Genomic DNA, 115,343 nt, shown 5'->3' with positions numbered 1-115,343 from the left:
GGCGTATGGCGTCGCGGCGCTCACCACCGGCGGCATGCGGGCGACCATTTTGTCGAGGAACGGTACCGAGATGTTAACCACGAAGTCATACATCGCCCCGCCCGGAGCAAACAGCGCTTTGAACGGCGGTACGCTCCACAGGGTGACGGTGGCGGTGAGGAACAGGAACGGCGACCAGGCGCGAATAACCTGACCGGCGGTGTAATGCGTACGCGCCAGGGTTTGATCAACCTGCGCTGCCCCCATATCGCCAAAGCGGAAGATACGTACCGGCTGCCAGCGTTTGAGGAACAGCGTCAGGCATACCAGCGACACCAGCGAAGAGATGATGTCCGGCAGTTCCGGGCCGAGGAAGTTAGAGCTGAGGTACTGCGCGATAGCGAACGAGCCGCCTGCGACCATCACCGCAGGCCACGTCTCTTTCACCCCGCGCCAGCCGTCCATAATCGCCATGATCCAGAACAGCACGATAATGGTCAGGAACGGCAGTTGGCGGCCAACCATCTGGCCGATGGCGAAACTATCGATGCCGGTCACTTGACCGGCGACCAGAATCGGGATCCCCATGGCGCCGAAGGCCACCGGCGCGGTGTTAACAATCAGGCACAGCCCGGCGGCGTACAGCGGATTGAAACCAAGCCCGACCAGCAGCGCGGCGGTGATCGCCACCGGCGCGCCGAAACCGGCGGCCCCTTCGAGGAAGGCGCCAAAGGAGAAGCCCACAATCAGCATCTGCAGGCGCTGGTCCGGCGTAATTGAAAGAATCGACGAGCGGATAATGTCGAACTGCCCGGTCTTCACCGAGATTTTATAGACGAAGACCGCGGCGATAATAATCCACGCGATAGGCCACAGGCCGTAGAAGAAGCCGTATACCACCGACGATAAGGCGCGATTGACCGGCATTTTGTAGAACAGCAGGGCGACAAGCAGCGCGATGGCTACGGTCCAGGTGGCGGCGACATAGCCTTTAAGCTTGAGCTTAATCAGAGCGAAAAAGAAAAACAGAATCGGTAGTGAGGCGATAAGGCTCGATAGCCAGATATTACCAGCCGGATCGTAATTTTGTTGCCAGAGGTTCATGCAGGTCTCCATCGGGCCACATCCAATGCGTCAGGTTGGGTCTGCGCCCATTGCCGATCACACTGTTTGTAAAATTGGCCCAGCCAAATTGCGATTGTAGGGTTAACGACAATTGATGGTTAACCAAATGTTATGGCATGGCAACGCGTTTGTGATGCAAAGTGATGGATATGTGAACCGATTGACGGTTTAAGAAATAATTGGTTGGGCCAATTTGGCGAGAAAGGGGAAATTGGCTGTGAGTTCACGGCCCGGTAGGGCTACCGGGTAATAGACGACGAACTCACAGCGGGCAAAAGATTAAAACTCGCTCTTCGCGAAGCCGGTCATCTCTTTAAGGCCCATTTCACGGCCCAGCGCGGTCATCGGGTGGACGACAACCAGTCCGCGCACGCTTTTCTTCAGCTTGCCCATATCGGCCTGCTCTTTCTTGGTAATGGCGCGACGATGCGGCATGCTCATCAGCTTCTGCGCTTCTTTGCTCAGCTTCTGCGACTGAACGGAACGCAGACGTTCGATTTCCGTTTCCAGGGTCGCTTTTTCTTTTTCCAGCTCCGCGTATTTATCGGCGGCTTCGACCAGCGACAGGTCGGCCTGCTGGTGGCGGATGGCGTCGAGACGGTCGCTCAAACGCTTGATTTCATTCTTTTCGACTTCTTTCATGGTAATTTTATCTGTGAATAAAAGGGCTTCGACGTTACATAGTATGGGCCGGGCGGGCCTTTGTTGATAGTTTTTTATCGAAATACTCGCGGCGACACGGCCATAAGCATAAGAATCAATATATTATAATTGACTGAATAATAATGATATTGTCGTTTTAACTCAGCTGTTTGTCATTTTTGTGAAGCCTGACGGCCATTCCGCACGTTTTCCTCAACTTGCTCCCTTTTTTTCGCCAATCCTTAATCAGATCCCCCTGAACAGAGGAGAGCGTGATGGCGAAAATCGGCGACGGCATCCCACGTATCATCGATAAAACGGTAGATTTCATGGCCTCGAGCCAGGCGTTTATGGAATATCTGAAAAAATGCCCGCGTTTACAGCGGATACCGCGCGATATTCCTGAGGATAAAAAAGCGCTATTTCTGAGTCGTCTGGAGTATTACCGGCAGCTGTACCGGCCGACGTGCGACCAGCAAGAAACGGAGTCAGAGCGTTGATTTCTGGAAGGCTTTTTTTAAGCTGATTCGGGAAATCAGCTCAGTCAGAGACAACACCATCGTAGAACGTACCATCTGCTGGTAGCGCAGTTTCTGCATTGCCAGCAGTTCCTTATCGCTCTCATCAAACAGCGGCGTCGGCGGAAGCGCGGCGACGCAGTGCAGCTCGCCTAACGGCCCGAGAATTTCATCGTCGGTGAAAGCGTACTCATTGCCGTCATGATTGAGCTCTTCACGCAGGGCCATCAATAGCTCGGCATCTTCGTATTCGGCGCGGCTTATCACCCCAAGGCCGTAGATAAGCTTCAGGCGTACGGAAAGGTCGCCCAGCGGCCCACTGCCGTCCAGCAATGGCTCCACTGCGTATTTCACCGCGTAATCGTCTTTGCGGAATACCTGAAGTACCAGAATATTGACCGCCTCCGTCAGGAGTTCGACGGCGGCTATCAGGAAACTTCTTACGGTCTTACCAGCATTTAAACGCTCAAGTACGCGGTTTTCAAATGCCTGTGTTTCTTCCATTATTGCCTGCATATCGGACAGGAGTGGTATTGGGCGCGGCATCGGCCGCGCCAGGTTGTACATCATTTTACCGCGTTGTAGTCGTTAACGGCTTCCGCCACTACAGCGCTTGCGGCATCCAGACCGGAAATCTGCGCCAGCGCGGCCTGTGGCCCTTTTTCGCTAATCAGCGCCGCCAGCTCCTGCGCCTGCGGATCGTCTTCGCTGCGGAAATGCATGGCCGCGGCAATTCCTTTCACCAGGTTCCGGTGCGGAAGGCCGTATTCCAGCGTGCCAAGCAGCGGCTTGATTAAACGATCGCCCGCGCTCAGTTTACGCAGCGGCTGACGGCCGACGCGCTCCACATCATCTTTCAGATACGGGTTCTCGAAACGACCGAGGATCTTCTGGATATAAGCCGCGTGTTTCTGCGCATCAAAGCTGTAGCGTTTGATCAGCACCGCGCCGCTCTCTTCCATCGCGCCTTTTACGACGGCGCGAATTTTCTCATCAAGAATCGCGTCGCGAATCGTTTGATGGCCCGCCAGTTTCCCGAGGTAGGCGGTTATAGCATGCCCGGTGTTTAAGGTGAATAGCTTACGTTCGACAAATGCCATCAGGTTATCGGTTAATTCCATTCCTGGGATGTTCGGCAGCTCGCCTTTAAACTGGGTTTTATCCACAATCCATTCGCTGAAGGTTTCAACGGTGACTTCCAGCGGATCGTGGGTAGCGGAAGCCGATGGCGGCACGATGCGGTCTACGGCGGAATCGACGAAGCCGATATGCGCTTCAACCCATGCTTTATCTTCTTCCGCCAGCGCGTTAAACACATGGCCTTTCAGCTGGGTGGTGCCGCGCACCATGTTTTCGCAGGCGATGATATTCAGCGGGCGTTCAATACCCTGCGCTTTGCGTTTCACCAGGCCTTTGGCGATGGCCGGAGCGATACGCTCCAGAACGACGGGACCGACGGCGGTGGTCACCAGGTCGACAGTGGCGATCAGATCCACCACTTCATCGCCAATGCTGCTGACGGCATTCACGCCGGAGACGGTGTCAACCTGTTCGTTTTCGCCCACCACGTGAACCTGATAGCTATGACGGGCATTCAGGGCGTCAAGGACCACCTGATTAACATCGGCGAACGTGAGGGTGATACCGGCGTCAGCCAGCAGTTTGCCAATGAAGCCACGTCCAATATTACCTGCGCCAAAATGTAATGCTTTCATAGTATTAACCTTCAATTAATGTTTTTACCTGAGAGGGCTGGGGTGAGGCATTTCCCTCACCCCAACCCTCTCCCAGAGGGAGAGGGAATGGACCTCGCGGGTTATTTATTCAGCAGCGACAGGACTTCTTCGACGCTGGTGGTTTTCGCCAGCCGCTCAATCACGGTTTCGTCATCCAGCGCGTTGGTCAGGCTGGTGATAACGTGAATGTGTTCGTTGTTGCGGGCGGCGATACCAATGACCAGACGTGCGACTTCATCTTCTTCTTCACCGAAGCGTACGCCTTCCGGATACTGGCAGAAGACGACGCCGGTTTTCAGCACCCGGTCTTTCGCTTCGATGGTACCGTGCGGTACCGCGATGGATTCGCCAAGATAGGTCGAGGTCAGCTTCTCGCGGTCGAGCATCGCCTGCACATATTCCGGCTCAACGTATCCACCTTTCACCAGTTGTTCACCGGCGAAGCGAATCGCCTCTTCTTTGGTGGCCGCTTTGCGCCCAAGGAAGATGTTATCCGCGCCCAGCTGGAACAGGTTTTTGTCGTCATTATCAAAACTATCTTTCAGGCTATCGGTGACTTTCACTTCGTTGTCGATGTGGCGCTGGGCCGCCACCAGACGCTCGGTCAGGCTGGTGTACAGGCCGCTGTCGAGGAAGTTGGTCAGCGAAATATGCTGCGCCTGTGGTACCTGGCGCATGGCGCGCTCGGTCAGATCGCGGTGGGTGATCACCAGGTCGACATCCGGCGGCAGGTTGTTAATCGCGCTGTTGGTAACCGAAATGTTGCTCAGTCCGGCATCCTGCACCTTCTTACGCAGTACCCCGGCGCCCATGGCGCTGGAACCCATACCGGCGTCGCAGGCAACGATGATTTTACGCACGTGGCTCAGGTCGTTAGCCACGTCGCCCGCCGCCAGCGGCGTCGCCGCGCCTTTGGACTCGGCCTTCATGTCGTGCATGCGACGAGTCGCCGCTTCGATATCGTCTTCTTCTTTCACTTTGCTGGTTTTCAGCAGGATGGCAGAGACAATAAAGGAGACCGCCATCGCCGCAATAATGGCCGCGATGTTAGCGAAGTAGGCGCCTTTTGGCGTCATCGCCAGTACCGCCAGAATGGAACCCGGGGAAGCAGGGGAAACCAGGCCGCCGTTGAGGATAGTCAGGGTGAAGACGCCGGTCATACCGCCGAGGATAACGGCCAGAATCAGACGCGGGTTCATCAGCACGTACGGGAAGTAAATTTCGTGAATACCGCCCAGGAAGTGGATGATTGCCGCACCGCCCGCAGACTGCTTCGCGCTGCCGCGGCCAAAGAACATGTACGCCAGCAGAACGCCCATCCCCGGTCCCGGGTTAGCTTCAATCAAGAAGAAGATGGATTTGCCAAGCTCATGGGACTGCTGGATACCCAGCGGCGAGAAGATACCGTGGTTAATCGCGTTATTGAGGAACAGGATTTTAGCCGGTTCAACAAAGATAGACGCCAGCGGCAGCATGTCGTGCGCCACCATGAAGTTAACGCCGGCCGCCAGCAGTTTTGACAGCACTTCAACCGCCGGGCCGATGCCGAGGAACGCAAGAATGGCAAGGATCATCCCGATAATGCCGGCGGAGAAGTTATTCACCAGCATTTCGAAACCGGATTTGATCTTACCGTCTACCCAGGCGTCAAATTTCTTAATGCAGTAGCCGCCGAGCGGGCCGGCGATCATCGAGCCGAGGAACATCGGCATATCCGCACCAACGATAACGCCCATGGTGGTGATAGCGCCGACGACGCCGCCTCGTTCGCCGCCAACCAGCTTACCGCCGGTATAACCGATCAGCAGCGGCAGCAGGTAGGTGATCATCGGGCCGACCAGCTTCGCCAGCGTCTCGTTCGGCAACCACCCTGTTGGAATAAATAACGCGGTGATAATCCCCCACGCGATAAACGCGCCGATATTCGGCATCACCATATTGCTGAGGAAACGACCAAAGCTTTGCACTTTGATCTTGATATCGGATGACATAAAACACCCCTTCTTCTGTTTTGCTTATCGCGCAGGCTGAACGCCCGAGGTTTGTTGTTAATGTGGCGGCAGAGGTAGCCGGACCCTGATTGATAGTGCGAAATCTGGCACTGAATCGTTAAGCTGTCCAGCGAGCGGCTTTTTATGTGATTTGCGTCACATGAATATAGGTGTCTGGTACTTATATGTAGTGATCTTCATCACAAAAATGATGTGTAAAAAAACAACAACAGGAGATGAATGGCCATAAATCGCATTTTTATGTGATGTTTATCACATTATAACTTTGTGTTTTTGTTATTTGTTTGTGACGTACATCACAAAATATTTTGCACTCAATTCCGCTGTGTGTGATCCACCGCAAGTTCTGCTTTCCCCAGCGGCCAACGATGTAACTTTGCAACCCGTCTGGGCGAAGAACATTTTTTGCTGCTAATGGCGGAAATGAAAGCGGTGAATTATGCTCAAATTGTCAGTCAGGCGTCGCTTCAGCGGCGCTCACAATTCCAATAATCTATTAGCGTGAATCGAGGAAATTATGTTTCTCAATTATTTTGCGCTGGGCGTTCTGATCTTCGTTTTCCTGGTTATTTTTTACGGGATTATTATTTTGCACGATATTCCGTATCTGATCGCGAAGAAACGTAATCACCCGCACTCTGATGCGATTCACGTCGCAGGGTGGGTTAGCCTGTTTACGCTGCACGTAATATGGCCATTTTTATGGATTTGGGCGACCCTTTATCAGCCGGAACGCGGCTGGGGAATGCAGCATAAGCCGAATGACGCAGAGCCTGATGGCACCGACAGCGAGCTGGCGCAGCTCAATCAGCGTATCGCGGAACTTGAACATAAAATCGCGCATTTGCAGCCGACAGCGCCGCCGTCCTCGCCGGAGAAATAATCATGGACCTGTTGATCATTTTGACGTACGTGGCCATTGCGTGGTCGGTATTTAAAATATTCCATATTCCGGTAAATAAATGGACAGTCCCGACAGCGGCCTTAGGCGGTGTATTTATTGTTAGCGCGCTTATTTTATTAATGAACTATAACCACCCTTATACTTTTACTGCGCAGAAAGCGGTTATTTCCATTCCTATTACGCCGCAGGTTACCGGCATTGTTAGCAGCGTGACCGATAAAGCCAACCAGCGGGTGAAAAAGGGCGAAGTACTATTTACTATCGACCCGGCGCGCTACCAGGCGCGTGTCGACAGGCTGCAGGCCGATCTGGTCACCGCGTTGCATAGTATCAATACCCTGAAAGCCCAACTGCAGGAAGCCCAGGCGAACACCGTGCGCGTCTCTGCCGAGCGCGACCGGTTGTATAAAGATTATCAGCGCTATTTGAAAGGCAGCCAGGCGCGGGTCAATCCGTTTTCGGAAAGCGATATCGATAATGCGCGGCAAAACTACCTTGCCCAGGATGCGTTGGTGAAAGCCTCGGTCGCCGAGCAGGCGCAGATTCAGAGCCAACTGGATAGTACGCTGAATGGCGAACAGTCGCAGGTGGTGAGCCTGCGCGCGCAGTTGGCGGAAGCGAAATATAACCTTGATCAGACCACCGTCCGCGCGCCGAGCGATGGTTACATTACCCAGGTGCTGATTCGCCCGGGAACCTACGCCGCGTCGCTGCCGCTGCGCCCGGTGATGGTCTTTATTCCGCAACAAAAACGGCTGATTGTCGCTCAGTTCCGCCAGAATTCGTTGCTCAGGCTGGAGGCTGGCGATGATGCCGAAGCGGTGTTTAACGCCCTGCCAGGGCAGGTGTTCCACGGTAAACTGGTAAACGTATTGCCGGTGGTGCCTGGCGGGACTTATCAGGCGCAGGGTTCGCTGCAGTCGCTGAGCGTCACGCCGGGTAGTGATGGCGTGCTGGCGACAATTGAGCTGGATCCGGATGCGCAGGTCGATGCGCTACCCGACGGCATCTATGCCCAGGTGGCGGTCTATTCCGACCATTTCACCCACGTGTCGGTGATGAGAAAAGTGCTGCTGCGCATGACCAGCTGGATGCACTACCTCTATCTCGATCATTAATGCGATCGGCGGCAGGTTGAGACAATGTCGCGCCTGCCATTTGCCTGCGCCTGAACCATACTGATCTTTTCGTTGGCGAAAGGAGCAGGCAATGAAACTTATCGGCAGCTACACCAGTCCTTTTGTACGCAAAATTTCTGTCATCTTGCTGGAAAAGGCGATCCCCTTCGAGTTTGTGAACGAATTCCCCTATAACGACGTCAACGGCGTGGCGCAGTACAACCCGCTGGGTAAAGTTCCGGCGCTGCTGACAGATGACGGCGCATGCTGGTTTGATTCGCCCATTATTGCGCAATATCTTGAACTGCTTAACGTCGCGCCGGCGATGCTGCCTACGGAACCTCTGGCGGCGCTGAAGATGCGGCAGCTTGAAGCCTTGTCTGACGGCATCATGGAGGCGGCGATCGCGCTGGTGCGGGAAAAAGCGCGTCCGGCGGCGCAGCAGTCAGAAACCGAACTGCTCCGCCAGCGGGAAAAAATCGCCCGCGGTCTTGATATGTTGGAAGGGTACGCCGCCGACGGCACCTTGCGTCACGGTGAGCTGAATCTGGCGACCATTACTGCCGCCTGCGCCATTGCTTATCTCAATTTCCGTCGCGTGGCGCCCGGCTGGTGCGCGACGCGGCCAAAACTGGTCAAACTGGTCGAGACGTTATTTCAGCGCGCCAGTTTTGCACGTACCGAACCGCCAGGGAGTTGACCCAGGCAGGTAACAGTTTCCTCGCGCAGGCGTTACAATCGCCACTCATTGTTGACTCCCTCTCCCGTCGGGAGGGGGGAAAATAACTTATCGTCAGGTTCACTCATGTCTACCGATACTCGCGCGCTTTATACCCGGCTTCCGGCCATTGATCGTTTACTTCGCGATCCCGCTTTTGCTTTACTGCTCGATCGCCATGGCCATTCGCAAATCGTGGCGCTGCTGCGCCAGATGTTGGATGAGGCGCGGGAGCATATCCGCCAGGCGCAGGCATTGCCAGAGTGGTGCGACGACTGGCCTCAGGAGACCGCCAGCCGGCTGAACCATAGCCAGCAGAGCGCGCTGCGTCCGGTATTCAACCTGACGGGCACCGTGCTGCACACCAATCTGGGTAGAGCCATTCAGGCGGAAGCCGCGGTGCAGGCGGTGGCGCAGGCGATGCGCGCGCCGGTCACGCTGGAATACGATCTCGACGATGCCGGGCGCGGTCATCGCGACCGGGCGCTGGCCGATCTGCTGTGCCGGATCACCGGCGCGGAAGATGCCTGTATCGTCAATAACAACGCGGCGGCGGTGCTGCTGATGCTGGCGGCGACGGCCAGCGGGAAAGAAGTGGTGGTCTCGCGCGGCGAACTGGTCGAGATCGGCGGCGCATTTCGCATCCCCGATGTCATGCGCCAGGCCGGTTGTCTGCTACATGAAGTGGGCACCACTAACCGCACCCACGCCAAAGATTATCGTCAGGCTATCAATGAGCAGACCGCCCTGCTAATGAAAGTGCATACCAGCAACTACAGCATTGAAGGCTTTACCAAAGCGGTCGATGAGGCGGAGCTGGCGGAAATTGGCCGCGAACATGGCGTGCCGGTGGTGGCCGATCTCGGCAGCGGCTCGCTGGTGGATTTGAGCCAGTACGGCTTGCCGAAAGAACCGATGCCGCAGGAATTGATTGCGGCCGGCGTGAACCTGGTGAGCTTTTCCGGCGATAAGCTGCTTGGCGGGCCGCAGGCGGGGATTATCGTCGGCGATCGGGCGCTGATCGCGAAGTTACAGAGTCATCCGCTTAAGCGCGCGCTGCGGGCGGATAAAATGACGCTGGCGGCGCTGGAGGCGACTCTGCGGCTGTATCTGCATCCGGAAGCGCTGACCAACGATCTGCCGACGCTACGTCTGCTAACCCGCCGCGCCGAGGATATCCGCCAGCAGGGCGAGCGTATTCAGCCTGCGTTAGCAGCGCACTATAGCGATTTTGACGTGCGCGTCGAAGCGTGTTTATCGCAGATCGGCAGCGGGTCGTTGCCGATCGACCGACTGCCCAGCGCCGCGTTAACCTTTACGCCGCGCGATGGTCGCGGCAGTCAGCTGGAAGCGCTGGCCGCCCGCTGGCGCGCCTTGCCGATACCGACGATCGGCAGAATTTATGATGGCCGCTTATGGCTGGATCTGCGCTGTCTTGAAGATGAACCCCGGTTTATGGAGATGTTATTGAGATGATTATTGCCACCGCCGGACATGTGGACCACGGCAAAACCACGCTGCTGCAGGCGATTACCGGCGTTAACGCCGATCGCCTGCCGGAAGAGAAATCGCGCGGGATGACTATCGATCTCGGCTACGCCTATTGGCCGCAGCCTGATGGCCGGGTGTTAGGTTTTATCGATGTGCCGGGGCATGAAAAGTTTTTGTCCAACATGTTGGCCGGCGTGGGCGGGATCGATCACGCGCTGCTGGTGGTGGCCTGCGATGACGGCGTGATGGCGCAAACCCGCGAGCATCTGGCGATTCTGCAGCTGACGGGAAAACCGACGTTAACCGTCGCGTTGACCAAAACGGACCGCGTGGACGCGGCGCGCGTTGCCGAAGTCCGGGCGCAGGTGGAATCCACGCTGAGCGAGCTGGGGTTTGTCGCCGCCGCTTTCTTCGCTACCGCGGCAACGGAAAACCTCGGCATTGCCGAACTGCGCAGCCATTTGCTACAGCTGGCCGAGCGCGCGCATCCGCAACAGCAGCGTTTTCGTCTGGCGCTGGATCGCGCCTTTACCGTCAAGGGCGCGGGGCTGGTGGTGACCGGGACGGCGTTATCCGGCGAGGTAAAAATCGGCGATACCCTCTGGCTGACCGGCGCCAATAAACCCATGCGCGTCCGCGGGCTACATGCGCAGAATCAGCCGGTTGAACAGGCGCGGGCCGGGCAGCGCATCGCGCTGAATATCGTTGGCGATGCGCAAAAAGAGGATCTCAGCCGCGGTGACTGGCTGCTCTCGGCTCAGCCCGCAGAACCTTGCGAGCGGGCGATCGTCGAGCTGACCTGTCACGCGCCGCTCAGCCAGTGGCAGTCGCTGCATATCCACCATGCCGCCAGCCATATCACCGGCCGCGTTTCGCTACTGGAAGGCAATCTGGCCGAGCTGGTGCTGGATACGCCGCTGTGGCTGGCGGATAACGATCGCCTGGTATTGCGCGATATTTCCGCCCGCTTGACGCTGGCCGGCGCGCGGGTGGTGACGCTGAATCCGCCGCGCCGCGGTAAACGCAAGCCGGAGTATCTGCAGTGGCTTTACGCGCTGGCCGAAGCGCAGGGCGACGACGTGCAGGCGTTGGATATACATCTGCAGCGCGATGCGGTGCGTCTTGACAAGTTTGCCTGGGCGCGGCAGCTGAGCGCTGACGGCCTCACGGCATTAATTAACCGTCCGGACTATCTGCAGGCCGGGAATAGCCTGCTTAGCGCGCCGCTGGCCGCCCGCTGGCAGAAAAAAATGCTCGACGCGCTGGCCCGTTATCACGACCAGCATCGCGATGAGCCGGGGCCGGGGCGTGAACGCCTGCGGCGGATTGCGCTGCCGATGGAAGATGAAGCGCTGGTGCTGCTGCTGATTGAGCAGATGCGCAGCAGCGGCGTCATTCAAAGCCATCACGGCTGGCTGCACCTGCCGGAGCATAAAGCCGGGTTTACCGATGAGCAGCAGGCTATCTGGCAGCGGGCGGAGCCGCTCTTCGCCGATGAGCCATGGTGGGTACGCGACCTGGCGCGCGATCTGAACATCGAAGAGTCGTTGATGCGCGCGGTGCTGCGCCAGGCGGCGCAGCAGGGGATGATTACGGCGATCGTGAAAGATCGTTATTATCGCAACGATCGGATTGTTGAATTTGCGCAATTGATCCGCCGTCTGGATCTGCAGCGCGGTTCCACCTGCGCGGCGGATTTTCGCGATACGTTAAATATTGGCCGTAAACTGGCGATTCAAATACTCGAATATTTCGACCGCATTGGCTTTACCCGCCGCCGGGGCAACGATCATCTACTTCGCGATGCGCTGTTATTCCCTGAAAATAAAAACGGCGAATAATAACGCAAATGAAAAATTAAGCCGGTAATGTTTAACAGTACGTTAAAAAAGGAAATATTAACGTACTGTTTTTCATCCAATTTCTTGCCAGAAATGGCGTTCAGGTCATGTTTTTTATTACAACATCCTCGTACCCTTCCATGATATTCACCTAAATGAAGGAATCATCATGGCTGCATCGACTTTTTATATTCCGCCAGTGAACGTCATTGGCACTGGTTCTGTTACTGAAGCGATGAATACTATCCAGCAATACGGATATCGTCGGGCATTAATCGTCACCGACGCGATGCTGAATAAATTAGGTATGGCGGGTGAAGTACAAAAGGCGTTACAGGAACGGGATATTTTCAGCGTGGTGTATGACGGCGTGCACCCGAACCCGACGACCCTGAACGTCGAAAGCGGTCTGGCGCTGCTAAAAGAAAATAACTGCGACTGCGTGATTTCCCTGGGCGGCGGTTCCCCGCACGATTGCGCGAAAGGTATCGCGCTGGTCGCGGCAAATGGCGGCAACATCCGTGACTATGAAGGGGTGGACCGTTCGGCGAAACCGCAATTGCCGATGATCGCTATCAATACCACCGCCGGTACGGCTTCCGAAATGACCCGCTTCTGCATCATTACCGATGTCGATCGCCACATCAAAATGGCGATTGTCGATAAACACGTGACGCCGGTTCTGTCGGTTAACGACTCTTCGCTGATGATGGGGATGCCGAAATCTCTGACCGCCGCCACCGGTATGGACGCGCTGACTCACGCTATCGAAGCCTATGTTTCCATCGCGGCGACGCCGATTACCGATGCCTGCGCGTTGAAAGCCATGACCATGATTTCACAGAATTTAACTCATGCAGTGGAAGATGGCAGTAATGAACAGGCGCGTGAAGCGATGGCCTATGCGCAGTTCCTTGCCGGTATGGCCTTCAACAACGCGTCGCTGGGCTACGTCCACGCGATGGCGCACCAGCTGGGCGGCTTCTACGATCTGCCGCACGGCGTCTGCAACGCCGTCCTGCTGCCGTTTGTGCAGGAGTACAACTGCAGCGTCGCCGCCGCGCGTCTGCGTGACTGCGCGCAGGCGATGGGCGTGAACGTAGCCGGGCTGAACGATAAGCAGGGCGCGGAAGCCTGCATCGCGGCCATCCGCGAGCTGGCGCGTAAAGTCGGCATTCCGGCCGGTCTGCGCGATCTGAACGTTAAAGAAGAGGATATTCCGCTACTGGCCAGCAACGCGCTGAAAGATGCCTGCGGTTTAACCAATCCGATTCAGGCGACCCACGAAGAAATCATGGCGATTTTCCGCGCCGCGATGTAATCCTAAAAACTCCCCGGCGGCGATACGCCGCCGGGTGACGTTAGTTTTGCCCGTAATAAGCATTCGCGCCGTGCTTACGCAGATAATGTTTGTCGAGCAGTTCTTGCTGCATATCGGCCAGCTGTGGCGTGAGCTGACGGGAAAAAAGCCCCATATAGGCGCACTCTTCGAGGACGACGGCATTATGCACGGCGTCGGCGGCGTTTTTACCCCACGCAAACGGACCGTGTGAATGCACTAGCACTGCCGGGACCTGCATGGGATCGAGATCGCGCGCTTCAAAGGTTTTAACGATCACCTCGCCGGTCTGATACTCATATTCACCATTAATTTCATCGGCAGTCATCAGGCGGGTACAGGGGATCGCGCCATAAAAATAATCCGCGTGCGTGGTGCCCCAGGCCGGTAAATCCAACCCTGCCTGCGACCAGATCGTCGCGTGGCGCGAGTGGGTGTGAACGATACCGCCGATTTGCGGGTAGCGGCGGTAGAGCGCAAGATGCGTTGGCGTATCGGAGGAGGGCTTTTTAGCGCCTTCAACCACATGGCCGCTGGCGATATCGACGACCACCATGTCGTCAGCGCGCATGACGTCGTACTCCACCCCGGATGGCTTGATAACCATCAGCTTGCCCGTTTCATCGATGGCGCTCACGTTGCCCCAGGTGAAGGTCACCAGCTGATGCGCAGGTAGCGCCAGGTTGGCGGCTAATACCTCAGACTTCAATTGTTCTAACATGTGAAACCTCCTTCTTGCATCCGCGCTTCTATCCAGCGGCGCGCCTGTATAATTTCCAGTACCGGCTCTTTGGCTTTTTCCGTCCACATCTCAATTAAGAATGAACCGCGATAGTTCAGCTCATGCAGCGTTTTGAAGATGCCGACAAAATCGACACAACCCTCGCCGAAGGGGACGTCGCGAAACTGCCCCGGCGATTGTGCGGTTACGGGTAGCGTGTCTTTAAGATGGATAGCGGCGATGCGGTCGATGCCCAGTTTAAGCTCGGCGCTGACGTCGTTGCCCCAGGCGCTCAGGTTACCGACATCCGGATAGACGCTGAACCACGGCGAGGCGAGCATCTCGTCCCATTTTTTCCATTTGCTGATGGAGTTCATAAAAGCGGTATCCATGATTTCGACCGCCAGCATGACCTGCGCCGCCGCGGCCTGTTCGACCGCCCACGCCAGCCCTTCGGCAAAGCGTTGCTGCGTGCCGTCATCGTGTTCTTCGTAGTAGACGTCATAGCCTGCCAGCTGGATGGTGCGGATCCCTAAATCGCGAGCCAGTTGAATGGCTTTGGTCATGATCTCGCGCGCCCGCAGGCGGGTTGGCTCATCGCGGCTGCCAAACGGGAAGCGGCGATGGGCAGACAGGCACATTGACGGGATGGCTACCCCGGTCTCCAGCATCGCCGCGACCAGAGAGGCGCGCTGGGTGGCGCTCCACTCCAGGCGCGCCAGACGTTCGTCGGTTTCATCGACCGACATTTCGACAAAATCAAAACCGCAGCTTTTCGCCAGCACCAGCCGTTCCGGCCAGCTAAGATTTTTCGCCAGCGCTTTCTCATAGATGCCTAAGGGATGATTACGCATGCTGTTCTCCCCAGATGGCGTCGATTTGGGCGTGGAAATCACTCGCAACCTGCGCAGGCTGCGCCGCGCCCGCCAGCGCGCGTCCGGCAATAAACGCTTTGACGTCAATATCGCTAAACAGCGGTAAGTCGGCCGGCGTGATGCCGCCGGTAATGGACAACTGCAGGCCGATATCCGACAGCGCTTTCATACGCGCCAGATCGGCGTCGCCCCACTGCTGGCCGCTGGCCTGTGCATCGCGGCCGCGGTGATAAATCGCCTGGCGGACGCCGATGCGGTACCAGTCGCGCGCGTCATCCAGCGTCCAGTTACCGAAGAGTTCAATCTGAATATCGCCGCCGCAGGACTGGGCGACGGCATGGCCTTTCTCAACGGTCGCCAGCGGCGCGGCGCAGATAATGGTCATCCAGTTGGCGCCTGCGGCAAAGGCCTGTTGGGCCAGCGTTTCGCCAGCGTCGGCGACTTTCCAGTCGGCGACGATAATTTTATCCGGACACTGGGCGCGCAGGGCTTTTACCGCGTTGAGTCCTTCCGTCAGACACAGAATTGTGCCCGCTTCCACGATATCAACGCGATGGCGCAGTACGGCGACATCGCGCTGGGCGGCTTCCAGGCTGGTATGGTCGAGCGCCAGTTGTAGTAATGGTCGGCTCATAATGTGTGCTCCTTAATGCGGGCGTGATAGCCCTGTAGTGCGCTAATCAATTGCTGGTATTGGCGGTATTTACGCTGATAAAGACGGTGTGCGGTCATGTCAGGCAGCAGGGTTCGTACCGGATGCTGCAGGCTGCTCAGGGCCTCGCGGAAGTGGCGATAGACGCCGGTACCGACGCGGGCGGCAAGCGCGGCGCCAAAACAACCGGTCTCTTCAACCTGCGGCAGTTCGATGCGCAGACCGCTGACGTCCGCCAGCATTTGCATCCATACCTCGGAATGCGCCGGACCGCCGGTGACGCGCAGAGCCTGGACATGGGTAAAGCGCTCACGCATGCGGTTGAGATGCGTCATATGGCTGAAGACCACGCCTTCATACACCGCCTGTAGCAAATGCGCGCGGGTGTGCATGGCCTGCATGCCGTAAAAACCGCCGGTCATCTCCAGGCCGGCGTTGCTACCGTAAAGGAACGGCAGAAAGAAGAGCTCGCTACCGGCTGTTGGCAGGCTGGCGACGGCCTCATTAATCTCGGTAAATGAGAGCCCTCCCCACTGCGCGGTAAACCATTCAAGGTTGCCGGAAGAGGTGGGGCTCGCTTCGTGCACAATGTATTCGCCGTCATTGACGAACCGGCCATAGACGTAAGGATGAGCCTCATGCTCACGCAGCCCGTGGGTGATCCCGCTGGTGACCGCCCAGGTTCCCATCACCGCATTGAGCACTGATTCATCGTTGAGGCCCGCGCAGAGCGCGGTAGAAACCACATCAAACAGACCGCCGACGACGGGCGTTCCCGCCGCCAGACCGGTAACGGCAGCCGCCTGAGCGGTGATTTCCCCGCATATTTCCGCAGAGCCGACGATCGGCGGCAGCGCCTCGTCAATTTCACTAATGCCTAACCACCGGGTCAGGCGCGGGTCGTATTGCCCGCTATTCATGTTGTAGAGATTGGACTCAGAAATGTTGCTTTCTTCGCAGCCTTTTATGCCGGTCAAACGCCAGCGAAGATAATCATGGGCCATCATGACGCAGCCGATTTGCCCATAGCGCTGCGGCTCATTTTCTTTCAGCCACCGCAGCAGTGAAGCGGGATGGCCGGTCCACAGCGTCTGGCGAGTGAGAGGGTAAAGCTGCTCAGGGATGCCATCCTGTTGCCAGCGCTGAACGATATCTAACGCCCGGCGATCGGAGGAGAGTATTGCGTTACCTAACGGGCGATCCTGTTTATCAAGCAGAAATAGCCCTTTACCCTGAGCGGAGATAGCGATGCCCTTGATTTGCTTACCATTGACGTTAGCGGCGTTGAGCAGCCTGGCGATGGTTTCATGGCAGCGTTGCCAGAGCAGATCCATTTCCCGCTCGGCGTAGCCCGGCTGCGCGCTGAGGGTGCGTAAAGGGCAGCGTTCGATACGCCGCTCTACGCCCTGGCTGTTATATAAACCGGCTTTTAGATAAGTACCGCCACAATCGATACCCAGCCAGAAGGTCTCTTTTTCACTCATCTTAGTCTTCCAGTTTTCCGGACGACGCCTGGCCGTCCGGGGCAGTTTTAAGCTGCGTGGTTACGCGGAGTCATGGTCTTTGCGGGTGCAGAGCCGGCATCGCATTTTGCCGGCAGCAGCAGCGCCATCAGGGCCGCCAGCGCCAGTGAGATAGCCAGGCAATAAACGCCGGCATCTTTGCTGTAGAGGGTGATCAGTACGCCTACGGCGTAAGGGCCGCAGAAGCCGCCGAGGTTGCCGAGAGCGTTGATCACCCCGCGGGCTCCACCGGCCATTTCGGCGCTGAACAGGCGCGCCGGAATGGTCCAGAACACACCGGCGGCGGATTGCAGGAAGAACCCGCAGCCAACCAGCGCGGCATAGGCCAGCCAGATGTGATTTTTCAACGCCACGGATAGGAACATGCACAGTGCGAAGCCGATCAGCGGCAGGCAGACGAATAGCTTGCGTTTGCCGGTACGGTCGGAGAGCGAAGAGAAAAGGAACATACCGGCAATCGCGCCAACGTAGGGCAGAATAGCGAGCACGCCGACTTGCCCCATACTGCTATGGGTCAACTCTTTCAGAATGGTCGGTAGCCACAGGGTGTAACCGTAAATCCCGGTTTGATAGAAAAAGTTAAGGGCGATGAGCTGCCACATGGTTTTGTCAGAGAGCACCGCGCCGAGCGAGGCATTTTTGACTTCAGTTCCGGCAATCGCCTTTTGCTCCGCCGCCAGCGTTTCGACCAGGTAGGTTTTTTCCGCTGCTGATATCCAGCGCGCTTCCTGCGGGCGGTCGTAAACGGTGTATGCCCACAGCGCCAGCACGACCACCGAGAGCAAGCCTTCGATAATAAATAGCCAGCGCCAGTCGAGAACGGTGATGATCCAGCCTGACAGCGGGGCGGTAATAATCCCGGCAATCGGCACAAACATAATCACAATGGCGTTGGCGCGGCCGCGTTCAGCGTCCGGGAACCAGTTGCTGATCATCGTTAGCACCACCGGCAGCATGCCGCCTTCCGCCACCCCTAATAAGAAGCGCAGGATCAGCAGTTGGTATTGATTGGTGATTAAACCGGTCAGTACGGAAATAATGGCCCAGGCGACCAGCGACCAGCCGATAAATTTCTTGCCGCTGCCGTGTACGGCGATTTTTCCGCCAGGGACTTGTAAGAATAAATAACCAATAAAGAAAATACCACCAGCGAGCCCCGCCATGGTAGCGGAAATACCCAGTTCGGCATCCATACCGCCCGGCATCGCAAAGGCGATATTAACGCGGTCCATATAGGAAATAATACAGGCAATAAGAATCGGTGGAATAATTCTCAGCCAACGCTGGCGTGGAATATCTTTTGCTGTAGGGCGAGAGGTCATGTTCATATTAATATTCTCGTAGAGTAAATATTATGACAATGAAAACGTAGTTGTTCTTATGCGTTTTTTAATATGCTGATACCGTCACGCAAAATGGCTATGCGGTGGTTAACATCGGCATTTGGGTCTATTTCCAATAATTTAATACCGGCGAACTGCAACGATGCGCCTGCAGCGCAGGCGAAAATATCGCGGGCATGCTGCGCGGTCATCAGGCTTTGCGGGCAGAAGGGCGCAAATGGCGCGTGTAAATCCTGCCATTCGCCATATTCACCCTGGCGGGTGGTGCCGGAGAACATCAGCGCGCCCAGTTTACCAGCCTGTTTAACCTGCCGGGTATGGGCCAACGGCAGCGCGGTATCGCGGCCTTCAATGGCCGAGCGCGCCCAGTTGATGCACACGCTTATCTCATGGTCGGCAATGACTTCCAGTACATTATCCAGTGGCAGAAAGCCTTTACGCGGTGCTGGGCCATTCATCGCGTCACAGTGTTCCAGCACCAGATCGCAGCGCCAGTCCCAACTGGCGATTTCTTTGAGCGAGCGTGAAAAGGCGTCCGTTGCCTGGGCGATGTTTTGATCTCCCGCCAGCGGCGCGGCCTGTAGCTCAAGCGCGGTGACTTTACCGGGTTGAATACCGTTGATTTTATTAATTTTGCGATGAAGGTGGCGGTAGTATTCAACGCAGGCTACACGCTGTTGTTCATCGCTGGAGGCCAGGCCGAAGCCGGCGTTTTCTCCGCGGCGGCGCATGGTTTCCATAATGGCGGTAATCACAATTTGCCAGTTATCCGGCGTATGGCGCAGCAGCCACTCATCGCCTAATGGATGGATATGCTCAAGACAAGGCTGTTCTATGCCACGAATATCTGGAGTATCGGCAAGTTGTCGCCAGAATTCCTTCTCTTCCTCTTCACTCTTTTGGTGAAATGAGGGTGCACAGGGATACGCACCGATAATATAACCGGTAGTAATATTCATTATGTGCTCCTGTAAATTTAATGAGATGATTAGTTCTTTTACAGAATATCGATAGCTACCTTAACGACGATTTTTCTAATAGGGGTGGCGGTGCTTTTAATACACCCAGGTCGATGTACATCTTGTGGGAAGAATATGGCATAGCTACCGGGTATCATTTCAATAAACGATTCGTGTTCACTATCGTGATAAAAAATAATATCGCGCTGTTCTAATAACGATTCGCTGATCTGGTTATTCCCATTATCAATGGCGATACCTATTTTTTCTTCACCGGAAGCGAGAAATTGAATATCTAAATAATGCCGATGTACCTCCGGACGGTTTTCTGTCGCCGTACGGGTAGTCAGATCGATGATCTGCGCAAAAATATTCTTACCATCAATTTCGACGACGCCGGGGGGCTGGTGGCGAAAATCGGTAGTCCGAAGAAAATCGAGCGCCTTTTCAATCGCTGCCGGTAGACGGCAAGGATTCGGTTGTGAAATATGGCCGAAAATCATAGTGGTTTCCCCTACAGAGCCTGAATTTTGGCCCATACGCTGTCGTCGACGGTGATCCCGTTACGGCGGTTTTCTTCCAGTAATCGCGTAAACTCGTGGCCCGGTAGGCGGACCGCTACATTTTCATCGGCGCGTTCGGCGGTGGTGATGAAGTCCATGATCCGCTGTAGTTTGGCGTCACGCGTTTTGCCATCAATGAGCTTGTCGACTTCAATAGCGATGAAAATCTGCGATACGCCATATTCGTCGCTATTGTCCTGAGTGACTTCAGCAACGGAGGAACCGTTGGAAAGTAGGGTGGCTATCATATCCAGCACAATTGATAAACCGGAACCCTTCCAGTAGCCCATCGGCAGGATACGGCGATTTTTCTCAATCACACCGGGCTCTTTCGTCAAATTACCGTCATCATCAAACCCGCCATCTACCGGCAGCGCGCGACCAGCCAGGCGATTAACCTCCAGCATGCCGTAGGAGAACATCGACATCGACATATCGACCATTGTGATCGGAGTGGATGGAATTGCCACGATCAGCGGATTGGTGCCAATGCGGCACTCTTTAGCGCCCCACGGCGGCATGACGGCGATAGAGTTGGTCCAGCAGATGCCTATATAGCCTTTTTCCGCCGCCTGCCAACCGTAGCTGCCGCCGCGCATCCAGTGATTGGCGTTGCGTAATGCCACCAGGCCAATGCCATGGTCGGAGGCCAATTCAATGGCGCGATCCATCATCTTTTTCGCCGTCAGATTGCCAATCGAGCGCCGGGCATCCCACTGCTCAATAGCGCCAAGGCTGGTGACGCGCTGAGGTTTCGCATCCGGAATGATATCGCCGTTATCCAGTTGCTGAATAAAACGTGGAAAGCGATTCACTCCGTGTGAGTAGACGCCGGATTCCGTGGTGCGGGCGAACATTTCCGCGCAGGCGTCGGCGGTTTCCGCCGCAATACCGCGTGAGAGTAATACCCGATTGAACGCCTCTTTTAGCTGCGCAAAAGTTACTTTCATTCCCGTGTTCCCCTTAGGGTTTGAGTGATTTTTTATCTTCACGTTTCACATATCGAAATCTGATTTCAAATATAACGATCAATTTTTGACAGATCAACGGCAGATGCTATTTTTAAAAATCATTAAAATCAGTTGGTTGTGTTTTTTCGGTTCAGATCGTGAACTGAACCACACTTTGCGCTACCATCAGAGCGCGATTAAAAAGGAAGCCGAAGCGATGGGCACAAAAGAGAGTGAAATGACGCAAGAGAAAGAGAGGCCAGCCGGAAGCCAGAGTCTATTTCGCGGGTTAATGCTGATTGAGATCCTCAGTAACTATCCAAACGGTTGTCCGTTGGCGCATCTGTCTGAACTGGCGGGCCTGAATAAAAGTACCGTGCATCGGTTGTTGCAGGGCCTGCAGTCCTGCGGCTACGTTACTCCGGCGCCTGCCGCCGGAAGTTACCGCCTGACCACCAAATTTATTGCCGTTGGGCAAAAGGCGCTGTCGTCGCTGAATATTATTCATGTCGCTGCGCCGCATCTTGAAGCTTTAAACATCGCCACCGGCGAGACGGTGAACTTCTCCAGCCGTGAGGACGATCACGCGATTCTGATTTACAAGCTGGAGCCGACTACCGGTATGCTGCGTACCCGCGCCTATATTGGCCAGCATATGCCGCTGTACTGTTCGGCGATGGGCAAGATCTACATGGCGTTCGGCCATCCTGACTACGTTGCCAGCTACTGGGACAGCCATCAGGATATTATTCAGCCGTTGACCCGTAACACCATTACCGGCCTGCCGGCGATGAACGACGAGCTGGCGCAGATTCGCGAACGTAATATGGCGATGGATCGCGAAGAGAACGAACTCGGCGTCTCGTGCCTGGCGGTACCGGTATTCGATATTCACGGCCGCGTGCCTTATGCCATTTCGATTTCGCTGTCGACTTCGCGCCTGAAACAGGTTGGTGAGAAAAACCTGCTCAAACCATTGCGTGAAACGGCAGAGGCGATTTCCCGCGAGCTGGGGTTTGTGATTCGCGAAGGCTAAGGCAACTGGCGAGATCTTGCTGGGTATTTGCCTAAAACGCAGCTGATTCCATTCAGGATCAAAGCGCACAGCGGGGTTTTTCTGGCACGCTGCGTTTTTATCCCGAATGGAGTTGAGGATGAACCGCTTTATTATCGCTGATGCACAAAAGTGTATCGGCTGTCGAACCTGCGAGGTGGCCTGCGTGGTGTCGCATCAGCAGGGGCAGGATTGTTCTACCGTTTCTGCAAGACGTTTTACACCGCGGATTCGCGTGGTGAAAAGCGATGAGCTATCAACGGCGACGCTGTGCCGTCAGTGCGAGGATGCACCCTGCGCGAACGTCTGCCCGGAAGGGGCAATACGCCATGAAGGCGACGTCTGGCGTGTCGATCAACGGCTGTGCATTGGTTGTAAAAGCTGTATGGTGGCGTGCCCTTATGGGGCGATGACGGTGATGTTGACCGACGAAGGCGTGCAGGCGCTGAAGTGCGATCTGTGCGCGCACCGGCAAACGGGACCGGCGTGCGTAGCGGCCTGTCCGACTCAGGCGCTGCGCTGTATTGAGCCCGCCGAGCTGGAAAGATTAAGCGCCGAGCGCCGCCGTTGGGCGGCGCAGGCAATGTAATCGGATGTCCCCGGTCAGTCATGGCCGGGAAACACCATCAGGCGTCTTGCTCCTGCCAGGCGCGCTCAATCTCTTCGGCAAGAATTTTCACTCCCGCCTCGATTTTCTCCGGGTCCGGCACGTAGTTCATGCGCATGCACTGATGCGTATGCGGCCACGGCTTGTCCAGCCCCGGGAAGAAGTAATCGCCCGGCACCATCAGCACGCCGCGTTGTTTCAGGCGCTGATACAGCAGCTCGGTGGAGATCGGCAGATCCTTAAACCACAGCCACAGGAAAATCGCCCCTTCTGGTTTATGAATCAGGCAGCGTTCTTCCGGCAAATAGCGGCGAATGGTAGCGATGGTTTCCTGAACACGCTGATAATAGAACGGTTTAATCACCGTCTCCGACAGCCGTAGCAGGTCCTTACGCTTGATCATTTCGCACATCATCGCTGGCCCAATCCCGCCAGGAGCGAGGCTGATAATGCCGTTCATATTACTGATCGCGGTGATGATTTTCTCGTTGGCGATGATGATTCCGCAGCGGGTGCCCGGCAGCCCGAGCTTGGATAAGCTCATACATAGCACGATGTTCGGGTTCCACAGCGGGCGCGCTTCGCTAAAAATAATGCCCGGGAAAGGCACGCCATAGGCGTTATCAATAACCAGCGGCACGCCGTGCTGATTGGCGAGGGCATCAAGCTTAATAAGCTCTTCGTCGGTAATGACGTTGCCGGTCGGATTAGTTGGTCGGGAGACGCAGATCATTCCCGTCTCTTCGGTGATCTGCAGGTGTTCGAAGTCCACGTGATATTTGAACTGGCCTTCCGGCAGCAGCTCAATGTTGGGGCGGGTGGCGACAAACAGATCCTCTTCCAGCCCGGAATCGGCGTAGCCGATATATTCCGGCGTCAGCGGGAACAGCACCTTGCGGGTGGTGCCGTCGGCACGGCGGCCGGCAAACAGGTTAAATAAGTAGAAAAATGCGCTCTGGCTGCCATTCGTCAGAGCAATATTCTGTGGTTCGATCTCCCAACCTAATTCTTCGCGCAGCATTTGCGCAAGCAAGGTCAGAAGCTCGCTTTTCCCTTGCGGACCATCATAATTGCAAAGCGCATCAAGGGCTTTGCCGTTATCCAGCATATCGGCCAGCAGGCTATTGAAGTATTCATTCATCTCCGGGATTTGCGCGGGGTTGCCGCCGCCCAGCATGATCGCGCCCGGTGTGCGCAGGCCGTCATTGAGGTCTTCCATCAGGCGGGTGATGCCTGAATGACGGGTGAATTTGTCGCCGAAAAGTGAAAATGTCATCGCGGATATTCTGTTGGTCTTCTGGAAAGGGAATTACCATAACGCCAGCGTCAACGCGGTGCAAATCGGCACAGGAGGGAGCGATTTATTTTTTGTTCTGCTAACAGTGTAAGTTTTAGTTATTTGTGCTGAAAAGGCTCCCGCCAGCGGCAAGGAGCCCGGTAAGCGACTGCTATTGCTGTCCGGCCCAGACAACCATCACTTTATCAGCGCTACTTTCACGTACGAAACCATAGCCCTGCTCTAGCGTCAGCGTCTGTTGTTTTCCCATACCAATGGCCGGATGGTGGGCGCGGAATTGGGCGATTTTTTGCCAGTGCGCGACGTTATCGGATGCGCTACCGGCAACATCCTGCCAGTTCATATCGGAGCGGGTACCCTGCAGCGGGTCGGAACCCGTGGGGCCGAACGGGCGCGAAGACTCATCGCCATAGAAGAGTTGTACGGCGCCTGGGGCGAGTAATAACAGTTCCGCCGCCCGGCTGCCGCCTTCGCGGAACAGGCGGGTATCGTGCGAGGAGAGATAGCTCAGCACGTTGAAATCCTGCAGCTTGTCCGCCATCTGCTGCCAGGTGGCGTCCATGTTTGCCAGACAGTCCACCGCTTTCGCCGCCCGATCCTGATAATCGAAATTGATCATCGCGTCGAAGCCGTGGCGATAGTAGTCGCTTTGCATCACGCCGTGGCCCCAGGCCTCGCCGGTCATCCAGAATGGCGCGTCATCCAGCGCTTTCTGAGGATTCGCTTTTTTCCATTCCGCCAGCGCGGCCGTGGCCTGCGTTTTGAGCTGTTGCCAGGCGTCCGGTTCGACGTGTTTTGCGGTATCGACGCGAAAGCCGTCAATACCGTAATCGCGTACCCATTGGCTGAGCCAGTGGGTCAGATAGTCGCGCGGCGTGAAGCCGGCTATCTCTTTGGCGGCGGAATCCGGCTTGTGACGGTAGAAATTTGGCAAGCCAGAAGGGAGCGTCGATTCGGTTTTCAGGTCCGGCAGGAACGCCAGCGACAGGGTGAAATCGTCGAAACCGGGATTGTCGTAGTTGCCGATATCGGTGCGGATCCATTTTTTTCCCCACCATTGTTCCCAGCCTGCTTTATCGCTGAAGTTGATGTAATCATTGAAGCTGTGCCAGCTTTGCCCTGGCGCCGGTTTCCAGTCGGTCCAGCGCTCGCCAAGCGTTTTTTTCAGTTCATCGCCTTTCAGGTACAGCGAGCCGAAGTGAAATTCCTGCATATCGGCAAGCGTGGCGTAACCAGTATGGTTCATGACGACATCAAACAGGACGCGCATGCCGCGCCGATGGGCCTCATCAACCAGTTGCCGAAGGTCGGCTTCGTCGCCCATGTTGGCGTCAAGACGGGTCCAGTCCTGGGTGTAGTAACCGTGATAGGCGTAGTGGGGAAAGTCGCCTTTGGTGCCGCCGCCGACCCAGCCGTGAATTTGCTCCAGCGGTGAACTTATCCATAGCGCGTTGACGCCAAGCTGTTGAAGATAATCTAGCTTGCTGATCAGCCCCTGTAAATCGCCGCCGTGGAAGGTGCCTATCTCCTGCATACCGTCTTTATGGCGCCCGTAGCTGTTGTCGTTGGCCGGATTGCCGTTAACGAAGCGATCGGTCAGGACAAAATAGATAGTGGCGTTATGCCAGTTAAACGGCGCGCTGGCGGCGCTATCCGCTTTTTCAAGCAGCACGAGCCCATTACTGCCTGCGGCGGGCTGCAGCGTGATTTTACCTGCTTTCACCGTGGCGAGATTACCGCTGTAAAAATCACGCACCTGGCTTCCCTCGGCAAACGTCTGGCCGACATCGAACGTCAGCGGTTTACCATCCCATTTCGGACACTGGCGCATCAGCGGCTGAGTGCTGGCCGTGTCCTGTTCCGCCAGCGACAGCATCAGCGTTGGCGTGCCGGAGCGGGTATCGACTTCCAGCGTATAGCGCCCGTCGCGGAACACGCGCCACTGCGGTGGCGTATCCCGACAAGGTTCCAGCGACAGCATCTGATTGAGTTTTATCGCCCCCGCAGGCTGCCAGCACTGTTGGTCAAAACTTATCCGCAAAGGGCGGGTACCCTTCGTCACCTCATTTTGCGTCGTAAAGCGGCCTGCATCCTGTTCAGTGAAGGCGGGAAAGTCAGCGGTTGTCCAGGCGGCAAAAGCCATCCCGGGCAGCAGTAGCGAGGCGAGCGCAGCGAGTTTCATACCGGAGTCCTGTTAGCGGTTTTTATCACAGTGTGCCTGCGCGCCATAAGGTTGAACTCATCCTGCTGGTAATTTTGCGGGGAGGATGAAAAGGGGTGAGTGATTTAGTTCAAAAAATGAGCTATAAATGAGACGGAGATAGCATTTCTGCACCTTCGCGACGGTGCAGAAACCGATTTCAGATGACAGCGATTCGGAATTGGACTATTTCTCTTGATGCTCTCTCTGGGTATTTTTGATACTATTCGCGATTCAACTATCGATTTTTTGCGAAAAACAAGGTGTTGGAATGAGTAAATCCGACCAGGAGACCTAATGATATCGATTCCCATGCGACGATATGGGGCTGCGATACTTATGTTACTTACCTGTATCTTTTCAGGTAGTGTGTTGGCGACAACGCACACAGCAACAAAGAGTCATAAAGCCTCAGTAGTTAAGAAAGTAAAGAAGCCCAGTAGTATCAAGGTTAGCAGTAAACAAGAGTATTCTCGCAATAGTGTAAAGAGCAGTTCACTTCCTGATTTGCGAAAATACCCTTCCGGGACACCAAGGAAAAAAGCGTTTCTCCGGACGGTTATGCCTTACATTACAAAGCAAAATCAAGCGATCACGGCAGATCGTAACTGGCTTGTCTCTAAGCAATACGACGGCCGTTGGTCGCCGAGCGAGCAGGCGCGTCTGAAAGACATCGCTTCACGTTACAAAGTGAAGTGGTCTGGCAATACTCGCCATATACCGTGGAATTCGCTGCTTGAGCGCGTCGACATTATTCCGAACAGCATGGTGGCAACCATGGCGGCTGCGGAAAGCGGTTGGGGCACCTCGAAGCTGGCGCGTGAGAACAACAACCTGTTTGGTATGAAGTGTGGCGGCGGCAACTGCCGCGGTGCAATGAAAGGCTACTCCCAGTTTGAATCTGTCGAGCAGTCGGTTCAGGCCTATGTTAAAAACCTGAATACGCACCCGGCTTATTCATCCTTCCGTAAGTCTCGCGCACAGCTGCGTAAGACGGACCAGGAAGTAACTGCCAGCACCATGATCCACAAGCTGAAGGGATATTCGACAAAAGGGTCGAGCTACAACAACTATCTCTTCGCCATGTATCAGGACAATCAGCGCTTAATTGCCGCTCATATGTAATCATCAATGCCCGGTGCGTAAGCCCGGGCATTTTTCTTTCCCGCTACATCATCACTTCACTGTGCCGATCGCGGTATTCTTTCGGCGTCACGTCGTACTCTTTCTTAAACACCGAATAGAAATACTGCAGCGACGGATAACCGCACATCTGCGAAATTTCGTTTATCGATAGCGTGGTGGAGACCAGCAGGCTGCGCGCTTTTTCCAGCTTTTCGCTGTGGATCACCGTGTGGATGGTCTCGCCGACCTCTTCTTTAAAGCGTTTCTCCAGATTCGATCGGGAAATACCGACGGCGTCGAGCACCTGCTCAACCTTAATGCCTTTGCAGGCGTGATTGCGGATGTAATGCATCGCCTGAATCACCGCAGGGTCGGTGAGCGAGCGATAATCGGTGGAGCGCCGCTCAATGACGCGCATCGGCGGCACCAGCAGCCGCTGCAGCGGTAGCGCTTCGTTTTCCAGTAATCGATGCAGGAGTTTCGCCGCCTGGTAGCCCATCTGCCGGGTACCCTGCGCCACGGAAGAGAGCGCGACGCGGGAGAGATAGCGGGTCAATTCTTCGTTATCGATACCGATGACGCACAGTTTTTCCGGCACCGGAATATGCAGCAGCTCACAGGCCTGCAGGACGTGACGTGCCCGGGCATCGGTCACGGCGATAATGCCGGTTTGCGGCGGCAGCGTTTGCAGCCAATCGGCGAGCCGATTTTGCGCATGCTGCCAGTTTTCCGGCGCGGTCTCCAGCCCCTGATAGACCACGCCACGGTATTTTTCTTTGGCGACTAGCTGGCTGAAGGCGTGTTCGCGCTCCATCGCCCAGCGCTTGCCGCTGGAGGTCGGTAGCCCGTAAAAGGCGAAGCGGTTCACGCCTTTTTCTTTCAGATGCAGGAACGCGCTTTCGACCAGCGCGGCATTATCGGTGGCGATATAGTGGACTGGCGGGTAGCACTCTGGTTGATGATAGGAGCCGCCGACGCCGACAATCGGTACTTTGACATCTGCCAGCAGTTTTTCTATCTCCGGGTCGTCGTAATCGGCGATAACGCCATCACCCAGCCACTCTTTGATGTTTTCAATACGCGCGCGAAAATCCTCTTCGATAAAAATATCCCATTCCAGCTGCGATGCCTGCAGATATTCGCCAACGCCTTCAACCACCTGACGGTCATAGGCTTTGTTGGCGTTGAATAACAGCGTAATGCGGTGACGCTTTTCAAACATAGATGATATTCCTGCTCTTACCCCGGTCATACAATACCGGCTAATGCCCGAATTATTTCAAGCGCCTTATGGCGAAGTTTGGCGGTGGCGCAAGTTATTCGGGCATTTTTCATCGTGATACCGTTATGTTCTCCGTTTGGTAGCCGAATCCATCCAGACCGCCAAAAGTAAAATGGCGCCCTTAACGATGTATTGCCAGAAGGTGGCGACGTCCATCATGCTCATGCCATTATCCAGCGCCGACATAATAAACGCCCCCATTACCGCCCCTGCCACGCTGCCGATGCCGCCCGCCAGACTGGTGCCGCCAATCACGCAGGCGGCGATGGCGTCGAGTTCGGCGATATTACCGGCAGAAGGCGATCCCGCTCCCAGTCGCGAGCTGAGAATCAACCCGGCGATGGCAACCATCAGGCCGTTAATGGCGAAGACCGCAAGCTTGGTGCGCTCGACGTTAATCCCGGAGAGGCGGGCCGCTTCCAGATTACCGCCAATGGCATAGATGCGGCGGCCAAAAGCGGTACGGGTCGCCATAAACATGCCCGCCAGCAGCAGGGCGGCGAGTATGAGTACCGGCGTCGGCACGCCGCGATAATCATTGAGCAGCCAGATAGCGCCCAGCACGATAACCGCGGTGATGGTCTGACGGCCAACCGCGCCGCCAGAACTGGTGGTCGCCAGTCCTAACGCCTGTCGGCGCATCCGACCGCGCCATTGCCAGATGATAAAAGCCGCCATGCCAATAACGCCGATTCCAAAGCCGATGCTGTCCGGTAAATAACTTTGACCGATTTGCGACATCGCCGGCGTGGTGGGCGAGACGGTGGTACCGTTGGTAATGCCGATTAAAATTCCGCGAAACGCCAGCATGCCGGCAAGGGTAACAATGAAAGAGGGCACCTTGCGATAGGCGACCCACCATCCGTTCCACGCGCCGAGCAGTAGTCCCATGACCAACGTAACGAGGATGGTGAGCGGCAGCGGCCAGCCGAGCCAAACGTCGAAAATCGCCGCCGCCCCGCCGAGCAAACCCATCATTGAGCCAACGGAGAGGTCGATTTCCGCCGAAATGATCACGAACACCATGCCGACGGCGAGGATGCCGGTGATGGCAGTTTGCCGCAGGAGGTTGGAAATATTACGCGCGCTCAAATAGGCGCCGTCGGTAACCCAGGTAAAGAACAGCATAATGGCGATAATCGCGGCGATCATCACGAAAACCTGGAGATTAAGCCCTTTCAGCGCCGGGAAAGCGGCAGGGGCGGATGGGGTAAGTTTGATTTCAGACGACGTGTTTTTCGACATGGCGTTCGCTCCTCAGCGCGGCTTCCATCACCTGTTCCTGGGTCAGACCTTGATTATGCAAATTGGCCTTAAGCTTGCCTTCGTGCATCACCAGTACCCTATCGCTTAGCCCGAGCACTTCAGGCAATTCGGATGAGATCACGATGACGGCGATGCCTTGCTGCACCAGTTGATTGATAAGCTTGTAGATTTCGTATTTCGCGCCGATATCGATGCCGCGGGTTGGTTCATCGAGGATCAAAATGCGCGGGTTGAGCAGCAGGCAGCGGGCCAGAATCGCCTTTTGTTGATTGCCGCCGCTCAGGCGGCCAATCGCCAGATCCGGCGATGACGTTTTGATTTTCAGCCGCTGAATCGATTGCTGAATGCAGTGCTGCTCCGCGGCGTCGTCGAGGCTGCTCGCCGGGCCGGTGAACTGATTTAACGCCGCGAGAGTGATGTTCTTGCCGACTGCCATCACCGGCACGATGCCGTCTTTTTTGCGGTCTTCCGGCACCATGGCGATACCATGGGCAATCGCCTGTTGGCAGTTTTTAATCGTTACCGGCTGTCCGTCGATAAAGATGCTTCCCTGCCAGCGCCCCGGCCAGACGCCAAACAGACACTGTACCGCCTCGGTGCGCCCGGCCCCGACTAACCCGGCGATGCCGAGGATTTCGCCGCGGCGGAGGGAAAACGACACGTCGTTGACGCGCTTGATATGGCGGTTAACCGGGTGCCAGGCGGTGAGATGCTCGACCCGCAATATCTCATCGCCATGATTATGTGGTTCGTTTGGATACAAGGCCGTGAGCTCGCGCCCGACCATCATGGTGATGATGTCATCTTCGTTCATCCCGCTGGCGTCGCGGGTGCCAATATGCTGGCCGTCACGTATCACGCAGATAGTGTCGGAGATGGCTTTAACTTCATTGAGCTTGTGCGAAATATAAATACAGGCGATGCCGTGGTTTTGCAGATCGCGAATAATCGCCAGCAGCGTCGCGGTTTCTTGTTCGGTTAACGATGCCGTGGGTTCATCGAGGATCAGCAGCCGTACCTGTTTATTCAGCGCCTTGGCGATCTCGACCAACTGCTGCTGGCCGAGGCCTAAATCGCCAACGCGGGTATCGGACGAGATCGATAAATTCACCTGCGCTAATAGTTTCTGGCAGCGCAGGGTCATGGTTTCGTAATCCAGCAGGCCATGGCGTGAGATCTCGGCGCCGAGAAAGATATTTTCCAGCACCGTGAGATGTTTCACCAACGCCAGCTCCTGGTGAATAATGGCGATACCTTTGCGCTCGGTATCGCGAATATGATTCGCCTGCAGCGACTCGCCGGCGAAAATGATTTCACCATCGTAACTGCCGTGTGGGTAGATGCCGCACAGCACTTTCATTAGCGTCGATTTTCCCGAACCATTTTCACCGCATAACGACACTACTTCCCCGGCATTCAGCCGCAGGCTGACGTTATCCACGGCCTTAACCGCGCCGAAGGCTTTGGTGATGTTCTTCATTTCGAGTAACCAGGACATAGAGACTCCGCAAAAGCGATATCCGGCAGGACGAAAACGACGCCCCGAGACGGGGCGTCAGCCATTACAGTTCACTCTTTTTGTGGAAACCGTCTTTAATCACCGTGGCGTCAATATTCTCTTTATTGACTTCAATTGGCGTTAACAGGCGCGAAGGGACATCTTTTAAGCCGTTATTCAATGTGGCGTCGGCCTTGGGTTGCTGGTCATTACCTAATTCAACGGCGATTTCGGCAGCGTTAGTGGCAAGCGTGGTAATCGGTTTATAAACGGTCATCGTCTGGGTGCCGGAAATAATACGTTTCACGCCAGCCAGATCGGCATCCTGCCCGGAAATGGCGACTTTACCCGCCAGCCCCTGGGCGCTTAGCGCCTGGATAGCGCCGCCGGCGGTCGCATCATTGGAAGCCACTACCGCGTCAATTTTGTTGTTATTCGCCGTCAGCGCGTTTTCCATGATTTTTAACGCGTTTTCCGGCAGCCAGCCGTCGACCCACTGATCGCCGACGATCTTAATTTTGCCGTCATCAACATAAGGTTTGAGCACCTTCATCTGACCGGCGCGGAACAATTTGGCGTTATTATCCACCGGCGAGCCACCCATCAGGAAATAATTTCCCTGCGGCACTTTGTCGACCAGGCTTTTGGCCTGCATTTCACCGACTTTTTCATTATCGAAAGAAATATAAAAATCGATGTCAGCATTATTAATCATGCGATCGTAGGCGAGAACTTTAATTCCTTCTTGTTTCGCTTCTTTAATAACGTTGCTGAGCACCTGGCCGTTGTAAGGAATAATCACTAAAACATCGACGCCGCGGTTGATCATATTTTCAATTTGCGACATTTGCGTTTCTTCGTTGCCATTGGCGGACTGCACAAATACTTTGGCGCCTAAGGATTCCGCTTTATTAACGAAAATATCGCGATCTTTTTGCCAACGTTCCAGACGAAGATCGTCGATGGCCATCCCAATCTTAACTTCTTTAGCCATACCCGCCATGCTGGCGAGAAGGAGCGATGAGGCGCAGAGCGTAAGGCAAAGGTTCTTTATCTTCATAATAACGATACCTTTTCAAAGGGTAGGTAAGGCGAACAGGAATAAACTTCAGGTTGCAGATACGTTGCAGATTCTTAACGGGGAAGCGAGGGCTGGCAATTACCTGTTCTTATTTTCGCATTATGAAATTTAGTTTGTTTCGTAATTTATGACCGCGATCGTATTTTATTCAAGAGTATGCAGGTTATTTCATTCTTCTTCCATCATAGGGTTCCAGAAATGATGCAAAGAGGAATTGTTTTTGCGAGCTGGCGCACGTTTGTGGATTCTCTCAATGGCGGTGTGAAATAACGTAATTGAGGAAGATGAAAATGGAATTCTATATTGGCGTATCACTTGTTACTCGCCGCACCCCTGAATATGGAGTTCTCTATGCAAACCTATTTCGATCAACTCGATCGCGTTCGTTATGAAGGCCCGAAATCGACTAACCCGCTGGCTTTTCGTCACTACAATCCGGATGAATTAGTACTGGGTAAGCGCATGGAAGATCACCTGCGTTTCGCCGCCTGCTACTGGCACACTTTCTGCTGGAATGGCGCGGATATGTTTGGCGTGGGATCCTTCGATCGTCCATGGCAGCAGCCGGGCGAAGCGCTGGAAATGGCGAAACGTAAAGCCGAAGTGGCATTTGAGTTTTTCCATAAGTTGAATGTGCCGTATTACTGCTTCCATGATGTCGACGTTTCCCCGGAAGGCGCTTCGCTGAAAGAGTACAGCAACAACTTTGCTCAGATGGTGGATGTGCTGGCGGAAAAACAGCAGCAGAGCGGCGTGAAACTGCTGTGGGGGACGGCAAACTGCTTTACCAACCCACGTTATGGCGCAGGCGCGGCGACGAACCCCGATCCGGAAGTCTTTAGTTGGGCGGCGACTCAGGTGGTCACCGCAATGAATGCGACCCACAAGTTGGGCGGTGAAAACTACGTTCTGTGGGGCGGTCGCGAAGGCTACGAAACCCTGCTTAATACCGATCTGCGTCAGGAGCGCGAGCAGATTGGCCGCTTTATGCAACTGGTGGTTGAACACAAACACAAAATTGGTTTCCAGGGCACCCTGCTGATCGAGCCGAAGCCGCAGGAGCCGACCAAGCACCAATATGATTATGATGCCTCCACGGTTTACGGGTTCCTGAAACAGTTTGGTCTGGAAAAAGAGATTAAACTGAATATTGAAGCTAACCACGCCACCCTTGCCGGCCACTCTTTCCACCACGAGATCGCCACGGCTATTGCGCTGGGCCTGTTCGGTTCGGTTGATGCTAACCGCGGCGATGCGCAGCTGGGCTGGGATACCGACCAGTTCCCGAACAGCGTGGAAGAGAACGCCCTGGTGATGTATGAGATCCTCAAAGCGGGCGGCTTCACCACCGGCGGCCTGAACTTTGATGCTAAAGTTCGTCGCCAGAGCACCGACAAATACGATCTGTTCTACGGCCATATCGGCGCGATGGACACTATGGCGCTGTCGCTGAAGGTCGCGGCGCGCATGATTGAAGATGGCGAGCTGGATAAACGCGTGGCGAAACGCTACGCCGGCTGGAACGGTGAATTGGGCCAGCAGATCCTCACAGGCCAGATGACCCTGACCGACATCGCGCACTATGCGACTCAGCACAACCTGGCGCCGCAGCACCACAGCGGGCACCAGGAACTGCTGGAAAACCTGGTGAATCATTACCTGTTCGATAAGTAATGCCGACAAAAGCGCCCGGTAAATCCGGGCGCTGGCTGTAACCATTTTTGCTGCGCCACGCTTTGCCGTGGCGTTCGTGTTAAGGAGACGCTGCATGTATATCGGGATTGATTTAGGGACCTCGGGCGTAAAAGCCATTCTGCTCAATGAACAGGGCGACGTACTGGCGACGCATACCGAAAAACTGACCGTCTCGCGCCCACATCCGCTCTGGTCCGAACAAGATCCCGAACAGTGGTGGCAGGCGACGAATACCGCGATGCAAGCGCTGGGCGCGCAACATTCCCTGCGCGAGGTAAAAGCTTTAGGGATTGCCGGACAGATGCATGGCGCCGCGCTGCTCGACAAACAGCAGCGGGTCCTGCGTCCGGCGATTTTGTGGAATGATGGCCGCTGCGGCGAAGAGTGCATGCTGCTGGAAGAAAAAGTCGGCGCTTCGCGGCAAATCACCGGCAACCTGATGATGCCGGGTTTTACGGCGCCGAAGCTGCTGTGGGTACAGCGTCACGAAGCCGAAATCTTTAAACAGGTCGATAAGGTCCTGTTGCCGAAAGATTATCTGCGGCTACGCATGAGCGGCGAATTCGCCAGCGATATGTCCGACGCCGCCGGCACGATGTGGATGAACGTCGCGCGACGCGACTGGAGCGATGAGATGCTCGCCGCCTGCGGGCTCGGCCGCGACAATATGCCGGCCCTTTTTGAAGGCTGCGAAGTGACCGGCCAACTGCGTGCTGAGGTAGCCCAGGCGTGGAATATGCCGCGGGCGCTGGTGGTAGCGGGCGGCGGTGATAACGCGGCAGGCGCTGTCGGTGTTGGCATGGCCGATGCCGGTCAGGCGATGTTATCGCTGGGGACCTCAGGCGTCTATTTCGCCGTCAGCGATGGTTTTCTGAGTAAACCGGAAAGCGCGGTGCATAGTTTCTGCCACGCGCTACCGGGCCGTTGGCACCTGATGTCGGTGATGCTCAGCGCCGCGTCTTGTCTGGATTGGGCGGCGAAGTTGACCGGCCTTAACAGCGTACCGGCGCTGATCGCCGCGGCGCAGTCGGCGGATGACAATAGCGATCCGGTGTGGTTTCTCCCTTATCTTTCCGGCGAGCGTACCCCGCACAACAATCCGCAGGCTAAAGGCGTGTTCTTCGGCCTTACCCATCAACATGGTCCCGCCGAACTGGCGCGGGCGGTGCTTGAGGGGGTGGGCTACGCGCTGGCCGACGGCATGGATGTTGTGCACTCCTGCGGCGTGAAACCGGAAAGTGTCACCCTTATCGGCGGCGGCGCGCGTAGCGCATACTGGCGGCAAATGCTTGCCGATATCAGCGGCCAGCAGCTGGATTTCCGCACCGGCGGCGATGTCGGCCCGGCGTTAGGCGCGGCAAGGTTGGCGCAACTGGGCGTTCATCACGATGCGGCTTTCTCTGACCTCCTGCCGCAGCTGCCGCTGGAGCAGGCGCACCTGCCTGATGCTCAACGGTTTGCCCGTTATGCGCCGCGTCGTGAAACGTTCCGCCAGATCTATCAGCAGCTTAAGCCACTGATGTCATAAGTTGTTCTCGCCCCATTTATTGGGGCGAATTTCCTTTCTGAATGATTCGCTTTGCATTGATTTAATTCACATATTTATTTATTCCGAATTGTGGGTTTCAATTTGCGGAAACTGCCGCAACCGGCAATTCCCCGGTCATAATGAGCGCTACCATGGCCAGGGAGGCGCAATGAAATTAAAACGTACGACGGCAAGATTAGTCATGCTGCTGGGCTCGCTGGTTTACTTAATAGGTATCTGGCGAACGTGCCCGCTATTCAGCGGCAAAGGTTACTTTCTTGGTGTACTGGTGATGGGAATGTTTGCCGTACTTACGCATCAGCGAACGGAGCTGGAAGCGCAGCGAGACGATGATTTTATCTCTCTGTGCCGGCTGGTGCTGTTGCTATCGGTGGGATTGCTGCTGGTCGGCGCCTGGTTTGTCCCGGCGCCGTGGCGTGAAAAAAGCATCTACGTGGTGGCATGGTTTGTCTGTATGTATGGCGCTTCAGCGATATCTTATCCCGCCAGAGTCGCGGATAAAGCTCGCAATAGCTCAGTGGAATAAGCTGTCAGTCGACAGCGAAGAGAGGTAGTCAGCAATGGAAATGAAAGCGACGACATATTCACCCGCGTTTCACCTGATCTCATGGATTGCGCTGGTGGGCGGTATCCTCGTGTATTTGATTGGCCTGTGGAATGCGCCAATGGAGCTCAATGAAAAGGGCTACTATTTTGCCGTATTGGTGCTGGGTCTTTTTTCCGCCGCTTCTTATCAGAAAACGGTTCGTGATAAATACGACAAAATTCCAACCACCGCTATGTATTACATGTCCTGCTTGATCGCTTTCGTGATTGCGGTGGGTCTGCTGGTGGTGGGATTGTGGAACGCAACGCTGATGCTAAGCGAGAAAGGCTTTTATGGCCTGGCATTCTTTTTGAGCCTGTTCGGCGCGGTAGCAGTACAGAAGAATATTCGCGATGCCTGGGATCGCTCGCCGCTAAGCGAGGGGAGCGCAGTAACAGAAGAGACTGCGGAGTAATCGACGGCGCCCGCGTTAAACGGCGGGCGCTTTTTTTAGCTCACTAACCGGCGACGGTCAATTCGTTGAACCAGTATAGATAGCGCCAGGCTACCCAACAGCGCGGCGGCGAAAATCCATGCAATATCCAGTAATGGCCAGCGGTTAAGTTCCAGGCCACTTGCGCGTAGCGCGTGTATAAACAGCGCGTGAAAACCATAAATGCCTAATGAATGTCTGGAAATTAACGCAATACCCGGAAGCTCACGGCTATTGAGGACGTTTTTGCCCAGCGTCAGCAACGAGGTCGCGCAGACAAACACTGCCGGCCCGCAGTACAGATACCAGGTATCGCCGAAATCACCGCGCCATTGCAGTTCATGCAGCGTGCCGCGTGAAATGATCCACACCGCGGCGGTAAACAGCAGCGCGCACAGCAGGGTTAATCCTCTTCTGTCGGTGTTCATGGCGCCGATCGCCCGGCCCAGTATCCCGTACAGTACGTAGTAAAAGGTATCGCCGTTGATATAAAGATTGATCGGTAGCCATTCAATGCCGCCGGCTTTAATACTTACCGTATTAGGGTTGGCGATGAGGCCAATCACCAGCATCAGCGCCAGCAGCATTTTGCCGCTGACCTGCTTCACCTGAATCAGCGGCGAGAGCAGATAAATCACCACAATGGCAAAGAAAAACCACAGGTGATAAAACACCGGCTTTTGCAGTAAATTTTTTAATGACAGCTCAACGTTGATATGGGTAAACAGGGTGATATAGAGCAGCGCCAGCGCGCTGTAGAACAGAATGCACAGCCCGATGCGCAGATAATGGCGCGGCTGGGCGCTGCGCTCGCCAAAAAACAGATAACCTGAAATCATGAAAAAAAGCGGGACGCTGACGCGCGATGCCGAGTTAAGCAGGTTAGCGATATTCCATTCAAACAAGCTGATGCTATGAGGATGGGTAATGTACCAGGTGGTGCTGTGAATCATCACGACCATCAGACATGCTATGCCGCGCAAGTTGGTAATCCAGCTTATTTTTTCCTGCATCTGTACCTCATTGGCTCCTGCGTAAAAAGAGTCTGACTCCCGTAGTTTGTCGTCATCACAATGGAATATTCTGAGTTTATCGCCACACTCTTGTAGAGCATCCGCGAGATTCGCAAAATGTTTGTCTGGTTTTACATGGTCTGCACGATAACAATTGGCTAACAAGGCGGTTGAGAAAAATGGTGATGAAATATTTCGTATCTGCCCTGGTGGCGCTGCTGCTGGTCGGCTGCAGCCAGACACCTGCTCAACCTGTCCAAAAAGCGCAAAAGGCACGTATCACGCCGCAAACGACGCTGAACATGGAGAAACTATGCAAGGATCAGGCGGCGTTACGTTATAGCACAGACACTCGTCGCGTCGACGTTAATCATTTCGAGCAGTTCCAGGCAAGCTATGAGCTTTCCGGCCTGACTTCGCGGAATGAGCGTTTTATCTGTTCTTTTGATCCGGACGGCCAGTTTTTGCATCTTTCTATGCGCTAAATGCGGCTTAAACGCCGCATGATGGCGCCGCTTTGCTCAAATTTCGCTAAACAAAGGCGTTTCATACTGTATATCTCGCAGCCAGCGGGTATACTGATCCCTTCCTTTAAATCCACACGTATCCAGCACGAAATAATATGCAAAAGTTTGATACCAGGACCTTCCAGGGCCTGATCCTGACCTTACAGGATTACTGGGCTCGTCAGGGCTGCACCATTGTTCAACCACTGGACATGGAAGTCGGCGCCGGCACCTCCCACCCGATGACCTGCTTACGCGCGTTGGGGCCAGAGCCGATGGCGACCGCTTACGTGCAGCCATCTCGTCGCCCGACCGACGGTCGCTATGGCGAAAACCCGAACCGCTTACAGCACTATTACCAGTTCCAGGTGGTGATTAAGCCGTCTCCGGACAACATTCAGGAGCTGTACCTCGGATCTCTAAAAGAGCTGGGTATGGACCCGACTATCCACGATATCCGCTTCGTTGAAGATAACTGGGAAAACCCGACGCTGGGCGCCTGGGGGCTGGGTTGGGAAGTGTGGCTGAACGGTATGGAAGTGACGCAGTTCACTTACTTCCAACAGGTTGGCGGCCTGGAATGTAAACCGGTGACCGGTGAAATCACTTACGGCCTGGAGCGTCTGGCGATGTACATCCAGGGCGTGGACAGCGTCTACGATCTGGTCTGGAGCGATGGTCCGCTGGGCAAAACCACCTACGGCGACGTGTTCCACCAGAACGAAGTGGAACAATCCACCTATAACTTTGAATATGCGGACGTAGACTTCTTGTTCACCTGCTTCGAGCAGTATGAGAAAGAAGCGCAGCAACTGCTGGCGCTGGAAAACCCGCTGCCGCTGCCAGCCTACGAACGTATTCTTAAAGCCGCCCATAGCTTTAACCTGCTGGATGCGCGTAAAGCCATCTCCGTCACCGAGCGTCAGCGCTATATTCTGCGCATTCGCACCCTGACTAAAGCAGTGGCAGAAGCTTACTATGCTTCCCGTGAGGCCCTTGGCTTCCCGATGTGCAACAAAGATAAATAAGAGGCGGCCATGTCTGAGAAAACTTTCCTGGTGGAGATCGGCACCGAAGAGCTGCCACCAAAAGCACTGCGCAGCCTGGCTGAATCCTTCGCTGCCAACTTTACTGCGGAACTGGACAACGCTGGCCTTGCGCACGGCGCCGTCGAATGGTTTGCCGCGCCGCGCCGCCTGGCGCTGAAAGTGGCGAATCTGGCCGCCTCGCAGCCGGATCGTGAAGTCGAAAAACGCGGCCCGGCCATTGCCCAGGCGTTTGACGCGGAAGGTAAACCAAGCAAAGCGGCCGAAGGCTGGGCGCGTGGCTGTGGTATTACCGTCGATCAGGCTGAACGTCTGACCACCGATAAAGGCGAATGGCTGTTGTATCGCGCCCACGTTAAAGGTGAAAGCGCGCAAACGCTGCTGCCGAACATGGTTGCGACCTCGCTGGCGAAGCTGCCAATCCCGAAACTGATGCGTTGGGGCGCTTCCGACGTTCACTTCGTGCGTCCGGTACACACCGTAACCCTGCTGTTGGGCGATCAGGTTATCCCGGCGACCATTCTGGGTATCGCTTCCGACCGTATCATTCGCGGACACCGTTTTATGGGCGAGCCGGAATTCACCATCGACAATGCCGACCAGTATCCGCAGATTCTGCTGGAGCGCGGTAAAGTGATGGCGGACTACGCCGAGCGTAAAGCCAAAATCAAAGCGGATGCTGAAGCGGCGGCGCGTAAGATTGGCGGTAACGCTGATCTGAGCGAAAGCCTGCTGGAAGAAGTGACCTCTCTGGTCGAGTGGCCGGTAGTGCTGACGGCGAAGTTTGAAGAGAAATTCCTCGCGGTGCCGTCCGAAGCGCTGGTTTACACCATGAAGGGCGACCAGAAGTACTTCCCGGTCTACGCTAATGACGGCAAACTGCTGCCGAACTTCATCTTCGTGGCGAATATCGAGTCCAAAGATCCGCAGCAGATCATCTCTGGTAATGAGAAGGTCGTTCGTCCGCGTCTGGCCGATGCCGAGTTCTTCTTCAATACCGACCGTAAAAAACGTCTGGAAGATAACCTGCCGCGTCTGGAAACCGTGCTGTTCCAACAGCAGTTGGGAACCCTGCGCGACAAGACCGATCGCATTCAGGCGCTGGCGGGCTGGATTGCCGAACAAATTGGCGCTGACGTTAACCATGCGACCCGCGCGGGTCTGCTCTCCAAGTGTGACCTGATGACCAACATGGTCTTCGAGTTTACCGACACGCAGGGCGTGATGGGTATGCACTACGCGCGTCATGACGGCGAAGCGGAAGATGTCGCAGTTGCGCTGAACGAGCAGTATCAGCCGCGTTTTGCCGGCGATGCGCTGCCGTCTAACCCGGTTGCCTGCGCGGTGGCTATTGCCGACAAGATGGACACTCTGGCGGGTATCTTCGGTATCGGCCAGCATCCGAAAGGCGATAAAGACCCGTTTGCGCTGCGCCGCGCCGCGCTGGGCGTGCTGCGTATCATCGTTGAGAAGAACCTGAATCTCGATCTGCAAACGCTGACCGAAGAAGCAGTGCGTCTGTACGGCGAGAAGCTGACTAACGCCAACGTCGTTGATGACGTTATCGACTTCATGCTGGGCCGCTTCCGTGCCTGGTATCAGGACGAAGGCTACGGTGTTGACACTATTCAGGCGGTACTGGCGCGTCGTCCGACCCGCCCGGCGGATTTCGATGCGCGCATGAAGGCCGTGTCACACTTCCGTACGCTGGAAGAGTCCTCCGCCCTGGCGGCGGCAAACAAACGCGTATCCAACATCCTGGCGAAATCCGACGAGACCCTGAACGATATCGTTCATGCCTCGGTGCTGAAAGAAGCGGCGGAAATCAAGTTGGCCGGTAATCTGGTGGTGCTGCGCGATAAGCTGCAGCCGTACTTCGCCGAAGGCCGTTATCAGGATGCGCTGATTGAGCTGGCTGCGCTGCGCGAGCCGGTTGATGAGTTCTTCGAAAATGTGATGGTTAACGCTGAAGACAAAGATGTTCGCATCAACCGTCTGACGCTGCTGTCCAAACTGCGCGAGCTGTTCCTGCAGGTTGCGGATATTTCGCTGCTGCAGTAACTATCTCGAGAAAGGTCAAAAGCCTGCCATCCGGCAGGCTTTTTTTTGCCTTATCGCGATGGTGAAAAAATAATCTTGAAATCCAGGTTCAGGCCTGGCTATCCTATGTCCCGACGAATCCCTCGTCTCACTGGAGCGCACACGACAAATGAACAAACACGACTGATGAATTTCACGCCTTACCTCGCAGAGGCTGCGGGTAGGGGAGTATTGATTTCATTCAGGAGTGCTTATGGCTCATTGCGCCCACACCCCCTCTTTTGTTTTACATCAGGTCACCTGTCAGTTCGCGACGGGACAGACGCTTTTTGGCCCGCTGAATTTATCGCTGGAACCGTTGCTTTGCGGCCTTGTTGGACGCAACGGCGTTGGCAAGACACGCCTGTTGCGTCTGCTGGCGGGCCTTGATTCCCCTTCCGGCGGGCATATCGAACGGTCGGCTACGGTTGCCTGGGTGGCGCAGCAGCCGACCCTCACGGCCGGGACCACCATTGCCTCGCTATTGGGTTATGCACCGCTATTTGACGCCTTGTCCCGTCTTGAACAGGGGAAAGGGCTGGCGGATGACTTCGAACTGTTAGATGGTCGTTGGGATCTGCCCGATCGCCTGAGTTCAGCCTTTCGCGATGCCGATCTCCCGGCATTCTCCGCCGATCGTCCCGCTTTTTCGCTCAGCGGCGGCGAACGGATGAAGGCGCTGCTGTGCGGCGCGTTAGTTTCCGGCGCGGACTATCTGCTGCTGGATGAACCTACTAATCATCTCGATCGTCAGGGCCGGGAGTGGCTGTATCAGCAACTGGAAGTCTGGCGTGGCGGGGCATTAATCGCCAGCCACGACCGTGAATTGCTGGCTCGGATGGCGAAGATTATTGAGCTGACGCCGGCGGCGCTGCGCAGCTACGGTGGTAATTATGCCGAATATCAGCAGCAGCATGAAGCGGAGCAACAGGCCGCCCGCTCGGCGCTGGAGCATGCCGCAATCGAACGGCGGCGCACCCGGGCGCAGATGCAAAAGGAGCATGATGCGGCCCAGCGGCGATCGGCGCAGACGCTGCGTACCGTCGATACGCTGAATATCGCTTCTTTCGAACGCGTGAAGTACAAAGGGGCGGCAAAAGAGCGTCCGGGAACGCTGCGCCGTCAGCATCGAGAGCAGAACAGTAGCCTGAATGCCGCCGTGCAGCAGGCGCGGGAGCGGGTAGAAGAAGATAATCCGGTGATGTTTACGCTGCCGGGCAGTGAAGTGGCCGCCGGCAAGCAGGTACTGGTGCTGGAATCACTGCAGTTAGCTCACTCATCCACCGCGCCGCTCGACTGGCGGGTGGATGGCCCGATGCGCATCGCGCTAAAGGGGCCAAACGGCTGTGGCAAAACAACATTGTTGAAAACCCTGATGGGGCTGGAACAGGCAACCTCTGGCGATGTTCGGCTATCGGTGAGCGCGGCGTATCTCGATCAGCATCTGACGCAGCTGGATTTATCACTATCGGCAATGGAGCACCTGAACTTAGGAAACACTCCGCTGGATGAAGGAATGCTGCGTAGCCGTCTGGCGCAGCTCCAGTTGGGGGCTGACAAGGTGAGTCTTCCGCTAGCGGCGCTAAGCGGCGGCGAACGACTGAAAGCGGCGCTTGCCTGCGTGCTCTGGCGGCGGGACTCAACCCAACTGCTGCTACTGGATGAGCCAACCAATCATCTCGATCTGGCTTCAACGCAGGCGATTGAAAGCGCGCTGGCGGCGTTTCCCGGCGCCATGCTGGTGGTATCGCATGATGAGGCATTTTTACAAGGCCTGAAATTGACCCATAGCCTGGAGTGGCGGGATACGGGCTGGCATTTTGCCGCCCTCTGAATGACAACAGGCGCCATCTGCTGATGGCGCCTGTTGATGACAGATAAAAAAAATCCCCGCCATAAGGCAGGGATTTATTATTCTTAGCGGCTTGAACTTACAGAGAAGTTACGTTGCCAGCTGCCGGGCCTTTAGCGCCGCTTTCGATGGTGAAGGAAACTTTCTGACCTTCGTCCAGGGATTTGTAGCCATCGTTCTGGATAGCGGAGAAGTGTACGAACACGTCTTTAGAGCCATCGTCAGGAGTGATGAAGCCGAAGCCTTTGTCAGCGTTGAACCATTTTACGATACCAGTCATTTTACCGGACATAGTGAATTACCTTTAAAAAAATTAGTGAGCCTTGCGGCGTAGTGGTCTGGACTACAGATTTAAAGCGATAAAGGGAAAGTTCACTACGGGGATATCTAATGGATAACCTTTGAAGGACTGCTCTATTCGACTGCTCTGTGGTCTGTAAATCAAACCTGCGAGTATTAACGCATGTTCTCAGTCGGATAGCAAACTTTTTTTCATCAGGATATAAAACGGCCCTGCATCAGGACCGTTACCAAAAGAAGATAGTAAACCAGTTTTTCAATCTATTAGCTGCCTTGAGAGCTGCGGATTGGCCATCATCAGGCGCATCAGTTTGAGCTCAGTGGATGACGGTTTAACCCGTCGCGACTCCCACTCTTCAACCATCGCAACGCTGACGCCCATGGCATTGGCGAAATCATCGGTCTTAAGTCCTGTGCCCTTACGCAGCTGTTCAAATTCATTAAAAACGCTTGGGGTACGGGCAAGCGTGGCCGTTTGCGGCTGATCTTTAAAAACAATTTGTTCCAGGTTACTCAACAAATCAAATACGGGATCTTTATATTCCATTGAGAGCTCCTATTCTGTCTCACTGCGGAGAGGAAAATACATCGAGCCATTTAAGAATAGTCGCAAAAGCAAGGAAAATAATAACCACTGTGATTATTTGTTTGCGTGGTTTCGTTAATCACCCGCAAAAGAGGCGGGTGTGAAAGCTAAGGTGATGATTACTAACATCGACAGCGGCTTTGGAAAATTTATGTAAATGATGGTTAGCGGAAGAAAAAGCCAGCGCAGGCGCTGGCTGGATTGATTAGGCTTTCTGTAGGTTTTTACCGTCATTTGGCTTAACGGCAGGTTGGCGCTGGCTCATTTTGTATTTCACTACCAGGGCGATGGCCGATAAAAACGCCGGGATCGCCAGCATCGTGAAGATGGTCTCAAACGACAATTGCGCCTGCATCAGGAAAGCGCCGCTGAAGGCGCCGAGGATCCCGCCGAAGCGGCCGATACCGAGCATCCAGGCAACGCCGGTGGCACGGCCCTGGGTTGGATAGAAACCGGCAGCCAGCGCCGGCATTGATGATTGCGCGCCGTTCATAATGCTGCCGGCGATAAACACCATTACTCCCATCAACAGCAGGTTGCTGGTTGAGAATCCGACCAGGCAAACAAAGACGCCGGTGAGCAGCCAGCCGACGGCAACCACCTTGTTAGGGTTGATCTTGTCCATTAGCGCGCCGAGGATCAGCACGCCAATCCCGCCGCCGAGTGGGAACAGGGCGGTGATGATAGAAGCCTGGCTCATCGAGGCTCCGGTTTCACGGATCAGCAGCGGTAGCCAGCTGGTCAGCAGATAGAAAATCAGCAATCCCATAAAATAGGTCAGGCACAGCATCACGGTGCCCACGGCGTAGCGCGGGGAGAAAATCACGCCAATGGCTGACTTTTCCTTCACCTGGCCTGCTTCACCTAGCTCAAATTCAACCGCATCCGGCAGCGGCGCGATACGCTTCAGGATGGCGGCGATGCGTTGTGCCGGCTGCCGTTTCACGACCATATAGCGGGCGGATTCCGGCAGCAGGAATATTAACGCTACCGCCAGCAGCAGCGGCATCACGCCGCCAAGCACCAGCACGCTTTGCCAGCCATAATGCGGGATCATCCAGGCTGACAGAAACCCTCCCAGCGACGACCCCATCGGGAAGCCGACGAACATCAGGTTTACCATCAGCGCGCGGCGGCGTTCCGGAGCATATTCGCTCATTAGCGTCGCGGCATTCGGCATTGCCGCGCCTAAGCCCAACCCGGTGAGGAAGCGTAATAATGTCAGCTGGTTAAGGCTGCTGGCAAACGCGGTTAACAAACTAAAGCCGCCGAATACCAGGATCGACATAATCAACACTTTCTTGCGGCCAATACGGTCGGCGAGCGGCCCGGCCGTCAGCGCGCCGACGGCGAGCCCGACCAGAGCGGCGCTCATTACCGGGCCCAGCGCGGATTTCTCAACGCCCCATTCCTGTACCAGGTCTGAGGCGATAAAACCAATAATCGCGGTATCAAATCCGTCCATCGCGACGGTAATAAAACATAAGGCGAGAATCATCCATTGGTACTTCGTGAATGGATGTTCGTTGATAAAAGCCTGAATATCGATGGTTGTTTTCTTCATACGGCATTCCTGGCAGGCTGAGCGGGGGACAGAGGTATTGTTATAGTCTCCCTCGCTGTCATTGATGTTGTTTGTGCGATAATCGAACATAACGCCGTTAATCGCTCATTAATCAAACCATTGAACCTGCCTGTAGACAATGCGCCGCCTTCAGGAAGCGTGCGATTATCGTCCGCTTTGCCCATTTATTTGGCTGGTGATTTCATTAATTTTAATTAAATCAAAAAGATATTTACTATTTTTGTGGGTTACGTTATCGCGTTAAATGTGATGAACTTAACAGCGGGCCTGGCTGGCGCCGGGAAGGCGAAAAAGGGCGTTTTCCGCGGTAAGATTATCAGGAAAGGGTATCCTGCAAGCCCGTCCTGGACTATCCTTGTCAGCGTCTGGCACGCGTGTGCCTGTTTGCGCTTTTTTTGGCTGAAGGAGTAAAAAAATGGCGACAGGAAAGTCCTGCTCTCGCTGGTTTGCGGCCGTTGCGGCCATATTAATGGTGGTTAGCCTGAGTGGGTGTTTTGATAAAGAAGGCGATCAGCGCAAAGCGTTCATCGACTTCCTGCAGAATACGGCGATGCGTAGCGGCGAACGTCTGCCAACGCTTACTGCCGATCAGAAAAAACAGTTCGGCCCCTTCGTTTCCGATTATGCGGTGATTTACGCTTATTCACAGCAGGTCAGCCAGGCGATGGATGCGGGTTTGCGCCCGGTGGTTGATAGCGTTAACGCCATTCGCGTGGCGCAGGATTATACCACTCAGCGTGAACCGCTGCGTCAGGCTAACGGCGCGCTGGGCGTGCTGAGCCAGCAGCTGGAAAACGCCAAAATGCAGGCCGATGCTGCGCATGGCGCGCTGAAGCAGGCTGAAGACCTTAAGCCGGTTTATGACCAGGTGTTTAATAAAGTCGTGACGGCGCCGGCGAATGCGCTGCAGCCGCTGATCCCGGCCGCGCAGATCTTTACTCAGCAGCTGGTCCAGGTGGGTGATTTTGTCGCTCAGCAGGGGACGCAGGTGAGCTTCGTGGCTAACGGTATTCAGTTCCCGACGTCTCAACAGGCGAGTCAGTATAATGCGCTGATTGCTCCGCTGGCCGCTCAGCATCAGGCCTTTAATCAGGCCTGGACGGCGGCGGTTAACGCCACGCGTTAATCAGTATATCGCTGTTCTCCCGGCTGACTGCGCAAACGCCGTCAGCCGGGCTTTTCCTTTCCTCGCTTACTTCACCTGCGGGTTCACGCAGTTCTTCTCTACCTTGCCGTTCAACGCGTCAATCAGATTGTCTACCGCGCAGGCCGCCATGTTATAGCGGGTCTCGTGGGTAGCTGAACCAATATGCGGCAGCGCGACCACGTTCGGCAGTTTCAGTAATGGCGAATCTTTTGCCAGTGGTTCATGTTCAAAGACATCAAGACCGGCGGCGTGAATCTCACCGGCCTGCAGCGCCGCAATCAGCGCCTGCTCGTCAACCACCGGACCGCGCCCGGCGTTAATGAAGATGGCGGAAGATTTCATTTTGGCAAACTGCGCTTCGCCGAACAGGTGGTGGGTCTCTTCGCTCAGCGGCAGGATCAGGCAGACGAAATCCGCTTCCTGTAACAGGGTATCAAGATCGCAGTAGCGGGCGTTAAAGCGCTCTTCCGCCTGCGGATGTTGCCGGCGCGCGTTATACAGAATCGGCATGCCGAAACCGAAATGCGCGCGCTGCGCCAGCGCCATGCCAATGCGGCCCATGCCGACGATGCCCAGGGTTTTATGGTGTACATCGCAGCCGAACCAGTCCGGCCCGATGCTCCTGGTCCATTCGCCCGCTTTCACGCGTTCAGCGACCTCAACCACCCGACGTGCGGTGCTCAGCACCAGCGCCATCACCGTATCGGCGACGGTTTCGGTTAGCACGGTCGGCGTATGCATCAGCAAAATCTTGCGCGCGTTCAACGCATCGACATCAAAATTGTCGTAGCCGACGGAAACGGTAGAGGTCGCACGCAGCTTCGGCATTTTCTCCAGTAACGCGGCGTCAACCTTTTCACTTGAACCCAGTAAACCTTCCGCCTGGGCGAAGGCCTCCGCGTGTTGCGAAACGGTTTCCGGACGCAGGTTTTTCACCTGGGTGACGGAAAAATGTTCCTCCAGACGATGTAACAGGTCGTCGGGAAGCGTTTTATAGAGAATGACAGACGGCTTCATGCGAATCTCCGTAGCGTAAGTAGTTCAGGCGTGATGAGCGCCAAGCGGAAGTTTTTGATTCTTAGCAGGCTTAACAATTAAAGTAAGCCATACCGAGGCGAAAAGCGCCACACCCATGAAAATGTACGAGGCGGACGGACTGCCGGTTGCGCCGTTGAGATAGCCGACGAACCACGAGCCAAAGAAGGAACCCAGCGCTCCCATACTGTTGATCAGCGCCATCGCGCCGCCGGCGACGTTGCGCGGCAGCATCTCCGGGATAATCGCAAAGAACGGGCCATACGGGGCGTACATGGCCGCGCCGGCGATCACCAGCAGGGTATAAGAGACCCAGAAATGGTTGGCGCCGACGGCCCACGAGCCGATGAACGCCAGCCCGCCAATGAGCAGCAGCGGCCAGACAAACAGCTTACGGTTCTGCATCTTATCGGAAGCCCAGGAGACGGCGATCATCGCAATCGTTGCCGCCAGATAGGGTACTGAAGAGAGCCAGCCTACCTCGACCATCCCCATGTTTTCGCCGCCGCTGCGGATGATTGACGGCAGCCACAGTACGAAACCGTACACGCCGATGCTCCAGGCGAAATATTGCATACACAGCAGTACCACGTTGCGTGAACGGAAGGCTTCGCCATAGTTACGCACCGCTTTGATACCCTGCTGTTCGCGCTCCAGCTGTTCCTGCAGCGCCGCTTTTTCACTTTCCGCCAGCCAGTTCACCTGCGACGGTTTGTCTTTCACCAGTACCCACCAGCAGAAGGCCCAAATCACCGCAGGGATCCCTTCAAGGATAAACATTTCACGCCAGCCGAAGGCCTGGATCAGATAACCCGATACGACCGACATCCACAGTACGGTGACCGGGTTGCCGAGGATCAGGAAGGTGTTGGCGCGCGAGCGCTCTGATTTTGTGAACCAGTTACTGATGTAAATCAGCATCGCCGGCATGACCGCCGCTTCCACCACGCCAAGGATAAAGCGGATGGCCGCCAGCGCCGGAATGTTATGCACTACGCCGGTTAGCGAGGCGCAGCCGCCCCAAAGGATCAGACAGATAAAGATAAGTTTACGCACGCTGCGGCGTTCGGCGTAAATCGCTCCAGGGATCTGGAAGAAGAAGTATCCAAGAAAGAAAAGGGCGCCAAGCAGCGATGAGATGCCTTTGGTGATGCCAAGGTCTTCGGTAATGCCCGCGGCCGATGCAAAGCTGAAGTTGGCGCGGTCAAGGTACGCCAGGCTATACGTGATAAACACGATAGGCATGATGTACCACCAACGTTTTGCTGCATTTGTTGAACTGTTCATAGGCTTGCCTCTGTCAATGAGGTGACATACGCCCGCCGGGACGGGCGCTGCTGTGCCGCGCTGCATGTAGGGTACAGGACGGCTGTTTTAGGTGAAAAGATTATTCGCCCAGCGTTTCGCGGGTGGGCAGCCCTTCGCTATCGCCCTGTACCTGAATGGCCAGCGAGCCAATTTTGTTACCGCGGTTCACGGCTTGCGTCAGCGTTTTGCCTTCCAGCAGCGCGCTGATCACCCCGACGGCAAAGCCATCACCCGCGCCGACGGTGTCCACCACGTTATCGACTTTAATCGCGGCGATGGCGCCCTGTTCGCCGTCGGCGGTCTTGAACCATGCGCCGTCGCAGCCGGTTTTAATCACCACCGCCTTAACGCCGCGCGACAGATAGAAATCAGCGATACCTTCCGGCGTCTGCTGGCCGGTAAGAATCACGCCTTCTTTTAAGCCTGGCAAAACCCAATCAGCCTGGAAGGCGAGGCGGTTCAGTTTCTCCACCATCTCGGCTTCGCTTTTCCACAGTACCGGGCGCAGGTTTGGATCAAATGAGAGGGTTTTCCCTTCGGCTTTCATCACCCTGGCCGCATGTTCCAGCAATGCATACGAGCTGTCGGACAGCGCGGCGGCGACGCCGCTTAAGTGCAAATGGCGGGCGCTGGTGAAGTAATCAGCGCGGAAATCTTCCGTCGACAGATGGCTGGCAGCCGATCCTTTACGGAAATATTCCACGATGGGATCGGTTCCATTTTCGACTTTAGATTTCATCTGGAAGCCGGTAGCGTAGCGCTCGTCAACGGCCACGCCGCGCGCGTCGATGCCTTCTTTGGCCAGCGAATTCAGCACGAAGCGGCCAAAGCTATCGTTGCCGACGCGGCTCACCCAGCCCACCTTCAGCCCCAGGCGCGCCAGGCCGGTCGCCACGTTCAGTTCAGCGCCGGCGACGCGTTTGATAAAGCGTTCAACCTCCGCCAGTTCGCCGGTTTCGGTGGCGACAAACATCGCCATGGCTTCGCCAATGGTAATGACATCTAAGTTTTCCATGGCTTAATCCTCGCGTAACAGATCAACGTAATGGCGGGTGACGGCGGTCAGGTCGTCGCCGACCAGCGGGAATTCAATACCGCGCGGCGCGTCGGCGGGCAGGTTATCGAGCAGCGCCAGCCAGCGAGCGTCCGCCTGGTCCGGTGGGACGGCGCGATACTTCTCATGATGAGGCTCCGCCGCCTTCACATGAATATAGCTGACAGCGGGGGCGAGATGGCGCGCGGCTTCTTCCGGCGAATCGCCAACCCACAGCCAGTTTCCCATGTCGAAAGTCAGCGTCACCGGCATCTGATGGACCCGGCAGGCGGCTTTGAAGCGCTGCATTGGCGCCAGTTGGCCGCAATCGGTCTGGTCATTTTCCACCACCAGCGCCATGCCGCTGGCGCTCAGAATGTCGCGCAGCGTCTCCAGCTGTTGGTTATGGATGAAATGACCGAGGGAGAGCTTCAGCCACAGGGCGTTGAGGGTTTGCGCTTCTTCAAGTAACGACGGGAGATGGGGATTGAGCTCGCCGTTGTCGGTGAATAGCGCTTGCGGCGCGGAGTAGCAGGCCAGCAGCCCCTGTTTTTCAATGTCGGCCGCCAGCGTCGGCAACTGCTTCAGTTCCGCCGCGCTGAACAGCTCGCGGCGAATTTCCACGCCATCGGCGCCGGAACCGGCGATAAAGGGTAATACGGCGGACTGCCCGCCAAGCGCTTTAACGTGGTCGTTGCCATAAGCGGCGGTGACGACAATGATTTTTCTGGCCATTGAACAAACTCCTGGCGTGGTGGGGCTTAACTCCCTATTACGCTAGATGGTACCGGTTCCAAAGAAAAGGCCAGGATGTTTAATTTATGATCGTCATCACGATGAATCGTTAACGAGACGTTGATCCCCGGACGATAAGTTCGCCGGAGAAGACCCGCTCGCAGATGGGGTCGCTGCCGCCTTCGATACGTCTGACGACCTGTTCGACCGCGGCATAGCCAATCTGCCAGGTTGGCTGTTTGAGGGTGGTGATACCGACGCCCGCCAGCTCCGCCCATTCCAGCTCATCGAAGCCCAGCAGGCCGATATCGCTGCCCCAGATGAGATCAACGCGCTTCAGTGAACGGGCGACCTGTAACGTCAGGGCGCCATTGGCGGAAATCACCGCTTTGCGCATTCCGCGGTGGCGGGCGTGGAACTGACGCAGGACGTTATCCATCATGGCGCCGTCGTTGAGCGGGACCTCGGCGTTTTCCGCCACTATTCCGGTATGGCGCTGCAGGGTCGCGCGAAAGGCGTCCAGGCGCTCGCGGCGGGTGTTTACGGAGCCTATCGGCTCGCTTAAAAACAACAGCGCTTCGAAACCCTTTTCCACCAGATGCTCGGTGGCGGTGGTGGCGGCCTGAGTGTTATCCAACCCCACGACATCACAGGCGAAATCGGGGATTTTACGGTCGATAAGCACCATCGGCAGCGAGGATTGCTGCAGGCGGTTGAGGCCTTCTTCGCGCATGCCGACCGCATTAACCACAATCCCTTCAACCTGATAGCTGCGTAGGAGGTCGAGATAGTGAAGCTCCTGATCGATTTCGTTGTTGGTATTACACACCAGCAAGGTGAAGCCTTTTTCGCGGCAGGCGGCTTCAATCCCGCTTAACACGTTCACGGAGTAAGGGTTGGTGATATCGGCGATGATCAGGCCAATCAGGCGGGTACGACCATGTTTTAGGCCACGGGCCATCAGGCTGGGACGGTAGTTGAGCTCGGCAATCGCTTTCTCAATCCGCGCCAGCAGATCGTCGGAAAGCAGATGCTTTTCGCCGTTGAGATAGCGTGAAATGCTGGTTTTACCGGTTTTCGCGGCTTTCGCCACGTCGCTGATGGTTGCTCGCGCCGCTTTCGCCATGATGGCTTCCTTTGCTGAAAATCTGCCAACACCTTAGCGCGAAAAATAGCGATATCAAGCATTTTGCCCGGCAGGAAGGCTGCCGGGCCGGAAACAAGAGGATTACTGCAGCGGGCTGAGGGTAATTTCCACGCGACGGTTCTGCGCTTTGCCTTCCGCCGTGCTGTTGCTGGCGATCGGGTTCGCCGGGCCCATGCCGGTGGTGCGAATACGGTTGGCCGCCACGCCCTGAGTGATGAGCGCGCTGGCGACGCTATCGGCACGCTGTTGCGATAGACGCATGTTCAGATCGTTGCTGCCGGTGCTATCGGTGTAGCCGACGACGTTAACGGCGGTTTTCTCGTACTCTTTCAACACCATCGCGACGCCGGTCAGGGTGTTGGCGCCTGCAGGTTTCAGGTTGGCGCTGCTGCTGTCAAAAGTGACGTTATTCGGCATGTTAAGCACGATGTTGTCGCCATTTCGCGTCACGCTGACGCCGGTTCCCTGCATTTTTTCGCGCAGTTTCGCTTCCTGCACGTCCATGTAGTAACCGATGCCGCCGCCGAGCGCCGCGCCTGCTGCTGCGCCAATCAGCGCGCCTTTGCCGCGGTCATGCTTGGAAGAGGAGAGCGCGCCGACGCCTGCGCCCACTAAGGAGCCGATACCCGCGCCGATGCCGGATTTTCCCGCTTCGCGTTCGCCGGTATAAGGGTTGGTAGTACAACCAGAAATAGCCAGTGTGCCGCTAACGATAGCAGCAATCATCAGTACGCGTTTTTTCATCTTATTTCCTTAATCCTTTTTATTCTTTGCCACCGCAAGCGTGACGGTTGATTATGACGTCCGAATACGGAGAAAATTCCCCGCAGGGTATCTCTTTTTGTAAGTAACATTGAACGGTTGACTAACAAACCGTCACAACACCTGCATTCGCTGACCCAGGAGCCTGCTTTGCCAACCTCATCTGCAACTAAAACCATCTTAACCGCGGCCCACTGGGGGCCAATGCTGGTGGAGACGGATGGTGAAAATGTGATTTCGTCCCGCGGCGCGCTGGACACCCCCTTCGCCAACTCGCTGCAAACGGCGGTGCGCGAACAGGTGCACAGTAAAACTCGCGTTCGCTATCCGATGGTGCGAAAGGGCTTTCTTGCTTCGCCACAACAGCCGCAGGGCGTACGCGGCCAGGATGAATTCGTGCGGGTAAGCTGGGAGCAGGCGCTTGACCTGATTGATGCTCAGCATCGACGGATCCGCGAAAGCTTCGGCCCGCAGTCGATTTTCGCCGGTTCCTATGGCTGGCGTTCTAACGGCGTGTTGCATAAGGCGGCAACCCTGCTGCAGCGCTATATGAGTCTTGCCGGGGGCTATACCGGACACCTCGGCGATTATTCAACCGGCGCGGCGCAGGCGATCATGCCTTATGTGGTTGGCGGTAATGAAGTTTATCAACAGCAAACCAGCTGGCCGCTTATCCTGGAGCACAGCGAGGTGGTGGTACTGTGGAGCGCCAATCCGCTGAATACGCTGAAAATTGCCTGGAACGCCTCGGATGAACAAGGGATCCCCTGGTTTGACCGCCTGCGCCAGAGCGGCAAACGGCTGATCTGCATCGATCCCATGCGATCGGAAAGCGTTGATTTCTTTGGCGAATCAATGGAGTGGATCGCGCCGCATATGGGCACTGACGTCGCGTTGATGCTGGGGATCGCCCATACCCTGGTAGAGCATGGCTGGCAGGACGATGAATTCCTCGCCAGCTGTACCAGCGGTTATGACATTTTCGCCCGCTATTTGAGTGGTGAAAGCGATGGCGTCGCCAAAACCGCCGAATGGGCGGCGGCAATCTGCGGCGTAGCGGCGGATAAAATCCGTGAACTGGCGAAACTTTTCCACGAAAACACCACCATGCTAATGTCCGGCTGGGGCATGCAGCGCCAGCAATTCGGCGAGCAAAAACACTGGATGCTGGTGACGCTGGCGGCGATGCTGGGGCAGATTGGCACGCCAGGCGGCGGTTTTGGGCTTTCTTACCACTTTGCCAACGGCGGCAACCCGACGCGTCGCGCCGCGGTGCTGGCTTCCATGCAGGGCAGCGTAGCGGGCGGCGTAGACGCGGTGGAAAAAATCCCGGTCGCCCGTATCGTTGAGGCGCTGGAAAACCCAGGGGCAAGCTATCAGCACAACGGGATGACGCGGCGCTTTCCCGACATCCGCTTTATCTGGTGGGCGGGCGGCGCCAACTTTACCCATCATCAAGATACCAACCGCCTGATTCAGGCCTGGCAGAAGCCGGAGCTGATTGTGATTTCCGAATGCTTCTGGACCGCCGCCGCGCGCCATGCCGATATCGTCTTACCGGCGACCACTTCGTTTGAGCGCAACGATCTGACCATGACCGGGGACTACAGCAATCAGCATCTGGTGCCGATGAAGCGGGTGGTCGCGCCACGCGATGAAGCGCGCGACGATTTTGATGTCTTTGCGGATCTGAGCGAACGCTGGGAGGCGGGCGGCCGCGAACGCTTCACCGAAGGAAAAAACGATTTGCAATGGCTGGAGAGCTTCTACCAGATTGCCGCCCAGCGCGGGGCGCAGCAGCAGGTGACGCTGCCGCCGTTTGCCGAATTCTGGCAGGCTAACCAGCTAATTGAAATGCCGGAAAACCCGGATAACGCCCGTTTCTCTCGTTTCGCGGCATTCCGCGCAGACCCGCAGGCTAACCCGTTAAAAACCGCGAGCGGGAAAATTGAAATTCACTCGCCGACCATTGCCGGCTTTGGCTATGCCGATTGTCCGCCGCACCCGATGTGGCTCGAACCTGATGAGTGGCACGGCAACGCCGAGGAAGGTCAGCTACAGGTGCTTTCCGCCCATCCGGCGCACCGCCTGCATAGCCAGTTGAACCAGACCTCGCTGCGCGAAAGGTATGCGGTGGCCGGACGTGAACCGTTGACTATTCATCCGCTGGACGCGCAGGCGCGCAATATCGCCGACGGCGATCTGGTGCGGGTGTGGAATTCACGTGGTCAGGTACTGGCCGGCGCGGTGGTCACGGAAGGTATTCGTCCGGGGGTGATTTGCCTGCATGAAGGCGCATGGCCGGATATCGACCCCGATGCCGGAATATGCAAAAACGGTGCGGTGAACGTGCTGACGAAAGATATTCCGACCTCGCGTCTGGGCAACGGTTGCGCCGGGAATACGGCGCTGGCATGGCTGGAAAAATATGATGGGCCCGCGCTGGCGCTCAGCGCATTTGATCCGCCGGCCAATGCATAATCCAGGTTGGGTGCTGGGTGTCGTCCTGCCATGCGCAGTCTTCTATTCGGAAGCCCTGCGCGTGGTAGAAATTCACCGCCCGCACGTTTTTCTGATAAACCTCCAGGCTTAGCCAGTCGTAGTGCTGCTTGACCTCATCAAGCAGCGCGCGGCCGATACCGTGGCGGATCGCTTGCGGGGCGACGAAAAGCGCCCCGACGAAGCGCGAATCCATCACGCTGACAAACCCTTTCAGCGCGTCATTCTCCTGCCACACCCAGGTGGCGGCGGCGGGGAGATAGACATCACGCACGACTTCCAGACTCTCCCGCCAGTAGCTTTCGGCAATAAACGGATGCGCATAAATGGTGCTTTCCAGCCACAACTCGAGCAGCGGGCCGGTCTCTGTGGCATCCCATTTTTGGATCATGCTGGTCTCCCTGGGTGGCAAAAGCAGCCTGTCACGTGATCGTTGACTAACCCGCAGGCCTGCATAAACGAATAACAGATGGTGGAGCCGACAAACTTAAAGCCGCGCTTTTTCAGCGCCTTAGATAGGGCATCAGAGGCTGGTGTGGTGGTGGGGATTTCGGCGAGCGTCGCGGCATGGGTAATTTGCGGCTGGTTCTCGACAAATGACCAGACGAAATCGCTGAATGCTTCGCCGTTGGCTTCCATGGCGAGAAACGCCCGCGCATTGCCGATGATGGCCTGGAGCTTTCCCCGATGGCGGATGATGCCCGCATCCTGTAGCAGGCGCTCGACGTCTGCTTCATCCATGGCCGCTACGCGAACTGGGTCGAACTGGTGAAAGGCCTGACGATAGTTTTCCCGTTTTTTCAGTACGGTTATCCACGAAAGCCCCGCCTGCTGGCCTTCGAGGCAGATCATTTCAAACAGCTTTTGCGGCGTTCTCTCGGCGACTCCCCATTCGTTATCGTGATACTGGATATAAAGAGGATCCTGGCTTACCCATCCGCAACGTTGCATGTTTCTCTCCCTTTCGTCAGAAAACTTTTTCATCCGCCTTGACGGCTGAAAGATAAAGATAATAGTTAATACAGGGAAACCACTTCCCATCAACTCCTTATACTTCAAGTTGCGTAGAAGTGGGCGGCAGCTCGAATTATTTTGAGTATAAAAACACAGCAACATTGCCGATTCGGCTCTTTTGGAGTCGCATTAATGATAATAAAGAAATGCAATGGCCTCCGGGGTGGGTTGATCCCGGCGTGCATCACTATCTGGGTGTCGTGTGTTTCAGGCGCTAATGCCTGGCAACAGGAATATATCGCTAACGATACAAAAAGTAATACGTCCGAACGCTATACATGGGATAGCGATCACCAACCGCGTTATGAAGACATTCTTGCCGAGCGTATGAGAGCGTCAGAAGCGCCCGCCGGACTGGCATTGAATCAGGCGCTGGCGCCGCCGGATTTGGGGCACGGCATGAGCGTGGGATGGAACTATTCACTGGCCAGCGGCGTGACCTCCGGGCCGGTCGCCAGCTTGCGTAGCGATCTCAACCCGCCGCCAGCGACGCGTCGCGCGGGCGAAAGTATTTACGTCAACACGCTCGGCTGGCGTATGGATTATCAGCAGCTGTGGGGCGTGCATCCATGGGCGCAGGTGAGCTATAACCAGTCTATCTCTATCGATAACAATGCGTCGATTAGCCGCGGCAAAGACGGTAGCTGGGGCGATGTGACGCTGGGCGCCGATATGCCGCTTGGTTCTCATCTGGCGGCATGGGCCACACTTTCGCAGGCGGATAATGTGCCGTCGGGTGAAAACACGCTATATCTGATGGGCGTCAGCGCCAATTTCTAACCTGTTTTGTTACGCATTTGAAACTCAGTCGTTACTGTTAAATCTCAGTAACGGCGCGTTTCTGTGAGATAGCGCACACTAACTTTTTAGGTAAAATTTAGGGAATGAATGTTTTGCAATGTCATTCATTCCGCCATAAATGCATTTCATTCCTCGTTGATGGCAGTTCATGCCGTTTTCCCCCACCGGATTTGGGGATTTGGTTATTGTGGCGGCAGTTAATCCTTCAGGACATCTGCTATGAACGCTGCAAACACTCAATATACCCGTTGGCTCACGCTGATTGGCACGATCATTACGCAATTCGCACTGGGATCGGTTTATACATGGAGTTTGTTTAATAGTTCTCTGGCCAGCAAACTGGACGAGCCAGTAAGCCAGGTGGCATTTTCCTTCGGCCTGTTAAGTCTTGGGCTGGCGTTATCCTCTTCCGTTGCCGGTAAATTGCAGGAACGCTTTGGCGTGAAACGCGTCACCATGGCATCCGGTATCCTGCTTGGCGTCGGGTTTTTCCTCACGGCCCATGCCAACAGCCTGATGATGCTGTGGCTGAGCGCCGGCCTGCTGGTCGGTCTGGCGGACGGCGCGGGCTATCTGCTGACGTTGTCGAACTGCGTGAAGTGGTTCCCGGAGCGTAAAGGTCTGATTTCCGCCTTCTCGATTGGCGCTTATGGCCTTGGCAGCCTCGGTTTTAAATTTATCGATAGCCACCTGTTGGCGACGGTCGGGCTGGAAAAAACCTTTGTTATCTGGGGCGCTATCGTACTGGTGATGATCGTCTTTGGCGCCACCCTGATGAAAGATGCGCCGAATCATCCCGCGACGACCACCGCTAGCGGCGTCGTCGAAAATGATTTCACCCTCGCTGAATCCATGCGTAAACCGCAGTACTGGATGCTGGCGGTGATGTTCCTGACGGCCTGCATGAGCGGACTGTATGTGATTGGCGTAGCAAAAGATATCGCCCAGGGTATGGTGCACCTCGATGTGGCGACGGCGGCGAATGCGGTTACCGTGATTTCTATCGCCAACCTGAGCGGCCGCCTGGTGCTGGGCATCCTGTCCGACAAAATCTCCCGTATCCGCGTGATTACCATCGGTCAGGTGGTCTCCCTGGTTGGTATGGCGGCCCTGCTGTTCGCGCCGCTAAATGCGATGACCTTCTTTGCGGCGATTGCCTGTGTGGCCTTTAACTTCGGCGGCACCATTACCGTCTTCCCGTCGCTGGTAAGTGAGTTCTTTGGCCTCAATAACCTGGCGAAAAACTACGGTGTGATTTATCTCGGCTTTGGTATCGGTAGTATTTGCGGTTCGCTGATTGCCTCCGTGTTCGGCGGCTTCTATGTCACCTTCTGTGTCATCTTCGCTCTGCTGATTTTGTCACTGGCGCTTTCCACCACAATTCGCCAGCCGAAAAGCGAAATTTACCACCAGGCGCACGCCTGATAGCGTCACCTTTCCTAAGCTAATAATGCCTTGCCAGCCAGATATTTTGTAAATATCTGGCTGAATCACATTCCTCGCGGATACTTTTGCCATTTGCTGTGGTCTACTTAGCGCGCTTTGTAGAGGTTTCCGATAACCAACCCAGACGCACTTAATTAATCTTCCTGTTTATATCGTTTTAATCAGGGCGGTTTTATCTCTTCGTTTCCCAGGTTTGCTTGCATGAAATACATTAAAACGATGTCACAGCAGAAGCTGAGTTTTTGGCTTGCGCTGTACATCGGCTGGTTTATGAACGCCGCGGTGTTTTTCCGTCGTTTCGATGGTTACGCTCAAGAGTTTACCGTCTGGAAAGGGTTGTCCGGAGTGGTTGAACTGGTGGCGACGGTGCTGGTCACCTTCTTCCTGCTGCGTCTGCTCTCGTTATTTGGTCGCCGGGTCTGGCGCATCTTAGCTACGCTGGTGGTGTTGTTTTCCGCTGGGGCAAGTTATTACATGACTTTCCTTAATGTGGTCATTGGCTACGGCATAATCGCTTCGGTGATGACCACCGATATTGACCTGTCGAAAGAGGTTATCGGCTGGCATCTGATCCTGTGGCTGGCCGCGGTTAGCGTTTTGCCGCTCCTTCTTATCTGGAGCAACCGCTGCCGTAAGACGCTGCTGCAACAGGTCAAAACGCCGGGTCAGCGGGTGAAAAATATCCTGATAGTCGTGCTGGCCGGGCTGATGGTCTGGGGGCCGATTCGCCTGCTTGAGCTACGTCAGCATGATATCGAGCGTAACTCTGAAGTCGATATGCCAAGCTACGGCGGCGTCATTGCCAACTCGTATCTGCCTTCGAACTGGCTGTCGGCGCTTGGGCTGTACGCCTGGGCGCAGGTGGATGAATCGTCTGATAATAAGTCGCTGATTAACCCAGCGAAAAAATTTACCTATGTGGCGCCGCAGGATCTTGATGATACTTACGTGGTGTTTATTATCGGCGAGACCACCCGCTGGGATCATATGGGTATTCTCGGCTATAACCGTAATACCACGCCGAAGCTGGCGCAGGAGAAGAATCTTGTCGCCTTCCGCGGCACCTCTTGCGATACCGCCACCAAGTTATCGTTGCGCTGTATGTTCGTACGCGAGGGCGGGGCGGATGATAATCCGCAACGGACGCTGAAAGAGCAGAATGTGTTTGCCGTACTGCATCAGCTGGGCTTTGCAGGCGACCTGTACGCCATGCAGAGTGAGATGTGGTTCTACAGCAATACGATGGCCAACAATATCGCCTATCGCGAGCAGATCGGCGCCGAGCCGCGCAATCGCGGCAAGAACGTGGATGATATGCTGCTGGTCGATGAAATGAAGCGCGGCATGGAGCAAAATCCTGATGGCAAGCGCTTGATTATCCTGCATACCAAGGGATCGCACTTTAACTACACCCAGCGTTATCCGCGCAGCTTCGCGCAATGGAAACCGGAGTGTATCGGCGTGGACAGCAAATGCTCGAAGGCCGAGTTGATTAACTCCTACGATAACAGCGTCACCTACGTGGATCACTTTATCGTCAGCGTGCTGGACCAACTGCGGGATAAAAAGGCTATCGTGTTCTACGCCGCCGATCACGGCGAGTCGATTAATGAACACGAACATCTGCACGGTACGCCGCGCATGATGGCGCCGCCGGAGCAGTTCCGCGTGCCGATGATGGTCTGGATGTCGGATAAATATCTGGCGAACCCGGACCATGCCGCCTCCTTTGCGCGTCTCAAGCAGCAGGCGGCGACGAAGGCTCCGCACCGCCACGTTGAGCTGTATGACACCATTATGGGTTGTCTTGGTTATACCTCGCCGGATGGCGGGATTAATGAAAACAACAATTGGTGTCGGAAAAAGTAAGACGTACGGTCTATTTTCAGAATCTCGGGTCTGTTTTCGTTTCCTGAGACCAGGATAAGTTAATCCCTCACAAGGCTTGTGCCGTGTGAGGGATTTTTTATTTCGCACAATGGACGCGTTTACCAGGCTGTTTCTCCTCGCTGTTCCTTTCCTGTTTCTCTCGTTCCACCCTGTGCTCGTGCTTTCATGGAGAGAAAGAATGAACCTCATTAAGTGTTTGAGCCTGTTATTTTTGTTTTTACTGGCTGGTTGTCAGTCAGAGGAGGAAACCCTGTCGTTTCTGCTGGCCTGTAAATACGACAGTGTCGTAAATATTGAAACCATGCTGAATAACGGCATTGATGTTAATGGTAAAAGCAAAGCAGGCATTACCGGGTTAATGGTGGCGGCTGCAGAAAATCGCCGGGAAGTCGTTGAACTGCTGCTGAAGCATCATGCTAAACCAAATATCCAGACTCGCGCCGGTACATCGGCTCTTATGCTGGCTTCAGCAAGGGGAAGTGAAGCTGCCATTATCTCCGATTTGATTCATGCAAAAGCGGATGTGAATCTGGTTACCCGAAACAAGAATACGGCACTGATGTCTGCTATTTCTGATGGTGAGGAGGTCAAGGATGACTATCTGCATATTATCGAGTTGAAAAAACCGGGCGCCCCTCAAGAAGAAGAGAGCGTGCTTGATAAAATAGTCGCAGCGACAGCGGAGCGGTCGCTGGCCAGAAACGGTAGCGCGCTGATGACCGAAGATATGGCCTTAAAAGCCGCGCCCGGTATATTGAAGAAAAATGGTGAGGAGATCGTCGCACTGCTTTTAAAGTCCGGAGCGGATGTGAATGCGGTCAATAATGATGGCGAGACGGCGTTTTACCAGGCGATTAACCACAATCGTTCAGCGTCGGTGATTAAAGCGTTAACAGATGCTGGCGCGGATGTGAACAAGGCGGACAACGAAGGAACTTCGCCTCTGATGCTGGCTGCGGTAAGCACTGACCCTACACTGATAAACATGCTGGCGTTACCGGGGCTGGATGTCGATCAAACCAACCGCGATGGGTTGACACCCTTGCAGATTGCCTCCGCCTATGGCGCGCCAGCTGTAATTTCAGCGCTGGTGGAGCGAGGGGCAAAGGTTGATTTTCTCTCTTCAAAAGATTTCACCGCGTTGATGATGGCCGTGAAAATGGAGAAAAAATCGAGCGTTGTTGCCCTGCTTGCCGCTGGTGCTAACGTCAATCTTAAAAACAAAGCGGGATATACGGCGATAGGATATAGCCGTAGCGGAGAAATACGCCAGTTATTAATCGATAATCATGCTGATTTAACGGGACAGGTTGCGCTGATGGCGCAAAGCGAGCTCCAGTTCTGTGCGAATAAGTTAGCGGATTCACTCGCTTATTCGGATATTGCCCGTTCGATTAGCGGTGATTCTCGTCCAGACATTATGATGCATCGGCAGGATTGTCCTGGGCTAGGGCAATTGACCATGCTGCTGGGCAGTTTTGAATTTAAGCCTGCAGGGACGCAATATCTGGGACAAACGGTAACCTGCACGGTATCGGAACACCGCAAAGAGTTTGAGGCGAAGTGTCATTGAAGAAACTGAAAAAGCGAAGCGAGCGATAAGTTGCTGAGTTTTTCGTCGCTTGATTGATTTTTTGCTAATAAGGCATTGACGGGTGTGCATCCCAGCAGTAAGATGCGCCCCGCATTCGGTGATTGGCGCAGCCTGGTAGCGCACTTCGTTCGGGACGAAGGGGTCGGAGGTTCGAATCCTCTATCACCGACCAAATTCGAAAAGCCTGCTCAACGAGTAGGCTTTTTTGCATCTGCGGTCCGAAGAGGATGAGAACCTCCGGGGGCAGAGGTTCGACTCGAGCGTAGCGAGAGAACGTTGCGTCAGCAACGGCCCGTAGGGCGAGCCACGAAGTGGCGAGTTATCCTCTATCACCGACCAAATTCGAAAGCCTGCTCAACGAGCAGGCTTTTTTGCATCTGCGGTCTGAAGAGGATGAGAACCTCCGGGGGCAGAGGTTCGACTCGAGCGTAGCCCGGTAAGCCCGGTTCAGCGCAGCGCAAGCCGGGGCGAAAACCCCGCCAGAGTCACAAAAATCGCATCTCCCCAGGTATCTCGCTAGCTGTTCGCTATTTTGTGACATCTTCCATTGCATTTTTTTATCGATGAACAGATCTTTTTTCGCGAAGCTTATGGCTAACTACAGCATTTTCCGCTGTGCGTTTTAACGTTCGCGCTATTAATCGCTCACATAATGGTCACACGGGAAGAAATTTTCACCATTTTTAAGAATTGTTTATCACCAGATGTTGCAAACTATTAAGGGCTTTATTCTGGTTTATTGCCGGTAGCATAAATTTCTCTGCTGAAAATAGCGCCATCAAGTTTTTTTAATCTTTGCCCACCGATTCTCACCCCTGACGCAAAACCCGGTTAGCTGTATTGACGTTTCTCCATTCTGTTGACAGATTGTACGGCATGAGGGGCATTTCATGGAGAATCCGTACTGCAACTCAGTCGTTTTAGCGAACGGAATCCCCATCTCTCTCAACGCCTTCGGGCACCACCGACCAGACCGGGTAAAAAATAAATAAAGGTCTGGCGGCTATATGCAAACAACATCACAGTTTTGGAGCAGAATAATGAGTATTTCCTTGAAAAAGTCAGGGATGCTGAAGCTTGGTCTGAGCCTGGTCGCCATGACCGTCGCCGCAAGCGTACAAGCTAAAACCCTGGTTTATTGTTCTGAAGGTTCGCCGGAAGGCTTTAACCCACAGCTATTCACCTCTGGTACCACCTATGACGCCAGCTCGGTGCCTATTTACAACCGCCTGGTTGAATTCAAAACCGGTACGACAGAAGTTATTCCTGGCCTGGCTGAGAAGTGGGATGTCAGCGAGGACGGTAAAACCTATACCTTCCACCTGCGTAAAGGCGTGAAGTGGCAGGATAATAAAGACTTTAAACCAACGCGCGAGCTGAATGCCGACGACGTGGTGTTCTCCTTCGACCGCCAGAAAAATGACAAAAACCCGTACCATAAAGTCTCTGGCGGCAGCTATGAGTACTTCGAAGGGATGGGCCTGCAGGACCTGATTAGCGAAGTGAAGAAAGTGGACGATAATACCGTCCAGTTCGTGCTGACTCGCCCGGAAGCGCCGTTCCTTGCTGACCTGGCGATGGACTTTGCTTCTATCCTGTCGAAAGAGTATGCCGACAATATGCTGAAAGCCGGCACGCCGGAAAAAGTAGACCTTAACCCAATCGGTACCGGTCCATTCCAGCTGCTGCAGTACCAAAAAGACTCGCGCATTCTGTATAAAGCCTTCCCGGGCTACTGGGGCACCAAGCCGCAGATCGATCGCCTGGTCTTCTCCATCACTCCGGACGCTTCCGTACGCTACGCCAAGCTGCAGAAAAACGAATGCCAGGTGATGCCGTATCCGAACCCGGCTGACATCGCGCGCATGAAGGAAGATAAAAACATCAACCTGCTGGAACAGCCGGGTCTGAACGTGGGTTATCTCTCCTTCAACACCGAGAAAAAACCGCTGGATAACGTCAAAGTTCGCCAGGCGCTGACCTATGCGGTGAACAAAGAAGCGATCATCAAAGCCGTTTACCAGGGCGCAGGCCAGTCGGCGAAGAACCTGATCCCGCCGACCATGTGGGGCTATAACGATGACGTTAAAGACTATACCTACGATCCTGAGAAGGCGAAGCAACTGCTGAAAGAAGCAGGCATGGAAAAAGGCTTCACCATTGACCTGTGGGCAATGCCGGTACAGCGTCCGTATAACCCGAACGCGCGCCGTATGGCTGAAATGATCCAGGCCGACTGGGCGAAAGTCGGCGTACAGGCCAAGATCGTCACCTACGAGTGGGGCGAGTACCTGAAACGCGCGAAAGCGGGCGAGCATCAGACCGTGATGATGGGCTGGACCGGCGACAACGGGGATCCGGATAACTTCTTCGCGACCCTGTTCAGCTGCGCCGCGGCGAAAGACGGCTCTAACTACTCTCGCTGGTGCTATAAGCCGTTTGAAGACCTCATTCAACCGGCGCGCGCCACCGACGACCATAACAAGCGTATTGAACTGTACAAACAGGCTCAGGTAGTAATGCATGACCAGGCTCCGGCGCTGATCATCGCCCACTCCACCGTTTACGAGCCAGTGCGTAAAGAAGTCAAAGGCTATGTGGTTGATCCGCTTGGCAAACACCACTTCGATAACGTCTCTGTCGAATAATAAGCACGATGCCTGACCCCCTCTCCCCGCGCGGGAGAGGCGGGGGGCGTATTCCCGCTATTCGGGGAATACTTTTGTGAGCAATACAGACGCCTTGTCACCAGGCCTGGCGTCACTATAGAGAAACCGGGTTATGTTGCAGTTTATTCTCCGACGTTTGGGACTCGTCATCCCGACATTTATCGGTATTACCCTTCTCACCTTTGCTTTCGTTCATATGATCCCCGGCGATCCGGTGATGATTATGGCGGGCGAACGTGGTATTTCCCCCGAACGTCACGCGCAGCTGCTGGCCGAAATGGGCCTTGATAAGCCGCTGTGGCAGCAATATGCCCATTATATTTGGGGCGTACTGCACGGTGATTTAGGGATCTCGCTGAAAAGCCGAATTCCCGTGTGGCAAGAGTTTGTGCCTCGCTTCAAGGCCACCCTCGAACTGGGCGTCTGCGCGATGATTTTCGCCGTCGCGGTCGGTATTCCGGTGGGCGTGCTGGCTGCGGTAAAACGCGGCTCCATCTTTGACCACACCGCCGTGGGCCTGGCGCTGACTGGCTACTCGATGCCTATCTTCTGGTGGGGCATGATGCTGATTATGCTGGTTTCGGTACAGCTGAACCTGACGCCGGTCTCCGGGCGTATCAGTGATACGGTATTCCTTGACGATACCCTGCCGCTGACCGGTTTTATGCTGATTGACACCGCCATCTGGGGCGAGCAGGGCGACTTTATCGATGCCTTAATGCATATGATCCTACCCGCCATCGTGCTGGGCACGATTCCGCTGGCGGTGATCGTGCGTATGACCCGATCGTCGATGCTTGAAGTGCTGGGCGAGGATTACATCCGCACCGCACGCGCTAAGGGGTTGACCCGCATGCGGGTGATTGTCATCCATGCGCTACGCAACGCGATGCTGCCGGTGGTGACGGTGATTGGTCTGCAGGTGGGCACGCTGCTGGCGGGCGCCATTCTGACCGAAACTATTTTTTCGTGGCCAGGTTTAGGCCGCTGGCTCATCGATGCGCTACAGCGCCGCGATTATCCAGTTGTGCAGGGCGGGGTTCTGCTGGTGGCGACGATGATTATTCTCGTCAACCTGCTGGTCGACCTGCTGTATGGCGTGGTGAACCCGCGTATCCGGCATAAGAAGTAAGGGGCCATCATGTCACAAATTACAGAAAATAAAGTTGTCGCCGCACCGGTGCCAATGACCCCGCTGCAGGAGTTCTGGCACTATTTCAAACGCAATAAGGGTGCCGTCGTCGGGTTGGTGTATGTGGCGGTGATGATTATCATCGCGGTATTCGCCAACTTTCTCGCCCCTTATAACCCGGCAGATCAGTTCCGTGATTCGCTGCTGGCGCCGCCGTTCTGGCAGGATGGCGGTAGCTTGACGCATCTGCTAGGCACCGATGACGTGGGTCGCGATATTCTCTCGCGCCTGATGTACGGCGCGCGCCTGTCGCTGCTGGTGGGCTGTCTGGTGGTGGTGCTGTCGCTGATCCTCGGCGTGGTGCTGGGGCTGGTTGCTGGCTATTTCGGCGGGGTGGTGGACTCCATCATCATGCGCGTGGTCGATATCATGCTGGCGCTGCCGAGCCTGCTACTGGCGTTGGTGCTGGTGGCTATCTTCGGACCATCAATCGTCAATGCTTCGCTGGCGCTCACCTTCGTTGCCCTACCGCACTATGTGCGTCTGACGCGCGCGGCGGTGCTGGTGGAAGTGCACCGCGATTACGTTACCGCTTCCCGCGTGGCGGGCGCCGGCGCGATGCGCCAGATGTTCGTTAATATTCTCCCTAACTGTCTTGCGCCGCTGATTGTTCAGGCGTCGCTGGGCTTCTCTAACGCCATTCTCGACATGGCAGCGCTGGGGTTCCTCGGTATGGGCGCGCAGCCGCCGACGCCTGAGTGGGGCACTATGCTTTCCGACGTATTGCAGTTCGCGCAAAGCGCCTGGTGGGTGGTGACCTTCCCGGGTGTGGCGATCCTGCTGACGGTGCTGGCATTTAACCTGATGGGTGACGGTCTGCGTGACGCGCTCGATCCCAAACTGAAGCAGTAAGAGGTTCGAGATGGCGTTATTAAATGTAGATAAGTTATCGGTGCATTTCGGCGATGAGAATGCGCCGTTCCGCGCCGTAGACCGCATCAGCTATAGCGTGAAGCAGGGTGAAGTAGTTGGCATCGTGGGTGAATCGGGTTCCGGTAAGTCGGTGAGCTCGCTGGCGATTATGGGGCTGATTGATTACCCCGGCCGGGTGATGGCGGACAAACTGGAATTTAACGGCCGCGATTTGCAGCGAATTTCGGAAAAAGAGCGGCGCCAGTTGGTGGGGGCGGAAGTGGCGATGATCTTCCAGGATCCGATGACCAGCCTCAACCCGTGCTTTACCGTCGGCTACCAGATTATGGAAGCGATTAAGGTCCATCAGGGCGGCAATAAGCAAACCCGGCGCCAGCGGGCGATCGATCTGCTGAACCTGGTGGGTATTCCTGACCCGGCGTCGCGGCTGGACGTTTATCCGCACCAGCTTTCCGGTGGGATGAGCCAGCGCGTGATGATCGCGATGGCGATCGCCTGCCGGCCAAAGCTACTGATTGCCGATGAACCGACCACCGCGCTGGATGTGACCATCCAGGCGCAGATTATCGAACTGCTGCTGGAGTTGCAGCAGCAAGAGAATATGGCGTTGGTGCTGATTACCCACGATCTGGCGCTCGTAGCGGAAGCCGCGCATAAAATTATCGTCATGTACGCGGGTCAGGTGGTGGAGACCGGCGATGCGAAAGATATCTTCCGCGCGCCGCGTCATCCTTACACCCAGGCGCTGCTGCGCGCGCTGCCGGAGTTTGCCCAGGATAAAGCGCGTCTGGCGTCGTTACCGGGCGTGGTGCCGGGGAAATACGATCGTCCGAATGGTTGCCTGCTGAACCCGCGCTGCCCCTATGCAACGGATAAATGCCGGAGCGAAGAGCCCGCGCTCGCGGATCTCGACGGCGGCCGTCAGTCTAAATGCCACTACCCACTCGATGATGCCGGGAGGCCTGGATTATGAGTACGCAAAAGGTCGCCACGCAACAACCGCTGTTGCAGGCCATTGATCTGAAAAAACACTATCCGGTAAAGAAGGGGCTGTTTGCTCCGGAACGGCTGGTGAAAGCGCTGGACGGCGTCTCTTTTACTCTTGAGCGCGGTAAAACGCTGGCAGTGGTGGGGGAATCAGGCTGCGGCAAATCGACGCTGGGTCGTTTGCTGACGATGATTGAAATTCCCACCGGCGGTGAGCTGTATTATCAAGGGCAGGATCTGCTCAAGCACGACCCGCAGGCGCAAAAGCTGCGGCGGCAAAAAATCCAGATTGTGTTCCAGAACCCGTATGGCTCGCTGAACCCACGTAAAAAAGTGGGGCAGATTCTGGAAGAGCCGCTGTTGATTAACAGCAGTCTGAGCAAAGAGCAGCGACGTGAAAAGGCGCTGGCGATGATGGCGAAGGTGGGCCTCAAAACGGAGCATTACGATCGCTACCCGCATATGTTCTCCGGCGGTCAGCGTCAGCGTATCGCCATTGCTCGCGGGCTGATGTTGGATCCGGACGTGGTGATTGCCGATGAGCCGGTTTCCGCGCTGGATGTTTCGGTACGCGCCCAGGTGCTGAACCTGATGATGGACCTGCAGCAGGATTTAGGTTTGTCCTACGTGTTTATCTCACACGACTTATCGGTCGTTGAGCACATCGCTGATGAAGTTATGGTGATGTATCTTGGCCGCTGCGTGGAGAAGGGGACCAAAGACCAGATCTTTAATAACCCACGTCATCCGTATACCCAGGCGCTATTGTCGGCGACGCCGCGTCTGAACCCGGACGATCGTCGCGAGCGTATCAAGCTGACCGGCGAACTGCCGAGCCCGCTGAATCCGCCGCCGGGCTGCGCCTTCAATGCGCGCTGCCGCCGACGCTTTGGCCCATGCACCCAGCTTCAGCCGCAGCTAAAGGATTACGGCGGCCAACTGGTGGCCTGCTTTGCCGTTGATCAGGATGAGAATCCGGAGAAAGCGCGAGCGTGATGGTAGGCGGGTTGTCGCGTGATGAATTCTGCGGGGGAGGGCTGGAATGCGCCTCGCAGATTGCCGAAGGGCGTGGTGAAGGCGATGACACGGAGCAGTAGAATCGACGCCAAGCCGGGTTCGCCCGGTGAGGCGCAATGTTGCGGGGGCTTGAACCCCGGCGGCATAGATAAGTTGCTGGAAAGAGAAAACCCTCGCACGTTGCTGGTGTTAACCAGGCAACTGAACGAGGGCTATCACTAACTCCAAGCAAGTTAAAGATAGCCGCGAACGGTTGCCATTGCAATACAGGCGGCTCTATGACGCTCACACAGTTAGGTCTGATCTTATGGGACGATCTGGCGGCGCCGATAATCGCTGGCATTGTGGTCAGCATTATCGTCAGCTGGATGCATAACCAGAAGTGACGGACCGGCGGGCGTGAGTCTGCTGCGTTGGCAATTTGCGCCCGAACAGGCCGCAGGAATTCTCCTGCGGCCTTTTTCGTATTTACTGCGGATACGGTACCCAACTGCCGCCGTTGAGCTGCACGTAAGGTTTGCCTTGATACTGAATGACAATAGCGTTGGAGTTTTCCGATACCGCAGCGGTTTGCGGCAGGTTAGCGGTGTATTGCTGCCAGTTGACGTTATCCTCGGTAAACATCTTACCGTCGAGGGCGCGTACCACCAGTTCAGAAACTGCGAGGTAGCTGGAAGGCTGAGTGATTTCCACCGCGGCGCCCTGATGCGGCGCCTTCATGCCGAAGAATTTCACCGCCGCCGGCACGTTAGTGATCGACGGGCTTGGAATATCGCGCAGCCCGGAGACCTGCATTTTATCACCCTTCAGCGCGCCGCCGTGTTCTGGCACCACCACCACCATCACTTTACGCCCGGATTTTTCCAGCGCGGTGAAGAAGGCATCCAGCTCATCAAAGAATTTCTGCGCGCGGGCCTTATAGTCGGCCGTTTTGCTTTGGCCGGGATAATGGTTGCCATCGTGCAGCGGCAGCGTGTTGTAGAAGGTCGCGGTACGTGGCGTGTTGAGCTTTTCTGTGGTTTGTAGCCAGCGATCGAGCGTTGCCCGATCGTCATAAACCGGCGATCCGTCGAAGCCCTGGAGAATAACCGGTAAACCACTCTGATCCATTAATGGACTCTGCATACCGCCGAGCGAGCGAACCTCTTTGAGGAAGTCGCCGAATACGCCGTTATGTCCCAGCATCAGCTGTTGGGTAAAGCCGAGTTTGGCCAGATTTTCGAACAGATAGCACTCGTTGCCCGATGGCTGATACAGGTTGCTATGAGATAGCTGGCCGCAGCTGGCGCGCAGCAGGCGAACCGCTGCCGGGCCGCTGTAGGAGGTGGCGGAGTTGAAGTTTTTGAAGACGATATCGAAATGTTTCCACAGTGGATGGTCCATCAACCCGGCAGCCTCAATGTCTGACCATGACAGGGAACAGATATTGATTACCAGCAGATCGAACGGCTGCGCATCACCAGGAAGCTGATCCGGGAACGGCGTTTTTCTTTTCTGTTCAGAAGCATAGAAAGTTTTCAGCCAGTTGCTGAGGTTAGCCGAGGTGGGCGGTTCGGTCTGCGGCGGGATATCGCCGCTGGCGTCAGCGCTGGCGGATGCCGCGGCGGCTGTTGTCGTTCCACCAGTCGTTGCCGCCGGCGTGGCCGCAGCGGTGGTCGGCTGGCCGGCGGGCCACAGAGTAAAGGAGGGCAGCAGCGGACTGATAACCAGCCAGACCATGATCGCCGAAACAAACACGGTAACGCGCAGCCACTGGCTGATGAATAGCCACAGCACCAGCAGCACAAAGAAGGCGCCGACCATATTCCAGTTAATAAAGCGGGTGATCAGGTCCCAAATGTAATCGGCGCTGAAACCGGCGATTTGCGAGCCCTGGCTCATAATGCTTTCCGGACCGGGTAACCAGGTATCATGCCAGAACAGGGCAAAGCCGAGCGGAATCGCTATCCAGTGGCGTATCCGGTGCAGTTTTTCGCTGGGGATCGGCACCAGCAGAAAGGCGAGGAACACCAGGTTAAGCATTGGATGGAAGTTCAGGTATCCCGCCCACAGTAGGGCAAACTTCACGAGAAAATAGAAGTTCCAGCCAGACAGGCCGCGCCAGTACTGCCATAGCGGAAGCGGCGTAGCGGTAGTTTTTGTTTTGGTCATTTTTTCAGTTTGCCCTGCCTGGTCGCGTTATCCCGGCGCAGCACGCCGGCCGGTTTCACGTAACGGGGTTTAAAGAACATCAAACGTAAAGTCGTGCGAATACGGCGCTGATAATGGCGCGTTAGATACCCCAGCGGAAAAAACAGCAGGGCGCACAGTACAATCAGCTGAATGATATCGGCGATAGACATCATGACCGCGGTTCTCCGTCGGTGGAGAGGCGCCAGGGTTCCGGGATTCGCCGCCACTGGCGACCATCGTGCTTAACGTTAAGGGCTTCGTTTTTGCCCACCGTAATTGGCAGCGGCGTGTTCCAGTTGTCCGGGGAGAGGCCCCGCATCAACAGTATTTCCGCAGAAATTTGCTTGTCTTCGAACCAAATCATACGGTTAGAGAAAATGTCTCCAGTCGGTAATGGGAAGATATGGTTTAACGCCGTGTCCAGATCGTTTACTCGGCAAAACGATAAAAACAGCACTAATCGATTATTACCGATCGTCACGATATCGCCCATGCGGTTGGGTTTACACAGGGTTAACGCCTGTTCGACACGTAGTCCCGGCGCGGGGCGCAGCGCCACCATCACCCCTTTACTATCCGGCGGCAGCAGCGTGTTGCCCATGATATTGCTGACCGCTTCGCAGAAGGCGTCCCACTTTTGATAGCCGCGAAGTTTAAGCGGCCGGCTCCAGGTTAGCAGCGTGTTGAAGTCTTCCGGAACGTGGCGAGTAAACTTCTGCTTTTGCACGCTTTCAATCAGCGTCAGGCAGCGTGAAAGCCCGGCGCTGCAGGGGATCACCATGTTGGCGCCGCTGCTTAGCAGCAAGCGTTCATCGGTGGCGCGCAGGCTTGGCGTTTGTTCGCGTACCACGATTTTTAAGGCGCTGCCGCGCTGGCGGCGCAGGATATGGATATAGCGGCCAAGCTGCTCTATTTGTTCGTTCTGGGTGATGGAAAATAGCAAGGTGGCCGCTTGCGCGGTACGACCGGCTTCAAAGACCGCATCATTGGTTTCGAACAGCGTCCAATACTCGGAAAGCGCAGGCGCCCCTTCCAGCACGCGCAAATTACTGAGGACGATTTTTTCGTCGCTGCGTGGCTGTACCACAGCTTCTTCGTTCTGCGCCAGCCGCCAACCCTCATCATCGTGTAAAATAACCAGTTGCTGCTGTGCGCTAATACCTTTCTCGCTTCCCCACCACGCGATATCAAATAGATGGCTGTCGCCCTGATAACGAATGCTTGCCAGCCCGGAAAGGGCGCGGTACTGGCGTAATAATGGAGAAAGTTGTTTATCGGTATCGTTAGCCGAATTAAGTACCATAAGAGAGCAGTTATGGTATTTGGTCCATCGATTAGATTTTTCTACCCAATGGAGTAATTCATCTATTTTTATATTTTGCCAGGAATTTTCTGTACATAGCAGAATAAATAAATAGTTGCCAGGTTCCATAGAGCAAAGTATGTCGCGGTGCAGCTCCTGCAGGCCTTCCGGGCGATCGGGCATAGTGAATAATGCGATTTTTTTGGGACCGCGATCTTTTTTTAATGATATGACTTCATTAGGTTTTTTACCCATCACTATGGCCGCGACCTTGCTGTCCTGCGCTTGGCTTTCCAGCGTTTGATTCAGCAGGCTGACGGCGTCGGCATAGCGGTCGACATTAAGCCACCATACCCCGCCAACGGGCATATGGCATACTTCGTCCCATAACGATGAAATACCCAACGTATATACAATATCCACGATGTCCCTCGCGCGCCCTATTTACAATGATTAGTTTACTAGCGAAAGCGTGAGAGTAAACCTAACATTGAAATTAAAGGACATCAGTTTTAGCATGTACACGTAATTTTAGGGATGAGCGGTTTACACTTCCTGGTTTTATAATGTGTTTTTCGAATGGACAGAGAAATGCCGGAAAAAGACCCTGCGGTACCTGGCGATGCGACGCTGGGATATACCTTCCAAAATGATTTCCTGGCATTAAGCCGGGCATTTTCCCTGCCGGATATTGATTACCACGACATTTCCCGACGCGAACAGCTCGCTGCGGCGTTGCAACGCTGGCCGCTGTTGGCCGAATTAGCTGAGAAAAAGTAAGGAAGCCGTCGATGGCGATTCTGGGATTACAAGGCATACGCGGCGGCGTAGGCACCACATCTATTACCGCCGCACTGGCCTGGGCACTACAGCTGCTCGGTGAAACTGTGCTGGTGGTCGATGCCAGCCCGGACAATATGCTGCGCTTTTTCTTCAACGTTGATTTCGACCATCGCAACGGCTGGGCACGCTCGTTGATTGACGGTGGTGACTGGCGCGACGCCGGACTGCGCTACACCGCGCATATCGATCTCCTGCCGTTTGGCCGACTGACGCCTGGCGAACGTGAGCACGTTGATAAACTCAGTTCAGCGCTTGAACCCATCGCGGAACAAATCAAATTGCTCGACCAGCAGGGAAGCCACCGCTGGCTGCTGATTGATATACCAGAGGGTTATTCTCCGCTTACCCGCGAGTTGCTGAGCGTGTGCGATCGTGTGCTACAGGTTGTGCACCCGGACGGCAACAGCCATATTCGCCTGCATCAGCAGGCGCTGCCTGCGAACGCGGATATTTTGATTAACGACCTACGCGTAGGCAGCCAACTGCAGGAAGATCTCTATCAACTATGGCTGGAAAGCCAGCGGCGGATCCTGCCGGTCACGATTCACCGCGATGAAGCGATGGCGGAGTGTCTGGCGGCGAAACAGCCGCTTGGCGAATATCGTCAGGATGCCCTGGCGGCGGAAGAGGTGCTGACGCTGGCCAACTGGTGCCTGCTGCACTATGCCAGGGAGGGGGCGGCATGATCCGCCTGAGTACGTTGCTGCTGGCGCCGCCGGTGGGCGAGCGCTTGAGCGAACGTTATGATGACTATCGTCAGCATGGCGCGTCGGTGCTTTCGGCTTTTCTCGGTTGCCTGTGGGTGTCGTTGGCGTGGGCGTTAATGCCGCTTGAGACGCCGCGCTGGCAAGCTATTCGCGAACACCATGCCGACTATTTTCCGCATATTAATCCGCATCGCCCACGCCCGTTAGATCCGCTGCGTTATTTGCTGCAGTCGCTCTGGCTACTGGCGACCCGGGTGCCGGAACCGGATAAAAAAATTAACTGGCGCTCGCTGGCGGCGTTGGAAGGGGTTCACGGGCGCTACGCGCAGTGGATGGAAAAATTACCGGAAAAGGTCAACACCCGTACCGGCCACCTCGATAAGCAGAAAGAGCTTGAGCACCTGCATCCGCAACTGCGGCGGCTAGTGCTTGGCACCGTCACCTTCTTCTCACTGATTCTGGCGTTGTTGTGCATTACCCAGCCGTTTAACCCGCTGTCACAGTTTATTTTCCTGCTGCTGCTGTGGGGCGTCGCGCTGCTGGTGCGGCGTATTCCGGGGCGTTTCTCCGCCCTGATGCTGATCGTGTTGTCGCTGACCGTTTCCTGTCGCTATATCTGGTGGCGCTATACCTCCACGCTTAACTGGAACGATCCGGTCAGCCTGGTATGTGGGCTGATCTTGCTGTTTGCCGAAACCTACGCCTGGATTGTGCTGGTGCTGGGCTATTTCCAGGTGGTGTGGCCGCTTAATCGCCAGCCGGTGCCGCTACCGGAAGACATGAACGAATGGCCGACGGTGGATATCTTCGTCCCGACCTACAACGAAGACCTTAGCGTGGTGAAAAATACCATCTACGCGTCGCAGGGTATCGACTGGCCGAAGGATAAGCTCAATATCTGGATCCTTGATGACGGCGGGCGCGAAGAGTTTCGCCAGTTCGCGAAAGACGTCGGCGTCCATTACATCGCGCGTACCAGCCACGAACATGCCAAGGCCGGTAATATCAACAATGCGCTGAAGTATGCGAAAGGCGAGTTCGTCTCTATTTTCGATTGCGACCACGTGCCGACCCGTTCCTTCTTGCAGATGACCATGGGCTGGTTCCTGAAGGATAAAAAGCTGGCGATGATGCAGACGCCGCACCACTTCTTCTCGCCGGATCCGTTCGAACGCAACTTGGGCCGTTTTCGTAAAACGCCGAACGAGGGAACGCTGTTTTACGGTCTGGTGCAGGACGGCAACGACATGTGGGATGCGACCTTTTTCTGCGGATCCTGCGCGGTCATTCGCCGCGGCCCGCTGGATGAAATCGGTGGTATCGCCGTTGAAACGGTCACCGAGGATGCCCATACCTCACTGCGTCTGCATCGTCGTGGCCATACCTCCGCCTATATGCGCATCCCGCAGGCGGCGGGTCTGGCGACGGAAAGCTTATCGGCGCATATCGGCCAGCGTATTCGCTGGGCGCGCGGGATGGTGCAGATTTTCCGTCTCGATAACCCCTTATTTGGTAAAGGGTTGAAGCTGGCGCAGCGTATCTGCTACGTCAACGCGATGCTGCACTTCTTGTCCGGTATCCCACGGCTTATCTTCCTCACCGCGCCGCTGGCATTCTTGTTGTTACACGCCTATATCATCTATGCGCCCGCGTTGATGATCGCGCTGTTCGTGCTGCCGCATATGATTCACGCCAGCCTGACGAACTCGAAGATTCAGGGTAAGTACCGCCACTCCTTCTGGAGTGAAATCTACGAAACGGTGCTGGCATGGTATATCGCGCCGCCGACCTTCGTCGCGCTGATTAACCCGCACAAAGGCAAGTTCAACGTCACCGCCAAAGGCGGACTGGTGAAAGACGAGTATGTCGATTGGGTTATCTCCCGCCCCTACATTTATCTGGTGTTACTCAATCTGGTGGGCGTGGCGGTCGGCATCTGGCGCTTTATGTACGGACCCGAGAACGAAATTTTGACCGTCTGGGTCAGTATCATCTGGGTGTTTTATAACTTAATCATCCTCGGCGGCGCCGTGGCGGTGTCGGTGGAGAGCAAGCAGGTGCGGCGTTCGCACCGCGTAGAGATGTCGATGCCGGCGGCGATTGCTCGCCCGGATGGTCACCTGTTCTCCTGTACCGTTCATGACTACTCCGATGGCGGGCTGGGGATAAAAATTCACGGCGAAGCGCGGGTACTGGAAGGGCAACACGTGAATTTGCTGCTCAAACGCGGACAGCAAGAATACGTTTTCCCGGTTCGCGTCGCGCGGGTGAACGGCGGTGAAGTCGGCCTGCAATTGCTGCCGCTGACTAACCAGCAACATATTGATTTTGTGCAGTGTACGTTTGCCCGCGCTGATACGTGGGCGCTTTGGCAGGACAGCTTCCCGGAAGATAAACCGATGGAAAGCCTGCTGGATATCCTCAAGCTGGGGTTCCGTGGATATCGTCACCTGGCGGAGTTCTCACCGCCGTCGGTGAAGGTTATTTTCCGCTCGCTCACCTCGCTGGTGGCCTGGGTTGTATCATTTTTACCGCGCCGTCCCGAACGTGCCGCGGCGGTGCTCTCGGCAGAACCGGCAATGGCTCAACAATGATGATAATGCGATGAAAAGAAAACTTTCCTTGATTTGTGCAGTGGCGGTGGGAATGAGCAGCTGGTACCCCTTCGCAACATTTTCGGCTCCGGCGGTGACGCCTAATGCCGCGGTGGTCGACGCTCCCGCCACAACGGTTACGGCTCAGCCAGCGCCGGTGATTAACGATAGCCAGCCGACCGCGGCGGTTATCGATCCTGCCGCGCCGGTGGTGGTGGCGGACAATATCCCGACTCGCGACGTGAAGCTGACTTTCGCGCAAATCGCGCCGCCGCCGGGTAGCATGGTGCTGCGCGGTTCGCACCCAGAGGGCGCCGTGGAATTCGGCATGCGCAGTGATGAAGTAGTCGCTAAAGCGCTGCTCAATCTTGATTACACGCCTTCGCCATCGCTGCTGCCGGTGCAATCACAGCTGAAGGTTTATCTCAACGACGAATTAATGGGCGTGTTGCCGGTCACCAAAGAGCAGCTGGGTAAAAAAGTGAGCGCCCAGATCCCGGTCGATCCGCTGTATATCACCGATTTTAACCGCGTGCGGCTGGAGTTTGTCGGCCACTATCGCGACGTTTGCGAAAACCCGGCCAGCAGTACGCTGTGGCTTGATATCGGCCGTGAGAGCTCGCTGGATTTAACCTATCAGTCGCTGCAGGTACGTAACGACCTGTCCCACTTCCCGGTTCCGTTTTACGACTCGCGCGACAACCGTCCGCTGACGTTGCCGATGGTTTTTGCTTCTGCGCCTGACGTCAAACAGCAGCAGGCGGCGGCGATTGTCGCCTCCTGGTTTGGCAGCAAGGCCGGCTGGCGTGGTCAGCAGTTCCCGGTCCGCTTCAATGAGATACCGGAACGTAACGCTATCATCTTCGCGACCAACGATAAGCGTCCGGACTTCCTGCGTGACCATCCGCCGGTAAAAGCGCCGACCATCGAAATGGTCAACCACCCGAGCAACCCCTACGTCAAGCTGCTGGTGATCTTCGGCCGTGATGATCAAGATCTGCTGGTGGCGGCGAAGGGTATTGCCCAGGGCAATATTCTATTCCGCGGCGATAGCGTGGTAGTGGATGGCGTGAAAGAGTTGAAGGCCCGCCAGCCGTATGACGCGCCAAACTGGGTTCGTACCGACAGGCCGGTGACTTTCGGCGAGCTGAAAACTTATGAACAGCAGCTGCAATCAAGCGGCCTGGTGCCAGATTCGATTAACCTGGCGCTGAATCTGCCGCCGGATCTGTACCTGCTTCGCGCTAACGGCATCGATATGGACCTGAAATATCGCTATACCATGCCGCCTATCAAAGATAGCTCGCGGATGGATATCAGCCTTAACGATCAGTTCCTGCAGTCGTTTAGCCTCAATAGCTCGCAGGATGTGAATAAGCTGATTTTACGCCTGCCGGTGCTGCAGGGGCTGTTGGATGGCCAGAACCAGGTGACCATACCCGCGCTGCGCCTCGGCGCGATGAACCAGCTGCGCTTCGATTTTCAGTATATGAACCCGATGCCGGGCGGCAACATCGATAACTGTATTACCTTCCAGCCGGTGCAGAACCACGTGGTGATCGGCGATGACTCCACCATCGATTTTTCGAAATATTACCACTTCCTGGCGATGCCGGACCTGCGCGTCTTCGCTAATGCCGGTTTCCCGTATACCCGCATGGCCGATCTCTCTCAGACGCTGATCGTGGTGCCGAAAACGCCTGATGCGGATCAGGTGGAGACATTGCTGCAGGCGGTAGGCGGCATTGGCGCGCAGACCGGGCTGGCGGCTATCAGCATGCAGATGACCGACGACGGCAACCAAATTAAGGGCAAAGATGCCGATCTGATGCTGATTGGCGCTATCCCGCCATCGCTGAAAGACGATACTAAAATCAATCTGCTGGTCGAGGCGACCAAAAGCTGGGTGAAAACGCCGATGCGTCATTATGACCTGGCTAGCATCTATCCGGACGATGATGCCCGCACGCCGCATACGCGGACCGATATCACCTCTTCCGGGCCGATGGCGGCCATTATTGGCTTCCAGTCGCCGTATAACGACCAGCGCAGTGTGATCGCCCTGATGGCCGATAGCCCGCGCGGCAATGAGCTACTCACAAACGCCTTAAATGACAGCGGTAAACGGGCGGCGATGTTCGGTTCGGTGGCGGTGATTCGCGAATCTGGCGTCAATAGCCTGCGGGTTGGCGATATCTATTATGTCGGCCACCTGCCGTGGTTCGAGCGCATCTGGTTTGCGCTCTCCAGCCATCCGATACTGTTGGCGATTCTGGCGGCCGTCAGCATTGTGCTGCTGGCGTGGGTGCTGTGGCGCATGCTGCGTATTCTCAGCCGTCGCCGTCTTGATCCTGATGATGAGTAATTGCTGATGAACGCATTTCGTGGGGTACTTCTCTCGGTATTCATACTGGCGGCGGGGCAGGTTAGCGCCGCCTGCCAGTGGCCCGCCTGGGAGCAGTTTAAAAAAGCGTATGTCAGCGCCGAAGGGCGAGTCATCGACCCCAGCGATGCGCGCAAAATCACCACCTCCGAAGGACAAAGCTACGCGTTGTTCTTCGCCCTGGCGGCCAACGATCGCCAGGGCTTCGATAAGCTATTCCAGTGGACGCAGAACAACCTGGCGCAGGGCGATCTGCGCGCCCATCTGCCGGGATGGCTATGGGGGAAAAAAAGCGAGGACGAATGGACGGTGCTGGACAGCAATTCGGCATCGGATTCTGATTTGTGGATTGCCTGGTCACTGCTGGAAGCCGGACGCCTGTGGAAGGTCGCTAACTACACTGAGGTAGGAAAAGCGCTGCTGGCGCGGATTGCCGATGAAGAAGTCGCCGATGTTCCGGGACTGGGGCCGTCGGTACTCCCGGGGAAAGTCGGTTTCGCGGACGACAAGGGCTGGCGCTTTAACCCAAGCTACCTGCCGCCGCAGCTCGCAACCTATTTTACCCGCTTTGGCGCGCCGTGGCTGAAGATCCGCGACAGCAATCTGCGGCTGCTGCTGGAAACGGCGCCAAAAGGCTTCTCGCCGGACTGGGTGCGCTATGAGAAAGGCAGCGGCTGGCAGCTGAAAACCGATAAGCCGATTATTGGCAGCTATGACGCTATTCGCGTCTATCTGTGGGTCGGGATGCTCAATAACGCCGATAAACAAAAAGCGCCGCTATTGGCGCGTTTCAAACCGATGGCGACCCAGACTATCAAACTGGGATTGCCGCCGGAAAAAACCAATATCGCCAGCGGGAAAACCACCGGTGAGGGGCCGGTTGGTTTCTCGGCTTCCATGTTGCCGTTTTTGCAAGATGACGACGCCCGCGCGGTACAGCGTCAACGGGTCGCCGATCATTACCCCGACGCGGACGCCTACTACAGTGCGGTGCTGACGCTGTTCGGCCAGGGGTGGGATCAACATCGTTTTCGTTTCGCCGCGGGTGGCGAATTACAACCTGACTGGAACCAGGAATGCGCAAGTTCTCACTAAGCTTCATCACGCTGTCTGTTAGTCTCGCGCTGCTGCCGCTGGCGCAGGCGGCGAATACCCCTGCGCAGCAGCATCTGCTGGAACAAGTGCGTCTCGGCGAGGCGAGCAACCGTGAAGATCTGGTGCGTCAGTCGCTTTATCGACTGGAGCTAATCGACCCGAATAATCCCGATTATCTCGCCGCCCGGGCTCGCTACCTGCTGCGCCAGGGCGACACCGCCGGCGCGCAAAAGCAGCTCGATCTGCTGGCGAAACTGGCTCCTGAATCATCGGCGCTAAAAGCGACGCGCAGCGAGATCGATCTCAGCGGAGGCAAAGGTCAGCAAGAACTGCAGCAGGCGCGCCTGCTAGGCGTTTCCGGGCACGTCGACGAGGCCATCGTCGCTTATGAAAAACTATTCGACGGCGTTCCGGCGGATGTTAATTTTGCTATTGAATACTGGACACTGGTCTCGCGTTTGCCGGCGCGGCATAACGAAGGCATTAGCCAACTGAAAAAACTGAATGCCAGCTCGCCGGGTAACGTGGCATTGCAAACGACATTGGCAAAACAGATGTTTGCCGATAATAAACCGGATGAAGGTTTCGCTTATCTCGAACAGATGTCTCGATCGACCGCCGGGCGAGATGCGGCTTCAGCGATGTGGTTTGATGAAATTAAAAATTTGCCGGTTAGCCGCGCCAGCGTGCAAGCGCTGCAGCGTTTTCTGGTCGTATTCACCACCGGAGAAACGGTTGCTAATGCCCGGGTGCTACTCGATAAGCAACAAACTCAACTGAAAGATCCGACTTTCCGCGCTAAAAGCGAAGGACTGGCGGCGGTGAAATCCGGTAATGCGGCGCAGGCGGTGGCCGATCTGCAGCAGGCGGTGCGCGCCGATGCCCGCGATAGCGATGCCGTCGGCGCGCTGGGCGCTGCCTACTCACAGCGCGGCGACCGGGCGCGGGCGGTGGCGCAGCTCAATAAAGCGATCGCGATGGATCCGAAAAGCCCGAATCGCGATAAGTGGGACAGTCTGCTGAAGACCAACCGCTATTGGCTGTTGATTAAACAGGGCGATAACGCGTTGAAAGCAGGCCAACTGGCGCAGGCGCAAAACGCCTATGCCCAGGCGCAGCGGGTGGATAACACCGACAGCTACGCGGTGCTGGGGTTAGGCGATGTCGCCGCGGCGCGTAAAGATGACGCCGCCGCCGAACGCTACTATCGACAGACGCTGCGGATGGATCGCGGCAATAATCTCGCGGTACGCGGTCTGGCGAATGTTTATCGTCGTGAATCGCCGGAAAAAGCCAGCGCCTATATTGCCAGTCTCCCCGCTAGCCAGCGGCGTAGTATTGATGATATTGAACGCAGCCTCACTAACGACCGACTGGAAAAACAGGCCGAAGCGCTGGAAAACTTGGGCAACTGGGCGCAGGCCGCGGAGGTGCAGCGGCGGCGTCTGGCGTTGGATCCCGAAAGCGTGTGGATAACCTATCGGTTGGCGAAAGATCTGGTCAGCGCCGGCCAGCGGCCGGAAGCGGACGCGCTGATGCGTAACATGGCCAACCGCAAGCCGGACGATGCCGAACGGGTTTACGCCTACGGCCTCTATCTGTCCGGTAATAATCAGGATGATGCCGCGCTGGCGCAAATTAACGCGCTGCCGCGCGGACAGTGGACCGACAATATTCGTGAACTGGAAGGGCGTCTGCAAAGCGACAAAGTGATGCGCGAGGCCAACCAACTTCGCGATAGCGGACAGGAAAGTCAGGCTATCGCCTTGATTAAACAGCAGCCGGAATCGGTACGCTACGATCTGACGTTGGCGGATTGGGCGCAGCAGCGCGGCGATAGCGAGGCGGCGATAGCCCAGTACCATCGGGTGCTGAGCCAGCAGGCTGATAATGGCGATGCGCGCCTGGGACTGGCGGAAGTCTATCTTGCTGAGGGCGATAAAAATGCCGCCCGCGCGCAGGTCGCGCAGTTGAAGGATGCAGATACGGAATCGATCAACATGCAGCGCCGGGTAGCGCTGGCCCGCGCCGGATTTGACGATACCGCGGGCGCGCAACAAATATTCGACCGCATCGTGCCGCAGGCGAAAAGCCAGCCGCCATCGATGGAAAGCGCGCTGGTGCTGCGTGATGCCGCGCGCTTACAGACGCAAACCGATCAACCACAGCAGGCCCTGGAAAGCTATAAAGACGCGATGGTGGCCTCGGGCGTGACCCGCGTTCGCCCGCAGGATAATGAGGCCTTTACCCGCCTGACCCGCAACGATAGCCAGGATGACTGGCTGAAGCGCGGGATCCGCAGCGACGCCGCCGATCTCTATCGCCAGCAGGATCTTAACGTTACCCTTGAGCACGACTATTGGGGATCGAGCGGCACCGGCGGTTATTCAGACCTCAAAGCGCACACCACCATGCTGCAGGTGGACGCGCCGCTGTATGACGGACGGATGTTCTTCCGTACCGATGTGGTGAATATGAACGCCGGGACGTTTTCCACCAATAGCGACGGCGGCTACTCGCCGAGTTGGGGGACCTGCGGCGAAATTAGCTGCTATGGCGGTAGCAAAAACCAGAGCGACGGCGGCGCCAGCGTGGCGGTCGGCTGGAAGAACGACACCTGGAGCGGCGATATCGGCACCACGCCGATGGGCTTTAACGTGGTCGATGTTGTGGGGGGGCTGAGTTACAGCGGCGATGCCGGCCCGGTCGGCTTTACCGTCAACGTCCACCGGCGGCCCATTTCCAGCTCGCTGCTCTCCTTCGGCGGGCAAAAAGATAACCCTAACGACGGCCATACCGGTACCACCTGGGGCGGGGTACGCGCCGCCGGCGGCGGTATCAGCCTGAGCTACGATAAAGGCGAGGCTAACGGCATCTGGTCATCGCTGGGTGCTGACCAACTCACCGGCAAAAACGTCGAGGACAACTGGCGCGTGCGCTGGATGACCGGTTACTACTATAAAGCGATCAATGAAAATAATCGCCGGGTGACCGTCGGCCTGACCAATATGATCTGGCACTACGACAAAGACCTCAGCGGCTACACCCTGGGTCAGGGCGGTTACTACAGCCCGCAGGAGTATCTCTCTTTCTCGGTGCCGGTCATCTGGCGTCAGCGTACCGAAAACTGGTCGTGGGAACTCGGCGGGTCGGTGTCGTGGTCCCATTCGCGCACGCAAACTCAGGCGCGCTATCCGTTGCTGAATTTGATTCCGTCGCAGTATCGCTACGAGGCCAGCCAGCTAAAAGAACAGGGCAGCAGCAGCCAGGGCTTCGGTTATACCGCACGGGCGCTGGTGGAACGGCGGGTTACCGGCAACTGGTTTGTCGGCGCGGCGGTGGATATTCAGCAGGCCAAAGATTACACGCCGAGCCACGCGCTGCTGTACGTGCGCTATTCCGCTTCCGGTTGGCAGGGCGACATGGATATGCCGCCGCAGCCGTTGGTGCCTTATGCGGATTGGTAGCAGATTAGCCTGATTTCTACGGCTAATCGCCAATCCACCGCGCTGTTCGCGTATACTCGCCGTACCTCGCCCGCCGCTTTCGGGAAGAACCCGCCTTGCGGGCGAGAGCGAACCATTTGCGTATATAATCAGCCTGAAAACGACCGGTATCGATGGATCTTGCCGGATAGTCGTTCAGTTTCAGTGGAGAACACAGTTGCGCGTCAGCCGCTCACTTACAATTAAACAGATGGCGATGGTCGCGAGCGTGTCCATGGCGTTTGTCCTGGTCTTTTGCTCTATTTTGCTGTTTCACTTTGTGCAACAGAGTCGCTATACCACGGCCACGCAATTAGAAAGTATCGCCCGTTCCGTTCGCGAGCCGCTGTCGGCGGCTATTTTGAAAGCCGACATTCCCGAAGCGGAAGCCATTTTGGGCCGCATTCAGCCTGCTGGCATCGTCAGCCGGGCGGATGTGGTGCTACCGAATCAATTCCAGGCGCTGCGGATGCGCTTTATACCCGAGCGTCCGGTGCCGGTGATGATCACTCGCTTGTTTGAACTGCCGGTGCAGATATCTCTGCCAATCTACTCGCTGGAACGCCCGGCTAACCCGCAGCCGCTGGCTTATCTGATACTGCAGGCGGATTCCTATCGCATGTACAAATTCGTCATGAGCGCGCTTGCGACGTTGGTGACCACTTACTTACTTTTGGTGCTGGTTTTAACGGTAGCGCTCACCTGGTGCATCAACCGACTGATTGTTCGCCCGCTGCGCGCCATCGCCCGCGAACTCAACGATATTCCGCCTCAGGATCGTCTTGGACATCAACTGAGCCTACCGCGACTGCACCAGGACGATGAAATTGGCATGCTGGTGCGCTGCTACAACCGCAATCAGCAGTCTTTGCTGCGCCAGCATGATGAGCTATCGCTGCAATCGACCCGTTTTCCGGTGTCTGAGCTCCCCAACAAAGCCTTTTTGATGGCGATGTTGGAGCAGACCGCGACCCGTCCGCAGCCTTCGGCGCTGCTGGTGGTGGCGTGTGAAACCCTGCAAGATGCCGCGGGCGTCCTGAAAGAGAGCCAGCGCGAGATGCTGCTCTTAACGCTGGTCGAGAAACTAAAAGCAGTTATCCCGGCCAATATGGTACTGGCGCAGGTGAGCGGTTACGATTTCGCCATTTACGCGCCCGGACTTAGCGAGCCTTGGGAAGCGGTTTCGCTAAGTAAGCGAGTGCTCACTTCTATTAGCGAGCGATTGCCGCTGCACGGTGTCCAGCTTCGCCCCTGTGCCAGCGTCGGCATCGCGATGTTTAATAGCGAGCTGAACGCCGAACAGTTCTATCGCCGTGCGGTTTCCGCCGCGGTGACGGCACGGCGTAAGGGTAAAAATCAAATCGAGTTCTTTGACCCTGAGCAGATGGAAAAAGCCCAGCGCCGGTTAATGGAAGAGCACGACATCCTCACCGCGCTCGATAATCAGCAGTTCGCCATCTGGTTCCAGCCCCAGGTGGATATTGCCAGCGGCGATATTTGCGGTGCGGAAGTTCTGCTGCGTCAGCGACAGGCCGATGGCAGCTGGTCGCTACCGTGCGATCTGATTGAGCGAATTGAAAACTGCGGGTTGATGGTGCCGGTAGGCTATTGGGTAATGGAAGAAGCCTGCCGTCAACTGGCAGCCTGGCAGCAGCAGGGCATCATGCTGCCGCTGTCGGTGAATGTCTCGCTACTGCAGTTGTTGCATCCCGAGCGCGGCGTTGAGCTGTTGGCACTTATCGAACGCTACCGTATCGCCCCCGGCACGTTGGTGCTGGAGGTGACGGAAAGCCGCCGCCTTGACGATCCACAGGCGGTGATTGCCCTGCTGCGCCCGCTGCGCGACGCCGGTACGCGTATTGCGCTGGATGATTTCGGCATGGGTTATGCCGGGTTGCGCCAGCTACAACATATGAAATCGCTGCCGGTGGATATTCTGAAAATCGACAAGGCGTTTATTGATATGGTGCCGGATGATACCAGCATGGTCCCGGCGATAATTCAGCTTGCGCGCGGGCTCAAGCTGCGGATCGTCGCTGAGGGCGTCGAAAAAGAAGAACAGCTGAAATGGTTGCAAGCGGCTGGGGTGGACATCGCCCAGGGTTACCTGTTTGGTTGCGCCTTACCGCTGGAAAGCTTTATGCAGCGCTTCCTGCACGCTGAAAAGGATGATGCAAGTTTGTAACATTTTTAGTTGTTTGTGCGAGTCAGCTCAAATATTTTAACAATTACGTTGCAACTTCGCGGTTACTTATTTCTGAAATGTTTCCATGGTGTTATTTTTAAGCCACAGACACAGATAACCTTTCATTGTCTGTGGTTATTCCCAAAGGACACCCTATGAAACTCTCTCTCTTCAAAAGCCTCTATGTCCAGGTTTTATCGGCCATAGCCATCGGTATTTTGCTGGGCCATTTCTACCCGGAGCTTGGCGCGCAGATGAAACCGTTCGGCGACGCCTTCGTAAAACTGATTAAAATGGTCATTGCTCCGGTTATCTTCTGTACCGTTGTGACAGGGATTGCCGGGATGGAAAGCATGAAGGCCGTCGGTCGTACCGGTGCGGTGGCGTTACTCTACTTTGAAGTGGTGAGTACCATTGCGTTGATTATCGGTCTTATCATTGTCAACGTGGTGCAACCCGGCGCGGGCATGAACGTCGATCCGGCGACGCTGGACGCGCACGCGGTGGCGGTTTATGCCGAGCAGGCTAAAGATCAGGGTGTTGTCGCCTTCTTACTCGATATTATCCCGGGAAGCGTAATTGGCGCTTTCGCCAGCGGTAATATTTTGCAGGTGCTGATGTTTGCCGTCCTGTTTGGCTTTGCGCTGCATCGTTTAGGTAGCAAAGGGCAGCTGATTTTCAACGTCATTGAAAGCTTTTCGCAGGTCATTTTCGGCATCATTAACATGATTATGCGCCTGGCGCCGATCGGTGCTTTCGGGGCCATGGCATTTACCATCGGTAAATACGGCGTCGGTACTCTGGTACAGCTGGGCCAACTGATCATCTGCTTCTACATCACCTGTATTCTGTTCGTGGTGCTGGTACTGGGCTCTATCGCGCGGGCTACCGGCTTTAGCATCTTCAAGTTCATTCGCTATATCCGTGAAGAGCTGCTGATTGTGCTGGGTACCTCCTCTTCGGAGTCCGCGCTGCCGCGAATGCTGGATAAGATGGAGAAGTTGGGTTGCCGAAAATCGGTGGTGGGGCTGGTAATACCGACCGGCTACTCCTTCAACCTCGACGGCACCTCCATCTACCTGACGATGGCGGCGGTGTTTATCGCCCAGGCCACCAATAGTCATATGGATATCTTCCATCAGATCACCCTGCTGGTGGTGCTGCTGCTCTCTTCGAAAGGGGCGGCGGGCGTTACCGGTAGCGGATTTATCGTACTGGCGGCAACCATCTCCGCGGTGGGGCATCTGCCGGTGGCGGGTCTGGCGCTGATTCTCGGTATCGACCGCTTTATGTCGGAAGCGCGCGCGTTGACCAACCTGGTGGGTAACGGCGTGGCGACCGTGGTCGTCGCGAAATGGGTGAAAGAACTCGACGCCAAACAGCTCGATGATGTGTTGAATAACCGCGTTCCCGCGGACAAATCACAAGAATTATCCTCGTAATTCCTCATGTTATGCCCATGAACTATGGGCTCCTGCGCAAAATTAGGTATCATTCCCCTTCTGGGGGAATGATACCTCATGATTATTTTACGTCTTCATGCGACATTTTCGCCTTCGCGTGGTCTAACCGACGTATTTGATTCACCACCTTTTTCGGCAACCCGGCGATGGGTTGCCTATGTAACCAGGAATGTTCATCAGGGGTTCACATGCAGGGCACAAAAATTCGACTCTTAACCGGTGGTTTGCTGATGATAGCGACGGCCGGTTCTGTGCAGGCAGAAGCGCTCCAGCCGGACCCGGCCTGGCAACAGGGGACTTTGGCGAACGGTTTTTCGTGGCAGGTGCTGGCCACGCCGCAGCGTCCTAGCGATCGCGTCGAAGTCCGCCTGGCTGTGAATATTGGCTCGCTGAGCGAAAGCACTCAGCAGAGCGGCTTCAGTCATTTCATTCCGCGCCTGGCGCTGACCCAAAGCGGCAGCCTCCCGACGATGCAGGCGCGTTCGCTGTGGCAGCAGAGTATTGACCCGAAGCGTCCTCTGCCGCCGGCGATCGTTTCGTATGATTTCACCTTGTTTAATCTGAGCCTGCCGAACAACCGTAACGACCTGCTTAAAGAAGCGTTGAACTGGCTGGCGGACGCCAACGGTAAGTTGAGCATCACCCAGCAAGCGGTCAATCATGCGCTGCAGGGCAGCGATATGGTGGCGACCTGGCCGCTGGATACCCAGGAAGGCTGGTGGCGCTATCGCCTGAAGGGCTCAACGATGCTCGGTCACGATCCGGCGGCGCCGTTGAAGCAACCAGTTGATATTAAACAGCTGAAAGAATTTTATCAGAAATGGTACACCCCGGACGCGATGACGCTGATTGTCGTCGGTAACGTCGATAGCCGCAGCGTCGCGGAGCAAATCAACAAAATCTTCGGCGAACTGAAAGGTAAACGCGAGACCCCGGCGGCGGTGCCAACGCTTTCACCTCTGCCAGCTACGCCGGTTAGCATCATGACCGATGCCGTACGTCAGGATAAGCTGTCGATCATGTGGGATTCCCCATGGCAGCCGATCCGCGATTCCGCCGCGCTGCAGCGCTACTGGCGCGATGACCTGGCTCGGGAAGCGCTGTTCTGGCACGTGCAGCAGAATCTGAGTAAAAGCAACGTAAAAGATATCGGCCTCGGTTTTGATTGCCGCGTGCTGTATCAGCGCGCCCAGTGCGCGATCAATATCGACTCGCCGGGCGAACGTCTGAACGCCAATCTGAGCGCGGTATCGCGCGAGCTGGCGAAGGTGCGCGACAATGGTCTGCCTCAGGAAGAGTTCGATGCGCTGATTGCGCAAAAGAATCTTGAACTGCAAAAGCTGTTCGCCACCTACGCGCGCACGGATACCGATATCCTGATTAGCCAACGTATGCGTTCGCTGCAAAATCAGGTGGTGGATATCGCGCCGGAGCAGTATCAGAAACTGCGCCAGGAGTTCCTGAACTCACTGACGGTCGACATGTTGAACCAGTATCTGCGCCAGCAGTTATCGCAGGATATGGCGCTGGTGCTGCAGCAGCCGAAAGGCGAGCCGGAGTACAACATGAAAGATCTGAAAGCGACGTGGGAAAAACTGATGGCGCCAGCGCCCGCTGCGGCGATGAGCGCCACGCCGGATGCGGTTGATGCGCATAATGAGGCGACGGATATTCCTCCAGCGCAGTAGATACTGTTATCAGTTTGCAACGGTTTTGGTCGGGAAAAATATGTGCTTTGTGTTAATTCCGAGCACATTGCGCTCCCGATATTTCTTCTGCGTTATGTCTCTCATGGCTCAGGGAGCGCACAGGGGGCGGCCAGTCGCCGCCGCCCCCTGTACCCCCGGGCTCTGGCCGCCAAAATCGCCACTTCGTGGTACCTTCGACTTATCCCGGCAGGCTTCGGGTCGGGCCGAGGCAGCGTCCGTGCAAAACACGGCCCTCAGCCCGCATCCATGCGGGCTGCCCCGGCCTTCCGGGAACGTCTCAGCGATTTTGAGGCCACCAACACCGGCAGTTTCAGTAGTCATGGGTACAAAGGAAGAGTTAAAAGCTTCAGTTGCAATGGCAATGGCAATGGCAATGGCAATGGCAATGGCACTGGCCGTAGGCCGGGTAAGGCGTTAGCCGCCACCCGGCGCAAAATCTGCTCTGCGTCCACCGCCTGTGGTACGGTTCGTGCGGCCTCAAAATCCCCGGTGGCGCTACCGCTTACCGGGGCTACAGCACTGTACGATTTGGTAGCCCTGCTAAGCGCAGCGCAAGCAGGGGAATAGGGTCTTAGTCCGGCATCGCTTCGCGCGGGATAATTGCCCCGCGATACTGGATAACCGTGCTGGCGGTGAGGTGTCCGCGTTTCGCCGCGGATTCCGCGTCGCCGCCGGTCAGGCGCACCGCCAGATAGCCGGCGCTGAACGAATCGCCCGCCGCAGTGGTATCCACCACTTTCTCTTTCGCCAGCTTCACCGCGGGCACCTCCAGCAGCGGCTGGCCGGCAATCGCCACCAGGCAAGAGTCCGCGCCGCGCTTCACCACCACCTCTTCGACGCCAGCGGCGTGGGTACGGGCGATAACCTCGGCAACTGGTACCGCTCCCCATAGCGCATCTTCATCATCCAGCGTCAGAAAAGCGATATCGGTGCATTCCAGCATTTGCTGGTACACCTGGCGAGTCTCTTGCTGGCTGGCCCACAGGCGCGGACGGTAGTTGTTATCGAAAATCACTTTCCCGCCGTTAGCGCGGCATTCGCGCAGTAGCGTGAGCAGTTTTTCCCGGCTGGACGGGCTGAGGATGGCGAGGCTGATGCCGCTCAGGTAGAGGTAATCAAAGGTAGCCAGCTCTTCGCAGATGGCGTCAGCGCGCTCGCTTTCAAGCCAGAATTTGGCCGCCGCTTCGTTGCGCCAGTAGTAGAAGGTGCGCTCGCCGGTCTCGTCCGTTTCAATGTAATAAAGGCCAGGCAGACGGTCAGCCATACGCTGAATCAGATCGGTTTTTACCTGTTCGCCCTGCCAGGACTCCAGCATCTGCTGGCTGAAGGTGTCGGTACCCAGCGCGGTCACGTAGTGCACGCTAAGCGCATCGGCGCTGGTCTGGCGCGCGATGTAGACGGATGTGTTTAAGGTATCGCCACCGAAACCGCGATTCACCGCCGCGTTTTTCTCTGACAGTTCAATCATGCATTCGCCAATCACGGCAATTTTCTTAGACATAGTGCTGACCTGAAATTGAATCGAAATTAGCGGTAGTTTGCGCTGGGTACCAGACAGGGTCAACCATATTAAAACATCGTTCCATTATTTTTTGACCTGACGCGCAAAATGTGACGAAAAGCGCATTTGGCGGATGAATCTCCGCTCTTCAACTATAGTGAGGAGTGACGAGACGCAAAAGGAGCGGAGAGGGGATGACCAGAGCCCGTAAAACGATTGCTATTATCTCGGGAACGATTGTGCTGTTAATCGTTCTTTTTTTCATCGTATTGGCGACCTTTGACTGGAACCGGCTCAAGCCGACGATCAATCAGAAAGTTTCCGCCGAACTCAATCGGCCATTCGCCATCCGCGGCGACCTGGGCGTGGTGTGGGAGCGACAGCCTGAGGAGCGCGGTTGGCGCAGTTGGATCCCGTGGCCGCATGTGCATGCCGAAGATATTGTGCTGGGTAACCCACCCGACATTCCGCAAGTGACGATGGTGCATTTGCCGCGCGTGGAAGCGACGCTGGCCCCGCTGGCGCTGCTGAGCAAAACGGTCTATTTGCCGTGGATTAAGCTCGAGCAGCCCGACGTCCGGCTGATAAGGCTGACGGAAAACAGCAATAACTGGACCTTTAAATTAGCTTCTGACCCGGCATCCGAAAAAGCCAACCCGCCATCGGCCTGGTCTTTCCGCCTTGATAATATTCTCTTCGATCGCGGCAACATCGCCATTGACGATAAGGTAACCCGCAGCGATATCGCGATCGTGGTCGATCCGCTTGGCAAAGCGCTGCCGTTTAGCGAAGTCACCGGTGCGGGCGACAAAGCGCAGGCGACAAAAGCCGGCGATTATATCTTTGGCCTGTCGGTGAAGGGGCGCTACAAAGGCCAGCCGCTGAGCGGCAGCGGCAAAATTGGCGGCATGCTGGCGCTGCGTAGCGATAGTACGCCGTTCCCGCTACAAGGGGATTTTCACTCTGGTAATACCCGGATAGCGTTTAGCGGCACGGTCAGCGATCCGCTTAATGTCGGCGGGCTCGATCTGCGGCTGAAATTTGCCGGCGACTCGCTGCGCGACCTCTACGATCTGACCGGCGTCCTGCTGCCGGAAACGCCGTCGTTTTCCACCGATGGCCGCCTGCGCGCCGACTTTAAGCATAAAAACGGCATGCGTTTTGACTATCGCAATTTTAACGGCCGGATTGGCGACAGCGATATCCACGGTTCGTTGACCTATACCACTGGCAAACCACGACCAAAGCTCACCGGCGATCTGGAATCTAAACAGCTGCGGCTGGCGGATCTGGGCCCGCTGATTGGCGTTGATTCCGGCGGCGGGGCGAAGAAATCCTCATCACGCAAAGCGGGCGATGCCGTACAGCCAGCGGGAAAAGTCCTGCCGGCCGATCGCTTTGAGACGGATAAATGGCAGGTGATGGACGCCGATGTGCGCTTCAAGGGGCGGCGAATCGAACACGGCGGTACTCTGCCCATCAGCGACCTGGCGACCCACATTATTCTTGAGCGCGGCGACCTGCGCCTGCAGCCGGTGCGCTTTGGCCTGGCCAACGGTTCGATTGCCGGCAGCGTGCATCTGCAGGGCGATAAAAAACCGCTACAGGGCGAAGCCAATCTGCAGGCGCGCCGGCTTAAGCTCAAGGCGCTGATGCCGAATGTTGAAATGATGCAGAAAACGCTCGGTGAGATGAGCGGCGATGTACAACTGCGCGGCAGCGGTAACTCGGTGGCGGCGCTGCTTGGCAACAGCAACGGCAACCTTAAGCTGCTGATGAATGATGGTCTGATTAGCCGCAACCTGATGGAAATCCTCGGCTTAAACGTCGGTAATTTTATCATCGGGCAGATTTTCGGCGATGAGGAGGTTCGGGTGAACTGCGCGGCGGCCAATATCGATGTGGTCAACGGCGTGGCGCGACCGCAAATTTTCGCCTTCGATACCGAGAACGCGCTGATTAACATTACCGGCACCGCCAGCTTTGCCTCTGAACAGCTGAATCTGACCGTTGACCCGGAAAGTAAGGGCCTGCGGGTGATTACTCTGCGTTCTCCGCTGTACGTGCGCGGTACGTTTAAATCACCGGATGCCGGGGTGAAAGCCGGGCCGCTGATTGCCCGCGGCGCGGTGGTGGCGGCGTTGGCGACGCTGGTCACGCCGGCGGCCGCTTTACTGGCGCTGATCTCGCCGGCGGAAGGCGAGGCGAATCAGTGCCGGACAATTTTGTCGCAGATGAAAAAGTAAGGATGAGATGAGCGATGGCCCTGACGGCAACAGCGTCAGGGCCTGCAGCTTACAGCGATTGATGGCGGGTTTCGTGGGTCAACAGCAGAGCGATCAGCGTCAGCGCCGCCATCGCCGCCAGGTAGATACCGACAGCCGGCAGGCCGTAATTGCCCTGCAGCCAGGCGGCAATATATGGTGCGACCGACGCGCCGAGGATCGACGACACGTTATAGGAGAAAGAGGCGCCGGTATAACGAACTTCCGTCGGGAACAGCTCCGGCAGCAGCGCGCCCATCGGGCCGAAGGTCAGCCCCATCAGGCTAAGGCCCAGCAGCAGGAAGGCGAAGACCAGAATCGGGTTGCCGGAACCAAGCAGCGGTTTAAAGGCGAACAGCGCGAACAGAATAATCATCGTGGTGATGATAATCATACTTTTACGACGGCCAAAGGCATCCGCCAGCAGGCCCGCCACTGGCACCATCACGCCGAAACCAATGACCGCCATCATCAGCATCCACAGCACTTCGTTACGCGGCAAACCTAAACCAATCGGCGCGGCTGCGGTACTGAAGGTCATGGAGTAAACGGTCATGATATAGAACAGGGTATAGGTCGCCAGCATGATGAAGGTGCCGAGCACGGTCACGCGCACGTGCTTAGTCAGCAGCGTGCCAAGCGGGATTTTGACCTGTTTTTTCGCCGCCGCCACCTTAGCGAAGACCGGGGTTTCATGCAGCGACACGCGAACATACAGACCGATAATGACCAGTACCGCAGAGAAGATGAACGGCACGCGCCAGCCCCATTCCATGAACTGCTGGTCGCTCAACAGCCACGACAGCAGCAGGAAGGTGCCGTTGGCGAAGAAGAAGCCGATTGGCGCCCCCAGTTGCGGGAAGGAGCCATATAGCGCGCGTTTGCGCGGTGGAGCGTTTTCCGTCGCCAGCAGCGCCGCGCCGCCCCATTCGCCGCCAAGGCCGAGACCCTGACCAAAGCGCGCCAGCGCCAGCAGCATCGGCGCCAGAATGCCAATGCTTTCATAGCCCGGCAGCAGGCCTATGACCACGGTGGAGATCCCCATAGTCAGCAGCGAGGCGACGAGTGTGACCTTACGGCCTACGCGGTCGCCGAAGTGGCCGAATAGCGCTGAGCCAATCGGGCGCGCGACAAAGGCGATGGCGAACGTCGCCAGCGACTGGAGCGTCGCGGCGGCAGCATCACCCTGTGGGAAAAAGATATGAGGGAAGACGATAACCGCGGCGGTGGCGTAAATATAGAAGTCGAAGAACTCAATGGCGGTGCCGATGAGCGAGGCGACGACGACTTTATTACGCGAGTTAACCGGCGTGGCGTCTTGCGCGTTGTCGATAGTAGTGGCTGTGGCTTGCATAGATCTTTCTTATTTTTGAGCGAACGAAAAGCCATATAGCCACAGCAAAAGAGACATTTCAATCTGTAACAAAACTCGCCATCGCGCAAAAAACAGGCAAAAAGCGGATAATTTTCGCCCTGAGAAAATATCTTCTATGAAATGCTTCACATAATTAAAATATTAGAGAATAAAACCAGTTTTAGGTTAAATAAAAGTTACGCGTTGGATTTATCTGCTGAAATGATAGGTTGGGCTGAATTTTGCGTCTTTATTCAGCCCGATAATGACTTTAATCGTGGGTTTTGCCCGGCATCCGCTTATCGTCTTTATACTCTGCGGTCGCAATCCATGCGGCGCAGAAGAGGGTCAGACGGGCGAAGAAGTAGAAGAAGGCCATCAGCCCCAGTACCGAACCAAAGGCGGCGCCGGAGGGGGATTTCACCAGCGCCGGCAGCGTCCAGGTCATCACGATTTTAATAATCTCAAAGCCAATCGCCGCAATTAGCGTACCGCGGAACAGCGCTTTGCGGCGTGGACGGTGGCGCGGCAGTCGCCAGAAGATCCAGAAAAACAGCAGATAGTTAGCGAAGATGGAAATCGCCAGGCCAATCAGGCGCCATGCGGGTTTCAGCCATTCTATATAATCGAGATACAGCGCGGAGATGATCATTTGCTGCGCGGATCCGGCAACGGAGGTAATCGACAGCGTGATAACCAGTGCGACCAGCAGGCCAATCAGCGAGATCAGATCGCGGAAGTATTTTACCCAGATTTTTTCCTGATCCTGCGGCGTACGTTCCCACACATCGCGCGACTGGGCGCGAATCGCTTCACGCAGGTTGCCCATCCAGTTAATGCCCGAGTAGAGCGCGACCAACAGGCCGACTAGCCCGACGGCGGTACGCTGCTGTACGGCGGTGTTGATGGTGTTTTTAAGCGTTGCCGCCAGCGTCGGGTCGCTGACGTTTTGCAGAATTTTATCGAAGATGTCCTGCAGTAGGGTCGGATGCCATGCCAGCACGAAACCGGCGGCGGCGAACGAGACCATCAGAATCGGGATCATCGACAAGAATGAGAAGTAGGTAATGGCTGCGCCAAACTGATTGCCAAGCCTGTCATTGAAGCGCTCGGCGGCGCGTAGCAGGTGGGCTATCACCGGATTACGTTGGACTTTAGCCGCCGTTCCGGTGACCGTTTTCAGCGCCTGGTTAGCTTTCTGCCCAACGGCGGAATCGTTGATGGCGGCGAGCGTACTTTTGTTTTTCTCCGGCTGCTGGTCCGTTTCCTGTGGCGGCTGGCGATCGTCGTTTTCCGGCGTCATAAGTGATTTCTTCCTTTCTTTACAGCGATATTCAGCCAAAAGTATACCTTAAACGACGCATCTTGCAGGCGCCCATCGGCCAGACGGGTATTGACGACTCGCGCTGATTAATCGACATAACCTTTCATCAATCCGCCCAGCCACTCCATAAAGAGATGTACGCGGCGGGAGAGATTGCGCCGATGTGGATAGATAATCGATACCGGCATCGGTTCGGCGCGGTACTGCGGCAGGATCTCAACCAGCTCGCCGGTGCGCAGCGGTTCGCGTACCGCGATGCGCGGAACCTGAATAATGCCGAGCCCGGCCTGACAGGCGGCCTGGTAGGTTTCGGTGCTATTGACGGTCAACACGCCGCCGGTTTTCACCCAGCGCACGGCGCCATCACTGACGACTTCAAAACCAGGCTGCCGCGCGCCGAAGTTGCTGGCGTAGTGGATCAGGGCATGATCCGCCAGATCGTCGAGGCTTTCCGGGTAGCCGAAGCGCGCCAGATAATGCGGACTGGCGCAGTTAATTTGCGTGAGCTTGCCGAGCGGGCGGGCGATGAGTCCCGAGTCTTTAAGCGTACCCACCCGGATCACGCAGTCGAAACCTTCGCGCACCACATCGACCAGCCGGTCGCTACTGCTCAGTTCGATTTCAATGCCGGGATACTGTTGTAAAAACGCGGGAAGTTTCGGGATGACCAGTTTTTTGGCGACGCTGATCGGCATATCGACACGCAGGCGGCCGCTGATGCTCGATGGATCGCCCTGAAACATACCATCCAGCTCTTCGAGATTACTTAACAGGTCTTTGGCGCGTTCGTAATAGACCATGCCGTCCTGAGTCAGCTGCACCCGGCGGGTGGTGCGGTGCAGCAGGCGGGCGCCGAGATGGCTTTCCAGCGCCTGGATCTGTCGCGATACGCTACCTTTGGGCAACCCAAGGGTATCGGCGGCGCGAGAGAAACTCTCCAGTTCCGCGACGCGGATGAAGAGTTGCATTGCGTGAATTTTATCCATACCTACTGCCTATTGTTGTTATTAACGAAACAGTAAAACGTAATTTAGCGCATTTATTGTTACTACGTCTGCTAATAAGCTCTTTATTCACACACACGTAATGACGAAGGGGTTTCTGATGACACAACGTATCGCTTTAGTGACCGGCGGCAGCCGCGGTCTGGGAAAAAATGCGGCGCTGAAGCTGGCGGCGAAGGGAACCGATATTATTCTGACCTACCACAGCAACCAGCAGGCGGCGCTGGAAGTGGCGCGCGAAATTGAGCAAACAGGAGCGCAAGCGGCGGCATTACCGCTGAACGTCGGCGATAGCGCCAGTTTTGCTGGCTTTACGCAACAGCTGACTCAATGTCTGAAGGAGAAGTGGCAGCGCGATAGTTTCGATTATTTATTGAACAATGCCGGCATCGGATTGACCGCGCCGTTTAGTGAGACCAGCGAAGCGCAGTTTGACGAGCTGATGAGCATCCACTTTAAGGGACCGTTCTTCCTTACCCAGCAGCTGCTGCCTTTGATTAAAGATGGCGGGCGCATTCTGAACGTCTCCAGCGGGCTGGCGCGCTTTGCGCTGCCGGGCTATTCCGCTTATGCGGCGATGAAAGGGGCGATGGAGGTGTTAACCCGTTATCAGGCGAAGGAACTCGGCGCGCGCGGGATATCGGTCAATATCATCGCGCCCGGCGCGATTGAGACCGACTTTGGCGGCGGCGCGGTGCGCGATAATGCCCAGCTTAACCAGCATATTGCCGCTCAGACGGCGCTGGGGCGCGTCGGCCTGCCGGATGATATCGGCAATGCTATTGCTGCGCTGCTGAGCGACGAGCTTGGCTGGATGAACGCCCAGCGCGTTGAGGTTTCCGGCGGCATGTTTTTATAATGACCACGCCCTGCGCATAATGACGCAGGGCGTCACCATATTGTGCGTTTTATTATTCCGTAACACTCTTTTGCATCATGCGTATCGCTGATTTTAAGCGGTTGGATTACACTGGCAGAAATAATATTATTATCCTGTTAGCTATCCGTTTAATTAAGGAATTTCTTACGTCAAATGTAATAAATATTATGAATGAGTAATCGTTACGCGCTGGCGTGTAACTATTCATCATCATGATGTTTATATCATCTACTCCATCGGTAAAATGGCTTAGGTCATACGGCGAGTTCTTATTTTTGCTGGCTGATATTACCCTTCCCCCACTTTTTAAGGGGTATTTTTTCGATGGAGAGCAGTCCATGCAAGTAATCATGTTTGACAGGCAGTCAATATTTATTCATGGAATGAAAGTCGGCTTACAACAACGTATTCCTGAAATTAATATTCATAGTACCTGTCAGGCAGAACAGCTGTGGCAGCTGCTCACGGCTCATCCGCAGGCGCTCCTCATACTTGATGGCGACCTGAACAGTGAATTTTGTTGCTGGTTGCTCCAGGAGAAGCAGCAGCGTTTTCCGCATGCCAAAGTATTATTAGTGGTTTCGGATGATAATAAAAGCTGGCTGCAACGAGCGCTGGCGTGGAACGTGCGCGCCATTGCCCAACGTGAGGATAGCGCCGATATGTTTGCCCAGATCATTAATAGCATCATGTTGGGGATGATGTGTCTGCCGGGCACCTGGTTAATGACCTCCGCGGATCGCAATAAACATGCGGTGCATCTCAGTCGCCGCCAGCAGGAAATTTTAAAACTGCTGGCGGAAGGCAGCTCTAATAAGGAAATTAGCCGTACGTTAAATATCAGCGCAGGGACCGTGAAAGCGCATCTTGAGTCGTTATATCGGCGGCTGGATGTGAAAAACCGAACCCAGGCGGCGATGGCATTTAATAGCGTCGGTGACAATTAACTGGTCTGACAAAACCGCTCGCACTCCTGCAGGCGATAGGCGTTATCGCGGTCAATGTGCCGCCATATCGCCAGCGCCTGCGTCATGTTGTGGCCGTTAAGATAATGCAAAATAGCGTCCAACTGCGGCTGGGCGCTGCCATCTAAACTGAACACCAGCGCCAGCAAGGCATCGTACTGCGGCTGAGTCAGTTCCACGACCAACCTGCGCTGTAATATCTGTTGGCACCGCAGCAGGTCTAGCGTCAATAGCATCATCGCCAGTTCGGCGGTGATGGGCGTCTCTTTCTCATCTTCACCGATAGCGTGGCCGTAGCCGACCCGCCATTGCCCAAATTTGTCCTGATACGGCAGTAGCGCCAGCCCTTGCGTCTGCTGGATAAAACGCAGCCCCGGCAGGCTTAACGTGGTGACGGTCATGATCTTTTCCTCTGTGGTTGGCGGCAGTGTAGAGGAAAAGCGGGGTCGCCCCCATTCGCCGGATGGCCCAGGGCCTTATTGGTAATCGTGGCGCATCAGGCCAAACAGCCAGTCATTGTGCCAACGGCCATGTAGCCAGTAGCTCTCGCGTAGCTCTCCTTCCTGAATAAACCCTGTTTTTAGCAGCAGTTGTTTTGAGGCTTGATTACCGGCGGTGACGCTGGCGGTCAGGCGACGGATGCCGCCTGTAGAAAACGCGTAATCACATAGCGCGCGCAGTGATTCATATCCGTAGCCCTGGCCCTGCGCCTGTGGGGCGAAGAGAAAGCCCACTTCGGCAATATCATCATCGTGATGACAATAGCCGGTCAGGCCGAGGGGCGTATGGCTTTGCCGATCGCGAACCACCAGGCACAGCCAGTGCGCGGCCTTAGGCGACCAGACCGGCAGGCGCGCATCAAACGCGGCGCGGATATCGGCGATGGGCCGGTTATCCGCGACATAGAGCATCACCTGCGGATCCTGTTGCAGGCTGAGAAAAAAAGACCAGTCGTCAAGCTGCAGCGGCGAGCAGCGCAGCCGCGGCGTAAGCAGTTCGGGCATGTTGTCGGCTCTGGCAAAGGGAAAATAAAACCTTAACAGCACAGCCTGCCGACGGAAAGTGCCTCATGAAGACCTCGGCTCGCCGTACAGGCTGATGAGTCGCCGCACGACGCCGTTGGTCCAGCCGAAGCCATCCTGCAGCGGATACTCCCCGCCGCCGCCCTCATGTGGGACGCCGCTGGCGATATGATATTTCTCAATGAGCTTGTGGTGTTTAAGATAAAATTGATTCACCGTCTGCAGCCAGCTCTGGGCGATTTCATCGCCGAGCGGGTCGTGGCCGTACATTTTGAATCCCTGTACCGCCATCCACTGCAGCGGCGCCCAGCCGTTGGGTTTATCCCACTGTTCGCCGCTTTCATATTCCGTCGCCATGATGCCGCCAGGGGTGAGCAGACGCGCGCGTACGGCATCCGCCAGCCGTTCGGCCTGGGCGTGGGTCGCCATCCCGACATACAGCGTGACGATGCTGGCGGCGGAGAACAAGGCCAACTGCTCACGGCGCCAATCGTAATCGCGAAAACAGCCGCACTCTTCATCCCACAGGTAGCGGGTCACCGCCTCCCGGCGAGCGTTGGCTTTACGGCGAAATTCGGCTTCAGCCTCGCGATCGCCCTTCAGGCCGGAAAGATTGGCGATGGTATTTTCCAGCTTAAACAGAAAAGCGTTGAGGTCGATGGGAATAAACTGGGTGGTGCGGATGCTCGCAAGCCTGGTGATATCGCGCAGCCAGCGGCTGGAGTAGTCCCAGCCGGAAGCCGCACCGGCGCGCAGGTCACGATAGACCTCGTTTGGCGGGCGGCCGGAATGCTTCGCCGTTTCGACATCTTCTCGCCAGGACTCATCGCGCGGCGTATCGCGGTCGTCCCAGTAGCGGTTAAGCAGCGAACCATCTGGCATACGCACCACGTGACGGTAGGCCTGGTTAGGGATCAGCGATTCCGCGCCGTCCATCCAGAAGGCGTGCTCTAATTTGAGATGGTCGAGATAGCGGCGCGCGCCGCGAACGCCATCTTCCTCAAACAGTTCAACCATCAGGGCGAACACCGGCGGCTGGGAGCGGCTGAGATAGTAGGTGCGATTGCCGTTGGGAATGTGGCCGTAAGTTTCAATCATCCATGCGAAGTTGTCGGCCATGCATTTGAGCAAATCTTCACGGCCGCTTTCCGCCAGCCCCAGCATGGTGAAGTAGGAATCCCAGTAGTAGGTCTCGCTAAAACGCCCGCCGGGGACGATGTACGACTGCGGTAGCGCCAGCAGCGACGACCACGGAATATGATCCTGCGGTTCACGTGTGAGCACCGGCCACAGCTTATCGATATGCTCTTTTAGCGTCAGTTTCGGATCAGAAGTGTAATCATCGGCGCGGTTATCCGGCAGCCAGAAGTTGTCTTCCACAAACTGACGCAAATCGAACTCCGGCGTACGCTTAACCCGTCGATAGTGCATCAGGATATCCAGCGGATCGTGTTTCGGCGCGCAGTCGGGAAAGGTTTTACTATCAAGAAAAATGCGCGACTTTTGGACGTTGGTAAACAACTCGAGATAGCGGTCGGCGGGGGTCAGCGCGTCAGACGCCGGTAGCCCTTCGATGATCTCCGGCTCCGGTTCGGCGTCGAACATTTCATCCAGTTTTAACTCATACGGATCGGCTTCGTAGCACGGATCGTTTTCGATCCTCAACTCGTCGTCATCAACGTTGCGTAGTTTCTGGCTGAACATAGCGATACAGGCCTCCGGATAGCGTGAGTTTAGGGGCCGGGCATGCCCGGGCTCTCTAATAAGCGTAGACACTCGCTTCGGTCTGCGGAAGATAAACTGTGCGTCACGTCACGCTTTTCGCTAAGAAAAAACGGCGGAGAAGAAGAGCAGGTCTTTGAAATTAAAGGGTGAATATTTACCGGTATCGTGAATGCGCGAAAACGAAATTCGGAGCATTCATTATGCAACAAAATTTGAACCGCCCCGGTAAACGCAGGCGGTTGGCTCGTTTACTCCCAGGCGGCTTCCAGCATCTCCAGCAGTTGCTCTGAATCCAGCGTGACCGGATTGGCTTTCATCGACGATGAACTACTGGCCGCCAGCGCGGCGGGTTCCAGCGCTTCGCGCGGCACGCCGAGGTCGCGTAAATTGCCGAGCCCCGAGCGCTGGCTCCATTCGCGCAGGCTTTGCCAGGCGTCATCCGGCGAGACGCCAAGTCCGGCGGCGATCCACTGGCGCACGTCGAGGAATCGCTGGCGCAGCGCCGGATTGGTTACCTGCGACTCATTGAGTTCCAGACCAAAGGGCAGCAGGCAGCCGCAGAGCGCGCCGTGGGAGGCATCGCTTAGCCCGCCAAGCGGCCCCGCAAGACCGTGAACCACGCCCAGCCCGGCGTTGGCCAGCGCCAGTCCGCCGCACAGGCTGACCCAGGCCAGCTCGTCGCGGCTGTCGGCACACTCTTTTTCCATCAGCGTTTTTAACGCGGCGATGCCGCGGGGGATCGCCTCCCGGCACAGGGCATCGGTGAAGGGCGTCGCCCGGGTGCACAGCCAGGGTTCGATAACCTGAGTTAAGGCATCAAGGCCGGAGCCGAGGGTGACGGTGCGGGGGGCGTTATCCGTTAAAGCGGGATCGACAATCGCCAGCTGCGGCAGCATGCGATCGTCGCGCAGGCTGACTTTGCGCTGCTGCAGCGGGACGTTGATGACCGCGTTTTTAGTGACCTCCGCGCCGGTGCCGGACGTTGTGGGAATAGCGACAAACGGTAGCGGGCTGGCTTCCAGTATTCTCCCCGTTCCGACGACTTCCAGATAGTCGATGACAGGCCCGCTTGCCGGGACCAGCGCGGCAATGGCTTTACCGGCATCAATGACCGCGCCGCCGCCGAGGCTGACCACCGCGCCAACGCCGCGCTCGCGCGCTAGCCGTACGCCGCGTTCAATATCGTCCAGCGTGGGTTCATTGGCGATAGCAAAAGTGCTGACCTGAAGATGCAATGCGCTCAGTTCGCTCAGTAAAAATTGAGCGCGGCTTTTGGTCGCGCCGTGAACCAGCAGCACCGGGGCATCATATTGCGCCAGCCACGGCGCGGCGCTGCGGGCCTGCCCGCGGCCAAAGCGGATATTGCCCGGCGTTAAGATGTTGAAGGGAGTGACCATGTGTAAGAGTACCTGTAGTGGATAATTATTCTGCAATCCACTATACACATTATCCGGCAAGCTTCATGTCTGCCATATTACGAAAAAGGGTTGCTGACGATGATAAGAATCTTGGGTAAACGCTCGTCTATTAACGTGCGCAAGGTGCTCTGGACCTGCGAAGAGGCGGGGGTCGAGTATCAGCAGGAAGATTATGGCAGCGGCTATAGCCCGCTTGATACGCCGGAATTTTTGGCGCTCAATCCGAATGCGTTAGTGCCGGTGCTGGTGGATGATGATTTTGTCCTTTGGGAGTCGAACAGCATCTGCCGCTATCTGGCGCGTAAGGCCGGTCGTGAGGATTTGTTGCCCTCTACGTTACGTGCCGCGGCGCAGGTAGAACACTGGATGGACTGGCAGGCGACGGAGTTTAATAGCGCCTGGCGCTACGCTTTCACGGGGCTGGTGCGTAAAGACCCGCGTTTTCAGGACCCGGCGGCGATTAAAGAGAGTATTGCCGCGTGGACGCGCTGCGTACAGATTGTCGACAACCAGTTGCTGCGCACCGGCGCGTGGCTGACCGGCGAGACGTTTACGCTGGCGGATATCGTGCTGGGGCTTTCGGTGCACCGCTGGAAAATGACGCCGTTCGCCCACCCGGAGATGGCAAACGTCGAACGCTGGTATATGGCCCTTAACCAGCGTCCGGCATTTATGCGCCACGGTAATAACGGCGTGGCGTAGCGGCTGATTTAGCGTCGCGGGCGGGTACTGCCCCTGACGATAAGCTTCCCCTGCAGAACGTGCTGAACGGCGCTGGTTTCAGCCGCGCCCAGCTGCGTTTTCAGTACGGCGATGGCGGTATCCACCATTTCCGATAGCGGCTGGACCCAGGTGGTTAAATTTATCAGCGGCCAGCTGGCCATGGCGATATCATCGAACCCGACGACGGAGATATCTTCGCCCGCCTTCATGCCCATTTCGCCGACAACCACGTTGAGGGCGGCGATGGCCATCATATCGTTGGCGCAAAATAGCGCGTCCGGCGGCGTTGGCAACGCCATCAGTCTGCGGGTGGCGTTCATCGCTTCTTCTATCGACCACATTCCGCTATCGCGCAGCATCGGGCGCGCGCCGCGGGCCTCCAGACGCTGTCGAAAGCCTGTCTCCCGGTCGCGGCTGGTAGAGGAGGTATCTCTACCGGCAACAAATGCCAGCTGCTGATGGCCGAGATCCAGCAGGAAATCGGCAATCGCGGCGCCGCCGGCCAGGTTATCGCTGGTGACGCTGGAAACCGATCGGCTGTCGTTTTTGCGGTTGAGCAGCAGCACCGGCAGCCCGAGCTGCTGGCATTCATGAGCAAAGTGTGAAGAAAGGCTATTGGACACCAGCACTAGCGCTTCAACACGATGACGCAGAATCTCTTCCATGATTGGGGTAGTGTCATCATCACGGTACGTCGAAAACAACAGTACCCGGTATCCCATCAGGTTCAACGCTTGTGACAGTTCATCCAGCACCGCGGCGTAGAAGGGATTCACCAACCCCGGAACGACAACACCAATAAGCGTTGAGCGGCGGGTGATCAGCGACTGGGCGATAAAGCTCGGACGATAGCCCAGCTCGGCGGCGATCTTACGCACCTTTTCTTTGGTGGCTGGCGAAATTTTCGCTCCTTCGGTAAAGGCGCGGGATACCGCAGATTGCGAGACGCCAGCCGCTTTCGCGACATCGTAACTGGTGACTGCTCGTTTGTTTTGACCTGCCATTCCGTTGCCTCTCCTGACCCATGCCCCGTCATTATGCGTGAATCTTCCCCCCTGTCACTAATTTTGCGATCTCCGTTGCATTCGAATGCATTGCTGCTTCACATAACATTTCATTCACGCCAGGATGCAAGTGAATTCGAATGCATTAGCATTTCATTAACATCATAGTGAGGCAAGTTATGGCTATCTGGCTCAAGCGCGGTGCGGAATCTGAAGCAGTGAAATCTCACGACCGTACGGTTCGTGAAGCGGTAGAGAAAATCCTGGCGGATATTGAAGCGCGCGGTGACGCAGCGGTGCGCGAGCTGTCGATTAAGTTCGATAAGCTCGATCGCGCAAACTTCCGCCTGTCGCAGCAGGAAATCGATGATTGCTATGCGCAGCTGTCGGAGCGCGATATTGCCGATATCCGCTTTGCGCAGGAGCAGGTGCGTAATTTCGCGCAGCACCAGCGCGACAGCCTGAAAGATATTGAGGTTGAAACGCTGCCGGGCGTCATTCTGGGACACAAAAATATTCCGATCAGCGCGGCGGGCTGCTACGTGCCGGGCGGGAAATACCCGCTGCTGGCGTCGGCGCATATGTCGATTATCACCGCGAAAGTCGCAGGTGTGCCGCGCATTGTCACCTGTGCGCCGCCGTTCAACGGTAAGCCGGCGCCGGCGATTGTGGTTGCGCAGCATATGGCGGGGGCCGACGAAATCTACTGCCTGGGCGGTATTCAGGCCGTGGCGGCGATGGCAGTCGGTACCGAGAGTATCGCCCCGGTGGATATGCTGGTAGGGCCGGGCAACGCCTTTGTCGCTGAAGCCAAGCGCCAGCTGTTTGGCCGCGTCGGTATCGATCTGTTCGCCGGGCCGACGGAAACCCTGGTCATTGCCGATGAAAGCGTGGATGGCGAAATCTGCGCCACCGACCTGTTAGGTCAGGCGGAGCATGGCCCTGATTCTCCGGCGATTTTGTTGACGACCTCGGAAACGCTGGCGCGCGAAACGCTGGCGGAAATTGAACGCCTGCTGGCGGTGCTGCCCACCGCGGAAATCGCGCGCCAGTCGTGGGCGAAGTTTGGCGAAATCATTGTGGCTGAAGACCGGGAAGAAATGCTGAAAATCGCCAATGAGCTGGCGTTCGAACATGTGCAGGTAATGACCTGCGACCCGGACTGGTTCCTCGAAAATATGCAGAACTTTGGCGCGTTGTTCCTGGGCCCGCGAACGAACGTAGCTTATGGCGATAAGGTTATCGGCACCAACCATACCCTGCCGACGCGTAAAGCGGCGCGTTATACCGGGGGGCTGTGGGTTGGGAAGTTCATCAAAACCTGCACCTATCAAAAGGTTCTTACCGATAGCGCCTCCGCGCAGATCGGCGAGTACTGTTCGCGTCTGTGCGCCCTCGAAGGTTTCTCCGGCCACGGTGAACAGGCCAATGTCCGCGTGCGCCGCTACGGCAATAAAGACGTTCCTTACGCTGGGATTCCTGAATAACCCGTAAGGTCTGAAACGGGAAGCGGGATACGCTCCCCAACTTAACATCGGCCGCCCGATAACAAGGAAATAAGCGGCGGCCATGCTGACGGATAACCCTATGGACGTATTGATTGCCTTACTGGCGTTAGGATTGCTGATGCTCGCCGCCTATCGCGGCTATAGCGTGATCCTTTTTGCCCCTTTGGTTGCGCTCGGCGCCGTATTACTCACCCAGCCAGCCGCCGTTGCCCCGGTATTCAGCGATATCTTCATGGATAAGCTGGTAGGGTTTGTAAAACTCTATTTCCCGGTTTTTTTACTCGGCGCGGTCTTCGGGAAATTAATTGAGTTTTCCGGATTTTCCCGTTCAATCGTAAGTGCTGTTACCCGGCTGATGGGGCAAAACAAGGCGATGCCGGTGATTATTCTGGTCTGCGCGTTGTTAACCTATGGCGGGGTTTCGCTATTCGTGGTGGTATTTGCGGTCTATCCCTTCGCCGCTGAGATGTTCCGCCAGAGCCAAATTCCGAAACGGCTAATGCCTGCGACTATCGCGCTGGGTGCCTTCACTTTTACGATGGATGCGCTACCGGGTTCGCCACAGATTCAGAATATTATTCCGACTACTTTTTACGGTACGACCTCCTGGGCAGCGCCCTGGCTTGGGGTACTGGGTTCCGCATTTGTGGCTATTGGCGGCTGGTTATATCTGGAGGCGATGCGCCGTAAAGCGCAGCGCAGGGGCGAGGGTTATGGAAGCGAGCTCGTGAATGAACCTGAAACCCCGGCAGACCTTAATTTGCCGCATCCGATGATCGCGCTGCTGCCGTTGATAATCGTCGGCGTCGCCAACCTGCTGTTCACCTGGCTTATTCCTCAGGCGTACGGTAGCCATTTCCTGATTGACCTGCCGGGACTGAAAGCGCCGATGGAAAGCGACGTGAAGAAGATGGTGGCGATTTGGGCGGTGATGGCGGCCTTGTTGTGCGGAATTATCACTATCTTCCTGTTTGCCGGGCGTAGCCTGAAGGGTAAGCTGGCCGACGGTAGCAAAGTCGCCGTTGGCGGCGCGATGCTGGCGGCGTTGAATACTGCATCAGAGTATGGTTTTGGCGGGGTGATTGCCGCGCTGCCGGGCTTTGTTCAGGTGGCCGATGCGCTGAAAGCGATCCCAAATCCTTTACTCAATCAGGCGATTACGATCAATATTTTGTCCGGGATCACCGGTTCATCCTCCGGTGGAATGAGTATTGCCCTGGCGGCGATGGCGGATCGCTTTGTGGAGTCGGCCCATGCTGCGGGGATCCCGCTGGAAGTGATGCACCGTGTGGCGTCGATGGCGGCGGGCGGCATGGATACATTGCCGCACAATGGGGCGATCATCACTTTGCTGGCGGTGACCGGACTGACGCATCGCCAGGCCTATAAACCGATCCTCGGCATCACGTTGTTTAAAATCCTCGGTGCCTTTTTCATTATCGGCGTTTACTACGCCACCGGACTGGTATAAAGCCCGGGCCGTCGGCTATCTGTGCCGACGGCCTTATTTATTTTTCAGCGTATTCGCTTTGCGCTGGCCGGGTAATGCCGCTACGATCCGCGTCTATTTTTTATCTCATCCCAAAAATGCGCGGCAGGTAGGTGAAGTTTGAACAAGCGGTTAGGCCTTGTGCTATTGGCATTACTGTTGGTTTCAGGCTGCTCCGGCACGCTGTCGCAAATGAGCCCTCCCAGCAATGAAACCAGCCTGGTGGGGCATAACGGGCAGCGGCTTTCCGTCGATACTTTCGTCAGCCATTACATGCGCGAGAAGCAGGTCAGCGGCGTGGTAGTGGCGATTATTCATCACAACGGTCCGGCGGAGTTTCACTGCTTCGGCGTGACGGATGAAAAGCAACGCTACCCGATAACTCCGCAAACGCTTTTTGCCCTCGGCTCTTTAAGTAAAGGCGTGACCGCTGAAGTGGTCACGATGCTGGTCAACGAGGGGCGTTTGCACTGGAACGATACGCTGCAAACCCTGCTGCCGCCGGGGACCGTGCTCAGCGACGACGCCCGCAAGATAACCTTGCTGCAACTGGTCACCCATACCTCCGGGCTGCCGCGTCAGCCGATGAACATGCTGTCGCTTGAGCATCTGTTGGCGTATCTCAACAATGGTGAAAACTTTTATCACGAACTTGATGCCGACGGCGTGCTGAGCTATCTGAGCAACTTCAATGCGCCGCTGGAGCGCGAGCCGGGTTATTCCAATCTTGGTTTTGCTATCCTGGGGTATATTCTCAAATACCAAACCGGCGAATCGATTGAGACGCTGGCTTCACGGATGATCTTCCGACCATTGGCGATGGGGAATACCAGCTTTCTGCCGCAAACGCTGCGCGAATATCCGTGGCGGGCGTTGGGGCACGCAGGCGATCAGCCGAAGTTTAAACCGCGCGGCGCGCTGACGCCGGACTGGCAGTTCACCAATAACATGGTTGGCGCGGCGAGTTTGTACAGCGATGCCGCCGATCTGATTAATTATGCCCGCGCTCACTTCGCGCCCACGGGGCAGACGGTGCTCGATAAGGCATTCAGGGACGTTAGCGTCGATTATTATCCGCGGCAAATTGAAGCAGCGAACATTGCCTGGGTGACCGACACATTTGGCCGGCAGCAATTGACCTATCAGGTGGGATACATCGGCGGCTATTCGAGCTATATCGGCTTCGATAAAGCGAATCAGAATGCGGTGGTGGTGCTGCAAAACAGCTTTAACTGGAGTAACTACATCGGCCATCAGATCCTACGTAATCTGGTGACGGAGTCAAAATGAAGCCCCGTCCTGAGACGGGGCTGCGCGGATTAACGCATGGTGACAAACTCTTCCGCTGCCGTCGGGTGAATGGCAACGGTGTTGTCGAAGTCTTTTTTGGTCGCGCCCATCTTCAGCGCTACCGCAAAGCCCTGCAGCATCTCATCCATTCCGAAGCCGATACCGTGAATACCGACAATCTTCTCTTCCGGGCCGACGCAGACCAGCTTCATGCGGCACGGCTGGCGGTGAGAGGTCACGGCGGTATACATCGCGGTGAAGGACGATTTGTACACCTTCACGGCGTCATCGCCGTACTGCTCGCGCGCCTGCGGCTCGGTTAAGCCAACGGTGCCGATTGGCGGGTGGCTGAAGACCACGGTCGGGATGTTGCTGTAGTCCAGGTGCTCTTCCGGCTTGTTGTTAAACAGGCGTTCGGACAGACGACGGCCTGCCGCCACGGCGACCGGCGTCAGCTCGACGGCGCCGGTATTATCGCCCACCGCGTAGATGCCCGGTACGTTGGTGTTCTGGAACTTATCAACGATGATGTAGCCTTTATCGTTGGTTTTAACGCCCGTTGCCACCAGGTTGAAGTTATCGGTCGCCGGTTCGCGGCCAATCGCCCAAATCAAGCAATCTACGGTCTGGCTGCGGCCATCTTCCAGCTCCAGAGTCAGGCTGCCGTCGGCATTCTTGACTACCGCCTTCGGAATTGCGTTCGTGTGCAGCTGCGGGCCTTCGGCGTTCATCACTTCCACCAGAGTCTCAACGATCAGCGGATCGAAGCTACGCAGCGGCGCGTGTTTACGCACGAACAGGTGCGTTTCGGCGCCGAGGCCGTTAATCACACCGGCCAGTTCAACGGCAATATAGCCCGCGCCGACTACCGCCACGCGCTTCGGCAGCGCCGGCAGTTCGAAGAAACCGTCGGAATCAATACCGTATTCCACACCCGGAATGTTCGGGTGGCTCGGGCGGCCGCCGGTGGCGATCAGGATATGATCGGCGGTAATGGTTTCGCCGTTGACTTCCACGGTATGGGCATCGACAAAGCGCGCGAACCCTTTGATAACATCAACTTTATTCTTACCCAGCACGTTGTCGTAAGAGGTATGAATACGGTCGATATAGGCGCTGCGGCTGGCGACCAGCTTATCCCAGTCGAAATGATTGATGGTGGTATCGAAACCGTAATCCGGGCCATACAGGTGGATTGCTTCGCGGATCTGCGCCGCATGCCACATTACTTTTTTCGGCACGCAGCCGACGTTGACGCAGGTGCCGCCCAGCTCTTTGGCTTCAATCAGCGCGCACTTCTGGCCGTACATCGCCGCACGGTTAATCGAGGCGATACCGCCGCTGCCGCCGCCGATGGCGAGGTAATCATAATGTTTGCTCATGCCCATATGTCCTTAATCGTTAATTTCCGCGATTGTAGCGCGAGGCTTAAAAGGTTCCACCGATGGTTGCGATTACTCCGGTACGATCCAACTCACGGTCGCGTGACCGGTACCGGCTGGAACCAGTTTGCTGTGCAGCCACGGCAGTACGTTATTCATCTGCTGTTCCAGCTTCCATGGCGGGTTGATGACGATCATCCCGGAGGCGGTCATGCCGCGCTGGTCGCTGTCCGGACGCACCGCCAGCTCGATTTGCAGAATTTTACGAATACCTGTGGCTTCTAAATCTTTGATCATGCGTTTGATTTGCGCGCGCAGCACCACCGGATACCACAGCGCGTAGGTGCCGGTGGCGAAGCGTTTATAACCTTCGTTGATCCCGGTGACCACCGCCTGATAATCGGTTTTAATTTCGTACGGCGGGTCGATAAGAATCAGACCGCGGCGAGAAACCGGCGGCAGCTTGGCCTTCAGCTGCTGATAGCCATCGGCTTTATCGACGCGCGCGCGGCTGTCTTTCTGGAACTCGGCGCGCAGCAGCGGGAAGTCGCTCGGGTGCAGTTCGGTCATCTGCAGGCTGTCCTGCTCGCGCAGCAGTTGGCGCGCGATAAGCGGCGAACCCGGGTAGTAACGCAGCTGGCCGCTGCGGTTGAAGTGCTCGACGACCGAAATATACGGTTCCAGCTCAGTCGGTAGATCGTCCTGCTGCCAGATACGGGCGATGCCTTCAAGATACTCGCCGGTACGTTCGGCGTGCTCGCCGCTCAGCTGATAGCGGCCCGCGCCGGCATGGGTGTCCAGGTAGAGAAACGGTTTTTCTTTCTCTTTCAGCGATTCAATGATCAAACTCTGAACGGTGTGTTTGAGGACGTCGGCGTGGTTGCCTGCGTGAAAGCTGTGGCGATAACTGAGCATGGATGCAGAGATTCCGGAAATAAACAAGTTAACCGACAGTTTACCGCAGTTCGCCCAGGATTGCCGCTGTCGCACCGTCTGTCATTGAAATTCCCGCAACTATCCCCCATTCTAGATCTCATGCAAAAGCGCCGGAACGCGCGCTTCATTCACCCTCTTCAACAGGACAGCGCATATGACCAATCCATTACTGACGCCTTTTTCATTGCCGCCATTTTCTGCAATCAAACCGGAGCACGTGGTCCCTGCGGTCACCAAAGCGCTCGATGATTGCCGGGCTGCGGTGGAAAGCGCGGTGGCGCACGGCGCGCCGTATAGCTGGGAAAATCTTTGCCAGCCGCTGGCGGAAGTGGACGATGTGCTGGGACGCATCTTCTCGCCAATCAGCCATTTGAATTCGGTAAAAAACAGCCCGGAGCTGCGTGAAGCCTACGAACAGACGCTGCCGCTGCTCTCCGAGTACAGCACCTGGGTCGGTCAGCATGAAGGCCTGTATAAAGCCTACCGCGACCTGCGCGACGGCGATAACTACGCCACGCTGAATACCGCGCAGAAAAAAGCGGTCGATAACGCGCTGCGCGATTTTGAATTATCCGGGATTGGCCTGCCGCCGGAAGCGCAGAAACGCTACGGCGAAATCGCCGCGCGCCTCTCTGAACTTGGCAATCTGTACAGCAACAACGTGCTTGATGCCACCATGGGCTGGAACAAGCTGGTGACCGACGTCGCCGACCTCGCAGGCATGCCGGAAAGCGCGCTGGCCGCCGCTCAGGCCCAGGCGCAGGCGAAAGAGCAGGAAGGATATCTGCTGACGCTGGATATCCCGAGCTACCTGCCGGTGATGACCTACTGCGATAACCAGGCGCTGCGCGAAGAGATGTATCGCGCCTATTCCACCCGCGCCTCCGATCAGGGGCCGAACGCCGGTAAATGGGATAACAGCCCGGTGATGGCTGAGATCCTCGCGCTGCGTCACGAGCTGGCGCAACTGCTGGGCTTTGACAGCTACGCCTTTAAATCTCTGGCCACCAAAATGGCCGAAAACCCGCAGCAGGTGCTCGATTTCCTGACCGACCTCGCAAAACGCGCGCGTCCGCAGGGTGAGAAAGAGCTGGCTCAGCTGCGTGCTTTCGCCAAAGCCGAGTTTGGCGTCGATGAACTGCAGCCGTGGGATATCGCTTACTACAGCGAAAAACAGAAGCAGCATCTCTACAGCATCAGCGATGAGCAGCTGCGCCCGTATTTCCCGGAAAACAAAGCCGTTAACGGCCTGTTTGAAGTGGTTAAGCGTATTTATGGTATTACCGCCCAAGAGCGTACCGATGTCGATGTGTGGCATCCGGAAGTGCGTTTCTTCGAGCTGTATGACGAAAATAACGAGCTGCGCGGCAGCTTCTATCTCGACCTTTATGCCCGCGAACATAAACGCGGTGGGGCGTGGATGGATGACTGCGTCGGCCAGATGCGTAAGCTGGATGGTTCCCTGCAGAAACCGGTCGCTTATCTAACCTGTAACTTCAACCGTCCGGTAAACGGTAAACCGGCGCTGTTCACGCACGATGAAGTGATCACCCTGTTCCACGAGTTCGGCCATGGTCTGCATCATATGCTGACCCGCATTGATACCGCCGGCGTTTCCGGCATCAGCGGGGTGCCGTGGGATGCGGTCGAGCTGCCGAGCCAGTTTATGGAAAACTGGTGCTGGGAGCCGGAAGCGCTGGCCTTTATCTCCGGTCATTACGAAACCGGTGAACCTCTGCCGCAGGAGCTGCTGGAGAAAATGCTGGCGGCGAAAAACTACCAGGCGGCGATGTTTATTCTCCGCCAGCTGGAGTTCGGTCTGTTCGATTTCCGTCTACACGCGGAATATTCGCCGGAGCAGGGGGCGAAAATCCTCGAGACGCTGGCCGAGATTAAAAAACAGGTCGCCGTGGTGCCGGGCCCAACCTGGGGCCGCTTCCCGCATGCGTTCAGCCATATCTTTGCGGGTGGCTATGCCGCGGGCTACTACAGCTATCTGTGGGCCGATGTATTGGCGGCAGATGCCTTCTCACGCTTCGAAGAAGAGGGGATTTTCAACCGTGAAACCGGTCAGTCATTCCTCGACAATATCCTGAGCCGCGGCGGTTCCGAAGAGCCGATGGAGCTGTTCAAACGCTTCCGCGGGCGCGAGCCGCAGCTGGACGCGATGCTTGAGCATTACGGGATCAAAGGCTGATTGCTACGTGAAGATCTGCTTAATTGATGAAACAGGCGCCGGTGACGGCGCCTTATCTGTTTTGGCCGCCCGTTGGGGGCTGGAGCATGATGCTGAGAATCCGATGGCGCTGGTGCTGACGGACGCGCATCTGGAGCTGCGTAAGCGCGATGAACCCAAGCTTGGCGGCATCTTTGTCGATTTCGTCGGCGGCGCGATGGCCCATCGGCGCAAGTTTGGCGGCGGCCGCGGTGAAGCGGTAGCCAAAGCGGTGGGCATTAAAGGCGATTATCTGCCGGATGTTGTCGACGCTACCGCCGGGCTGGGGCGTGATGCCTTCGTGCTGGCGTCGGTCGGCTGTCGCGTGCGGATGCTGGAGCGTAATCCGGTGGTCGCCGCGCTGCTCGACGATGGTTTGAAACGTGGCTATGCCGATGCGGAGATCGGCGGCTGGCTGCAGGAGCGCTTACAGCTGATTCATGCCTCCAGCCTCAATGCGTTGACCGATATCACCCCGCGCCCGCAGGTGGTTTATCTGGATCCGATGTTTCCCCATAAGCAGAAAAGCGCGCTGGTCAAAAAAGAGATGCGGGTATTTCAGTCGCTGGTGGGGCCGGATTTAGACGCCGATGGTCTGTTGGCGCCGGCTCGACAGCTGGCGACCAAACGAGTGGTGGTGAAGCGTCCGGACTATGCGCCGCCGCTGGCGGATGTCGCCACGCCGAACGCGGTGGTGACCAAAGGACATCGTTTTGATATTTATGCCGGTACGCCGGCGTAATATTACGCCGTGGTAGTATTTCCCGGATAGCGGCGCAAAGCGCCTTATCCGGGCTACTTATTGAGGCCTAACGCGGCCAACTATTCTGAAAGAAATCCTTCTCTAATAGATAGCTTAAGTTTTCAGCCTGCCATGGGCAACCGAGGCATTTGCCGGGCATTTCAACTTCAATGGGCGCGATCGGATTGGTATATATTAGCGCGAACTTTCGCCAGAGAACGTTGCGCATTTTAATTTCGCGTATATCAGTATAAGGGATGCGCTGGTAATTATCTTTGTAATCATAAAACAATGAAAGATTAAGCTGGACTATTTGTGTGTCGGCGAAGTACAGCACCGCTGGCTTCGAACGAATAAGACCATGAACATATTTTCGTTCATCAATGGTTTCATTTGGCAATAATTCGCTAAGTATCTGGAGCAAGTTATCCCTTTTAAACCCATTATTCATAATAATTCCTTTTATCTATGATTTATTTACCGGACGCTTGTGTTTGAAATGTGTTCGCGGTTTTTCATATGTATTAATTAAGGCCACGTATCTTGCAGAGTAGTTTATCATACTAAAAACACCACAAATAATATGGTAATAAAATAAGACTTATGCTTATTTTCCTGCGGAGATATTTGGGGTCTATATCAAATATATTTTTATATTGATATTATAAATAAAAAGCGGTGACCGGATAGATAGAGCATTAGAAAGTAGCCCGGCTCGCGTAGCGCAAGCCGGGAACCGCAATACTTAAACAAACGGCGCCAGCGGATCGGCAATCTCAAACGCGGCGGCTTTATCGGCTTTCGGCGGATAGATAAGTTCGCTGACGATCGACACCTTCACCTTTTTTGCCTCTTCGCGCGTCAGTTTCACCTGCTGATCCCAACCCTCGGTGTAAACCGCGCCCCAGGCGCCGAGATCCAGACAGGTAACGTAGGTTTCCTGGCGATAGGGCAGCGGCGCGACGCCCAGCAGGCCGGCGGCGGCGTTATTACCGGCGAATTTACCGAGCAGGATAGCGTGCTGGCAAGTCATCAGGGCGTGATTGCCCTTATCATCGGTCGCGGCATAGGCCACGTCGCCGGTCGCGTAGATATCATCGTAACCCACCACCTGTAGTTCGGCGTTGACATGCAGACGCCCTTGACGGTCGCGCGGCGCATCGATTTGCGCTGTTAGATTATTCGCCTGCACGCCGACGGTCCAAATCACGGTCTGCGAGTCGATACGCTTTCCGTCTTTCAGGTTCACGCCAGCGGCATCGATGCTTGCCACTTCAGCATTCACAAGCCACTCGACGCCCAGTTCTTTTGAGGCCTGAATGATGACTTCACGCAGCGCATCGCTGTATCGAGAGCCCGGCTGCGGACCGCGTTCAACTACGACTACTCTGGTCTTAGAATTCGAGCCGAAGATCGCGCGCAGCTTGGTCGGTAATTCCATCGCCATCTCGATACCGGTAAAGCCGCCGCCGCAGACTACCACGGTGTTGCGCGCATCGCTTTGCGGACGCTGTGCTAAAGCAATTAAGTGGTTTTCCAGCGTCGTAGCGCTTTCGAGCTGATCGAGGTCGAAAGCGTGCTGTGCCGCGCCCGTGACCATCGCGCGGTTGACGTGACTACCGCTCGCCAGGACTAAACGATCCCAGTACTGAGCGTGGCTTTCGCCGTTGCTATCGGTCCAGGTTACCGTTTTATCCGCGGGATGGATCTGCGACACGCTGCCACGAAGAAAACGGATCCCGGTAGCATCGAACAGTGGCTGTAGTGGCGCAACCAGCGACGGTACGTCGCTTTCGTAGAAACGAGGACGAATGCGCAGCTCAGGCTGCGGCGCAATGACTGTGATATCAACGGCCTGCT

General features: G+C 56.0%; 93 protein-coding genes, 1 tRNA gene, 1 other RNA gene and 2 pseudogenes (2 of these 97 only partly in view). 50 read left to right on the top strand and 47 right to left on the bottom strand.

Annotated features, from left to right (window positions below; genetic code table 11):
* Both lldP and PGR10_RS20825 read right to left on the bottom strand, forming a co-directional pair.
* Window positions 1-1,083 carry the 5' portion of an L-lactate permease gene (gene lldP, locus PGR10_RS20830; RefSeq protein ID WP_430924046.1) on the bottom strand. Its footprint begins 573 nt before the window's first position, so only the first 1,083 of its 1,656 coding nucleotides appear in the window; its start codon is at window positions 1,081-1,083; its stop codon lies beyond the left edge, outside the window.
* A gap of 300 nt (window positions 1,084-1,383) precedes the next feature.
* The gene (locus PGR10_RS20825) at window positions 1,384-1,746 is read right to left on the bottom strand and encodes a YibL family ribosome-associated protein (protein WP_015369186.1); all 363 of its coding nucleotides are present in this window, start codon (window positions 1,744-1,746) and stop codon (window positions 1,384-1,386) included.
* A 275-nt stretch (window positions 1,747-2,021) separates the two neighbouring features.
* Between PGR10_RS20825 and PGR10_RS20820 the strand changes: the two genes are divergently transcribed.
* Window positions 2,022-2,246: a hypothetical protein gene (locus PGR10_RS20820; protein WP_087858945.1), complete on the top strand. Its 225-nt coding sequence runs from the start codon at window positions 2,022-2,024 to the stop codon at window positions 2,244-2,246.
* On the opposite strand, the gene mtlR is transcribed toward PGR10_RS20820, so the two are convergent.
* The 3 genes from mtlR to mtlA form a co-directional block, all read right to left on the bottom strand.
* Window positions 2,235-2,831 (bottom strand): mannitol operon repressor MtlR, encoded by a 597-nt coding sequence (gene mtlR / locus PGR10_RS20815; protein WP_020077694.1) that lies wholly within the window; start codon window positions 2,829-2,831, stop codon window positions 2,235-2,237. The genes PGR10_RS20820 and mtlR overlap by 12 nt on opposite strands.
* Entirely contained in the window at window positions 2,831-3,979 is a 1,149-nt protein-coding gene (mtlD, locus tag PGR10_RS20810; protein ID WP_308957651.1) for a mannitol-1-phosphate 5-dehydrogenase, read from the bottom strand. The genes mtlR and mtlD overlap by 1 nt, the downstream gene beginning before the upstream one ends.
* Window positions 3,980-4,080: 101 nt before the next feature.
* The gene (mtlA, locus tag PGR10_RS20805) at window positions 4,081-5,991 is read right to left on the bottom strand and encodes a PTS mannitol transporter subunit IICBA (RefSeq protein WP_047047680.1); all 1,911 of its coding nucleotides are present in this window, start codon (window positions 5,989-5,991) and stop codon (window positions 4,081-4,083) included.
* Window positions 5,992-6,529: 538 nt separating this feature from the next.
* Between mtlA and PGR10_RS20800 the strand changes: the two genes are divergently transcribed.
* The 6 genes from PGR10_RS20800 to yiaY all read left to right on the top strand — a co-directional run bounded on the left by PGR10_RS20800 (window position 6,530) and on the right by yiaY (window position 13,405).
* Window positions 6,530-6,895, top strand: coding sequence for a DUF3302 domain-containing protein (locus PGR10_RS20800; RefSeq protein WP_087858947.1), 366 nt, complete (start codon window positions 6,530-6,532; stop codon window positions 6,893-6,895).
* 2 nt (window positions 6,896-6,897) lie between these two features.
* Window positions 6,898-8,034 carry an HlyD family secretion protein gene (locus PGR10_RS20795; protein WP_087858948.1) on the top strand — a complete coding sequence of 379 codons (1,137 nt, stop codon included), beginning with the start codon at window positions 6,898-6,900 and terminating at the stop codon, window positions 8,032-8,034.
* A 91-nt stretch (window positions 8,035-8,125) separates the two neighbouring features.
* The gene (locus PGR10_RS20790) at window positions 8,126-8,734 is read left to right on the top strand and encodes a glutathione S-transferase (RefSeq protein WP_113374033.1); all 609 of its coding nucleotides are present in this window, start codon (window positions 8,126-8,128) and stop codon (window positions 8,732-8,734) included.
* Between the two features lie 105 nt (window positions 8,735-8,839).
* Complete coding sequence (gene selA, locus PGR10_RS20785) at window positions 8,840-10,228, top strand: L-seryl-tRNA(Sec) selenium transferase (protein ID WP_213794201.1); 1,389 nt, start codon at window positions 8,840-8,842, stop codon at window positions 10,226-10,228.
* Window positions 10,225-12,084 (top strand): selenocysteine-specific translation elongation factor, encoded by a 1,860-nt coding sequence (gene selB / locus PGR10_RS20780; RefSeq protein WP_430924044.1) that lies wholly within the window; start codon window positions 10,225-10,227, stop codon window positions 12,082-12,084. The genes selA and selB overlap by 4 nt, the downstream gene beginning before the upstream one ends.
* A gap of 169 nt (window positions 12,085-12,253) precedes the next feature.
* Complete coding sequence (yiaY, locus tag PGR10_RS20775) at window positions 12,254-13,405, top strand: L-threonine dehydrogenase (RefSeq protein ID WP_113374030.1); 1,152 nt, start codon at window positions 12,254-12,256, stop codon at window positions 13,403-13,405.
* Window positions 13,406-13,445: 40 nt separating this feature from the next.
* Here the strand turns inward: yiaY and araD are convergent, their stop codons facing one another.
* Genes araD through yiaK form a run of 8 tightly spaced genes read right to left on the bottom strand, consistent with a single transcriptional unit; the run spans window position 13,446 to window position 21,009 of the window.
* Window positions 13,446-14,144: an L-ribulose-5-phosphate 4-epimerase gene (araD, locus tag PGR10_RS20770; RefSeq protein WP_047067304.1), complete on the bottom strand. Its 699-nt coding sequence runs from the start codon at window positions 14,142-14,144 to the stop codon at window positions 13,446-13,448.
* Complete coding sequence (locus PGR10_RS20765; protein ID WP_045390681.1) at window positions 14,138-14,998, bottom strand: L-ribulose-5-phosphate 3-epimerase; 861 nt, start codon at window positions 14,996-14,998, stop codon at window positions 14,138-14,140. The genes araD and PGR10_RS20765 overlap by 7 nt, the downstream gene beginning before the upstream one ends.
* The gene (gene ulaD, locus PGR10_RS20760; RefSeq protein ID WP_430924043.1) at window positions 14,991-15,653 is read right to left on the bottom strand and encodes a 3-keto-L-gulonate-6-phosphate decarboxylase UlaD; all 663 of its coding nucleotides are present in this window, start codon (window positions 15,651-15,653) and stop codon (window positions 14,991-14,993) included. The genes PGR10_RS20765 and ulaD overlap by 8 nt, the downstream gene beginning before the upstream one ends.
* Window positions 15,650-17,155, bottom strand: coding sequence for an FGGY-family carbohydrate kinase (locus PGR10_RS20755; protein ID WP_430924042.1), 1,506 nt, complete (start codon window positions 17,153-17,155; stop codon window positions 15,650-15,652). Before PGR10_RS20755 ends, ulaD begins: the two co-directional genes overlap by 4 nt.
* A gap of 47 nt (window positions 17,156-17,202) precedes the next feature.
* The gene (locus PGR10_RS20750; RefSeq protein ID WP_430924041.1) at window positions 17,203-18,522 is read right to left on the bottom strand and encodes an MFS transporter; all 1,320 of its coding nucleotides are present in this window, start codon (window positions 18,520-18,522) and stop codon (window positions 17,203-17,205) included.
* A gap of 50 nt (window positions 18,523-18,572) precedes the next feature.
* Window positions 18,573-19,496 carry a DUF4862 family protein gene (locus PGR10_RS20745; protein ID WP_308957657.1) on the bottom strand — a complete coding sequence of 308 codons (924 nt, stop codon included), beginning with the start codon at window positions 19,494-19,496 and terminating at the stop codon, window positions 18,573-18,575.
* A 38-nt stretch (window positions 19,497-19,534) separates the two neighbouring features.
* A complete protein-coding gene (locus tag PGR10_RS20740) occupies window positions 19,535-19,999 on the bottom strand; it encodes a YhcH/YjgK/YiaL family protein (RefSeq protein WP_213794194.1) in 465 nt (154 codons plus the stop codon).
* A gap of 11 nt (window positions 20,000-20,010) precedes the next feature.
* Window positions 20,011-21,009, bottom strand: coding sequence for a 3-dehydro-L-gulonate 2-dehydrogenase (yiaK, locus tag PGR10_RS20735; RefSeq protein ID WP_430924040.1), 999 nt, complete (start codon window positions 21,007-21,009; stop codon window positions 20,011-20,013).
* A 217-nt stretch (window positions 21,010-21,226) separates the two neighbouring features.
* Here yiaK and yiaJ point away from each other — a divergent pair, with 217 nt between their 5' ends.
* The gene (yiaJ, locus tag PGR10_RS20730; RefSeq protein ID WP_045390824.1) at window positions 21,227-22,045 is read left to right on the top strand and encodes an IclR family transcriptional regulator YiaJ; all 819 of its coding nucleotides are present in this window, start codon (window positions 21,227-21,229) and stop codon (window positions 22,043-22,045) included.
* Between the two features lie 118 nt (window positions 22,046-22,163).
* Window positions 22,164-22,652, top strand: a complete 489-nt coding sequence (locus PGR10_RS20725) for a 4Fe-4S binding protein (RefSeq protein ID WP_045375337.1) — start codon at window positions 22,164-22,166, stop codon at window positions 22,650-22,652.
* A gap of 37 nt (window positions 22,653-22,689) precedes the next feature.
* Here the strand turns inward: PGR10_RS20725 and avtA are convergent, their stop codons facing one another.
* Together avtA and PGR10_RS20715 are read right to left on the bottom strand one after the other, a co-directional pair.
* Window positions 22,690-23,946, bottom strand: a complete 1,257-nt coding sequence (avtA, locus tag PGR10_RS20720; RefSeq protein WP_015369199.1) for a valine--pyruvate transaminase — start codon at window positions 23,944-23,946, stop codon at window positions 22,690-22,692.
* Window positions 23,947-24,118: 172 nt separating this feature from the next.
* Window positions 24,119-26,149 (bottom strand): alpha-amylase, encoded by a 2,031-nt coding sequence (locus tag PGR10_RS20715; RefSeq protein ID WP_430924039.1) that lies wholly within the window; start codon window positions 26,147-26,149, stop codon window positions 24,119-24,121.
* 315 nt (window positions 26,150-26,464) lie between these two features.
* On the opposite strand from PGR10_RS20715, the gene PGR10_RS20710 reads away from it, so the two are divergent.
* Window positions 26,465-27,292: a protein bax gene (locus PGR10_RS20710; RefSeq protein WP_087858963.1), complete on the top strand. Its 828-nt coding sequence runs from the start codon at window positions 26,465-26,467 to the stop codon at window positions 27,290-27,292.
* Between the two features lie 43 nt (window positions 27,293-27,335).
* Here PGR10_RS20710 and xylR read toward each other — a convergent pair whose 3' ends face one another.
* The 4 genes from xylR to xylF all read right to left on the bottom strand — a co-directional run bounded on the left by xylR (window position 27,336) and on the right by xylF (window position 32,398).
* Complete coding sequence (gene xylR, locus PGR10_RS20705) at window positions 27,336-28,514, bottom strand: D-xylose utilization transcriptional activator XylR (protein ID WP_430924038.1); 1,179 nt, start codon at window positions 28,512-28,514, stop codon at window positions 27,336-27,338.
* A 123-nt stretch (window positions 28,515-28,637) separates the two neighbouring features.
* Window positions 28,638-29,819: a xylose ABC transporter permease XylH gene (gene xylH / locus PGR10_RS20700; protein WP_430924036.1), complete on the bottom strand. Its 1,182-nt coding sequence runs from the start codon at window positions 29,817-29,819 to the stop codon at window positions 28,638-28,640.
* A complete protein-coding gene (locus PGR10_RS20695) occupies window positions 29,797-31,338 on the bottom strand; it encodes a xylose ABC transporter ATP-binding protein (protein WP_430924035.1) in 1,542 nt (513 codons plus the stop codon). The genes xylH and PGR10_RS20695 overlap by 23 nt, the downstream gene beginning before the upstream one ends.
* Window positions 31,339-31,402: 64 nt before the next feature.
* The gene (gene xylF / locus PGR10_RS20690; RefSeq protein WP_087858966.1) at window positions 31,403-32,398 is read right to left on the bottom strand and encodes a D-xylose ABC transporter substrate-binding protein; all 996 of its coding nucleotides are present in this window, start codon (window positions 32,396-32,398) and stop codon (window positions 31,403-31,405) included.
* Window positions 32,399-32,770: 372 nt separating this feature from the next.
* On the opposite strand from xylF, the gene xylA reads away from it, so the two are divergent.
* The 4 genes from xylA (at window position 32,771) to yiaA (ending at window position 36,664) form a co-directional block, all read left to right on the top strand.
* Complete coding sequence (xylA, locus tag PGR10_RS20685; protein ID WP_015703780.1) at window positions 32,771-34,093, top strand: xylose isomerase; 1,323 nt, start codon at window positions 32,771-32,773, stop codon at window positions 34,091-34,093.
* Between the two features lie 94 nt (window positions 34,094-34,187).
* The gene (xylB, locus tag PGR10_RS20680; RefSeq protein WP_430924034.1) at window positions 34,188-35,642 is read left to right on the top strand and encodes a xylulokinase; all 1,455 of its coding nucleotides are present in this window, start codon (window positions 34,188-34,190) and stop codon (window positions 35,640-35,642) included.
* Window positions 35,643-35,811: 169 nt separating this feature from the next.
* Window positions 35,812-36,189 carry an inner membrane protein YiaB gene (gene yiaB / locus PGR10_RS20675; RefSeq protein ID WP_087858969.1) on the top strand — a complete coding sequence of 126 codons (378 nt, stop codon included), beginning with the start codon at window positions 35,812-35,814 and terminating at the stop codon, window positions 36,187-36,189.
* A gap of 34 nt (window positions 36,190-36,223) precedes the next feature.
* Complete coding sequence (gene yiaA, locus PGR10_RS20670; RefSeq protein ID WP_087858970.1) at window positions 36,224-36,664, top strand: inner membrane protein YiaA; 441 nt, start codon at window positions 36,224-36,226, stop codon at window positions 36,662-36,664.
* 35 nt (window positions 36,665-36,699) lie between these two features.
* Here yiaA and PGR10_RS20665 read toward each other — a convergent pair whose 3' ends face one another.
* Window positions 36,700-37,695: an acyltransferase gene (locus PGR10_RS20665; RefSeq protein ID WP_113374014.1), complete on the bottom strand. Its 996-nt coding sequence runs from the start codon at window positions 37,693-37,695 to the stop codon at window positions 36,700-36,702.
* 185 nt (window positions 37,696-37,880) lie between these two features.
* Between PGR10_RS20665 and PGR10_RS20660 the strand changes: the two genes are divergently transcribed.
* The 4 genes from PGR10_RS20660 (at window position 37,881) to PGR10_RS20645 (ending at window position 43,160) form a co-directional block, all read left to right on the top strand.
* Entirely contained in the window at window positions 37,881-38,180 is a 300-nt protein-coding gene (locus PGR10_RS20660) for a YsaB family lipoprotein (RefSeq protein ID WP_162750193.1), read from the top strand.
* Between the two features lie 137 nt (window positions 38,181-38,317).
* Window positions 38,318-39,229, top strand: coding sequence for a glycine--tRNA ligase subunit alpha (gene glyQ / locus PGR10_RS20655; RefSeq protein ID WP_001168551.1), 912 nt, complete (start codon window positions 38,318-38,320; stop codon window positions 39,227-39,229).
* A 9-nt stretch (window positions 39,230-39,238) separates the two neighbouring features.
* Window positions 39,239-41,308, top strand: a complete 2,070-nt coding sequence (gene glyS / locus PGR10_RS20650) for a glycine--tRNA ligase subunit beta (protein ID WP_020077709.1) — start codon at window positions 39,239-39,241, stop codon at window positions 41,306-41,308.
* A gap of 232 nt (window positions 41,309-41,540) precedes the next feature.
* A complete protein-coding gene (locus tag PGR10_RS20645; protein WP_430924033.1) occupies window positions 41,541-43,160 on the top strand; it encodes an ABC-F family ATP-binding cassette domain-containing protein in 1,620 nt (539 codons plus the stop codon).
* Between the two features lie 97 nt (window positions 43,161-43,257).
* Here the strand turns inward: PGR10_RS20645 and cspE are convergent, their stop codons facing one another.
* The 3 genes from cspE to PGR10_RS20630 all read right to left on the bottom strand — a co-directional run bounded on the left by cspE (window position 43,258) and on the right by PGR10_RS20630 (window position 45,628).
* Window positions 43,258-43,470, bottom strand: a complete 213-nt coding sequence (cspE, locus tag PGR10_RS20640) for a transcription antiterminator/RNA stability regulator CspE (protein ID WP_000014594.1) — start codon at window positions 43,468-43,470, stop codon at window positions 43,258-43,260.
* Window positions 43,471-43,734: 264 nt separating this feature from the next.
* On the bottom strand, window positions 43,735-44,025 hold the full coding sequence (locus tag PGR10_RS20635) for an HTH-type transcriptional regulator (protein WP_087858974.1): 291 nt from the start codon (window positions 44,023-44,025) through the stop codon (window positions 43,735-43,737).
* 244 nt (window positions 44,026-44,269) lie between these two features.
* Entirely contained in the window at window positions 44,270-45,628 is a 1,359-nt protein-coding gene (locus PGR10_RS20630; RefSeq protein WP_430924032.1) for an MFS transporter, read from the bottom strand.
* Window positions 45,629-46,064: 436 nt separating this feature from the next.
* Here PGR10_RS20630 and PGR10_RS20625 point away from each other — a divergent pair, with 436 nt between their 5' ends.
* The gene (locus PGR10_RS20625) at window positions 46,065-46,775 is read left to right on the top strand and encodes a DUF3053 domain-containing protein (protein ID WP_045375371.1); all 711 of its coding nucleotides are present in this window, start codon (window positions 46,065-46,067) and stop codon (window positions 46,773-46,775) included.
* Between the two features lie 66 nt (window positions 46,776-46,841).
* On the opposite strand, the gene ghrB is transcribed toward PGR10_RS20625, so the two are convergent.
* The 6 genes from ghrB to PGR10_RS20595 form a co-directional block, all read right to left on the bottom strand.
* Window positions 46,842-47,813 (bottom strand): glyoxylate/hydroxypyruvate reductase GhrB, encoded by a 972-nt coding sequence (gene ghrB, locus PGR10_RS20620; RefSeq protein ID WP_032713094.1) that lies wholly within the window; start codon window positions 47,811-47,813, stop codon window positions 46,842-46,844.
* Between the two features lie 24 nt (window positions 47,814-47,837).
* Complete coding sequence (locus PGR10_RS20615; protein WP_087858977.1) at window positions 47,838-49,118, bottom strand: MFS transporter; 1,281 nt, start codon at window positions 49,116-49,118, stop codon at window positions 47,838-47,840.
* 100 nt (window positions 49,119-49,218) lie between these two features.
* The gene (locus PGR10_RS20610; RefSeq protein WP_087858978.1) at window positions 49,219-50,154 is read right to left on the bottom strand and encodes a sugar kinase; all 936 of its coding nucleotides are present in this window, start codon (window positions 50,152-50,154) and stop codon (window positions 49,219-49,221) included.
* Between the two features lie 3 nt (window positions 50,155-50,157).
* Window positions 50,158-50,907, bottom strand: coding sequence for a sugar phosphate isomerase/epimerase family protein (locus PGR10_RS20605; RefSeq protein WP_020077714.1), 750 nt, complete (start codon window positions 50,905-50,907; stop codon window positions 50,158-50,160).
* A 109-nt stretch (window positions 50,908-51,016) separates the two neighbouring features.
* Window positions 51,017-52,033 carry a LacI family DNA-binding transcriptional regulator gene (locus tag PGR10_RS20600; protein WP_087858980.1) on the bottom strand — a complete coding sequence of 339 codons (1,017 nt, stop codon included), beginning with the start codon at window positions 52,031-52,033 and terminating at the stop codon, window positions 51,017-51,019.
* A 102-nt stretch (window positions 52,034-52,135) separates the two neighbouring features.
* Window positions 52,136-52,798: an OmpA family lipoprotein gene (locus tag PGR10_RS20595; RefSeq protein WP_015369222.1), complete on the bottom strand. Its 663-nt coding sequence runs from the start codon at window positions 52,796-52,798 to the stop codon at window positions 52,136-52,138.
* A 168-nt stretch (window positions 52,799-52,966) separates the two neighbouring features.
* Here PGR10_RS20595 and PGR10_RS20590 point away from each other — a divergent pair, with 168 nt between their 5' ends.
* Window positions 52,967-55,297 carry a molybdopterin guanine dinucleotide-containing S/N-oxide reductase gene (locus PGR10_RS20590; protein WP_430924030.1) on the top strand — a complete coding sequence of 777 codons (2,331 nt, stop codon included), beginning with the start codon at window positions 52,967-52,969 and terminating at the stop codon, window positions 55,295-55,297.
* Here the strand turns inward: PGR10_RS20590 and PGR10_RS20585 are convergent.
* Together PGR10_RS20585 and tag are read right to left on the bottom strand one after the other, a co-directional pair.
* Entirely contained in the window at window positions 55,266-55,706 is a 441-nt protein-coding gene (locus PGR10_RS20585; RefSeq protein WP_042893599.1) for an N-acetyltransferase, read from the bottom strand. The genes PGR10_RS20590 and PGR10_RS20585 overlap by 32 nt on opposite strands.
* Window positions 55,690-56,266: pseudogene (gene tag, locus PGR10_RS20580) on the bottom strand (DNA-3-methyladenine glycosylase I); the annotation flags it as partial. The pseudogene tag and the gene PGR10_RS20585, both read right to left, overlap by 17 nt.
* A 258-nt stretch (window positions 56,267-56,524) precedes the next feature.
* Between tag and PGR10_RS20575 the strand changes: the two are divergent.
* The 12 genes from PGR10_RS20575 (at window position 56,525) to PGR10_RS20520 (ending at window position 69,184) form a co-directional block, all read left to right on the top strand.
* On the top strand, window positions 56,525-57,109 hold the full coding sequence (locus tag PGR10_RS20575; protein ID WP_162750192.1) for an autotransporter outer membrane beta-barrel domain-containing protein: 585 nt from the start codon (window positions 56,525-56,527) through the stop codon (window positions 57,107-57,109).
* Window positions 57,110-57,349: 240 nt separating this feature from the next.
* The gene (locus PGR10_RS20570) at window positions 57,350-58,555 is read left to right on the top strand and encodes an L-lactate MFS transporter (protein ID WP_430924029.1); all 1,206 of its coding nucleotides are present in this window, start codon (window positions 57,350-57,352) and stop codon (window positions 58,553-58,555) included.
* 222 nt (window positions 58,556-58,777) lie between these two features.
* A complete protein-coding gene (gene eptB, locus PGR10_RS20565) occupies window positions 58,778-60,445 on the top strand; it encodes a kdo(2)-lipid A phosphoethanolamine 7''-transferase (protein ID WP_213317580.1) in 1,668 nt (555 codons plus the stop codon).
* A 199-nt stretch (window positions 60,446-60,644) separates the two neighbouring features.
* Window positions 60,645-62,039, top strand: a complete 1,395-nt coding sequence (locus PGR10_RS20560; protein ID WP_430924028.1) for an ankyrin repeat domain-containing protein — start codon at window positions 60,645-60,647, stop codon at window positions 62,037-62,039.
* A 116-nt stretch (window positions 62,040-62,155) separates the two neighbouring features.
* Window positions 62,156-62,232 (top strand) — tRNA-Pro (locus PGR10_RS20555).
* Between the two features lie 34 nt (window positions 62,233-62,266).
* A non-coding RNA gene (locus PGR10_RS20550) (RtT sRNA) lies at window positions 62,267-62,399 on the top strand.
* A gap of 701 nt (window positions 62,400-63,100) precedes the next feature.
* Window positions 63,101-64,708, top strand: a complete 1,608-nt coding sequence (gene dppA, locus PGR10_RS20545) for a dipeptide ABC transporter periplasmic-binding protein DppA (RefSeq protein ID WP_015369230.1) — start codon at window positions 63,101-63,103, stop codon at window positions 64,706-64,708.
* Between the two features lie 133 nt (window positions 64,709-64,841).
* A complete protein-coding gene (gene dppB / locus PGR10_RS20540) occupies window positions 64,842-65,861 on the top strand; it encodes a dipeptide ABC transporter permease DppB (RefSeq protein WP_002921786.1) in 1,020 nt (339 codons plus the stop codon).
* 9 nt (window positions 65,862-65,870) lie between these two features.
* A complete protein-coding gene (gene dppC, locus PGR10_RS20535) occupies window positions 65,871-66,773 on the top strand; it encodes a dipeptide ABC transporter permease DppC (RefSeq protein WP_213794179.1) in 903 nt (300 codons plus the stop codon).
* A gap of 10 nt (window positions 66,774-66,783) precedes the next feature.
* Window positions 66,784-67,767: a dipeptide ABC transporter ATP-binding protein gene (gene dppD / locus PGR10_RS20530; protein WP_015703765.1), complete on the top strand. Its 984-nt coding sequence runs from the start codon at window positions 66,784-66,786 to the stop codon at window positions 67,765-67,767.
* Window positions 67,764-68,777: a dipeptide ABC transporter ATP-binding subunit DppF gene (gene dppF / locus PGR10_RS20525; RefSeq protein ID WP_045386512.1), complete on the top strand. Its 1,014-nt coding sequence runs from the start codon at window positions 67,764-67,766 to the stop codon at window positions 68,775-68,777. The genes dppD and dppF overlap by 4 nt, the downstream gene beginning before the upstream one ends.
* A 299-nt stretch (window positions 68,778-69,076) precedes the next feature.
* Window positions 69,077-69,184 (top strand): type I toxin-antitoxin system toxin Ldr family protein, encoded by a 108-nt coding sequence (locus PGR10_RS20520; RefSeq protein ID WP_015703763.1) that lies wholly within the window; start codon window positions 69,077-69,079, stop codon window positions 69,182-69,184.
* Window positions 69,185-69,266: 82 nt separating this feature from the next.
* On the opposite strand, the gene bcsG is transcribed toward PGR10_RS20520, so the two are convergent.
* The 3 genes from bcsG to bcsE are packed head-to-tail and all read right to left on the bottom strand — an operon-like array spanning window position 69,267 to window position 72,696.
* Window positions 69,267-70,949, bottom strand: a complete 1,683-nt coding sequence (gene bcsG / locus PGR10_RS20515; RefSeq protein WP_430924027.1) for a cellulose biosynthesis protein BcsG — start codon at window positions 70,947-70,949, stop codon at window positions 69,267-69,269.
* The gene (gene bcsF, locus PGR10_RS20510; protein WP_015369235.1) at window positions 70,946-71,143 is read right to left on the bottom strand and encodes a cellulose biosynthesis protein BcsF; all 198 of its coding nucleotides are present in this window, start codon (window positions 71,141-71,143) and stop codon (window positions 70,946-70,948) included. Before bcsF ends, bcsG begins: the two co-directional genes overlap by 4 nt.
* Window positions 71,140-72,696 (bottom strand): cellulose biosynthesis protein BcsE, encoded by a 1,557-nt coding sequence (gene bcsE / locus PGR10_RS20505; protein WP_430924026.1) that lies wholly within the window; start codon window positions 72,694-72,696, stop codon window positions 71,140-71,142. The genes bcsF and bcsE overlap by 4 nt, the downstream gene beginning before the upstream one ends.
* A gap of 168 nt (window positions 72,697-72,864) precedes the next feature.
* On the opposite strand from bcsE, the gene bcsR reads away from it, so the two are divergent.
* From bcsR to PGR10_RS20460, 9 genes are all read left to right on the top strand, one after another.
* The gene (gene bcsR / locus PGR10_RS20500; protein ID WP_015369237.1) at window positions 72,865-73,053 is read left to right on the top strand and encodes a cellulose biosynthesis protein BcsR; all 189 of its coding nucleotides are present in this window, start codon (window positions 72,865-72,867) and stop codon (window positions 73,051-73,053) included.
* 11 nt (window positions 73,054-73,064) lie between these two features.
* A complete protein-coding gene (gene bcsQ, locus PGR10_RS20495) occupies window positions 73,065-73,802 on the top strand; it encodes a cellulose biosynthesis protein BcsQ (protein ID WP_087858988.1) in 738 nt (245 codons plus the stop codon).
* Window positions 73,799-76,417, top strand: coding sequence for a UDP-forming cellulose synthase catalytic subunit (gene bcsA, locus PGR10_RS20490; RefSeq protein WP_087858989.1), 2,619 nt, complete (start codon window positions 73,799-73,801; stop codon window positions 76,415-76,417). The genes bcsQ and bcsA overlap by 4 nt, the downstream gene beginning before the upstream one ends.
* 10 nt (window positions 76,418-76,427) lie before the next feature.
* Complete coding sequence (gene bcsB, locus PGR10_RS20485; RefSeq protein ID WP_430924025.1) at window positions 76,428-78,782, top strand: cellulose biosynthesis cyclic di-GMP-binding regulatory protein BcsB; 2,355 nt, start codon at window positions 76,428-76,430, stop codon at window positions 78,780-78,782.
* 6 nt (window positions 78,783-78,788) lie between these two features.
* A complete protein-coding gene (gene bcsZ / locus PGR10_RS20480; RefSeq protein WP_430924024.1) occupies window positions 78,789-79,895 on the top strand; it encodes a cellulose synthase complex periplasmic endoglucanase BcsZ in 1,107 nt (368 codons plus the stop codon).
* Window positions 79,877-83,362, top strand: coding sequence for a cellulose synthase complex outer membrane protein BcsC (gene bcsC, locus PGR10_RS20475; protein WP_430924023.1), 3,486 nt, complete (start codon window positions 79,877-79,879; stop codon window positions 83,360-83,362). Before bcsZ ends, bcsC begins: the two co-directional genes overlap by 19 nt.
* Before the next feature lie 196 nt (window positions 83,363-83,558).
* Window positions 83,559-85,565, top strand: a complete 2,007-nt coding sequence (gene hmsP, locus PGR10_RS20470; RefSeq protein WP_430924021.1) for a biofilm formation regulator HmsP — start codon at window positions 83,559-83,561, stop codon at window positions 85,563-85,565.
* 155 nt (window positions 85,566-85,720) lie between these two features.
* A complete protein-coding gene (locus PGR10_RS20465; protein ID WP_015369244.1) occupies window positions 85,721-87,007 on the top strand; it encodes a dicarboxylate/amino acid:cation symporter in 1,287 nt (428 codons plus the stop codon).
* Between the two features lie 209 nt (window positions 87,008-87,216).
* A complete protein-coding gene (locus tag PGR10_RS20460) occupies window positions 87,217-88,716 on the top strand; it encodes a M16 family metallopeptidase (protein WP_087858993.1) in 1,500 nt (499 codons plus the stop codon).
* 592 nt (window positions 88,717-89,308) lie between these two features.
* Here the strand turns inward: PGR10_RS20460 and PGR10_RS20455 are convergent.
* On the bottom strand, window positions 89,309-90,238 hold the full coding sequence (locus PGR10_RS20455) for a sugar kinase (RefSeq protein ID WP_045397203.1): 930 nt from the start codon (window positions 90,236-90,238) through the stop codon (window positions 89,309-89,311).
* 194 nt (window positions 90,239-90,432) lie between these two features.
* Here PGR10_RS20455 and PGR10_RS20450 point away from each other — a divergent pair, with 194 nt between their 5' ends.
* Window positions 90,433-92,484, top strand: a complete 2,052-nt coding sequence (locus PGR10_RS20450) for an AsmA family protein (RefSeq protein ID WP_430924020.1) — start codon at window positions 90,433-90,435, stop codon at window positions 92,482-92,484.
* Window positions 92,485-92,533: 49 nt separating this feature from the next.
* On the opposite strand, the gene PGR10_RS20445 is transcribed toward PGR10_RS20450, so the two are convergent.
* From PGR10_RS20445 to PGR10_RS20435, 3 genes are all read right to left on the bottom strand, one after another.
* A complete protein-coding gene (locus PGR10_RS20445; RefSeq protein WP_015703754.1) occupies window positions 92,534-93,856 on the bottom strand; it encodes an MFS transporter in 1,323 nt (440 codons plus the stop codon).
* Window positions 93,857-94,127: 271 nt separating this feature from the next.
* Window positions 94,128-95,159 carry an inner membrane protein YhjD gene (yhjD, locus tag PGR10_RS20440; protein ID WP_087858997.1) on the bottom strand — a complete coding sequence of 344 codons (1,032 nt, stop codon included), beginning with the start codon at window positions 95,157-95,159 and terminating at the stop codon, window positions 94,128-94,130.
* Window positions 95,160-95,266: 107 nt separating this feature from the next.
* Window positions 95,267-96,166, bottom strand: coding sequence for a LysR family transcriptional regulator (locus PGR10_RS20435; RefSeq protein WP_087858998.1), 900 nt, complete (start codon window positions 96,164-96,166; stop codon window positions 95,267-95,269).
* A 118-nt stretch (window positions 96,167-96,284) separates the two neighbouring features.
* Here PGR10_RS20435 and PGR10_RS20430 point away from each other — a divergent pair, with 118 nt between their 5' ends.
* Both PGR10_RS20430 and PGR10_RS20425 read left to right on the top strand, forming a co-directional pair.
* The gene (locus tag PGR10_RS20430; protein WP_430924019.1) at window positions 96,285-97,043 is read left to right on the top strand and encodes an SDR family NAD(P)-dependent oxidoreductase; all 759 of its coding nucleotides are present in this window, start codon (window positions 96,285-96,287) and stop codon (window positions 97,041-97,043) included.
* A 359-nt stretch (window positions 97,044-97,402) separates the two neighbouring features.
* A complete protein-coding gene (locus tag PGR10_RS20425; RefSeq protein WP_308957673.1) occupies window positions 97,403-98,011 on the top strand; it encodes a helix-turn-helix transcriptional regulator in 609 nt (202 codons plus the stop codon).
* On the opposite strand, the gene PGR10_RS20420 is transcribed toward PGR10_RS20425, so the two are convergent.
* The 4 genes from PGR10_RS20420 to PGR10_RS20405 form a co-directional block, all read right to left on the bottom strand.
* Entirely contained in the window at window positions 98,008-98,430 is a 423-nt protein-coding gene (locus PGR10_RS20420; RefSeq protein WP_430924018.1) for a glycoside hydrolase family protein, read from the bottom strand. The two genes, PGR10_RS20425 and PGR10_RS20420, sit on opposite strands and share 4 nt — an antisense overlap.
* A 75-nt stretch (window positions 98,431-98,505) precedes the next feature.
* On the bottom strand, window positions 98,506-99,033 hold the full coding sequence (locus PGR10_RS20415) for a GNAT family N-acetyltransferase (protein ID WP_087859001.1): 528 nt from the start codon (window positions 99,031-99,033) through the stop codon (window positions 98,506-98,508).
* A 63-nt stretch (window positions 99,034-99,096) separates the two neighbouring features.
* The gene (locus PGR10_RS20410; protein WP_047078846.1) at window positions 99,097-100,755 is read right to left on the bottom strand and encodes an alpha,alpha-trehalase; all 1,659 of its coding nucleotides are present in this window, start codon (window positions 100,753-100,755) and stop codon (window positions 99,097-99,099) included.
* 269 nt (window positions 100,756-101,024) lie between these two features.
* A complete protein-coding gene (locus PGR10_RS20405) occupies window positions 101,025-102,173 on the bottom strand; it encodes an iron-containing alcohol dehydrogenase (RefSeq protein WP_213317339.1) in 1,149 nt (382 codons plus the stop codon).
* Window positions 102,174-102,272: 99 nt separating this feature from the next.
* On the opposite strand from PGR10_RS20405, the gene PGR10_RS20400 reads away from it, so the two are divergent.
* Window positions 102,273-102,896 (top strand): glutathione S-transferase family protein, encoded by a 624-nt coding sequence (locus PGR10_RS20400; protein ID WP_087859003.1) that lies wholly within the window; start codon window positions 102,273-102,275, stop codon window positions 102,894-102,896.
* Between the two features lie 8 nt (window positions 102,897-102,904).
* On the opposite strand, the gene PGR10_RS20395 is transcribed toward PGR10_RS20400, so the two are convergent.
* The gene (locus PGR10_RS20395; protein ID WP_430924017.1) at window positions 102,905-103,921 is read right to left on the bottom strand and encodes a LacI family DNA-binding transcriptional regulator; all 1,017 of its coding nucleotides are present in this window, start codon (window positions 103,919-103,921) and stop codon (window positions 102,905-102,907) included.
* Between the two features lie 179 nt (window positions 103,922-104,100).
* On the opposite strand from PGR10_RS20395, the gene hisD reads away from it, so the two are divergent.
* The 3 genes and pseudogenes from hisD to PGR10_RS20380 all read left to right on the top strand — a co-directional run bounded on the left by hisD (window position 104,101) and on the right by PGR10_RS20380 (window position 108,208).
* On the top strand, window positions 104,101-105,408 hold the full coding sequence (gene hisD, locus PGR10_RS20390) for a histidinol dehydrogenase (protein ID WP_430924016.1): 1,308 nt from the start codon (window positions 104,101-104,103) through the stop codon (window positions 105,406-105,408).
* Window positions 105,409-105,508: 100 nt separating this feature from the next.
* Window positions 105,509-105,874: pseudogene (locus PGR10_RS20385) on the top strand (GntP family permease); the annotation flags it as partial.
* Window positions 105,875-107,110: 1,236 nt separating this feature from the next.
* Window positions 107,111-108,208 (top strand): serine hydrolase domain-containing protein, encoded by a 1,098-nt coding sequence (locus PGR10_RS20380; protein WP_183269089.1) that lies wholly within the window; start codon window positions 107,111-107,113, stop codon window positions 108,206-108,208.
* Between the two features lie 29 nt (window positions 108,209-108,237).
* Here PGR10_RS20380 and gorA read toward each other — a convergent pair whose 3' ends face one another.
* Together gorA and PGR10_RS20370 are read right to left on the bottom strand one after the other, a co-directional pair.
* A complete protein-coding gene (gorA, locus tag PGR10_RS20375) occupies window positions 108,238-109,590 on the bottom strand; it encodes a glutathione-disulfide reductase (RefSeq protein WP_430924014.1) in 1,353 nt (450 codons plus the stop codon).
* A gap of 72 nt (window positions 109,591-109,662) precedes the next feature.
* Complete coding sequence (locus PGR10_RS20370; protein ID WP_015703746.1) at window positions 109,663-110,505, bottom strand: 23S rRNA (adenine(2030)-N(6))-methyltransferase RlmJ; 843 nt, start codon at window positions 110,503-110,505, stop codon at window positions 109,663-109,665.
* A gap of 175 nt (window positions 110,506-110,680) precedes the next feature.
* Between PGR10_RS20370 and prlC the strand changes: the two genes are divergently transcribed.
* On the top strand, window positions 110,681-112,723 hold the full coding sequence (gene prlC, locus PGR10_RS20365) for an oligopeptidase A (protein ID WP_430924013.1): 2,043 nt from the start codon (window positions 110,681-110,683) through the stop codon (window positions 112,721-112,723).
* Between the two features lie 7 nt (window positions 112,724-112,730).
* Complete coding sequence (gene rsmJ / locus PGR10_RS20360; protein ID WP_049052009.1) at window positions 112,731-113,483, top strand: 16S rRNA (guanine(1516)-N(2))-methyltransferase RsmJ; 753 nt, start codon at window positions 112,731-112,733, stop codon at window positions 113,481-113,483.
* A 67-nt stretch (window positions 113,484-113,550) separates the two neighbouring features.
* On the opposite strand, the gene PGR10_RS20355 is transcribed toward rsmJ, so the two are convergent.
* Window positions 113,551-113,934: a hypothetical protein gene (locus PGR10_RS20355; RefSeq protein ID WP_430924012.1), complete on the bottom strand. Its 384-nt coding sequence runs from the start codon at window positions 113,932-113,934 to the stop codon at window positions 113,551-113,553.
* 294 nt (window positions 113,935-114,228) lie between these two features.
* On the bottom strand, window positions 114,229-115,343 hold the 3' portion of the coding sequence (locus tag PGR10_RS20350; protein ID WP_430924011.1) for an NAD(P)/FAD-dependent oxidoreductase. It continues 88 nt past the right edge of the window; only the last 1,115 of its 1,203 coding nucleotides appear in the window; the start codon falls outside the window, past its right edge; it ends in the stop codon at window positions 114,229-114,231.

It is taken from the genome of Klebsiella sp. 141198 (genome assembly GCF_050600785.1).
GTDB lineage: Bacteria > Pseudomonadota > Gammaproteobacteria > Enterobacterales > Enterobacteriaceae > Klebsiella > Klebsiella aerogenes.
Note: the sequence above shows the minus strand (reverse complement) of the source record. Positions and strands in the feature narration are given on the sequence as shown.

What these genes read in the sequence shown, in the direction of transcription:
- PGR10_RS20825 (WP_015369186.1), bottom strand. Translation starts at nt 1,746, where the DNA reads ATGAAAGAAGTCGAAAAGAATGAAATCAAGCGTTTGAGCGACCGTCTC.
- PGR10_RS20820 (WP_087858945.1), top strand. Translation starts at nt 2,022, where the DNA reads ATGGCGAAAATCGGCGACGGCATCCCACGTATCATCGATAAAACGGTA.
- mtlR (WP_020077694.1), bottom strand. Translation starts at nt 2,831, where the DNA reads ATGTACAACCTGGCGCGGCCGATGCCGCGCCCAATACCACTCCTGTCC.
- mtlD (WP_308957651.1), bottom strand. Translation starts at nt 3,979, where the DNA reads ATGAAAGCATTACATTTTGGCGCAGGTAATATTGGACGTGGCTTCATT.
- mtlA (WP_047047680.1), bottom strand. Translation starts at nt 5,991, where the DNA reads ATGTCATCCGATATCAAGATCAAAGTGCAAAGCTTTGGTCGTTTCCTC.
- PGR10_RS20800 (WP_087858947.1), top strand. Translation starts at nt 6,530, where the DNA reads ATGTTTCTCAATTATTTTGCGCTGGGCGTTCTGATCTTCGTTTTCCTG.
- PGR10_RS20795 (WP_087858948.1), top strand. Translation starts at nt 6,898, where the DNA reads ATGGACCTGTTGATCATTTTGACGTACGTGGCCATTGCGTGGTCGGTA.
- PGR10_RS20790 (WP_113374033.1), top strand. Translation starts at nt 8,126, where the DNA reads ATGAAACTTATCGGCAGCTACACCAGTCCTTTTGTACGCAAAATTTCT.
- selA (WP_213794201.1), top strand. Translation starts at nt 8,840, where the DNA reads ATGTCTACCGATACTCGCGCGCTTTATACCCGGCTTCCGGCCATTGAT.
- selB (WP_430924044.1), top strand. Translation starts at nt 10,225, where the DNA reads ATGATTATTGCCACCGCCGGACATGTGGACCACGGCAAAACCACGCTG.
- yiaY (WP_113374030.1), top strand. Translation starts at nt 12,254, where the DNA reads ATGGCTGCATCGACTTTTTATATTCCGCCAGTGAACGTCATTGGCACT.
- araD (WP_047067304.1), bottom strand. Translation starts at nt 14,144, where the DNA reads ATGTTAGAACAATTGAAGTCTGAGGTATTAGCCGCCAACCTGGCGCTA.
- PGR10_RS20765 (WP_045390681.1), bottom strand. Translation starts at nt 14,998, where the DNA reads ATGCGTAATCATCCCTTAGGCATCTATGAGAAAGCGCTGGCGAAAAAT.
- ulaD (WP_430924043.1), bottom strand. Translation starts at nt 15,653, where the DNA reads ATGAGCCGACCATTACTACAACTGGCGCTCGACCATACCAGCCTGGAA.
- PGR10_RS20755 (WP_430924042.1), bottom strand. Translation starts at nt 17,155, where the DNA reads ATGAGTGAAAAAGAGACCTTCTGGCTGGGTATCGATTGTGGCGGTACT.
- PGR10_RS20750 (WP_430924041.1), bottom strand. Translation starts at nt 18,522, where the DNA reads ATGAACATGACCTCTCGCCCTACAGCAAAAGATATTCCACGCCAGCGT.
- PGR10_RS20745 (WP_308957657.1), bottom strand. Translation starts at nt 19,496, where the DNA reads ATGAATATTACTACCGGTTATATTATCGGTGCGTATCCCTGTGCACCC.
- PGR10_RS20740 (WP_213794194.1), bottom strand. Translation starts at nt 19,999, where the DNA reads ATGATTTTCGGCCATATTTCACAACCGAATCCTTGCCGTCTACCGGCA.
- yiaK (WP_430924040.1), bottom strand. Translation starts at nt 21,009, where the DNA reads ATGAAAGTAACTTTTGCGCAGCTAAAAGAGGCGTTCAATCGGGTATTA.
- yiaJ (WP_045390824.1), top strand. Translation starts at nt 21,227, where the DNA reads ATGGGCACAAAAGAGAGTGAAATGACGCAAGAGAAAGAGAGGCCAGCC.
- PGR10_RS20725 (WP_045375337.1), top strand. Translation starts at nt 22,164, where the DNA reads ATGAACCGCTTTATTATCGCTGATGCACAAAAGTGTATCGGCTGTCGA.
- avtA (WP_015369199.1), bottom strand. Translation starts at nt 23,946, where the DNA reads ATGACATTTTCACTTTTCGGCGACAAATTCACCCGTCATTCAGGCATC.
- PGR10_RS20715 (WP_430924039.1), bottom strand. Translation starts at nt 26,149, where the DNA reads ATGAAACTCGCTGCGCTCGCCTCGCTACTGCTGCCCGGGATGGCTTTT.
- PGR10_RS20710 (WP_087858963.1), top strand. Translation starts at nt 26,465, where the DNA reads ATGATATCGATTCCCATGCGACGATATGGGGCTGCGATACTTATGTTA.
- xylR (WP_430924038.1), bottom strand. Translation starts at nt 28,514, where the DNA reads ATGTTTGAAAAGCGTCACCGCATTACGCTGTTATTCAACGCCAACAAA.
- xylH (WP_430924036.1), bottom strand. Translation starts at nt 29,819, where the DNA reads ATGTCGAAAAACACGTCGTCTGAAATCAAACTTACCCCATCCGCCCCT.
- PGR10_RS20695 (WP_430924035.1), bottom strand. Translation starts at nt 31,338, where the DNA reads ATGTCCTGGTTACTCGAAATGAAGAACATCACCAAAGCCTTCGGCGCG.
- xylF (WP_087858966.1), bottom strand. Translation starts at nt 32,398, where the DNA reads ATGAAGATAAAGAACCTTTGCCTTACGCTCTGCGCCTCATCGCTCCTT.
- xylA (WP_015703780.1), top strand. Translation starts at nt 32,771, where the DNA reads ATGCAAACCTATTTCGATCAACTCGATCGCGTTCGTTATGAAGGCCCG.
- xylB (WP_430924034.1), top strand. Translation starts at nt 34,188, where the DNA reads ATGTATATCGGGATTGATTTAGGGACCTCGGGCGTAAAAGCCATTCTG.
- yiaB (WP_087858969.1), top strand. Translation starts at nt 35,812, where the DNA reads ATGAAATTAAAACGTACGACGGCAAGATTAGTCATGCTGCTGGGCTCG.
- yiaA (WP_087858970.1), top strand. Translation starts at nt 36,224, where the DNA reads ATGGAAATGAAAGCGACGACATATTCACCCGCGTTTCACCTGATCTCA.
- PGR10_RS20665 (WP_113374014.1), bottom strand. Translation starts at nt 37,695, where the DNA reads ATGCAGGAAAAAATAAGCTGGATTACCAACTTGCGCGGCATAGCATGT.
- PGR10_RS20660 (WP_162750193.1), top strand. Translation starts at nt 37,881, where the DNA reads ATGAAATATTTCGTATCTGCCCTGGTGGCGCTGCTGCTGGTCGGCTGC.
- glyQ (WP_001168551.1), top strand. Translation starts at nt 38,318, where the DNA reads ATGCAAAAGTTTGATACCAGGACCTTCCAGGGCCTGATCCTGACCTTA.
- glyS (WP_020077709.1), top strand. Translation starts at nt 39,239, where the DNA reads ATGTCTGAGAAAACTTTCCTGGTGGAGATCGGCACCGAAGAGCTGCCA.
- PGR10_RS20645 (WP_430924033.1), top strand. Translation starts at nt 41,541, where the DNA reads ATGGCTCATTGCGCCCACACCCCCTCTTTTGTTTTACATCAGGTCACC.
- cspE (WP_000014594.1), bottom strand. Translation starts at nt 43,470, where the DNA reads ATGTCCGGTAAAATGACTGGTATCGTAAAATGGTTCAACGCTGACAAA.
- PGR10_RS20635 (WP_087858974.1), bottom strand. Translation starts at nt 44,025, where the DNA reads ATGGAATATAAAGATCCCGTATTTGATTTGTTGAGTAACCTGGAACAA.
- PGR10_RS20630 (WP_430924032.1), bottom strand. Translation starts at nt 45,628, where the DNA reads ATGAAGAAAACAACCATCGATATTCAGGCTTTTATCAACGAACATCCA.
- PGR10_RS20625 (WP_045375371.1), top strand. Translation starts at nt 46,065, where the DNA reads ATGGCGACAGGAAAGTCCTGCTCTCGCTGGTTTGCGGCCGTTGCGGCC.
- ghrB (WP_032713094.1), bottom strand. Translation starts at nt 47,813, where the DNA reads ATGAAGCCGTCTGTCATTCTCTATAAAACGCTTCCCGACGACCTGTTA.
- PGR10_RS20615 (WP_087858977.1), bottom strand. Translation starts at nt 49,118, where the DNA reads ATGAACAGTTCAACAAATGCAGCAAAACGTTGGTGGTACATCATGCCT.
- PGR10_RS20610 (WP_087858978.1), bottom strand. Translation starts at nt 50,154, where the DNA reads ATGGAAAACTTAGATGTCATTACCATTGGCGAAGCCATGGCGATGTTT.
- PGR10_RS20605 (WP_020077714.1), bottom strand. Translation starts at nt 50,907, where the DNA reads ATGGCCAGAAAAATCATTGTCGTCACCGCCGCTTATGGCAACGACCAC.
- PGR10_RS20600 (WP_087858980.1), bottom strand. Translation starts at nt 52,033, where the DNA reads ATGGCGAAAGCGGCGCGAGCAACCATCAGCGACGTGGCGAAAGCCGCG.
- PGR10_RS20595 (WP_015369222.1), bottom strand. Translation starts at nt 52,798, where the DNA reads ATGAAAAAACGCGTACTGATGATTGCTGCTATCGTTAGCGGCACACTG.
- PGR10_RS20585 (WP_042893599.1), bottom strand. Translation starts at nt 55,706, where the DNA reads ATGATCCAAAAATGGGATGCCACAGAGACCGGCCCGCTGCTCGAGTTG.
- PGR10_RS20570 (WP_430924029.1), top strand. Translation starts at nt 57,350, where the DNA reads ATGAACGCTGCAAACACTCAATATACCCGTTGGCTCACGCTGATTGGC.
- eptB (WP_213317580.1), top strand. Translation starts at nt 58,778, where the DNA reads ATGAAATACATTAAAACGATGTCACAGCAGAAGCTGAGTTTTTGGCTT.
- PGR10_RS20560 (WP_430924028.1), top strand. Translation starts at nt 60,645, where the DNA reads ATGAACCTCATTAAGTGTTTGAGCCTGTTATTTTTGTTTTTACTGGCT.
- dppA (WP_015369230.1), top strand. Translation starts at nt 63,101, where the DNA reads ATGAGTATTTCCTTGAAAAAGTCAGGGATGCTGAAGCTTGGTCTGAGC.
- dppB (WP_002921786.1), top strand. Translation starts at nt 64,842, where the DNA reads ATGTTGCAGTTTATTCTCCGACGTTTGGGACTCGTCATCCCGACATTT.
- dppC (WP_213794179.1), top strand. Translation starts at nt 65,871, where the DNA reads ATGTCACAAATTACAGAAAATAAAGTTGTCGCCGCACCGGTGCCAATG.
- dppD (WP_015703765.1), top strand. Translation starts at nt 66,784, where the DNA reads ATGGCGTTATTAAATGTAGATAAGTTATCGGTGCATTTCGGCGATGAG.
- dppF (WP_045386512.1), top strand. Translation starts at nt 67,764, where the DNA reads ATGAGTACGCAAAAGGTCGCCACGCAACAACCGCTGTTGCAGGCCATT.
- PGR10_RS20520 (WP_015703763.1), top strand. Translation starts at nt 69,077, where the DNA reads ATGACGCTCACACAGTTAGGTCTGATCTTATGGGACGATCTGGCGGCG.
- bcsG (WP_430924027.1), bottom strand. Translation starts at nt 70,949, where the DNA reads ATGACCAAAACAAAAACTACCGCTACGCCGCTTCCGCTATGGCAGTAC.
- bcsF (WP_015369235.1), bottom strand. Translation starts at nt 71,143, where the DNA reads ATGATGTCTATCGCCGATATCATTCAGCTGATTGTACTGTGCGCCCTG.
- bcsR (WP_015369237.1), top strand. Translation starts at nt 72,865, where the DNA reads ATGCCGGAAAAAGACCCTGCGGTACCTGGCGATGCGACGCTGGGATAT.
- bcsQ (WP_087858988.1), top strand. Translation starts at nt 73,065, where the DNA reads ATGGCGATTCTGGGATTACAAGGCATACGCGGCGGCGTAGGCACCACA.
- bcsA (WP_087858989.1), top strand. Translation starts at nt 73,799, where the DNA reads ATGATCCGCCTGAGTACGTTGCTGCTGGCGCCGCCGGTGGGCGAGCGC.
- bcsB (WP_430924025.1), top strand. Translation starts at nt 76,428, where the DNA reads ATGAAAAGAAAACTTTCCTTGATTTGTGCAGTGGCGGTGGGAATGAGC.
- bcsZ (WP_430924024.1), top strand. Translation starts at nt 78,789, where the DNA reads ATGAACGCATTTCGTGGGGTACTTCTCTCGGTATTCATACTGGCGGCG.
- bcsC (WP_430924023.1), top strand. Translation starts at nt 79,877, where the DNA reads ATGCGCAAGTTCTCACTAAGCTTCATCACGCTGTCTGTTAGTCTCGCG.
- PGR10_RS20465 (WP_015369244.1), top strand. Translation starts at nt 85,721, where the DNA reads ATGAAACTCTCTCTCTTCAAAAGCCTCTATGTCCAGGTTTTATCGGCC.
- PGR10_RS20460 (WP_087858993.1), top strand. Translation starts at nt 87,217, where the DNA reads ATGCAGGGCACAAAAATTCGACTCTTAACCGGTGGTTTGCTGATGATA.
- PGR10_RS20455 (WP_045397203.1), bottom strand. Translation starts at nt 90,238, where the DNA reads ATGTCTAAGAAAATTGCCGTGATTGGCGAATGCATGATTGAACTGTCA.
- PGR10_RS20450 (WP_430924020.1), top strand. Translation starts at nt 90,433, where the DNA reads ATGACCAGAGCCCGTAAAACGATTGCTATTATCTCGGGAACGATTGTG.
- PGR10_RS20445 (WP_015703754.1), bottom strand. Translation starts at nt 93,856, where the DNA reads ATGCAAGCCACAGCCACTACTATCGACAACGCGCAAGACGCCACGCCG.
- yhjD (WP_087858997.1), bottom strand. Translation starts at nt 95,159, where the DNA reads ATGACGCCGGAAAACGACGATCGCCAGCCGCCACAGGAAACGGACCAG.
- PGR10_RS20435 (WP_087858998.1), bottom strand. Translation starts at nt 96,166, where the DNA reads ATGGATAAAATTCACGCAATGCAACTCTTCATCCGCGTCGCGGAACTG.
- PGR10_RS20430 (WP_430924019.1), top strand. Translation starts at nt 96,285, where the DNA reads ATGACACAACGTATCGCTTTAGTGACCGGCGGCAGCCGCGGTCTGGGA.
- PGR10_RS20425 (WP_308957673.1), top strand. Translation starts at nt 97,403, where the DNA reads ATGCAAGTAATCATGTTTGACAGGCAGTCAATATTTATTCATGGAATG.
- PGR10_RS20420 (WP_430924018.1), bottom strand. Translation starts at nt 98,430, where the DNA reads ATGACCGTCACCACGTTAAGCCTGCCGGGGCTGCGTTTTATCCAGCAG.
- PGR10_RS20415 (WP_087859001.1), bottom strand. Translation starts at nt 99,033, where the DNA reads ATGCCCGAACTGCTTACGCCGCGGCTGCGCTGCTCGCCGCTGCAGCTT.
- PGR10_RS20410 (WP_047078846.1), bottom strand. Translation starts at nt 100,755, where the DNA reads ATGTTCAGCCAGAAACTACGCAACGTTGATGACGACGAGTTGAGGATC.
- PGR10_RS20405 (WP_213317339.1), bottom strand. Translation starts at nt 102,173, where the DNA reads ATGGTCACTCCCTTCAACATCTTAACGCCGGGCAATATCCGCTTTGGC.
- PGR10_RS20400 (WP_087859003.1), top strand. Translation starts at nt 102,273, where the DNA reads ATGATAAGAATCTTGGGTAAACGCTCGTCTATTAACGTGCGCAAGGTG.
- PGR10_RS20395 (WP_430924017.1), bottom strand. Translation starts at nt 103,921, where the DNA reads ATGGCAGGTCAAAACAAACGAGCAGTCACCAGTTACGATGTCGCGAAA.
- hisD (WP_430924016.1), top strand. Translation starts at nt 104,101, where the DNA reads ATGGCTATCTGGCTCAAGCGCGGTGCGGAATCTGAAGCAGTGAAATCT.
- PGR10_RS20380 (WP_183269089.1), top strand. Translation starts at nt 107,111, where the DNA reads ATGAGCCCTCCCAGCAATGAAACCAGCCTGGTGGGGCATAACGGGCAG.
- gorA (WP_430924014.1), bottom strand. Translation starts at nt 109,590, where the DNA reads ATGAGCAAACATTATGATTACCTCGCCATCGGCGGCGGCAGCGGCGGT.
- PGR10_RS20370 (WP_015703746.1), bottom strand. Translation starts at nt 110,505, where the DNA reads ATGCTCAGTTATCGCCACAGCTTTCACGCAGGCAACCACGCCGACGTC.
- prlC (WP_430924013.1), top strand. Translation starts at nt 110,681, where the DNA reads ATGACCAATCCATTACTGACGCCTTTTTCATTGCCGCCATTTTCTGCA.
- PGR10_RS20355 (WP_430924012.1), bottom strand. Translation starts at nt 113,934, where the DNA reads ATGAATAATGGGTTTAAAAGGGATAACTTGCTCCAGATACTTAGCGAA.